We start from the raw sequence: 84,880 nt of genomic DNA, 5'->3' as shown, positions 1-84,880 counted from the left end.
CCGTCGGGGATGCGGCCGAGTTTCTTGACGTCCAGGTGGATCATGTCGCCGGGCGCTGGGTGTTCGTAGCGGCGCTCGCTTTTGCGGCTGGCGCGGATCGGCGTGCCGGTCAGCGGGTCACACATGGCCAGGCGGGGGATGTCGTGGCGGCGCAGGATCCGGGTGATGGTCCGGGCCGGCACTCCGGTGGCGGCTGCGAGCCGGTCGGGTCCGGCCCGCAGCTCGGCGCGCGCCACCAGGACCCGCTGCTCGATGTCGGGCGGGGTGCGGCGGGGGCTGGTGCGGGGTCCGCTGCGCCGTTCTTCCAGGCCGGGCCAGCCTTCCTGGTGGTAACGGCGGACCCATCGGTGAGCGCATTGGCGTGAGACGCCCAGTTCGGCGGCCACGTGCGCGACAGGTCGGCCGTCGAACACGACACGGCGAACCAGCAGGCATCTGCCGTGAAACGTCAGCCGGGCGTTAGCGTGACCCATCAAGACCTCCGTGCGTGGGTGAAGCGGCTAACTCCACTACGCCCGGAGGTCTTCTTCATGATCAATCACCTGCGGCCACGTGTCACCAAGATCTCGGCCAAGTACATCTAGACGAGACCCTTGGCCTCGAGGACCGAGCAGCAGGTGTTGGTGATCAGGCGGGTGACCACGTAGGGGTCGGCGTTGGCGTTGGGGCGGCGGTCCTCGATGTAGCCCTTCTTGTCGACCTCGACCTGCCACGGGATGCGGACCGAGGCGCCGCGGTTGGACACGCCGTAGCTGTAGACGTTGTAGGGCGCGGTCTCGTGGAGACCGGTGAGGCGCTGCTCGATGCCGAAGCCGTAGCCCGAGATGTGCTCCTCGACCTTGCCCTCGCCGCCGAGCGCCTCGCACGCCGCGATGATCGCGTCGTAGCCCTCGCGCATGGCCTTGGTGGAGAAGTTGGTGTGGGCGCCGGCGCCGTTCCAGTCACCCTTGGCGGGCTTGGCGTCGAGGGTGGCGGAGACGCCGTAGTCCTCGGCGATCCGGTAGAGCAGGTAGCGCGCCATCCACATGTGGTCGGAGACCTCGAGGGGGCTGGCCGGGCCGATCTGGAACTCCCACTGGCCGGGCATGACCTCGGCGTTGATGCCGGAGATCTTCAGGCCGGCCTCGATGCACGCGTCGAGGTGGGCCTCGACGATGTCACGGCCGACGACCTCGTCGGCGCCGATGCCGCAGTAGTAGGGGCCCTGCGGGCCGGGGAAGCCGCCGACCGGGAAGCCGTAGGGGCGGCCGTCCTTGAAGAAGGTGTACTCCTGCTCGATGCCGAACCAGGACTCCTGGTCGGCGAACTGCTCGGCGATCGGGGTCAGCAGCGCGCGCGTGTTGCTCGGGTGGGCCGAGCCGTCGACGTTGTAGACCTCACACAGCACGAGCACGTTGTCGCCGCCCCGGATCGGGTCGGGACACGAGAAGACCGGCTTGAGCACTCGGTCGGAGTCGTGACCCTCGGCCTGGTTGGTGCTCGAACCGTCGAAGCCCCAGGTGGGGAGCTCGGCGCCGTCCGCCAGCACCTTGGTCTTGGACCGGAGCTTCGCGACCGGCTCAGTGCCGTCAATCCAGATGTACTCGGCCTTGAACGTCACGTCTTTCCCTTCCTCGGAGGCGCACCGCGTCTCTGGTCGCCACGCCGAGATTCCCAAGAAGCCATTTCATGTCCATTGCCCGTTTGTGAACACGATGTGAAACGGGAGGTCCCTGTGTTAAATCATCCGGTTCAGGGGCTCGTGATCACGGCGAAGCGGGCGCCGAACTGGTCGGCCAGCACGGCGAAACGGCCCACGGTCTCGACCGAGACGGGCGGGTCGAGGATGGTCCCGCCCTCGGCGACGGTCGCCTCGACGGCCGCGTCGACGTCTCTGACCTCGAAATAGGGCAGCCAGAACGGTTTGGTGCCGGGGTTGAGGGTGATCACCCCGCCGATCGTCGGGCGGTCGCCGCCGGGCAGCCGGATCGTGGTGTAGCCGACCCCGGCCACGGTGGCCTCGATCGACTGGTGGTCGAGGGTCGCCTCGTAGAAGGGCGCCACGGCGGGCGGGCTGGCGACGTAGAGCTCCGTCCACCCGAGGCTGCCGGGCTCGGTCACGGCGTCGAGGCCCTTGCGGCCCCGGCCCTCCCAGATCGCGAAGTCGGCCCCGGCCGGGTCGGTCAGCGCGGCGGCGCGGCCGTCGTCGAACACGTCGTAGGGGGCCACCCGGACGGTGCCGCCCGCCTTCTCGGCGCGGGCCGCCGCCTCGTCGGCGTCGGGGGTGGCGAAATAGATCGTCCAGGCCGAGCTCGCGCCCTCCTCGTCGAGCGGGCCGACCGCGGCGACGATCTTGCCGCCGTGACGGAAGAAGCCGTAGCCGCCCGCGCAGGGCCCGGCCGACTCGAAGTCCCAGTCGAGCACGGCCGCGTAGAACGTGACGGAGGCGTCGGTGCGGGGCGAGCCCAGGTCGACCCAGCAGGGGGCGCCCGGCAGGTAGTCGGTCGTGAGCATGCGAGCTCCTTCGAACAGGTTTTCGGGTGACGGCGACTCTGTCACGTCCTGCCGACAGTTTTTCCAAGGTCGCTCCAGAAGCCCCCTGCGAAGGGGAGCTTTTCCGGCGAAATGGGACGCGCGTGACCCCGGTCGATAGGGTCTGGCCATGCCGACCCAGATCATCCGCTACCGCGTCGCCGACCAGGAGAAGGCCGAGGAGAACGTGCGCCTCGCCCAGGAGGTCTTCGCCGAACTGGCCCGGGAACGGCCCGGCGGGATCACCTACCAGTCCTACCGGCTCGACGACGGGCTGACCTTCGTCCACGTCGTCACCACCGACGACCTCCAGGCCCTGCTGCGGTTCGAGGCGTTCCTCGCGTTCACCAGGACCCTCGGGCAGCGCCTCGACGGCACCCCCCACCGGGAAGAGGCCACCCCCGTCGGGTTCTACGACGGCCACCTGCGATCATGAGAAATCTCCCCCTTCGTCGATGAAGGGGGTGGCCGTGACCCTGCGGGGGTGGCTCCTGAACGGGCTCACGGCCGACCGAGGTCAGCTGGAACACGGCCCGGCGGAGAAGCACGCCTGGTGGCGGGTCATGTGCCTGACCGGTGTCGACTACTACTCCACGCTCGGCTACCAGCCGGGCATCGCCGCGCTCGCGGCCGGCGCGCTGTCACCGGTCGCGACGCTGTTCCTGGTGGCGCTGACCCTGTTCGGCGCGCTGCCCGTCTACCGCCACGTCGCGGGGGAGAGCCCCCACGGCGCGGGCTCCATCGCGATGCTGGAGCGGCTCGTCCCGGCGTGGCAGGGCAAGCTCTTCGTGCTCTGCCTGCTCGGCTTCGCGGGCACCGACTTCGTCATCACCATGACGCTCTCGGCCGCCGACGCGACCGCCCACATCATCGAGAACCCCTTCGCCCCCGCCTTACTGAAGGGCCAGGAGATCCCGATCACACTGGTCCTGCTGGCCGCCCTCGGGGCGATCTTCCTGACCGGCTTCACCGAGGCCGTCGGGGTGGCGACCGTGCTGGTCATGGTCTACCTGGGCCTGAACGCCGTGGTCGTGGCGGCCGGCATCGAGCACGTCGTGACCGACCCCGCCGTGCTCGGCGCCTGGGAGCGCCTGCTGGAGGAAAGGCACTCCTCCCCGCTGGCCATGATCGGCCTGGCGCTCCTCGTCATGCCCCGGCTCGCGCTCGGCCTGTCCGGCTTCGAGACCGGGGTCGCCGTCATGCCGGTGATCAGGGGGGACATCCCGCGCCGGATCAGGAGCACCCGCACGATGCTCACCACGGCCGCGCTGATCATGAGCGTGTTCCTGATCCTGAGCAGCTTCGTCACGACGCTGCTGATCCCGGCGCACGAGTTCCAGCCCGGCGGCAGCGCCAACGGCCGGGCGCTCGCCTACCTCGCGCACGCCTATCTCGGCGAGTGGTTCGGCACCCTGTACGACGTCAGCACCATCGCCATCCTCTGGTTCGCCGGCGCCTCGGCGATGGCCGGCCTGATCAACCTGGTGCCCCGGTTCCTGCCCCGCTACGGCATGGCCCCCGAATGGGCCTCGGCGGTCCGGCCGCTGGTGCTGATCCTCACCGCCATCGCCTTCGTCATCACCTTCATCTTCGACGCCGACGTCGACCAGCAGGCCGGCGCCTACGCCACCGGCGTGCTCGTGCTGATGCTGTCGGCGGCCATCGCGAGCTGCCTGTCCACCCGGGCCAAACGCCGGACGAAGGCCGCCTGGGGATTCGGGGTGATCAGCGCCGTGCTGGCGTACACGCTGATCGACAACGTCGTCGAACGGCCCGACGGGGTGAGGATCGCCGGGTTCTTCATCGTGGCCATCGTGGTCACCTCGCTCATCTCGCGGGCCACCCGCTCGACCGAGCTGCGGGTGACGCGGGTGCGGCTCGACCCGCTGGCCGAGGAGTTCGTCAACGAGTGCTGCTCCGGGGAGCTGCACCTCATCGCCAACGAGCCGCAACGCCGCGACCAGGCCGAATACAACGACAAGCTGCGCGAGAACTGGTTCATGCACCGGCTGCGCTCCTCCGAGCAGGCGATGTTCGTCGAGGTCACGGTCAGCGACGCGTCGGAGTTCGAGACCGAGCTCTACGTCCGGGGCGAGGAGCGGTTCGGCAACAAGGTGCTCAGGGTGGAGAGCTCCACCGTGGCCAACGCCCTGGCCGCGCTGCTGCTCTACCTCCGCGACCGGACCGGCGAGGTCCCCAACATCTACTTCCACTGGACCGAGGGCAACCCGATCACCGAGATGCTCCGGTACCTGATCTTCGGCGGCGGCGACGTGCCCCCGCTGACCCGCGAGGTGCTCCGGCTGGCCGAGCCCGATCCGCTGAGGAGGCCGCACGTCCATGTCGGATGACCTGAAAGCATCGGGGGGTGAACGTCGAATGCTCCCGAGAGGCACCACCGACCGCGAGCGACGCCCGCCGGGCCGCCCGCGCCGGGAGGGAACGCGACCGCCCGGCCGGGGCGGCATGCGCCCGCGCCGGTTCCCGCCGCCGTTCCGGCGTCCCGGCGGGTGACCGGCGCGGATGACGGTTCGGGGGAGGCTGCGCGTCTACCTGGGCGCCGCGCCGGGCGTCGGCAAGACCTTCGCGATGCTCGGCGAGGGCCGCCGCGCCCGTGACCGGGGCCGCGACGTCGTGGTCGGCCTGGTCGAGACGCACGGCCGCCCGAAGACGGCGGCGCTGCTGGCCGGTCTGGAGGCGGTGCCCCGGCGCGAGCTCGTCCACCGGGGCGCGGCCTTCACCGAGATGGACGTCGACGCCGTGCTGGCCCGCCGCCCGAAGGTGGCCCTGGTCGACGAGCTCGCCCACACCAACGTGCCGGGCTCCCGCAACGCCAAGCGCTGGCAGGACGTCGAGGAGCTGCTCGACGCCGGGATCGACGTGGTGACGACGGTGAACGTCCAGCACCTGGAGTCACTCAACGACGTCGTCGAGGAGATCACCGGCGTGCCGCAGCGGGAGACGGTGCCCGACGAGGTGGTCCGGCGGGCCGACCAGATCGAGCTGGTCGACATGTCGCCCGAGGCGCTGCGCCGCCGGATGGCCCACGGCAACGTCTACGCCCCCGAGAAGGTCGACGCCGCCCTGTCCAACTACTTCCGGGTCGGCAACCTGACCGCGCTGCGCGAGCTGGCGCTGCTCTGGGTGGCCGGGCGGGTCGACGACCAGCTCGACCGCTACCGCGCCGAACACGGCATCGCCACCACCTGGGAGGCCCGCGAGCGCGTCGTCGTGGCGCTGACCGGCGGCCCCGAGGGCGACACGCTGATCCGCCGCGCCGCCCGGGTGACGGCCCGGACCAAGGGCGCCGACCTCCAGGCCGTCCACGTCACCCGGGGCGACGGCCTGATCGGGGGCGACCCCGTCCACCTCGCCCGGCAGCGGGCCCTGGTCGAGTCGCTGGGCGGGAGCTACCACCAGGTCGTCGGCGACGACGTGCCCCGGGCGCTGCTCGACTTCGCCCGCGGGGTGAACGCCACCCAGCTCGTCTTGGGCGCCTCGCGGCGCGGGCGGCTGGCCCAGATCCTCTTCCGGGGGGTGGGCGCCGAGACGATCGCGCGGTCGGGGTCGATCGACGTCCACATGATCACCCATCAGCAGGCGCGGCGGGGTCTGCCGCGCCCCGGCTCCCGCGCCGCGCTGACCCGCACCCGCCGCGTCGCCGGATGGGCGACGGCGCTGGCCGGGATGCCCGCGCTGACGGCCGTGGTCTACCCGCTGCGCCATCTGCTCGCGCTGCCCGGCCAGATCCTGCTGTTCCTGCTGATGGTCGTGATCGTCGCGCTGGTCGGCGGCATGTGGCCGGCCATCACCGCCGCCGTCCTCGGCTTCCTGCTGCTCAACTACTTCTTCACCCCGCCGGTCGACAAGCTCACCGTCGCCGACCCGCAGAACCTGCTGGCTCTGTTCGTGTACGTCCTGGTCGCCGTCCTGGTGAGCCTCGTGGTCGACCTGGCGGCCCGCCGCACGCGCGAGGCCGCCATGGCGGGCGCCGACGCCGAGGTCCTGTCGACCCTGGCGGGCCACGTCCTGCGCGGGGAGGCGGCGCTGCCGTCCCTGCTGGCCCGCCTCCGCGAGACCTACGGCCTGACCTCGGTGACCCTGCTCGAACGCCGGGGCCCCGCCGCCCCCGACGACCGCGCCGACCCCGAGGCGTGGCGCATCGTCGCCAGCGCGGGCGGCGTGCCGTGCACGAGCCCCGGCGTCTCCGACACCGACGTGGTGATCGACGAGAGGCTGGTGCTGGCCGTCCGGGGACGGCTGCTGGGCGCCTCCGACCGCCGCGTCCTGGAGGCCTTCGCCGCCGAGACCGCCGTCGCGCTGCGCCAGCGCCGCCTGGAGGAGGAGGCGGAGCAGGCCAAGCCGCTGGCCGAGGCCGACCGCATGCGCACCGCCCTGCTCGCCGCCGTCAGCCACGACCTGCGCACCCCGCTGGCCTCGGCCAAGGCGGCGGTCGAGAGCCTGCTCAGCACCGACGTGACCTGGTCGCCCTCCGACGAGGCCGAACTGCTGGAGACCGCCGACGAGTCGCTCGTGAAGCTGACCCGGCTGGTGGAGAACCTCCTCGACATGAGCCGGTTGCAGGCCGGCGTCCTCGGCGTCGTCTCGCAACCGGTCGCCCTGGCCGAGGTGCTGCCGCGCGCCGTCGAGGACCCCCGGGTGCGGATCGACGTGCCGGACGACCTCCCCGAGGTGAACGCCGACCCGGCCCTGCTGGAGCGGGTCCTGGCCAACCTGGTCCTGAACGCGCTGCGCTACAGCCCAGACTACGTGCTGCTGACCGCCAGCTCCCACGACAACAAGGTCGAGATCCGCGTCGTCGACCGGGGCCCCGGCATCCCGCCGGAGGCCCACGACCAGGTGTTCCAGCCGTTCCAGCGCCTCGGCGACCGCGACAACCACTCGGGGGTCGGCCTGGGGCTGGCCCTGTCACGCGGCCTGGCGGAGGCCATGGGCGGCTCGCTCACCCCGGACGAGACGCCCGGGGGAGGGCTCACGATGACGGTGACGCTTCCGACAGCCGGTCTCGGGCCTCCATCAGGGCGAAGCCCAGCAGGTTGAGCCCCTGCCACGTCGACGCCGAGGCCGCGCGCTCGTCGGCGGCGGTCAGGCCGATGCCCCACACGCGGTCGTACGGGCTGGCCTCCACCAGCACCCGGTTCCTGGTCCCGAGCAGGTAGTCGCGCAAGTCGGGGTGCTGGCCGAACTTGGCGGTGCTGCCGCGGACCACGACGGCGAAGCGGCGGGCCGTCCAGACCGCCTCGTCGAAGTCGCGGACCTGGCGGCCGAGTTTCTTCGCCTCGCCAGGATGGGGCGCGGCGAGGACGGCGGCGGCGGTCTCGGCGTCGTCGAAGAGCCAGGCCTTGTGGGCCATCATGTAGTGCTCGGCCGAGCGGAAGACGTGGCCGTCCTCGGTGAACTCGGCCTCCCACCACTGGCTGAGGCAGCCCGCGCCCACCCCGCCGTCGCGAGGTGGGCGGTGGCCCCAGAAGTAGAGGTAGCGCGGCGGCCGGCCGGACGCCTCGGCGGCCACGGCCTCCTCGACGGAGCGGGGTAACGTCACCCGGCCAAACTAGCGGGCGGGGGCGACACTCCGCCGTGGGGTTTTCGGCGTGGGCGCCGGTCTCGGGCGGCGCTGGTCGTTCCGGGTGGGCGGGGCGGTCTGCTTCGGCTTCCGGCCGGTCACGGGCACGGTCCGGCCGGTGCGACGGCGACGGTGATGTCGACGTCGGAGCCGAGGGCAACCGGTGTGCCGGGGTCGGGACTCTGGCCGGTGACCTGGTCGACGTCGTTGCACAGCCGGTCGACCCACGGGATCACCGCGCCCAGGCGCAGGCCCGCCGAGGTGATCCGGGTGACGGCGGTGTCCTCGAACAGGCCGGTCACGTCGGGGACGAGCACCGTGGTCGGCGGGCTCGGCCGGTCGGTCGGGGTCGGGTCGGGCTGCTGGACGCCGGTGACGGCCAGGACGGTCGAGCGGCCCACGGAGATCGTGCTCACCGTGGCGCTGATGTCGACGGGCTCGGCGGTCGTGCTGAAGGGTGCCGCGGACCCGGTCCCGAGCGCGCCGGCGGTGTTGTCGCCCCACGTCAGCACGTCGCCGTCGGCGGTGGTCCCGGCCGAGGTGCCGCCCATGCCGGGGTCGGCCCAGGTCAGGCCCATGATCGGGGTGATCGTGGGGGTGCGCCTCGCCGTGGTGGTGCCGTCGCCGAGACGTCCATCGGTGTTGTCGCCCCAGGCGTACAGACGGCCCCCGGCGATCGCGAAGGTCGACTTCTCGCCGGGCATGACCATCACCGCGTCCGTGATGCCGGGCACCCGCACCGGCACGTACGACCGGGGCGCCGCCCCGATGCCGAGCTGCCCGGAGGCGTTGCCGCCCCAGGTCCAGACCGTGCCGTCGGTCTTCACCGCCGCCGAGTGGACGCCGCTGCGCGAGGCGAGGGCCGTCCGGACCCCGGAGATGCCGGTGACCTGGACGGGGACCGGCCGGTTGACGGTCGTGCCGTCGCCGAGTTCGGCGTAGCCGTTGTGGCCCCAGGCCCAGACCGTGCCGTCGAGCTTGACGGCCAGGCTGTACCGGTATCCGGCCGACACGCTGCGGACGCCGGTCAGGCCGGCGATCTGCCGGGGAACGGGCCTGCTGGTGGTCGTGCCGTCACCCAGCTGGCGGTAGGTGTTGTCGCCCCACGCCCAGACGGTCCCGTCGGTGGCCAGCGCCAGGACGTGCCGGTCGCCGACGGAGACGGCGGTGACGTAGGGCAGGCCGTAGACCTGCTGCGGGGTCGTCGCGTCGACGACACCGGGGAGGCCGCCCCACTGGAACACGTTCCCCCGGTCGTTGACCCCGGCGCTGAACGTGCCGCCGGTCGCCACCTGCCGGATGCGGGCCGCGACGGGGTGATAGGGGTGGCCGGCCGGCAACCGGCCGACGAGCGTGGGGCTGGGGCTGCCGGTGGTGGTGCCGTCGCCGAACTGGCCACTGGTGTTCAGCCCCCAGGCCCAGAACTTCGTCCCGGACCACTGAGGCTCGGGGGTGAACGCGGCGAGCGCCGCGACGACCGCCAGCGCGGCGGCCAGAATCTTCATCGCTCTCACATCAGGGAAGGCGTTCCAGCAGGAGTTCACCCGCGTGGAACGCCGTGTCACACGGTGGATCACCCACCAGATTGGTCGTTTGACGCAAAAGATGACGATCCGTCGAAATAATGCAACATGCACTTAGTCGTTCTCGCAGCGGTTCTGGCCGGCAGCGTGGGGGTGGCCCCGGCCGCCGACACGTCCGTCTGGCGGTACGCGCCCCTCAAGCCCCGCGCCGGTCACGATGCCTTCGGCCTGGTGTCGGCCGGTGGCCCGGACAACATCTGGGCCGCCGGATCGCAGCCCGCCGTGCTCGAACGCTTCGACGGCAGGCGGTGGCGGGTGGCGCCCCAGCCGCCGGGCTCCGTCGCCGCCCTGTCCACCGCGTCACGCGGCCACGTGTGGGTGCTCACCGAGTTCGCCGCCTACCGCTGGGACACGAAGGTCTGGCGGTCCATGCGCCCCGGCCGGGCCGACCTCCTGGCCGCCGTCCCCGGCGGCGGGGCGTGGCTGGCGGAGCGCGGGAAACTGATCCGGTACGACGGCAGGCGCTGGCACACCGTGCCCACTCCGGCCAAATTCGAGATCGGCGCCATCCACGCCCGGAGCGCGAAGGATGTCTGGGTCGTCGGCCGCCACAAGTCGGGCAAGCCCGTCTACGACGACATCGAAGGCGGCCTTCCTGCCGTGTACCGCTGGAACGGCCGCGCCCTGACCGCCGTGCCGGTGACCGCGCCGAAGAGCAGCCGCTCGATCCTCCGGCTCGACGACGTGGCCGTCGGCAAGAACGGAGAACTGTGGCTCGCCGGTCGCTCGGTCCTGGACGGCGACCGCCTTCCCGTCCTGCACCGGCGTGGCGGCAAGTGGACGACCTCGGCCCCGCCGCGCACCGCCCCGCCGGAGGAGATCGAGCCCGACGGCGCCGGGGGCGTCTGGTTCGACTACGGCCTCGACCAGCCGCTCTGGCAGAGCCGGGCGGGGAAGTGGACCAGGTTCGCCGCGCCCAAGCCGCCGCCCGGCCGCGCCTTCGGCATGGTCACCCACCCCGGCGGCGGCGTCACGGCCCACATCCCGGGCACGACACTGCTGGTGCGGGCGGGGGCGACTTTCGTCCCGCCGCCCGGCAACAGTTATTCGCCGGAGAGCACCGGTCCCGCCCAGGAATCGACCGACCGAATGGTGATGACCGGCCCTCACCGCAAATAGACGGCGTTTGTCGGTCATTTCGTCTTCGATTCTGCAAAAGTCAATATTTCGATTTAACGGGAGAATTTGTTAGTTTCCTTGCGCGATGCCATTGATCGTCTCCGCATCCCAAGGAGCCTGATGAGGGCGCTCTCCCTGCTGGTCACACTGCTGACGGCGGCCGCACCGGCCGCCGTCCCGTCCCCTGCGGCGGCCGATCCGCCGAGCCTCGTCGTCGTGCGGAACCTCGGTCCGGCCGACGACGTGGGGGTGTCCACCGCCCACGACGCGAACTCGCCCGCGCGGCCCGATCAGTCGAGCCTCTCGGCGGGCAGCCGCCCCGGCAGCGTGAGCCGGGGCTACCTGCGGTTCGACCTTTCCTCGCTGCCCGAGGGCGTCATCCGGTCGGCCACGCTGCGGCTCACCGCCACCGGCTCGCCGGCGTGCGGGCCCGTGGTGGGCGAGGGGATCCAGGTGCGCCGGGTCACCGACGCCTGGTCCGCCGGCTTCCTGCACTGGGGCAACACGCCCGGTTCGACGTCCGACGACGCCCAGGTCGCCACCAAGGGGGTCACGAAGTTCTGCGCCGTCTACCCCGACACGGTGGAGTGGCCGGTGACGGACATCGTCCAGGAATGGGAGTCCGGCACGGACAACCACGGCCTGGTGCTCCAGTCTCCGGACGAGACGACCGACGACGGCTTGTGGCAGTTCAGGACCAGGGAGAGCTCCACCGTCCCCATCCTCTCGATCACCATGGACGCCTACTCGGCCCCCCACACGAGCGGCGCGTACATGCCGGAGAGCCATCAGGAGGGCGACGACATCTGGGTGCGCGGCCCGGCTCCCCGGGTGGCCGCGTACCTGACCGACCCGGCCGGGGGCGCGCTGGCCGCCGAGTTCGAGGTCGGCCACGATCCCGCCGTCCCCGCCCAGGGCAGCGGGCTGATCTGGACCGCCACCACGCCCCCGTCCACCAACCCCAAGCCGTCGCTCCGGATCCCCGAGGGGCTGGTGCAGGACGACTGGCGGATCCGCTGGCGCGCCCGCGCCCACAACACGACGGCGGGCACGGTCTCCGCCTGGTCGCCGTGGAAGTCCGGCACCGTGTCCAGTGCCCTCCCCGAGATCGGCGCGCCCGAACTCACCCCGTCGTCCACGTCGGGAGGGGTGACGGTGGTCCCGAGCCTGACCCCGGAGGTGCGGACCGTCGTGACGCATCCGTTCATCCAGTCGACGTACGTGGTCTTCGAGATCGAGCACCACCCGGACGCGCCGGAGCAGGGCGCCGGCTACATCTGGTCGGGCCTGGACGAGGACTACCCCGCCACGGGCGAAGAGGTGCGGATCGCCGTGCCCGAGGGGGTTCTGCGGGATGGCTGGCGGCTCCGCTGGCGCATCCAGGCCAACGGAGGGCCGTTCGCGTCGCAGACCGCGTGGCAGGAGTTCACCGTCGACGTGGAATAGTGACGGCATTTGTCGGGTCTTTCCAATTCGAGATCGGAAAAGTCAATATTCCGGTTGACGCGATAATGCGTTAGCTTTTCCGGCGGGTGCCCTGCGGGGGCGCACCCGCCGGTCAGGCCGTGCGCCGCAGGGCCTCCGGGGTGAGGTCGGCGAGGGTCGGATAGCCGTCCACGGCCATGATCAGGTCGGCCTCGGCGAGGATCGTCCGGAGCACGTGGACGATCCCGTCGGCGCCTCCCAGCGCGAGCCCGTAGGCGTACGGGCGGCCGATCCCGACGGCGGTGGCCCCGAGCGCGAGAGCCTTGACCACGTCGGCGCCCGAACGGACGCCCGAGTCGAACAGCACCGGCAGCCCGCCGGCCGCCTCGACCACGCCGGGCAGCGCGTCGAGGGCGGGCAGGCCGCCGTTGGCCTGACGGCCGCCGTGGTTGGAGCAGTAGATCCCGTCCACGCCCGCGTCTTTGGCGCGGCGGGCGTCGTCGGGGTGGCAGATGCCCTTCAGGAGGAGCGGCAGCTTCGTGGTCGAGCGGAGCCAGGGGAGGTCGTCCCAGGTCAGCGGGTTGCCGAAGATCTTCGCCCAGCGGGCGACGGTGTCACTCACGTCCTCGCCGGGGACGCGGAAGACCGGGTCGGAGGTGTAGTTGGCCAGGCAGAAGCCGCGGAGCTGCGGGAAGTTGGCGGTGCTCAGGTCGCGGGGGCGCCAGCCGGTGACCCAGGTGTCGAGGGTGACCACGACGCCCCCGAACCCGGCCGCCTCCGCGCGGTGGATCAGGCTCTCGGCCAGGTCGCGGTCGGCGGGGGTGTAGAGCTGGAACAGGCCCGGCGTCCGGCCGAACTCCGCGGCGACCGTCTCCATCGGGTCCACGGAGAACGTCGAGGCGATCATCGGAACGCCCGTGCGGGCCGCCGCCCGGGCGGCGGCCAGGTCGCCGTGGCCGTCCTGGGCGCAGAGGCCGATCACCCCGATCGGGGCCATGAAGAGGGGGGTGGGCAGGCGCATACCGTACAGATCGATGGAGAGGTCGCGCCGCGCGGCCCCGGCCAGCATGCGCGGGACCAGCCCCCAGCGCCGGAACGCCGCGACGTTGGCGCGCTGGGTGTGCTCGTCGCCCGCACCGCCCGCGACATACGACCAGATCGACGGCGGCAGCGCCGGCTCGGCCCTGGCCTCCAGATCGTCGAAGGTCATCGGCAGCCCCGGCCGCAGCCCCCGCAGGCCGCCCGCGTAGATCTCGTTCTGGAAGTCGCCGAACTGGGCGGTCATGCCTGTCGTCCCTGGTAGACGCGGAGGTTGAGGGTGACCAGGTCGAGCAGCGGGACCGGCGTGCCGAGCTGCCGGGCGCGCGCCGCGAGGTCGCCGAAGATCTCCTCGACCTCGACCGTCCGTCCGCCGACCAGGTCGCGGTAGGCCGACGACGTCAGCGGCGACCCGGGCGCGGTGACCGTCTGGCGGGTGCTCTCCAGCGTCTCCTTCGGCACCGGGTGCCCGGCGGCCTCGGCGACGGCCGCGCACTCGTCCAGGACCGCCTCGGCGAAACCGGCCCCGCCGGGGGTGGACGCGACCTCCCCGATCGTCCCCCGCATCAGACAGGTGACCGCCCCGGTCGAGGCGATGAACACCCATTTGGCCCACATGTCGGCGACGATGTCCGCCGACTGACGGGTCTCGAAACCCGCCCCGCCGAGCACCCCGACGAGCTGGTCCGGGGCCGGGCCGCCGCGCGCGCCGTAGGTGAGGCTCTGCACGTCGGCCAGCCGGACGATGTCCCCCTCGTCGTCGACGGTCGTGCTGACCATCGCCACCCCGCCGAGCACCGCCCGCTCACCGAACCGCGCCTCCAGCGCGTCGATGTGCCGCATCCCGTTGAGCGTCGGCAGGATGAGCGTCTCCGGCCCGACCGCCGACGCGAGATCGTCCATGGCGGAGGGGAGCGCGGTGGCCTTCACCGACAGCAGGACCAGGTCGAACGGCGCGGTGATCTCATCCGCCAGGACCGTGGACGGATGCAGCGTCGTCTCCTCGCCCAGTCCGGTGATCCGCAGCCCGCGCCGCTCGATGAGCCGGGCCCGCCGGGGATGGACCAGGAACGTGACGTCCCGCCCCGCCTGGACGAGCCGCCCGCCGAAATATCCGCCGACCGCCCCGGCGCCCACGACCAGGATCCTCATGGTGAAAGCCTTTCGATCGCGTCCTCGTCCCACGTGATGCCCAGCCCCGGCCCTTTCGGGGTGATGTGCCCGTCGACCGGCCGGCAGGGCTCCCGCACGACCGGCCCGGCCAGGTCGAGGTACTCCACCCACCCGGGCGACGGGGTGACGGCCATCGCGTGCGCGCTGGCCTCGACGAACAGATGACTGGAGACCGGGAGCGAGGCCGCGCCGGCCTGCCCGGCGGCGAGCGTCCAGCCGGTGAACCCGCCGATCTTCATGAGGTCGAACATGGCGAAATCGCACGCCCCCGCCGCGATGGCGGCCCGGCACCCCTCGGGGAACCACCAGTTCTCACCGGTCTGGATCATGGCTCCCGTGGTGCGGCGCACATAGGCGTGCCCGGCGAGATCCTCGGCGGGAACGGGCTCCTCGATCCAGTAGAGGTCGAACTCGCGCAGGCTGTCGATGCGGCGGCGCGCCTCCTGCGGGGTGAGGGACTGGTTGTAGTCGACCATCAACGCGACCTCCGGCCCGATGATCTCCCGGACCCGGCTGACGACCTCGACGTCCCGCCGGGCGTCGGGGTACCCCAGCTTGATCTTCACGCCCCGGAACCCGGCGTCGACCGAGTCCTTGAGCTCCTGGCCGGGCTCCGCCATCCCGTAGCTGTCATAGGCCCGCAGCGGGACGGGCTCCCCGCCGAGCAGCGTCGCGACGGGTTTCGCGGTGAGGTGGCCGAGGGCGTCCCAGAGCGCCATCTCGATCCCCGACACGACCATGCCGACCAGCCCCTGCATACCCGGAAGCCGAAACCGATCCTGGAGCTCCCACATCCGGCGGGCCGGGGCGACAGACCTGCCGGTGAGACTCTCCGCGATCCCGTCGGCGACCGAGACGAGGGCGGGCAGGAGCGCCGCGTCGTAAGCGAAGATGTACGACCGCCCGGTGACCCCACCGCTCGTGACCAGGTCGAACAGGACGAGGGGAGCGTCCGCCACCGCCCCGGAAGCGGTGCGCAGCGGCCGCGCCATCGGCACCACCACCGGCCGCGCCCGCACCCGCGCGATCTTCTCGTTTCCCACATTCCCACACCACCACGCGCCCCGCGAAGAGAGCCTCCGGCGGGGTTAAAACTTCCGCGGCCGTACAAAGCCTTCTTCTTCCGTTACGGCTCCGCCCACCCCGGCCCCGACCACCGCCCCCGCTCCGCCCCGCAACCGGCGCCCACCACCCGCGCCCGGACCGCTCCCCGACGACAGAGGAGTGGCCACCCCTCTCAAAAGGATCGGGCGACTACGGATTTGGGTCGTCTTCGCTCAGGTCGACGCGGCCGATCGAGGGCCCGGTCTGGTTTGGCTCCTCAGGACGCTGGCGTGGGCGGTCGTGAGCCCGGTGTCAGGCCCGGTTCCTGTTCAGGCCGTGTGGCCGGTCGAGGAGCCGGGCCTGGTCCGGTGCGGTCAGCGGAGCGGGGCGATGAACGGGCGGTTGTCGCCCGTGAAGCGGACCAGCGGGGCGCCCGAGCGCTCGAAGAAGACCTTGCCCTGCGGGCTGCTGATCTTCAGGCGGTCGAGGTTCCAGTTGTCACCGCCGATGCCGCCGCCGAAGGTCGTCGTCAGCGTCAGCCGGGCGAAATGGGCGGGCGGCGCGGGCCGGGTCAGCGGGATGCGGACCGTCTGGGTGTGCCAGCCGATCCACCGCGCCCCCCGGTTCAGGTTGGGCACCACGACGGCCGGCTGCCCGTCGATCTCGATCGTCGCGTTGACGTTGTCGCTCCCGCCCCGCAGGTCGTCCCCGCCCGTCGTCAGCTCCACGATCAGCTCGTTGACCATGTGGGGAACGGGCGCGGGAGGGTTGGGGAACACCGGCGGGTTCCGGGGCCGGTAACGGGTGTCGACGAAGTAGGTCCGCCACACCTTGTCCGGGTGCTCCAGATACGTGTACGTGTGCGTCGACGGCTGCGGCACCAGGGTGCTGACCCGGCCGGGGAAGTTCGGGTCCAGCACGAAGATCCGCAGGTCGGTCTGGTGCGGCCCGAAGTCCCCGGCGTACCGCCCGAGCTCGTAGCCGACGGCGATGACCTGGTGGTGCGGGCCGAGCAGGTTCCCCGTCGGCTTGAACAGGCCGAGCGGCACCGGCCTCCCGGCGTCGATGCCCTCCCGGAGCTCCTGCAGCCGGCCCCCGTTGAACCCCTGGAGTCCCCAGTTGAAGAACTCGGCGGTGCGCCACCCGAACGGGTTCACCGTCAGCTCGGTCCATTTGTCGAGGTTCGGCGTGATCGACTCGATCTGGCGGTCGTAGAGGTAGCGGTGCAGCACCGACCCGTCCGGCGGCACGGTGTTCTGGGTGGGGATCGGCCGGCCGTGGAAGAAGTGGTCGAGGGCCGCGTACGACCACCCACCGCACAGCCCGCCGAACCGCACCTCGGCGACCGGCTGGGTCTGGAACTGGTTGTCGAACCTGAAACCGTGCCGGGCCGGGTCGAACGGGGTCATCCGGCGGCCGACCTCGGTGGGGGAGACGCACCGGTGGTCGCCGGTGGCGTGCGCCTGCGCCCAGACCTTCCCGTCGGGGCACGGCCCGGCCGCGGCGGCCGGCTGGGGGGTGAGCACGGCCAGGCCCAGCGCGAGCCCGGCGAGTGAGGTGAGTGCGGCCCTGGCGGTGCGGGTCCGCGACGTCGCTGACATCGGTTCCTCCTGGTCAAGTGGCTGGTGAGGCCAGATTCCCGGCCGGGGAGGATGTGCGGGAGAGGCCCGCACAAAGCGCGAACGACCGCCGAACACACGGTCCGGCGGCTAGGCTGCGAGCCCGGTTCTACGTGTGTTCGTGGAGGCTGGGGTTGGCACGCGAGAAGAGAGTGGTCGACGAGGCCGACGGCCCGGTCGCCGCGTTCGCCGCCGAATTACGGCGGCTCAGAGACCAGGCGGGACGTCCCTCCTACCGGGACATGGGCAGGGCCGCCAACGTGGCGTTCTCCAGCCTCTCCCAGGCAGATTCGGGCTACACGCTGCCCACCGCCGAGATGGTCGAGGCCTACGTGCGGGCCTGCGACGGCGACGACGACCTCGTGCGGGACATGGAACGCCGACGCCGCAGAGCCAAGGCCGAAGACCTGGCCCGGCGAGGAGAACCCGTCCGCCCCTTGGCCGCCAGGGGACCCCTGGAAGCAGGCGGCTTCCGGCTGTGGGCCCGTCTCGGCGCGGGCGCGATGGGCCAGGTCTACCTGGGCGAACGCGGCGACGGCGAGGTCGCGGCGGTGAAACTCATCCGCCCGGAACTGGCCGACGACCCGCTGTTCCGCCGCCGCTTCGCCCACGAGATCCGCGCCCTCAAGACCGTCGACAGCCCCTACGTGGCCGCCTTCATAGACGCCGACCCCGACCCCGCCGAGGGCCCGCCCTGGCTCGCGGTCGCCTACGTGCCCGGCCCCTCCCTGCGCGACGCGGGCCCCCTGCCCCCGGCGGTGGTGACCACGATCGCGACCGGCCTTGCCGAGGCGCTGGCCGCCGTCCACACCGCCGGGATCGTCCACCGCGACCTGAAACCGGCCAACGTCCTGCTCACCGAAGACGGCCCCCGCCTGATCGACTTCGGCATCTCCCGCGCCGTCGGCGGCACCCAGCTCACCCTGACCGGCCAGCGCGTCGGCACCCCCGCCTTCATGGCCCCCGAGGAGATCGCCGACGACCGCCACACCGGCCCCGCCGCCGACGTCTTCGCCTTCGGCTCCCTCCTCGTGTACGCCCTCACCGGCCGTCCCCCGTTCGGCGAGGGCCCCACCGACCAGGCCGTCCTCCGCCGCGTCGTGGAACAGCCCCCCGACCTGTCCGGCGTCACCGACCCGAGACTCCGCGACCTGGCCGAACGCTGCCTGGCCAAGAACCCGGCCGACCGCCCCACGGCCGAGGACCTGGTCCGCGCCTGCACGGCGATGACCGGCGGCGTCCCCTTTGGAGCGCTCCACGACGAAACCGTCATCACCCCACCACACGGTGGCCGTCGTCGACGGCGCATGCCGCTGCTGATCCTGATCCCGGTCCTCACGATCTCCGTGCCCGTGTCGATCACGGTGATCCTGCCGCAACTCCAGACCGAGCCCCCCGCAGACGTCCGCACCGCAGACCCGGCCTCACCCCCGCCCGGGCCCATCGACCCGCCTGGTGAGGTGAACGAGGAACGCCAGGTCAAACTGCACGCCACCGAGCCCGGCTTCGCCTCAGTGGAGATCGACTACTGGCGCCAGGAACTCGACAACCCCGCCGGCGCCCCCAACGGCGACCTCTGGATGAAACCCGGCCACCTCCACACCGCCAAGTCAGCCGCCCTGGCGAAAATCGAGCCCCACCCCGACGCGACCCCCACCCGCTGCGCCCAGGTCACCACCTGGAGAAAGAACGTGGCCTTCGCCGACCTACGGCCCGGCGACCAACTCTGCGCCCGCAGCACCGAGGGCCGCTACGCCACGCTCCGCGTCGAGTCCCTCCCTGCCTCACCCCAGGGCGACGGCTACTTCGTCTTCCACGGCCGCGTCTGGAAACACCAGCCGAGCGTCGACTGAGCCGCCGTGAGGCCCCGCGAGTCAGAGAAGGACCCGGCCCTGCGAGGGCGATCGAGGTCCCGTGCGGTACCTAGCCACGGCTCGCGCCGAGCACGAGGAGTCCTGTAGTGGCTCAGTCGGGCGGAGGTGATCCGCATGCCACACACGTTCGTGCCGAGCCGTGGGAGCCACGGTTGGGCTGAGGTCATGGAGGCTGCGCAAGGCATACCCTCACAGGCTCACATCCAGCTGGGGGAGCTGGGTAGGGAGCCAACAGGGCTGAGGTGATCGAGTCCCTGTGCGGTATGCCGTCACAGGCCTGCGCCGAGCGGCCGGGTTCAGGCGACTTCGCCCTCGGCGGGCGGGTGCCTGGGTGGGGCGGGAAGCAGGGTGATGTCGCCCAGTAACCAGTCGGCCAGTTCGTCGCGTTCGAGGATGATCAGCGGCTGCCGGGCCGTCGCGGCCTCGGCCTTGGCCTGCCGGGTCAGCTTTCCCGAGGTGACCAGAATGCCGGTGTGCCCGGAGAAGGCGTTCGCCAGCGCCCCCAGGAAGTTGCGCACCTCCGGCGCGCCGACGGTGCCCCGATACCGCTTGCACTGCACGGCATAACGCCCGTGACCGAACGCGTTGGCGGTGATGTCCACCCCGCCGTCACCCGTGCCGCCGCGCCGGGTGACCTGACGGAACCCGTCGCCGCGCAGCCGTTCGGCGATCAGCCGCTCGAACTCCGGGCCCGAGAGCCGGTCGACCCGCGCCAGCTCGGTGTTCGCGGCCAGGAAGCGCCGCCGGTCGGCCTCGATGGAGCGGTGGCGGAGGACCAGCCCGCCGATGATCGCCACCAGCAGCAGAATCCCCGCGGCGATGGCCCATTCCGGATACGTCCTGGCGAACCACCACACCGTGGCCACCACGACGACCCCGACCACCGCGACCAGCAGCCAGAACTCCTCGCCCCGGCCCTTCTTCTTCCGCCCCGCCACGGAACCCCCTCGGAAAGACGCATGTGAGGGAGAGTGTGAACGACGCCACTGACAGAACCGCCCGCTCGCCGACGCGCCCCAAGACCGGCAACTCCAGGTTCCGCTGAGGCCAGGACGTTCCCGTCCCGGCGGGAGGATCCTCATGGAGGCGCGCACATCACGTCACGCAGGTGGGCTCCCCGGGCACCGAGGATCTACGTCCTCGACGACGCGGCGGGCGAGACCGGCCGAATCTGGGTCGGCTACCTGAGCGAACACCTCGCGAACACCAGAACCAACTGACCCCGAACGGGGAATGACAGTCCAGAGAGCGATCTTCAGGAGGAGCAGCAGATGCGGATCGGCGTAGTCTTCCCGCAGACGGAGATCGGCGCAGACGTGGGCGCGGTGCGCGCCTACGGACAGCGGGTCGAGGAACTCGGCTTCGGCCACGTGCTGGCCTACGACCACGTGCTGGGCGCCGACCCGGCCGTACACGAGAACTGGAACGGCCCCTACAACGTCCACACGACCTTCCACGAGCCGATGGTCCTGTTCGGCTATCTGGCCGCCCTGACCTCGCTGGAGCTGGTGACCGGGATCATCATCCTGCCCCAGCGCCAGACGGCCCTGGTCGCCAAGCAGGCCGCCCAGGTCGACATCCTCACCAACGGGAGGTTCCGCCTGGGAGTGGGCCTGGGCTGGAACCACGTCGAGTACGAGGCCCTGGGCGAGGACTTCACCACCAGAGGCCGCCGCATCGACGAGCAGGTCCCCCTCCTCCGCCGCCTCTGGACCGAACCCTCCCTCACCTTCACGGGAGAGTTCGACCGGGTGACCGGCGCGGGCCTGGCCCCGCTCCCGGTGCAGCGCCCGATCCCGGTCTGGTTCGGCGCCCAGTCGCCCCCCGCCTACCGCCGCGCGGGCCGCCTGGCCGACGGCTGGTTCCCGCAGATGCCCCCCGGCCCCAAACTGACCGAGGCGAAGGCCGCCGTGGACGAGGCCGCGACCGCGGCGGGCCGCGACCCCGCCACCCTGGGCATGGAGGGCCGCCTGTCCTGGCAGGGCGACCCCGAGGCGCTGGCCGTCCTGGCCGAAGAGTGGCGGAACCACGGCGCGACCCACATCTCGATCAACACGATGAACGCCGGCCTCCGCACCGTGGACGACCACCTCGCCGCCCTGGAGACCGCCGCCACCGCCCTGGGAGTGGGCTAGCTCACCAGGCCTTCCCGGCCTGCTCCCGGAGAGTACGGTTGATCCGGTTGAAGAAGTTGGTCAGCGCGATCTCCAGATTGAGCGCCGCCAGCTGCTTCTCGTCGAAGTGAGCGGCCACCGCGTCCCAGATCTCGTCGGTCACCCCCGGCGCGCCGTCCTGGATGCGGGTGGCCGCCTCGGCCAGCGCGAGCGCCGCCCGCTCCGCCTCGGTGAAGAACGGCGTCTCCCGCCACGCGACCAGGTTGTGCAGCCGCTCATCGGTCTCCCCGTGCTTCTTGGCGGTGGCCACCCCAGCGAAGACACACGGGCTGCACCCGTTGATCTGACTGACCCGCACATGCACTAGCCCGAGCAGCCGCGGATCGACCCCGCCGGAGTGAACAGCCTTGTAGAGATGCCGTACGGCCGTCGTCACATCGGCGTCCGCCCGGCTCTTCATCCGTGCTTCCATCGTTTCTGCCCCTTCATCGGTTACCTGTGCCCGTCTAGGCACGTCATGACCGATGACGGAGCAGCACCGAGGAAGGTAACACCATGTCCGGCCCCACCCCGAAAATCCCGGTGGACGAGGCGTTCGAAGCCCAGCGCCCCCGCCTGCACGCCGTAGCCCACCGCATGCTCGGTTCCCACGCCGACGCGGAAGACGTCGTCCAGGAGGCCTGGCTAAGGCTCTCCCGCCAGGACACCGGCACCATCCACAACCTCGCCGCCTGGCTGACCACAGTGGTCGGCCGAATCAGCCTCGACCTCCTGAGATCCCGCCAGACCCACCGGGAAGACCAGCTGCCCGACCTAGTCGTGACGGCGGACAACGGTCCCGCCCCGGAGGAGAACGCCGCCATAGCGGACTCGGTGGGCCTGGCCCTCCTGGTGGTCCTGGAGTCCCTGACCCCGAGCGAGCGCCTGGCCTTCGTCCTCCACGACTTGTTCGGGGTCCCCTTCGACGAGATCGCCCACATCCTCGGCAAATCCACCGACGCCACCAAAATGCTGGCCAGCCGAGCCAGAAGAAAAGTACGCACCCCCGACCACCCGCCGACCGCAGGACGAGAACAGCGCCAGCTAGTCCAGGCTTTCTTGACAGCCGCCCGAGAGGGCGATTTCGAGGCCCTGCTCCGAGTCCTCCACCCAGAGGTGAAACTGACCGTGGACACCCCCGAGAGCAAGGTGGTCATCCTCGGCGCCACTCAGGTAGCCGCAGGCGCAACCTCCAGAGCCACCACCGGCAAGGCAACCCAAGGACAGTCCGTCCGAGTCAACGGCCTCCCCGGCTTCCTGACCCGGCGAGAAAACGGCACCCCCCTGTCCCTCATGGCATTCACCGTGACCGAGAACCGAATCACAGAGATCAAAATAGTGACCGACGAAAAGAAACTGGCCTCGATAAACCTCCCAGATCCCGCGTGACCCCCCAGTCGCGACCCCCACAGCACCGCAAGGCAGCAGATCGAACGCGAGCCACAGCCCTCGCAAGCAATCGCCAGTCCGCCCAGGCGCTTTCCCCACATGCATCGAGCCCGGGCCATAAGGGAGCAATGTGCCCAGTCCGCTCAAGCGCGGCATGTGGGAAAGCCGCCGATAGTGACTTAAGCAGCCGCCTGAGAATTGGCTCCCGAGTTGGCTCCCCGGCCAGCTGAGACCCACAAACTCAATCCGAGCGAAGCGAGATCCGCCCGAGCGAAGCGAGGCCTGTGCGGGGAGCGCGAGGGGCGGGGCCCTTCGCAAGGAGCGAAGCGACCCGGAGCGAAAGCGACGAAGGGGCCGCGACAGCGGACCAGGGGGAGCGCGAGGGGGCGTCAGCCCTCTCGTATCGGGGGGTTCGGGGGGTCGTCCCCCCGTGTAAAAACGAAGAAGACCCGCGGAGCGACAAAAGTCGCGACCGCAGGTCGCCCGTCTTCGAGAGTGGACGATACAGGGATTGAACCTGTGACCTCTTCCGTGTCAGGGAAGCGCTCTCCCGCTGAGCTAATCGTCCAAGCAAACTTCCGAGCGGAAGACGGGATTCGAACCCGCGACCCTCACCTTGGCAAGGTGATGCTCTACCCCTGAGCCACTTCCGCGTGGCCGCTTCGGCTTAACCTCCGCGACACGTTCTTACTCTAGCGGACTTCACGAGATCTCGTGACGACCTAGAGGTGGAGACGGGATTTGAACCCGTGTACGCGGCTTTGCAGGCCGCTGCCTCGCCTCTCGGCCACTCCACCGAGCGGAAGACGGGATTCGAACCCGCGACCCTCACCTTGGCAAGGTGATGCTCTACCCCTGAGCCACTTCCGCGTGATCTTCCGAGCCCCGCAGGACCCGGCCTCACGAAGAAGACTTTAGCGTGTTTCCCGGGTGCTCGTGCGCACCAAGCGCGTGCCGCGCCCCGGCGAGGATCGCGCCGTACTGGATGGCCACCAGGTGAGCGATGGGTATCGTCTCGTCGGACATCTCGTTTTCTGCGTCTATGCACCATTTTTCGTAGGTCTCCGACAGGGCGCGGCAGCCGCGGCGGATGGCGGGGGTGCCGTTCCCGATGGCCATCTCCCCTTCGAGGGCGCGCAGCAGCATGCCGCCGAACCGCAGCCGGTAGCTGTGCACGAGGTCGCGGCACGACGACACCTCGGCGGCGGTCGCGCAGCGGGACGCCGAGGGGGCGGTCGAGCGGTTCTCGTCGGTGGCGGCGATGCTGGCCAGCATCGGGATGAAGAAGCGCGAGGCGCGGATGAAGGGGGAGGAGCTGACCAGGTCGGCGGTGACGCCGGTGAGGGTCTCCTCCAGGATCTGGGCGGTCTCGCGCAGGTGGGCGGCCTGGGCGCGGATCAGTTCCCCGTACGGGATCGAGGTCTCCGAGGTGTCCCCGGCGGCCGGGTCGACCCAGTAGGGGAGTTCGGCGGTCAGGCAGAGGGTGCCCCAGCGGGCGGCGTAGGTGTCGGAGGCGGCGCCGGTGATGACCTCGGTGGGGTCCTGGCCGAGCGCCTCGACGTAGTCGTAGGTCTCCTCCATGCGCGGGGTGAGGAAGATCGCGGGGGCGAGCTGGCCGATCGCGGGGTGCTCGGGTTCGCCGACGTGCAGGGGGAGGCCGAAGAGCTCGGGGAGTTCGGCCAGGACGGTCTGGAGTTCGGGTTCGGGGCGGGACAGGTAGTAGAAGACGCCGCCCAGCTCCCCGTTGTGGAGGGTGGTCAGGAAGGCCGGGCGGGTGCGGTCGATCAGGCGCATCAGGGCCAGCGTCTCCGGCAGGACGCGGTCGAAATAGGAGCGCTTGTAGGTGAAGGGGAAGGTCCATTCGACCTGTTCGTCCCCGGCGGGGCGGTAGAAGTGCCGGCCGTAGTGGGCTTTGGTGTACGGCCCGGCGAACCACCCCTCGTTGAGCCGGGTGCCGTCGGGGTCGAGGCAGCCGACGATGTGCCAGCGGGCGCCGTTGCGGACCGCGGGGTCCTCGCACAGGCGGGTGGCCAGGTGCATGACCGTCAGGCCGCCGATGGGCTCGTTGGGGTGGGGGCCCGCGGCGACGACGATGTCGCGGTCGCCGTCGCCGACGGTCAGGCACAGGAGGGGATCGCCGAGGCGGGAGGTGCCGATGCGGTCGATCGAGGCCAGGCCGCGGTAGGTGGCGGCGACGCGGGTCAGGTACTCGTTGACCTCGTCGACGGTGGCGAACCGGTCGTAGTCGGGGACGGTGCCGAGTTCACGCGTCAGGTCTGGAGCAAGCATCCCTTAAGCATGCACACGGACCATACCCCCTATAAAGACACAAAGACTGACAAATAAGGTTTAGGGCATGTCTCTCCTGTTCAGGAATGCCCAGGTTGGGGTCGGTGGGCCGCTCACCGCGTTCGCCGTCTCGGCCGGGCGGGTCGTCAGCCCCGGCGACATCACCCCCGACGAGATCGTCGACCTCCAGGGCGCGACCGTGCTCCCCGGTCTCGTGGACGCCCACGTGCACTCCGTGCAGTGGGCCCAGAACCGCCGCCGCGCCGACCTGTCCGCCGCGACCTCCGCCGCGCACGCCGTCTCCCTCATCCTGTCTTCCGTACGACCTGGGGAGCCCACCCTCGGATTCGGTTTCAGGGACGCCTTCTGGGCCGACGAGATGCACAAGGACCTGCTGCCTCAGGAACACCCGATCGTGCTGGTCAGCAACGACCTGCACACCGCGTGGTTCAGCCAGGCGGCCCTGTCGCTGATCGGGCGGGGCGACCACCCGACCGGGGTCCTGCTCGAAGGCGACTGCTTCCGGGGCCTGGCCGCGCTGCCGCCGCCCCCGGCCGAGCAGCTGGACGCGTGGGTGACCGAGGCCATGACGGCCGCGGCGGCGCGCGGCGTGACGGGGATCATCGACTTCGAGTACGCCGACAACGTCAGCGACTGGCAGCGCCGCCCGACCGATGTGCGGGTGGCCTGCTCGATCCCCCGCGACCGCCTGGACGAGGCGATCGCGCGCGGGCTGCGTACCGGACAGGAGATCACCGACCTCCTGCGGGTCGGGCCGGTGAAGATGTTCGTGGACGGGTCTCTCAACACCCGGACCGCCTACTGCGCCGACCCCTATCCCGGCACGACCTCCCGAGGGCTCCTGGAGCTCCCTCCGGAGGAGCTGGCCGGGACGATGGCGCTGGCGAGCCGGAACGGGATCCACCCCGCCGTGCACGCCATCGGCGACGACGCCGTCACCATCGCCCTCGACGCCTTCCACGACCTCGGCTGCCGGGGGCGGATCGAGCACGCCCAGCTCGTCTCCCGCGAGGACTTCCCCCGGTTCGCCCTGCCGGGGCTCGTCGCCGGGGTGCAGCCCGCCCACCAGCCCGACGACCGCGAGGTCGCCGACGTCCACTGGTCGGGGCGGACCGACCGGGCCTACGCCTTCGCCGACCTGCTGGCCGCCGGGGGGACCATCGAGATCGGGTCCGACGCGCCGGTGTCGCCGCTCGACCCGTGGGACGGGATCGCCTCGGCCGTCACCCGGACCGACGACGACCGGCCGGCCTGGCATCCGGAGCAGGCCATCCCGCTGGAGACCGCCCTCGCGGCGGCGGCCGGAGGCCGCGCGAGCCTGGAGATCGGCGCGGAGGCCGACCTGGTGATCGTGGGTGACCTGGCGGATCTGCGGAACCCGGAGATCCTCGGAACGGTGCTCGCCGGGAGGTGGACGTACAGAAACGGGGTTTGATGCCCGATTCCGGGCAGGATTCTTGGTATTCCCGGTTTCTCCTCCGTAAGGTCCATCTCTGTGCCGTACGACGACCTCATCGCCCACCTCATGCGGACGACCTCGCTCGGCCCGGGTGAGGCGGCGAGGGTGGTCGCCGACGTGCTCAGCTACTTCGGCGAGACAACGGAGACCTACGTGAGGCGTAGGCATGCCGAAATGCGGGCACGCGGGCTCGGCAACGACGAGATCTTCCGTCGGGTGGCCATGGAGCTGCCCGCGCGCCGGGTCGCGGCACCGGAGCTGTCACAGCGCCAGCTCCGCCGGATCATCTACGGAGGGTGAACTCTATGTGCGGAATCGTGGCCTACGTCGGGCCGAAGGACGCCGCGCCCATTCTGCTGGAGGGGCTCCAGAGGCTCGAATACCGCGGCTACGACTCCGCGGGCGTCGCCGTCGTCGCGTCGAAGGCGCTGAAGACGCGCAAGGTCAAGGGCCGCGTGGCCGACCTGGCGGCCGTGATGCCGGCCCGGTTCAAGGGCACGACCGGCATCGGGCACACCCGGTGGGCCACCCACGGCGTGCCGAGCGATGTCAACGCCCACCCCCACCTGTCGTCCGACGAGCGCATCGCGGTGGTCCACAACGGCATCATCGAGAACGCCGACGCGCTGCGGCAGCGTCTGGAGGGCGAGGGCGTCAAGTTCCTCAGCGAGACCGACACCGAGGTCCTCGCCCACCTGGTCAGCCGCGCCGTCGAGGAGACCGACTCCCTTGAGGACGCCGTGCGGCGGGCCCTGAAAAGCGTCGTCGGCACGTACGGCATCGCCGTCGTCGACGCGCAGCGCCCCGGCGAGGTCGTGGTGGCCCGGCTGGGCAGCCCGATCGTGCTGGGCATCGGCGAGAAGGAGATGTTCGCCGCCTCCGACGTGGCCGCGCTGGTCCGTTACACCCGCCAGGTCGTCCACCTGGAGGACGGCGAGCTGGCCGTGCTGAAGGCCGACGGCTTCCACACCTTCGGCGGCGACGCGCGCGAGACCGCGAAGGAGCCGCTGACCGTCGACTGGGAGACCGCCAACTACGACACCGGCGGCTACGAGCACTACCTGCTCAAGGAGATCTCCGAGCAGCCCGACACGATCGCCCGTACCCTGCGCGGCCGTCTGGACGACCGCTTCCACGTCGCCCACCTGGGCGGCCTCAACATGGACGCCCGCGAGACGCGCTCGTTCAAGCGGGTCAAGATCATCGGCTGCGGCTCGGCCTACTACTCGGGCCAGATCGGCGCCCAGCTCATCGAGGAGCTCGCCCGCATCCCCGCCGACGCCGAACCGGCCTCGGAGTTCCGCTACCGCAGCCCCGTCGTCGAGGCCGACACCCTGTACGTCGCCATCAGCCAGTCGGGCGAGACCTACGACACCCTGGCCGCCGTGCAGGAGCTCAAGCGCAAGGGCGGCCGCGTCCTCGGCATCGTCAACACGGTCGGCTCGGCCATCGCCCGCGAGTGCGACGGCGGCGTCTACCTCCACGCCGGCCCCGAGGTCTCCGTCGCCTCCACCAAGGCCTTCACCTCCACGGCGGCGGCCTTCGCCCTGCTGGCCCTGCACCTGGGCCGCGTCCGCGACCTTTCACCCGCCGACGGCCGCCGCATCTGCGAGGGCCTGCGCGCGCTCCCCGACCAGATCAAGGAGATCCTGACCCAGGAGGAGCACATCCGCTCCCTCGCCCACAAGTACGCCGCCTCGCCCGGCATGATGTTCATCGGCCGGGTGCGCGGCTACCCGGTGGCCCGCGAGGGCGCGCAGAAGCTCAAAGAGGTCTCCTACGTCCACGCGGAGGCCTACCCCGCGAGCGAGCTCAAGCACGGCCCCCTGGCCCTGATCGGCCCGGAGATGCCGACGGTCGCGATCGTGCCCGACGACGAGATGCTCGACAAGAACCTCACCACCCTGGGCGAGATCCGCGCCCGCAGCGGCCGCATCCTCATGGTCGGCCACCGCGAGACCGACCAGGCCGACGACTGCATCGTCGTTCCGAAGAACCAGAACGAGCTCGACCCGATCCTCCTGTCGATCCCGCTGCAGCTCTTCGCCTACCACGCGGCGGTGGCGCTGGGCCGCGACGTCGACAAGCCCCGCAACCTCGCCAAGAGCGTCACCGTGGAGTGACCACGGGCCGTCCGTTCTCCGGTTCCGGCGCCGCCTGCCGGGGCCGGAGGACGGTCACGATCAGCAGGGACAGCAGGGCGAAGCCCGCCGCCGTCAGGAACGTCGCGGACAGGCCCGCCGACGCGTGGACGGTCACCAGGATCGCCAGGCCCAGCGAGCCGCCGATCTGCTGCATGGCCTGGAGCAGGCCCGACGCCGCTCCCGCGTCCTCGGCCGGGACGCCGTTGATGATGCGCATGCTCATCACGACCAGAGCCGCCGCCGCGCCCACGCCCAGGATGACCAGCGGCGCGAACACGCCCGGGAAGTACGCCGTCGCCGGGTCGACGCGGGACAACCACACCAGGCCGGCCGGGATCAGCAGCATGCCCGCGACCGACGCGCGCTGCGGGCTGACCACGCGCAGGATGCGGCCCGCGAGTTGCGACAGCGTCAGGATGGTCAGGGCCAGGGGGAGGAAGGCGAGGCCCGCCTGGAGGGGCGAGTAGCCGAGGCCCGACTGCACGAACTGGGTGAGGAAGAAGAACGTGCCCATCATCGCGGCCGGGAGCAGCAGCATCGAGGCGTAACCGGCCACGCGGGAGCGTTCGCCGAGCAGTCGCAGCGGCATGACCGGCTGGGCCGCGCGCCGTTCGACCCGGACGAAGAGCGCGAGCAGCAGCACCCCGCCGAGCAGGGACGCGAGGGCCCATCCGTCGTCCCAGCCGCGGTCGGAGGCGCGGACCAGGCCGTACACGAGGCCGGTGGAGCCGGTCGTGGCGGTCACGGCGCCGGCCAGGTCGAAGCGGCCGGGCACGCGCGGGGTCTCGCGGACGACCACGGGGGCCAGGGCCAGGATCGCCAGGCCGATCGGGACGTTCACGAACATCACCCAGCGCCAGGACACCAGGTCGGTCAGCGCTCCGCCCGCGAGCAGCCCGATCGCGGCCCCCGCCGCGCCGACCGAGGTGAACACGGCGATGGCCCGGTTGCGCAGTGGCCCCTCGGGGAAGTTGCCGGTGATCAGCGCCAGGCCGGCCGGTCCCGCCAGGGCGCCGCCGACGCCCTGGAGCACCCGGGAGGCGATCATGGCCTCGGGGCCGGGGGCGAAGCCGCCCAGGAGCGAGGCCAGGGTGAAGACCAGGACTCCCGCCATCAGGGCGCGGCGGCGGCCGAGGATGTCGCCGGCCCGGCCGCCGAGCAGGAGAAGGCCGCCGAAGGCCAGCATGTACGCGTTCATCACCCACGACAGCCCTCCGGGGCTGAAGCCGAGTTCCTCCTGGATGCCGGGAAGGGCGACGGTCACGATCGTGCCGTCGAGGATCAGCATGAGCTGGGCGAGGGCGATGACGAGCAGCGTGACGCGCTGGCGAGGGTTCATGGGGAGGCCCTTCAGGCGATAAAATAATCGGAGGCCGACTCCGGTAAATATACGGAGGCTGCCTCCGCTTATGCAAGGGAGTTTGCCGTGAGGGCCGATGCGCGCCGCAACTACGAGCGCCTGCTGACCGAGGCCGCGGCGGCCTTCGGTGCGAACGGCACCGAGGCGTCGCTCGAGGACATCGCCAAGGCCGCCGGGGTGGGCGTCGGCACGCTCTACCGCCACTTCCCGACCCGGCAGGATCTGATCCTGGCCGTGCTCCGCGACCGCTTCGAGGCGATGGCGGCCACCGCGCGCGACCTGACCGCAGGCGACCCGGGCCGCGCGCTCCGCGGGTGGCTGCTGGCCCAGCTCCACCACATCACCGCCACCCGGGGGCTCACCGCCGAGCTGGCCGTGGCGGTCAACAACCCCGAATCGCCCCTGCACGGACAGTGTGAGTCGCTCTTCTCGATCTCGGCCGGCCTGCTGGCGAAGGCGAAGGAGACCGGCGCGGTGCGGCCCGACCTCACTCAGCCCGACCTGGCGGCGATCGTCCACGGCATCGCGTGGTCGTGCGAGAGCGACCCCGCCAGGCAGGAGCGGCTGCTCGACCTCTTCCTCGAAGGCGTGCTGCTGTAATTTTCAGGCTCCGGCGCAGGTCGCCACCGAAAAGGATCAGCGGCGGTAGGACGGTTCACCGGGCGGTTCTAGCGTCCGTGACATGAGACGCATCGCCCTTGTGGCGGCGCTGCTCGGCGGGTTCGTGCTCTTCGGCGTCACCCCCGCGCAGGCCGCACCCGTGATCTGCGAGAAGTACGGATCCACCACCATCCAGTCCGGCCGCTACGTCGTGATCAACAACGTCTGGGGCGCGAACACCTCCCAGTGCATCGACGTCAACCAGTCGGGCGGCTTCACGATCCAGTCGGCCAACCACAACAACGCCACCAACGGCGCCCCGGCCTCCTACCCGACGATCTACGCCGGGTGCCACTATGCCACCTGCTCGACCGGCAGCAACCTGCCCATGCAGGCCTCCTCCTCGGCGTTCGGCAACGTCCGGACCAGCGTCAGCATGAGCTACCCGTCGAGCGGCACGTGGGACGCCGCCTACGACATCTGGTTCGACCCGACGCCCCGCACCGACGGCCAGAACACCGGCGCCGAGGTCATGATCTGGCTCAACCGTCAGGGTTCCATCCAGCCGATCGGCAGCCAGGTCGGGACGGTCAACCTGGCCGGGGGGACCTGGCAGGTCTGGTTCGGCAACATCGGCTGGAACGTGATCTCGTACGTCCGCACGTCCGCCACCTCCTCGATGGACTTCGCCGTGAACACCTTCTACAGCGACGCGGTCTCCCGGGGCTACGCGCAGCGGTCGTGGTACCTGACCAGCGTCCAGGCCGGGTTCGAGCCGTGGATCGGCGGCGCGGGGCTGACGGTGAACAACTTCACCTACTCGACCAGCGGCGGCTCCAACGACACCACCGCGCCCAGCGCCCCCTCGAACCTGAACGGCGGCGGCACGACGTCGAACTCGACCAACCTGTCGTGGAGCGCCTCGTCGGACAACGTCGGCGTGGCGGGCTACCGGATCTTCCGCCGCCAGGGGTCCAGCGGGTCGTTCACCCAGGTCGGGACCTCGTCGTCGACCTCGTTCAGCGCGACCGGGCTGAGCGCCTCGACCGCCTACCAGTTCTACGTGACGGCCTACGACGCCGCCGGGAACGTCTCGTCGCAGTCGAACACCGCGTCGGTGACGACCACCTCCGGAGGCGGCCAGACCGGCAACTGCACCGTCAGGTTCGACCAGTGGGGCGGCGGCTACGTCGCCCAGTTCACGCTGACCGGCCCGGCCTCGAACTGGTCGCTGCCCTTCACCCTGCCGTCGGGCCACCAGATCACCTCGAACTGGAGCTCGCAGGTCTCGGTCAGCGGTTCGAGCGTGACGATCCGCGGCATGGACTACAACGCCAGCCTGGGCTCGGGCCAGAGCACCCAGTTCGGCTTCCAGGCCACCCGGCCGGGCAGCAGCGGGGTGCCGTCGATCCCGGGATGCACCCAGGTTTGACCTGGAGTGCGCTCCAGGGTTCAGGGTGGTGTGCCATGACCTCCCTTGTGCTCGGGGCCATGAACTTCGGCACCCTGACCGACGAACGCACCTCCTTCGCGCTGCTCGACCGGTTCGTCGACGCCGGTGGCACGGTGATCGACACCGCGAACTGCTACGCGTTCTGGAACGACCCCGGTGGCCGGGGCGGCCAGAGCGAGCGGCTCCTGGGCCGCTGGCTGGCCGCCCGTCCGGGCCTGCGCGACCGGCTCACCCTGGCGACCAAGGCCGGGGCCGAGCCGGTCGGCGCGGGGGAGTGGCCCGCCAGCCGGGAGGGCCTGTCGGCGCGGGCCCTCAAGGAGGCTCTTCACCTCAGCCTCGGCCGCCTCGGGATCGACCACGTCGACCTCTTCTGGACCCACATGGAGGACCGGTCGGTCCCCCTTGAGGAGACGGCCGGCGCGCTGGCGGGCCTGGTCGCCGACGGCCTGACCGGCCGCGTCGGCGTCTCGAACCACCCCACGTGGCGGGTCGAGCGGGCCCGCGCCCTGGGCGCGCCCTATTCGGCTCTGCAGTTGCGCTACTCGTACACGACCCCGAGGCCCTGGACCCAGGTGGAGGGCGTCAACCACCGGTTCGCGTGGGTGACCGACGAGACCCTCGACTACGTGGCCTCGGAAGGCCTGGACCTGTGGGCCTACACGCCCCTGGTCTCAGGTTCCTATGTACGACCCGAGCGCCCCTTCCCCGAGGCCTACGACCACCCCGGGACCACGCGCAGGCTCGCCGCGCTCGCCCAGGTGGCCGACGACCTCGGCGCGACCCGCAACCAGGTCGTGCTGGCCTGGCTGCTCGCGAACGGGGTCAGCCCGATCATCGGGCCGTCCACGATCACCCAGCTGGACGAACTGCTGGACCTGCCCCGGCTCTCCCCCGGGCAGCTCGACCGGCTGGATGTCTAGCCGGGGTCGCGGCGCGTGACGAACCACCACGCGCCCGCGACGAGGGCGCCCGCGAGTCCGGCTGTGATCGCGGCCTCCACCGCGCCGAGCGTGGCGGGGGCCCAGCCGAACTCGCGGGCCGCCCGGTTGCGCAGCCCCTCGGCGATCAGCTGGCAGGCGGCGACGCCGAAGAACGACGAGCCCATCGCGACGGTGGTCCGCCGGGTGACCGCGCTCCAGAACGTGCCGAGGGCGACCGCGAACAGCGCCCACGTGAACGGGAGCGCGCCGGACAGCTCGTGGGGGAGCCGGCTGAGCGACCACGAGATCAGCCCGACGACCAGCCCCGTCGTGACCAGCGCGAGGACGGCGGCGGTGACGACCTGGGGGGCCAGCCACCGGCCGCGCGTCACGCTCTGGGTCCAGGCGAACTGGTGGGTGCCGCGCTCGTACTCCCGGGACAGCAGCGGCGCGCCCAGGAACACGCCCATGACCAGCGGCAGGTAGGCGAACAGGCTCGCCGAGATCCCCCGCACGCCCGGATATAGGCGTTCGACGGTGACGAACCCGGCCCAGAGCACGACCACGAGGGCCATGCTGATCATGCGGATCCGGTGTTGCCGGACGGCCAGCCAGGTCACAGCGCCACCGGCCTCGGGGCCAGGACCGCGTCGGGGGCGCGGAGATAGCCGAGCACCATGTCCTCCAGGGAGAGTTCCCGCGTGGTCCAGCGGGGGTCGTGGATCGGGCCGCGGACCCTGGCGAGCAACGTGGTCTGCCGCTCGGTCTCGCTGCTGCCGATGACGTCGTAGGCTCCGGCGGGAGCCGTACCGGAAGGACCCACCAGCAGCCGGTGCGCGGACACCAGCTCCTCGATGCCCCCGGCGACCTGCACCCTTCCCCGCGAGACCAGGATCAGGTGATCGCAGACCTCGGCCAGCTCGGCGACCACGTGCGACGAGAGCAGCACGGTGAGCCCCCGCTCGGCGACCGCGGCCATGAGCCCCTCCATGACCTCGTGGCGGGCCAGCGGGTCGAGATTGGCCAGCGGCTCGTCGAGCACGAGCAGATCGGCCCGCTTGGCGATGGCCAGCGTGATCGCGACCTGGGCGCGCTGCCCGCCCGAGAGCCGGCGGACCGTCCTGCGCGGCGGGATCCCCAGGTCGTCGAGGCGTCTGCGGGCCCCCGGGGTGTCGAAGTGGGGGTTCAGCGCCGCGCCGGCTTTGACCGTCTCGGCGACGGTGAGCTCGGGATAGAGGGGTTTGTCCTGCGCGACGAACGCGACCCGCGCCAGGTTCGCGCCACGCGGAGGCCGCCCGAACACCGTGACGTGGCCCTCGTCGGGCCGCCGCAGCCCGACGGCCAGGCGCATCAACGACGACTTCCCCGCCCCGTTGGGCCCGACCAGAGCGGCCACCCGCCCTCGCGGCACCCGGGCGGAACACCCGCGCAGCGCCCAGGTGCGGCCGTAACGGAGCCCGGCCCCGGCCACCTCCAGCGCGAGTTCCGAAGCGTCAGTGATGAAGTCCTGATTCATGCCCTGGCCTCCCCGCGGCACGGCGTGGACGCGTGTCTCATCGGAGAGTGGGGGGCTGCGGGGAGTCGTGCCGAAATTTCGTGACACCAGCTGTCGGTCGTCATGCCGTCGCCTCCCCGGTGAGTCCGCCGGACAGGGCCGACTCCAGGAGGGCCCGGATGTCGTCCGGGCCCAGCCCCGCCGCTCGCGCCTCCCGGACCCATGACGCCAGCCGCCGTTCCAGCGCGGGGTCGCGGGGCCGGGCCAGGGAGCGCTGGACGAAGGTGCCCAGCCCCGGACGGGGTTCCACCAGGCCCCGGGACTCCAGCTCCCGATAGGCGCGCAGCACCGTGTTCGGGTTGATGGCCAGCCGTCCGACCACCTCCGCCGCCGTCGGCAGCCGGTCGCCGGGGCCCAGCCGCCCGAGCCGCATGGCCTGTTCGACCTGCTGGACGATCTGCATGTACGTCGCCACACCCGACCTCTTGTCGAGCGAGAACTCGATCACCGTCCATCACCTCATTCCACTAATGCATTAGTTAATTGATGAAGTGATCACCCGTCAACCCCGACCCCGCCGGGGTAGCGCTGAGTAATCGGACATATGCTCATCGTGTAACCGAAGGGAGGGCGGAGTGCGGCGTCGGGAGTTCCTCCTGTGGGGAGCCGGGATTGCCGCATTGGCCGCCGGCTGCGGGGCTGACCCACGTCCGCTGGGCGTGCCGCTCTCCCTGGTCGTCCCGGCCGCGGTGGGTGGCCAGGACGACCGGTTCGCCCACGAGCTGCGGACGGTGGTGAGGGAGCGCGGCCTCGCCCACGCCGTCGACGTCACCACCTGCGACGGCCACCGGACCACGATCAGGGGCTTCGCCGAGGGCCGGAGCAGCGGCAGGCTGCTCGTCGCGGGCCCGGCCCTGGTCAACACGGCCGGAACCGTCCCGCTCGCCCGCATGGCGGGGGAGTGGGCCGTGGTCGTCGCCCCGATGGGCACCGAGATCCGCGACTTCGACGGCCTGGCCGCCACCCTGCGCAGGAGCACCGGCTCGATCCTGATGGGCGGCCGGACCTACGGCGGCGCCGACCACGTGCTGTGCGGCCTCATCGCCAAGGGCCTCGGCGCCGACCCCCGGCTCGTCGACTACGCCGCCTTCCCCGACAAGGACGGCCTCATCGGCGCCCTCCTCGAAGGCCGCGTCGCCGCCGGCGTCGGCGGCGTCGCCCAGCTCGCCCCGCAGATCCGCGCGGGCCGCATCAGAGCCCTCGCCGTCTCGGCCCCCGAACGCCTGCCCGAGGTCGACGCGCCGACCCTGATGGAATCGGGCGTACGCCACATCCACGCCGACTGGCGCGGCCTCCTCGCCCCGGGAACCCTCCGGGAGGAGGACCGCGCCCACCTGCTCGACATCTGCCGAGGCGTCAGCACCTCAGCGGAGTGGTCGGCCTCCTGCCACCGCCACCACTGGGCCCCGCTCTACCTCGACGGCCCGGACTTCCGTGACTGGCTACGCGTCGAGACCACCAGATCGAGAGACATCCTCACCGACCTGGGAATCCGGCAATAGGACTGGACGATCTGTCTGGCTGGCAAAAATCTGACAAATAGCTAGAAATGTGATGACCTCGTTCCGTGACGGACGCATGGAACTGGATCTCCCTCGCCATCGCCGTGCTCGCCGCTCTCGTCGCGGTTGAGCTGGTGCGGCGTATCCTGCGCTCGCGGCTGATCGGCGAAAGGTGGGCCCTCGCGGGGCCGCTGGTCCGGCGCTGCACGTGGCCCGGGTTCGTGACCGCGGCGCTCGTCACCGCCACCGCCGTCTACGACCGTGGTCTGATCCCGCCGGAGGCCGAGGGCTGGGCCGGGCACCTGACCGCGATCGCGCTGATCTTCTGTGTGACCTGGCTCGTCATCCAGGCGGCCTATGCGGTGACGGATGTCGTGCTGGAACGGCTGGTGCTCGTCGAAGGGGCGGCCAACCGGCGGGCGCGGCGGATCAGGACGCAGATCGCGCTGGTGCGGCGGGTCTGTGCCGCTGTGGTCGTCGTGATCGCGCTCGGGGCGATGCTGTTCACGTTTCCTCAGGTCAGGGCGCTGGGGGCGGGGTTGCTCGCGTCGGCGGGGATCGCGGGGGTGCTGGTCGGGATCGCCGCCCAGTCGACCCTGGGCAATCTGCTGGCGGGGCTCCAGCTCGCCTTCTCCGATGCCATAAGGCTCGACGACGTCGTGGTGGTCCAGGGCGAGTGGGGGCGCGTGGAGGAGCTGACCCTCACCTATGTGTCGCTGCGGCTCTGGGACGAGCGGCGGCTGATCCTCCCCGTTTCCCATTTCGCCAACAACCCGTTCGAGAACTGGACCCGGCACGAGAGCCGGATTCTCGGGAGCGTCTACCTCAGGGTCGACTGGGCGGTGCCGATCCCCGAGCTGCGGGCCGAGCTGCATCGGGCGATCAAGGACAATCCGCTCTGGGACCAGAAGGACTGGACCCTCCAGGTCACCGACGTGCTGCCCAACGGGCTGGTGGAGATCCGCGCGTTGATGTCGGCGGCCGACTCGGCGAGCGCCTGGGATCTGCGGTGTGACGTGCGGGAGCATCTGGTGACGTGGATCCGGGAGAACTATCCGGAAGGCCTGCCCCGGCTGCGGATCACAGAGTCCTGATCGTCGAGCCGATCTGCTCGAACAGGCTCTCCTTGCCGGGTAGATCGGTCGTGAGGGTGATCACGCAGGTGGTGCTGTGGGTGGAGTGGGCGTAGTACTGGGTGCCCTGGACCGTCCCGGCCGGCATCTTCAGGCTGTACGTGATCCGCACCCCCTGGCCCGCCCCGACCTTCGCCGGAGCCGCCTCGGTGATCGTGGCGCCCACATTCGTCAGCTGCTGCTTGGCCTGCTCGATCAGGGCCTCGTTGGAGCCGCCCACACTCGGCTGGCAGAAGCCGTTGAGGTTGGTGACGAAGTTCTGCTTCGACTCCTTCTGGCTGGCGGGGTCGAGGGCGTACACGGCCTTGGCGGAGGTGAGCGCCTGGAGCCCCTGCCTGGCCTGTTCCAGCGCGGAGCCGGTCAGGCCGGTGGCGGCCAGTTCCGTCTCGAAGCTGTCTTTGGCCAGATCGACGCTCTTCCAGCTTGTCGGCACGCCGATCGACACGCCGTTGGCGGTGCCGCCGATGCGGTGGAAACCTGTGGGCACCTCGGTGCCCGGGAGGGGCTTCGGTGCGGGCTTGGAGCAGGCCGTGAGCAGGAGCAGCGCGGCGAGGGCGGCGAGGGCTGGGCGCACGTCCCAGAGCGTAACCCGAACCGTCAGAAAGCCTCGCTCGCAAATCCGGAAATAGGCATAAACCGGATGTGAAGTGGTAGGTCTCCCTAGAGGTGGGGAGATGGCTGCAAATCCCGTGATCCGGTTCCGGCGCTGGCTCGGCTTCGACCGGAACCCGCTGCGCCGCCCTTGTGACCGCGTCGAGGCCGCGGTCCGCCGGCTGGCGGTTCTCGTCATGCTCGCCGCTGTGGTGTGCGGGCTGGTGCTGGGGACCAGGGCCTACGGCGAGGGCATACATACCGAGCACGAACAGGCCCATGCCCGGCACGCCACCGAGGCGACACTGCTGGGCGACGCCCGCATGCACACCAGCGTCAACGCCCCGGCCACCGCGACCGTCCCGGCCAGCTGGCAGGGGCTCGACGGCCGGAGCCACGAAGGGCTGATCCAGGCGCCCGTCCTGGCGGTCAAAGGCCAGAAGGTGACGATCTACACCGACGCGCAGGGCAAGGTCGTGCCGCATCCGCGTGATCGCGAGACCACTGTGGTGGCCGCGCTGACCGTGGGGACGGGCGTGCCGCTCATGGCGATCGTCGGGACCTGCGCCCTGCTCGGCCTGACCCGGGTGCTGGTGTGGCGCCGGGTCCGCCGGGAGTGGGCCGACGCCTGGACGGTCGTCGAGCCCACCTGGCGCATCAACGGTCGATGATCTCGTTCTTGCCGATCACCACGACGCCGTCGTCGGTGACGGAGAAACGCTGACGGTCCTCTTCCAGGTCGAAGCCGATGCGGGCGCCGTCCGGGATGACGACGTTCTTGTCGACGATGGCCCGGCGCACGATCGCGCCGCGGCCGACCTTCACGTTGCCCATCAGGACCGAGTCCTCGACCTGGGCGTGGCTGTGCAGGATCACGCCCGGCGACAGCACCGAGCGCAGGGCCAGGCCGCCCGAGATGATCACCCCGGCCGAGACCAGCGAGTCGATCGCGCGGCCGACCCGGTCGCCGTCGTTGTGGACGAACTTGGCCGGGGGCAGCGGGTCGTGGCCCGTGTAGATCGGCCAGCGGTCGTTGTACAGGTTGAAGACCGGGTGGGGCGAGATCAGGTCCATGTGGGCGTCGTAGTAGGCGTCCAGGGTCCCCACGTCGCGCCAGTAGCCGCGGTCCCGCTCGGTCGAGCCGGGGACGATGTTGTTCTTGAAGTCGTACACCTCGGCGCTGCCGGCCTTGACCATCATCGGGATGATGTTGCCGCCCAGGTCGTGCTTGCTGTTGGGGTCCAGGGCGTCCTCCCGCACGGCCTCGATCATGGCCTGGGTGCGGAAGACGTAGTTGCCCATCGAGGCGTAGATCTCGCCGGGGGAGTCGGGCAGGCCGACGGCGTCCTTCGGCTTCTCGCGGAACGCGGTGATGCGGCGGCCGGTCGGGTCGGTGTCGATCACGCCGAACTGGTCCGACAGCCCCAGCGGCTGGCGGATCGCGGCCACCGTCACGTCGGCGCCCGAGTCGATGTGCTGCTCGACCATCTGGCGCGGATCCATGCGGTAGATGTGGTCGGCGCCGAACACGATCACGTGGTCGGGCAGCTCGTCGTAGACCAGGTTGAGGTTCTGGAGGAGGGCGTCGGCCGACCCGGAGAACCAGTGGGGACCCAGGCGCTGCTGGGCGGGCACCGGCGTCACGTAGTTGCCGAGCATCGCCGACAGGCGCCAGGTCCGCGAGATGTGCCGGTCCAGGCTGTGGTTCTTGTACTGGGTCAAGACCACGATCTGGAGATAGTGCCCGTTGGCCAGGTTCGACAGGACGAAGTCGATCAGCCGGTAGATGCCGCCGAACGGCACCGCCGGTTTGGCCCGGTCCGCAGTCAGCGGCATCAGCCGCTTACCCTCACCACCGGCGAGCACAATTGCCATGACCCTCATGACGCAGACCTTAACCCGTCAAAACGGTCGCAAACACTAGGCTGCGCATATGCGTGTCGATCTTTTGAGCCGTGAGTTCCCGCCCGACGTTTACGGTGGCGCGGGTGTGCACATCGAATACCTCTCGCGGGAGCTGCGAAAGCTCCTCGACGCGCGGGTCCGCTGCTTCGGCGCGCCCCGCGAAGGAGCCGACGCCTACTCCACCCCACCGGGCCTGACCTCGGCGAACGCCGCTCTCCAGGTCCTCGGGACCGATCTGGAGATGGCCGCCGCCTGCGCGGGCGCCGACGTGGTGCACTCCCACACCTGGTACGCCAACTTTGCCGGCCACGTCGCCAAGATGTTGTACGGCATCCCCCACGTCGCCACCACCCACAGCCTCGAACCGCACCGGCCGTGGAAGGCCGAGCAGCTCGGCGGCGGCTACGTCCTGTCGTCCTGGGCCGAGCGCACCGCCCTAGCCGCCGCCGACGCGATCATCGCGGTGTCCGGCGGCATGCGCCGCGACGTCCTGGCCGTCTACCCGGAGATCGACCCCGACCGGGTCACCGTGATCCACAACGGCATCGACACCGACGAGTACGCGCCCGCCCCGGGGAACGCCGCCCTGCTCAGGCACGGCATCGACCCGACCAAGCCCTACGTGGTCTTCGTCGGCCGGATCACCCGCCAGAAGGGCCTGACCCACCTGCTCAGGGCCGCCCGCGACTTCGACCCGGCCGCCCAGCTCGTGCTCTGCGCCGGCGCCCCGGACACACCGGAGATCGCCACCGAGGTCACCGCCCTGGTCGAGGAGCTCCAGGCCACCCGCGAGGGCGTCATCTGGATCACCGAAATGCGCCCGCGCCCGGAGATCATCGAGATCCTCACCCACGCGACCGTCTTCGTCTGCCCGTCCGTGTACGAGCCCATGGGCATCGTCAACCTGGAGGCGATGGCCTGCCAGACCGCCGTCGTGGCCACCGCGACCGGCGGCATCCCCGAGGTGGTCGCCCACGACGAGACCGGCCTGCTGGTGCCCATCGACGCAGGTGAGCACGGCGAACCGCGCGACCCGGCCGTCTTCGCCCGCGCCATCGCCGCCGACGTCAACCGCCTGCTCGCCGACCGCGACCTGGCCACCCGGATGGGCAGGGCGGGCCGGGCCCGCGCGGTCGCCTCCTTCTCCTGGCCGGCCATCGCCGAACGCACGAAAGAGCTCTACGAGAGCCTGCGCACCAACTGAGCGCCGATGGCGACCACGACGGCGGAGGCCGACATCGGCAGCAGGAGCCGGCGCGCTCAGAGGACCGAAATGAGGTCGTAACCCGCAACATCTTCCGGTACGCCGCCCGGGAGAGATCCCTGACCGCCGGTACGGCCCTGGGGTCGTCCCCGGCGAGGATGACCCCAGCCGACGCGACGCCGACGTCGGTGCCCGCCCCGATGGCGATGCCGACGCCAGCCCGCACGGCGCGGGCGTCACGTCGTCACCGACCTTCGCGACCCTGCGTCCCTGGGCCGGAAGCTCCCTGACCGCGCCCGTCCTGTTGTCGGGCCGCACTCCGGCGTAGTTGCGCGCGATGCCGGCTCTGCGGCGACGGTGGCCGCCACCGCCTCGTCGGGCCGCCTGAGCAGCGTGCACACCACCGCCGTGACCCCCCGAGAGACCGGTGGGCGATGCGCTGCGCCCGCGTCGCCGAGTTCTGCGCGTCCCCCACCAGCCGCCGGAACCTCGCCAGGGGTTGTCGTCGCCGACCGCCCTCACCTCGACTCATAGGCCCGAGTCGGTCGCGACCGTCCCCACTCCCACTCAGTCGCCTTTGGCCCGCCGGACCGCCGAGGACTCGCCATCCCGGCGGGCCCGGATAACGACCATCCCGCGCCAGCACCCGCCCGGCAGGGCCACCACGACGTTCCTCACTCGCAGCAGGGACGGCGGAAACGACGGATCCGTCGACCACTTCACCCTCGTCGGGCCGGCGGGTCGAGCGCCGAGGTGGTCCAGACCGGCGACCGCATCCCGATATCAGCGGCGTCGTTTCCCACTCGATGTCGAGCATCCCGATGCTGGAGCCACCGTGACGGCTGGCCCGACCAGCAGCATCGTCCCGGGCGTGCGGGACGAGCGACACCTGTCCCGTGCCGCCAGGCGGCTCGTGAATGGCGATCAACGCGAACATCCGGCACAGCGCCGCATCGCTTGCTCGTAAACCCCCTGGGGGTATGCTAGATTCGATACCAGTACCCCCTAGGGGTAGTATTTCGCGAGGACGAAGACCCGGGGAGGTCGCGATGCACGGATACACCGGTCACAAGCAAGACCATCTGAAGCGGCTCCGGCGGATCGAGGGGCAGGTCAGGGGTCTGCAGCGGATGGTCGAGGAAGACAAGTACTGCATCGACGTGCTGACGCAGGTCTCCGCCGCCAACCGGGCGCTGCAGTCGTTCGCGCTCGCGCTGCTGGAGGAGCACCTGGCCCACTGCGTCGCCGAGGCGACCGCCAAGGGCGGGCCCGAGGCCGACGCCAAGATCAAGGAAGCATCCGACGCCATCGCCCGTCTCGTCCGTTCCTGACACACATCTGAAAGAGGATTCGTCATGACCGTCACCGCCTACTCCGTCACCGGCATGACCTGCGGCCACTGCGCGAGCTCCGTCTCCGAGGAGGTCCGCGCGATCGCCGGGGTCAGCGACGTCAAGGTCGACGTGCCGGCCGGCCGGGTGACCGTGACCAGTGAGAGCCCGGTCGACGAGGCCGCCGTCAAGGCCGCGGTCGAGGAGGCCGGTTACACCTTGGTCGGCCCGGCGTGAACACCGTCACCAAGCTGGGCGTCTTCGCCGCGGGCCTCGCCGTCGTCTTCGGCGGGGCCCACGCGGTCGGCCAGACCCAGGAGGACGACCTCCCACGCCGCTACGCGGACTACTCGGCCGAGCCCGAGGAGCACGCGGAGGCAGGAGGCCACGCCCACGAGGGGAGCGCGGAGCCGGCCGGGCACGTGCCGGGCGGCCTGCAGATCTCCCAGGACGGCTACCGCCTGCGCCCGGTGACCACCACGCTCAAGCCGGGCGAGCGCCACGACTTCTCTTTCCACGTGCTCGGCCCCGACGGCGAGCCGGTCACCGCCTACCAGGTGGCCCACGAGAAGAAGCTGCACCTCATCGTGGCACCCCGGGACCTGGGCGGCTTCCAGCACCTGCACCCGGAACTGGCCCCCGACGGCACCTGGACCACCCCGCTCACCCTCCCGGAGCCCGGCACCTACCGGATGTACGCCGACTTCGCCGCCGAGGGCGGCCCGGCGTTGACCCTCGGCGCCGACCTGACCGCTCAGGGCGACTTCCGCCCCGATCCGTTCCCGGAGACGAGCCGGACGTCGGAGGTCGACGGCTACACCGTCACCCTCCAGGGCGAGATGAACCCGGGCCAGCCCTCCCCGCTGTCCATCACGGTCAGCAAGGACGGCGAGCCGGTCGGCGATCTGGAGCCCTACCTGGGCGCCCAGGGCCACCTGGTGGCGCTGCGCGCGGGCGACCTGGCCTACCTCCACGTCCACCCGATGTCCGGGATGACCGGGGTGGTCTTCATGGCCGAGGTGCCCCGCGAAGGCGGCTCCTACCGGCTGTTCTTCGACTTCAAGCACGGTGGCGAGGTCCGCACCGCGTCGTTCACGCTGGCGGGATAGACATGTCCAATCTGATCCAGCTCTCCATCGGCGGCATGACCTGCGCGTCATGCGCCAACCGCATCGAACGCAAGCTCAACAGGCTCGACGGCGTGACCGCCACGGTCAACTACGCCACCGAGAAGGCCAACGTCGTCTTCGCGCCGGGCGTCTCCGTCCGGGCCCTGGTCGAGGAGGTCGAGAAGGCCGGATACAGCGCGACGCTGCCCGAGGAGGCCGAGAAGGCCCAGGAGAGCGACCCGCTCAGGAACCGGCTGATCACCGCCGTCGTGCTGGCCGTCCCGGTCATCGCGATGGCGATGGTGCCGGCCCTCCAGTTCACCTACTGGCAGTGGCTCTCGCTCACCCTGGCCGCACCGGTCGTCGCCTACGCCGGCTGGCCCTTCCACAAGGCGGCCTGGACCAACCTCCGCCACGGCGCCGCGACCATGGACACGCTGGTGTCCCTCGGCACGCTGGCCGCTTTCGGCTGGTCGGTGTGGGCGCTGTTCCTCGGCACGGCCGGGACGCCCGGCATGGTCCACCCGTTCTCGCTGGCGATCGAGCGCATCGACGGGGCCGGCAACATCTACCTGGAGACCGCCGCGGGCGTGACCGCGTTCCTGCTGGCCGGGCGCTACTTCGAGGCCCGCGCCAAGCGCCGCGCCGGAGACGCGCTGCGCGGCCTGATGGAACTGGGCGCCAAGGACGTCGCGGTGCTCCGCGACGGCGTCGAGACCCGTCTCCCGGCCGAGATGCTCAAGGCGGGCGACCTGTTCGTGGTCCGGCCCGGTGAGAAGATCGCCACCGACGGCGTCGTCCACGAGGGCGCGTCGGCGGTCGACGCCTCGATGCTCACCGGCGAGTCGATGCCGGTCGAGGTCGGCGCGGGCGACGCGGTGACCGGCGCGACCGTCAACGCCGGGGGACGCCTGGTCGTGCGGGCCACCCGGGTCGGGGCCGACACCACGCTGGCCCAGATGGCCCGCATGGTCGAGGAGGCCCAGACCGGCAAGGCCCGCGTCCAGCGGCTGGCCGACCGGATCTCCGGCGTGTTCGTGCCGATCGTCATCGCCCTGGCCGTGGGCACGCTCGGCTTCTGGCTCCCGGTCGCGGGCGCGACGGCCGCCTTCACCGCCGCCGTGGCGGTGCTGATCATCGCCTGCCCGTGCGCGCTCGGGCTGGCCACCCCGACCGCGCTGCTCGTCGGGACCGGCCGGGGAGCCCAACTCGGCATCCTGATCAAGGGGCCCGAGGCGCTCGAGTCGACCCGGCGGGTCGACACCGTCGTGCTCGACAAGACGGGCACGGTCACCGAGGGCCGGATGACCCTCACCGAGGTGACGGTCGCGCCCGGCTTCGAGGAGGAGACCGTCCGCCGCCTGGCCGCCGCGGTCGAGCACGCCTCGGAGCACCCGATCGCCAAGGCCCTCACCCGGGGCCACGCCAACCTCCCGCCGGTCGCCGATTTCGCGGCCACTCCCGGCGAGGGGGTCCGCGGCCGGGTGGAAGGCCGCGAGGTGGCCGTCGGCCGGGCCGGCGACGGCATCGCCGTCACGATCGACGGTGAGCACGCCGCGCTCATGAGGGTCAGCGACGTCCTCAAGCCCTCGTCGGCGACGGCCGTCAAGGAACTCAGAGCGCTCGGCCTGCGGCCCGTCCTGCTGACCGGTGACCACGAGGGGGTCGCGCGCCGGGTCGCCGACCAGGTCGGGATCGACGAGGTGATCGCCGGGGTCCTGCCGGCCGGCAAGGTCGACGCGGTGAAGCGCCTCCAGGCCGAGGGCCGGGTCGTGGCCATGGTGGGCGACGGGGTCAACGACGCCGCCGCGCTGGCGCAGGCCGATCTCGGCCTGGCCATGGGGACCGGCACCGACGCCGCCATCCAGGCCGCCGACCTGACGCTGGTGCGGGGCGACCTGCGGGTGGCCGCGTCGGCCATCCGGCTGTCCCGGCGGACGCTGCGGATCATCAAGGGCAACCTGTTCTGGGCCTTCGCCTACAACGTCGCCGCCCTGCCGCTGGCCGCCCTCGGCCTGCTCAGCCCGATGATCGCCGGGGCCGCGATGGCGCTGTCGTCGGCCTTCGTGGTCGGCAACAGCCTGCGGCTGCGCGGCTTCAAGGGCTGATCAGCGTCACCCCGGGCCGGCCTCCCTGGACGAGCGCCTCCGCGGCCTCGTCCAGGGAGATGGTCCTGGTGATCAGCAGGTCGGGCACCAGCGAGCCGCTCTCGATGAGGGCGAGCATCTCGGGATAGGCGTGGGCGGGCATGCCGTGGCTGCCGAGGATCTCCAGCTCCCACGCGATGACCCGGCCCATCGGCAGGTCCGCGCCCTCGGGCAGCAGCCCGATCTGCACGTGCCGCCCGCGCCTGCGCAGGCTGTTGATCGAGTTGGCGCAGGTCCCGGGGCTGCCGAAGGCGTCCATCGACAGATGGGCCCCGCCGCCCGTCACGGAGACCAGCCGGTCGATCCGGCCGGGCGGCAGCGTCTCGGTCGCGCCCGCCGCGGCGGCCAGGGCGAGGGCGTCGGGATGGACGTCGACCGCGACCACCCGGGCCCCGGCCGCCGCCGCGATCATCACCGCCGACAGCCCGACCCCGCCGCAGCCGTGGACGGCCACCCATTCGCCGGGACGTACCCGCCCTTGGTGAACGACGGCGCGGAACGCGGTCGCGAACCGGCACCCCAGCGCGGCGGCGGCCCCGAACGACAGGTCGGCCGGGAGCGCGATCAGGTTCACGGCGGCGTCGCGGACCACGACGTACTCGGCGAACGACCCCCAGTGGGTGAACCCCGGCTGGGTCTGCGCCGGGCACACCTGGTGGTTCCCGCTCCGGCACTCGCCGCAGACGCCGCAGGACATGATGAACGGCGCGGTCACCCGGTCGCCGGTCGCCCAGCCGGTGACCCCCGGCCCGACGCCGGTGATCACACCGGCGAACTCGTGCCCCGGCACGTGCGGGAAGGTCTGGATGTCGGCGTCGTGCCCCTGCCAGCCGTGCCAGTCGCTACGGCACAGCCCGGTCGCCTCGACCCGCACGACCACCTCGCCCGGCCCCGCCACCGGATCGGGCACCTCGCGCACCGACGGCCGCTCCTTGAAGGCGTCGTAGACGACGGCGCGCATCAGCGAACCCTCTCAAAAGTCATGAAGGCCACCCTAGGGAAGGCGGGCGACCGTTTCCTTCGTGAGGTCGGCGACGAGGGGCGTCAGGTCCGGCCGGCCGGCCAGCAGATCGTCGAGCCGGGCCCGCCACGCGCCGGTCTCCACGACGGTCACCGCGTCGTCCTCCAGCATTCGCAGCCGGGTCTCGGCGAGCTTGAGCTGGTACATGACACCCAGGTGGCGGTTGACCATGTCGCCCAGCCACCAGTAGGCGTCCGACGTCGACGCCTGGACGAAGACACGCGCGGCGTCCCAGGCGACCCGGCGCGTGTTCAGCACTGTCATAAACCGGATCGTAAGTGGCGTGCAAGGAGATTCCGAGATGGTAATACCACAACAGCAGAAACCCCCCGAAGGGAACCAGCCGTGCGCCTCCTTGGTGGCCTCGTCGCAGCTCTCGCCATCGTCCTCGTCCCCTCCGCCCCCGCTTTCGCCGACAACGCCCCGGTCGCCTCGAAGACCGGGTTGACCCAGCAGGCCCCCGCCAAGAAGTTCGAGCGCTACAGCTCCGGCAAGAAGGCCTACGCCAACGGCGGCCTCACCGGCGTCATCACCAACCCCGGCGCCGTCATCGAAGACGCGAACATCAAGGTCAGCGGCAAGATCACCGACCTGAACAAGGGCACCAACTGCGGCTACGCGATCTTCCGGATCACCTACCAGAAGAACGGCGCCCAGCCCTTCACCCACAAGGTCTACCGCGACTGCACCTACAAGACCCCGGCGTCCTACAGCTTCGCCTTCCAGCACGCGACCCTCGTCGAGCTGAAGGTCTGCTCCGAGCCCAAGCGCAAGAAGGTCGTCGTCTCCGACCAGTGCCTCTACGGCGGCGTCTGGAAGCTCGTTTACGCCACGGTATGACCCGTTAATCCTGATAAGCGAAGATCTACCCTGAACCTGTAGATTTCTTACGCCGGGGACCTCAATGGGTGAACTGGACCATCGCTTTCGGAGGCGGGCACCCGCTCCGGACGCTCGCCTACCTCTACCGCGGCCACCGCCGATCGCTCCCGATCGCGGTGGCCGCCTTCGTGTTCCAGCACAGTCCACGTGGATGCCGCCGCCCGACGGCGGGCGGGTCAGCCGGAGCGCCGAGAGCATGTCGCAGCAGCCCGCATCGGCCTGGCGAGCAGGGCCGCATCCGGTTGACACGGGTTTGCAAGGAGTCTGCAGGCACCCTGGTGCATAAGGGAGGGCAACACCCGCGCCCTTCTGGAGCACCACCGATGATCCTGCGAACCCTCACGGCCGCCGCCCTCGTGCTCGGCGCACTGGCCGCCCCCGTCCACGCCGCCGCGGCCCCGCAGCTCTGCCGTGAGGGGTACGTCTGGCGCGCCGCCCGCCCCGCCGACAAGGTCTGCGTGACCCCCGCGACGCGGGCCCGCACCCTCGCCGACAACGCCCTCAAGACGACCCGCTGGCTGGACGACAGCCACGCCTGCGAGGACGGCTACGTCTGGCGCGAGGCCTTCCACGAGGACGACGTCTGCGTCCTGCCCTCGGTCCGAGACCAGGCGCGGGCCGACAACGCGGCCAACGAGTCCCGCCAGGTCCGCGCGAAACTGTGGATCACCACCAACGAGCACGTCGTGAAGCTCAACGGCAGCCACTACAACGTGGGCCAGGTGAAGCTCTACGTCCGCCGCGCCGACGGCGACCTGGTCTGGAGCGGCGTGATCGCCGCCGCCGAGTTCGCCGGCTACCCCGGCGGGAGCTGGGGCAAGAAGACCGGCCTGCCCCACTGCTCCGGGGCCCCCAACGCCTACGCCCGCGCCCAGGACGCGGCCTCGGGCCGCTGGTCGGTGAAGGTGCCGCTGCGCGTCGGCTGTTGATGTTCGTCCGGCGTCCGGCGGGGTAGCACGGGCGTCCATGACGGAGATGCGCCGATGGATGTCGGGACCTGACGGCGCCCTGGGCGCACGGCTCACAGTGGCGGCCCTGGCGGCCGCGATCCTGCTGGTCCCGTTCATGTTGCTGCTCGTCCTGGTGAAGAGCGCCTTCACCCCGTTGAACCGGCTCGACCAGGGGGTGGCCGCCGACCTGCACGCGTACGCGCTGCAGAATCCCGCCTTCGCCGACGTCATGCGGTTCATCACCGACGCCCTCGCGCCGGAGACCTGGCGGGTGCTGGTCGGCGGCGCGGCGGTGTACATGGTGCTGCGCGGCGCGCCCCGGCTGGCCATCTGGGCGGTCACGACCGTGATCGTGGGCGGTGTGATCGGGCTGGCCGTGAAGGTCGTCGTCGAGCGGGCCCGGCCGATGCTGCCCGAACCGGTCTCGTGGGCGCCCGGCTGGTCGTTCCCCTCGGGCCACGCCCTCAACGCGGCGCTGGGAGCGGTCACGCTGGTGCTCGTCCTGCTGCCGGTGCTGCACGGCGTCTGGCGCGCCGTGGCCTGGGTCGTGGCGGCGCTGGTGTCGCTGACGGTCGCGTTCACCCGGGTGGCCCTGGGGGTCCACTGGGTGAGCGACGTGGTGGCCGGGATCATCCTGGCGCTGGTCGTCGTGTTCGCCACCACCGCGGCCTTCGAGGCCTGGCGGCGGAGGATGGGCCGGCCGCCGGTCGAACCCCACATGCAGGGCGTCGAGCCGGAGTCCGTCGCCCCGAAGGTCGCCCACGAGCCCCGCTGATCCTCACGTACTTGAGATGAAACCCCACTTGGACGGCGTCGAGCCCGAGATTGGAGCCCCCAATGGTCGCCACACGTCTCGCCGAAACCACTGAGGCGGGTCACTCACCCCTGCGTCCCTGGCAACGGGTCGACGTCAAAGAGGTCGGGCGGCGCATCCTGCTGCCCCTGTTCGCCCTGCTGATCGCCACGCTCGGCACCGGCCTGCTGCTCGTGAACGTGCTGGGGGACACCTGGCTGATCGAGCGGGACGAGGCGGTCAGCCGGGAGATCGCGGGGGAGCGGTCGGGATTCTGGAACGGCGTCACCGACGTCGTCTCGTCGTTCTCCGACACCCCGGTCATCGTGGTGGCCACCGCGATCTTCGCGATCGGCTTCAGGATCGCGTACAAGCGCTGGCGTGAGTCGGTGTTCCTGATCTTCTCGGTGTGGGCGCAGTCGCTGATCTTCCTGGCCTCCACCGTCGTCTCCCAGCGGCCCCGGCCCGAGGTGGCCCGCCTCGACCCGGCGCCGCCCACGTCGAGCTGGCCCTCCGGGCACACCAGCGCCGGGGTCGCCTTCTATCTGGGCGTCGCCACCGTGCTGATGCTCCACCTGCACCGGCACGCCATCCTCCGGTGGCTGCTGCTGGCGCTCGGCCTCGGCATCCCGCTGGCCATCGCCGCCTCACGCCTCTATCGCGGCATGCACCACCTGACCGACGTGAGCTGGGGCTTCATGCTCGGCGCGGCCTGTGTGGCGATCCTCGCGGGAGGGGCGCTCTATCGACCCGCCTTGAAGGCCGTCAACGGCCGGGTCTCGACGTGATCATCGCCCGGCAACCCGCCGGGCACCAGGGCCCGCACGTCGTCGATGGCGGCGGTCAGCAGGTCACGCAGGATCGCGTCCGGGTCGTCGGCACACGCCTGTGAGATGCCCCGGACCGCGAGCTGAACGGTGTTCGGGGCGGCGTAGCGGCGGAAACCGCGGCGGGAGACCTTGACCCCGCTGCGGAAGCCGTAGGCCCAGCGCGCCGCCTCGGGCACCAGGTCGAGCGCCTCCTGGCTGGCCGGTTCGAGGCCGGGTTCGCGGCCCTCGAGGTCGGCGAGCACGTGTTCGGAGGCCAGCACGGAGACCGCGAGGGCCAGCTGGCGCTCGGCCGCGACCACCGGCAGGGCCGTGGTGGCGGCGCGCAGCGCGATGCGGACGTCGGCCCGCGGGTCGTTGGTCGTCAGCCCGATCACCGACGGGATCAGCGGCGTCAGCCGCTGCCGGTTGGCGTCGGTGGTGTAGTCGTTGACCAGCCGGGCCATGGCGGCCAGCAGCGGGTGGGTGCAGGCCGGATGGTCACTCCATCGTTCTCCGGCCAGGTAGGACGCGAACTCCATGAAACACGCGCCCTTGCGCGGGTTGCGGTGCTTTCCACGGGACAGCAGCGGGACCGCCGCCGGAAGGTGACTATGCACAGCCGCTCCATGCGATTTCGCCCAGGATGTCACTTTCCATAGTGCGCCTGGATCACGCGGATCGGAAGTCCCCCCTCCGAGGGCGGCCCCATTCAGCGGATGTCAGCCACCGCTCTTGCGGCGGAACGAGCGCTTGCCGCCGGCGGCCTCATGCGTGCCGTGGATCTTGGAAGCTCCACGCGCGCCCTTCCCGTTGCGGTCGGACTGCGCCTGACGCTTGCGGTCGAGCGCCTCCCGGAACTTGCGCTTGAGCTCGTCTTCCGTGGTCTCCTCGCCGGGGACCCCGTCGGCCGGCTCGTCGATCACCTCCGCCTCGACGGCGGACTCGGGTGTGCTGTCAGACATCGGACCTCCTGGGCTGTCACTTTACCGTGACCCTTCACACGCTAAGGTTCCGCTGTGCTGGAAGCCGTCCTTCCTCCCGGGGTCGCGTGGCACGAGACCTTCGGAGATCCGCCCGGCGTCGAACTCCACCCCGACGAGGAGACGGCCCTCGGGCGCGTGGTCCCCCGCCGCCGTGCCGAGTTCACGACCGCCCGCTGGTGCGCCCGCCAGGCCCTCTCCTCCTTCGGGCACGGCGACGCGCCCATCCTGCGGGGCCCGACCCGCGAACCGCTGTGGCCCAAGGGGATCGTGGGCAGCATGACCCACTGCGAGGGCTACCGCGGCGCGGCCGTGGCCTCCGGCGACCTGGTGATCTCCCTGGGCATCGACGCGGAGCCCGACCAGCCCGTGCCCGACGGCGTGCTGGGGGTGGCCGCGCTGCCCGAGGAGCGGGTCGTGGTCGCGGGCCTGCTGGCCGACGACCCGGTGGTGGCGTGGGACCGGCTGCTGTTCAGCGCCAAGGAGTCGGTCTACAAGGCGTGGTTCCCGATGACCGGGCGCTGGCTGGGGTTCGAGGACGCCCACGTGACCCTGGGGGAGGGTGTGTTCACGGCCCGGATCCTCATCGACTCGCCGCTACCGGCCTTCGAGGGCCGCTGGGTGGCCGGAGGCGGACTCATCGTCACCTCTGTGGTGGTGCAGGCGTAATGTCGTTTATGTGCGAGTGATCGTATTCGGGGCGACCGGGATGGTCGGCCAGGGGGTCCTGCGGGAGTGTCTGCGCGCCCCCGACGTGTCCGAGGTGCTCGTCGTGGGGCGCACGCCCACCGGCGTCACCGACCCGAAACTGACCGAGGTGATCGCCGACGTGTCCCGTCCGTCGGGCTACGCGGCGTTCCTCCAGGGGTTCGACGCGGTGTTCTTCTGCATCGGGGTGAGCTCGACCGGGATGAAGGAGGCCGACTACCGGCGGCTGACGTACACGACGACCATGGAGGTGGCCCGCACGCTGCGGCGCGACGTCACTTTCGTGTACGTCTCCAGCCAGGGCGCCGACGCGAAGGGGCGCCGGATGTGGGCCCGCGTGAAGGCCGAGACGGAGAACGCGCTGTTCGAGCAGTTCGACCGGGCCTACGCGATCCGCCCCGGTTTCATCCGGGCGCTGCACGGCGCGACCAGCAAGACCCGCTCCTACCGGGTGCTCTACAAGATCGGCACCCCGGTCTGGCCGGTCTTCACCCGGCTCTTCCCGCGCATGGTGACCACCACCGAGGCGATCGGCAGGGCCATGCTCGCCCTGGCACGGGGCGAGAAAAACGCCCCGAAAATCCTGTATGCGACCGGTATCAACCGTCTCGCCCGGATGTGAAAGGCTTCCGTGCCATGGAACGCATCTGTGTCACCGGCGCCGCGGGCAAGGCCGGCAAGGTGGTCGTCGCCGACCTGCGCGACCACGGCTACGACGTGGTCGCCACCGACCTGGCGGGCCCCGGCGTGCTGGCCGCCGACCTGACCGACTACGGGCAGGCCGTAGAGGTCCTCGACGGCTGCTCGGCCGTCGTCCACCTGGCCAACATCCCCGCGCCGGGCCTGGCCACCCCGGCGGTCACCTTCCAGCGCAACGTGACCATGAACGCCAACGTGTTCCTGGCCGCCGCCGCCCTGAAGCTGCGGCGCGTCGTCTGGGCCTCCAGCGAGACCACGCTCGGCCTGCCCTTCGACGACGATCCCCGCTACGCCCCCGTCGACGAGGCCCACTACCCCGTGCCCACCACGACCTACGCCCTGTCGAAGGTCGTCAGCGAGACGACCGCCGAACACGTGGCGGCCTGGTCGGGCATCCCCTTCGTGGCGCTGCGGATCTCCAACATCCACCTGGTCGAGGACTACGCGAACGTGCCGTCCTACTGGGACGGCGCCGCCTCACGCCGCTGGAACCTGTGGGGCTACGTCGACGCCCGCGACGTCGCCCAGGCCTGCCGGGCGGGCCTGACCGCCGAGGTCACCGGTGCGGAGAGCTTCGTGATCGCGGCGGCCGACACGATCATGAACCGCCCTTCGGCCGACCTGCTGCGGGAGGAGTTCCCCGGCGTCGAACTCACCCATGACGTGGGCGAGTTCGGGACGCTGCTGTCGATCGACAAGGCCAGGAAGGTGCTGGGCTACCAGCCCGAGCACTCCTGGCGCGATCACGTCGACTGAGGGGTCCATATCCGCGGGAAATCCTTCGGATGAGGCAGGCCGTCGCTGTGGATCACGATCTTGAGCGGAGCGCCGTCCACCGTGCACTCCAGCAGATAGGTAGCGCTGCCGGGAAACGGGCCGCCCTCCTTCGGCTTGATCGCATGGGGCGGCCCGTCCTTGCTCTGGATCGTCACGCCATCATCGGTGACCAGGTCCAGCCACAGTCGATGGCAGGTGTAACCGAACACGGCCTGCTTGATCCAGTCGAAATCCACCGGCAGCGCCAAGTCTGGCGTGTGTCGGTCAATCTCCGACCAGAACCGGTCCAATGGGGCCTTGAGGAAGGGAAGTCTGGACGTCACCACGCCGGGGATCTTTCGGAGATCCTCGCCGGGCAGCGCCTCCTTCCATTCGACGAGCAGGGCGCCCGACCAGCCCGGACTGCTCACCACACCTGTGGCCACGATGCCGTCGGAGCTGGTCCAGGTGATCCAGACGTTTAGGGTGGGTGCGTCCCGCAGTGATATCTGCATGGTGCGCCGCGTCAGCCATCGCCTTCCGCGGGTGGCGGGGACTTCTTCGACTTCGGGGACTTCTTCGGTTTCGGGGTTTTCTTCGGTTTCGGCGTCGGTTTCAGTGTTGGTGTCGGCAGCGGATCCGGTGTGGCCATCGGTGTCGCCGAGTTCGTCACCATCGGGGCCGGGAGGGGCTGATCGCTCGAGTTCAGATACAGACCCATCCCGGTGGCCCCCAGCGTCAGGGTCGCAGTCAGCGCCAGCGGAATCGCCATTCGCGGTTTCCGCGGCGGCCGCCCTTCTCTCGGTCGTTCTCGCTCCGTCCGGCCCACCGGCGGCAGGTGGGCCTCCTGGGCTTTTCCCAAGACATGTCGCCCCCCGGCGGGCACCCGGCCAGGCCGGGCGGTCAGCAGAGCAAGGTCACCCGGTTCCTTCATGGTCAGGCCGGCCACATCTTCGGGAGTCTCCGCGAAGGTGAGGACGAGCGCCCGCCCCGGGCGCCCGGACAGCAACCTGCCCACCACTCCCATGAAGGCGATCTGGTCGTTCGCCTCGTCGATGTCTCCCAGCCAGCGGGCGGAATGGTCACCGGCAGTCAGGTCGGCCGGTTCGAAAGCCACGCGGACCGCCGCCTCGGCCTTCTCCCGGGCCGCCTTGACGTCCTCACTGCTTTCGGCGACCAGAAGCGGATCGACCGGAGCGAGAGCCCTGTCCAGCGCTTCGCCGAGGTCTGCCGACCCTGTGGTGATCGCCGTCAGCCAGGCCCGGACGATTCCATAGGCCGTTGCAGTGTCATCGTCGGCCGTGCCCTCCAGCACGACGCCGTATCTGATCAGAGTGGTCCGGTTGTCCCGCCGGCCCGAGTCGAGGCCGTGCAGATAGACCCGCCAGCCCGTGTGATCGCCTTCCGCCAGCACGACCGGAGCTTCGATGTCGGTGAGCTGAAGGTCCTTGTACTTCCGCCACCAGGCTTGGGGCGGGCTGGTGCCGATGAACCCGTAGTCGACGTCATGACCTCGGGTCCGCAGGTAGACGCGCACCCCGGCCCCCTAGAGGCGCTGCACGCGCGGGCCGAACGGGCGGTTGGCGATCCTCTGAAGGACGTCGTCGAGAGCGATCAGACGCCGCTCCACCTCCTGGGACTCCTGGTCGCGTCTGGTCGCCGCGTCGTTCCGGGCCTGCCGTTCCCGGTTAAGCCACATCAGGATGTCGCGGAAGAACCCCTCACTGCGTTCGGCCAGTTCGCGAGCCTGGACGGCCCGCTGGCGGAGAATCTCCGACTCGTCCGCCGTCATCATCCGCTTGCCGTGGATGAGCTGCTGGCACAGCGCGGTCATCAGGTCTTTCGCACCGAGCCGAGAGATCGTCCGATCGTTGCGGACGTGGTACATGGCGTCGAAGGTCCAGGCGTCGTCGACCTGTTTCCAGGCTGCCTTGACCATCTCCACGCAGCCGATCGTGTCGATCGGGGTGTAGAGGAGTTGTGCGTGGGGGGCGTTGGCCCGGACCGTCGCGACGACGTCCTTGTAGACGCTGTCGAACTTCTTCCGAAGTTGGTGCGACTGATTGCGGAGACCGCCGTTGTCGTTGAAGTAGGCCTCACATTTGACCGGCGCGAACGCGATCAGCGCCGGCTCGTGTGGTCTCCTGGCGCGATTGACGGCCCATTCCCGGACCACCTCGTCGACCTGGGCGGTGGTGAGGAACCTGGGCAGCAACCTGATGTGCTGCTTCTCGAAGGTCTCCATCAGCAGGGCCGCGTCGACCGGCACCAGCAGAACGGTGCTCTGGGTGATGAACGCCCGGCAGGACTCCCAGTCGGCGTCGGACTGTGAATTGCGCACCCGTCCGTCGAGCCAGCCGCCCGGGAAGTCGAGCAACTCGATGCCGATCCGCGCGCCCGCGACCCCGGGGTCGAGGACGAACTTGAAGGTGAACGGCTCCAGGTTGCCCGCGAGGCTTCCGGGCGAGAACTCCCTGGCGAGGATGTCGCCCTGGAGCTGCTCCCGGTTGGCGGCGATCTTGTCGTCGGTGGCCCGGCCGTCGGGCATCATCGCGACCCCGCTTCCGGCCAGCAACTGCTGGGCCTCGGAGAAGAGCGCGGTGATCAGGGACGTCTTCCCGACGCGGGAGGGACCGAGCAGGCCCACCTTGAACGCGACCTGCTGGGTCATGCGGCCCTCCCGGCTTCGTCGATTTTCTTCTGCAGGGTCTCGATCAGTGTGATCACCCGGTCGTGCCGGACGTTTCCTTCGGCGATGCCCTGGTAGACACCGGGCCAGATCTCGTTGCGATAGGCGCGGGCCAGGCGCTCGAATTCCCGTATGGAGCCAGGTGAGTCACCGGACTTGCCCGAGCGGATGAGGACGTCCACGAAGTGCTCCACCGCTGCGTACGTCACCTGGACCGGCGTTACCTCGCCCTGTAGCAGCGCTTTGCGGATCTCGTAGGCGGACTTGTGGGCCATCTTCTGGCAGTGCTTGTAGAAGGTGTGAGCGCCTTCCTCGTCCGCCATGAGATCGACACCACGAGTGGGCTCGCCGTCACGAGGGTCTCGATGGGCCATCTGCAGATAGTCGAGATGAGGGCGCAGCCGGGGATGGAGGTGATTGCGGTACTCCATGCGAAGATCCAGCAGCCCCGTCACTGCGGCGTGCATCGCCGGGCACGGCAGGCGTGGGTTGTCCAGACATTCCGCGAGGTCGCGCAGGAGGGACGAGCCCTCCCCGTCGAGCAGGACGCCCGTGTGCGTGCGAATGACCAGCCCGACCTCACGCCGGGCGTCCTCGATCTGACCCGAGTAGAACTTGTCCAGTTCGGCGAACCGGCGGGCGATCTCGACGCGGATGTGGTTGAAGTTGTCGTCGGTGAACTTCCCGAAGCCTTCCTCGGCGTCGAACGTCTCCATGGCCTCTTCGAGCCAGGCCTCCTCGCCGACTCCGAATCCGCCGTCGATCCAGGTCGACACGTTGTTGTAGACATCGGTGATGGCCGTGACGTACTCGGGATCGTCGTCTTCGGACATGGCCCGGACGCGCAGCCGCCTGACCAGCTTCTTCAATCCGACGGCGAGCTTCTTGCGGAGCTTGGCCGCGTTGTCCTGGATCGATTCGATCTCGTCGACGCCCGTCGTGCGGATGCCGCGGATGGCCTCCTGGAGGTCGCCGAGTGCCGAGGTCAGGGATGCCCTGGTCGAGCTCGCGGACTCCTCGGCGCCGGACAGGTATTCGGAGTCCATGATCGGCAGGCGGGTGGCGAGGGCGTGGAGCAACGGTGTCAGGACACTGGCTCGGACCGAATCGGGGTCGTCCGCGTTCGTGTCGAGCATCGTGAAGAATTTGCCCGGGTGCCCGTCGTTGACGTTCTCCATCATGTGCGCACGCATCGGCTCGGCCAGGGACTCCGCGCCCACGGGGGTGTTGACGACGAGGAAGACGAAGTCACCCCGGTTCGCGATCGGCCCCCGCGCCCGGTCGAGCAGCTTCAGGGTGCGGCCGTCGGCGGCCGTCCAGTATGCGGCCCCTTCCAGCGCCCTCTTCACCAGCAGCACGACGTCGACTTCGTGCTGCAAGCCGCGCACATGGTGCTCCTCGGCCTCCAGCGCGATCTCCCCCAGACCGGGAAGGTCGACGATGCCCAGGTGTTCGACTCCGGGGTGAGGGAACGCGCAGTCGATGCGGGCATCGCGGACCGCCAGGTAGCGCCGGGCGACAGCGGTGACGGTTGATTTGTCCTCATGAGTGGGGTAGGCGATGAACTGGCGAACCTCGTCGAGGTCCACGGTCATCTCTCCACCGGTCAGGTCCTTCTCGTAGGACCACAGCGCCTCGTGCGCCTCGCGCAGCCGCCGCAGCAGCGGTACCAGATCAGGATCCAGATCGGGGGTCGCGGCCGGGTACTGATGGTTTCGGAACTCATCAATCGTGCGAGGGAGCTCGGCAATTCCCAGTTCCTGGTGATATGGGTGAATAATCTCGTTTAAGAATGATTCCCGCGAATGGAGTTTCAGTATCGCGCGCCTGGCGGTCGCCGAGTGATAGATGCGGCTGCGGACCGCGGTGACCGGCAGGTCCCGGCCGGTCGGGACCTGCCGGTCGTCGAGGCCGGACACCGACTGCAGCAGCGTCGACTTGCCCATGCGGGCGCTGCCGCTGACCCCGATGTTGACCGTGTCGCGGGAGAAGCGCGCCTCCACTGCGGTCAGCTGCTCGATTGTCAGGGCGATCTGACTTCGCAGTTCGGCGATCTGGGGCAGGGTGAGCGTGCTTGCCATGTCGGTGTCGATCGACGGGTGTTCCCGCAGCAGGTCGAGCGCCCTGGCGAGTTCCACCAACGTCTGGTCGGTGTCGCGCCAGGCCGCGATCTTCGCCTGGACACCCGGCAGCAGAGCCCTGCGGGTGGTCAGTAGCGACCTGATCTCCCCGGCGATGAAGTCACTTCCGTTGTTCGCCATGAGGCGAGTCAATGCGACGCCGTGTTAAGGCGGTGAAAACCGGGACTAATTGTTATTCCGCTGCAATCCTATTACAAATAGTTGGCCGAATTCGTGGAACGGAAAGCCCGTTCGGCCCCTTCTTCGATCGCCGGCAGCAGCAGGAAGATGTCGAGGATCCGGGCCAGCCGGGTCACCTCGGTCCGGTGGAAGGCCGGCCCCTCGACCCGGGCCAGCAGCAGCGTCAGGGCCAGCGGCGGCAGCGGGGCGTGGATCACGTGGACCCCCGACTCCAGCGTCGCGGCCACCGGCCGGGACGGGGCCGGCTCCGGGAACCGGACCGCCTCGGGGGCCCGCCAGCTCGAACAGACCACCTCGTGGGCCCGCTCGGTCGCGCAGGCGGCCCAGTCGGCGCTGAACATCACCGGCATCGCGTCGACCAGGGTGGCCAGCGCGCGGTCTCCGGCGGTGGTCAGGAACTTGAGGATCTCCAGCTCCGGGTAGGTGCCCGGGGCCTCCCGGGTGGCCCAGACGCCCTCGACCTTGATGTCGGGGATCTCGTCGAGCGCCCGGACGAGGTGCTCCCGGGGCGCGGCGTCGGGCCAGGCGACGGTGAAGTCGTCGACCGCCCGCTCGTCGCCGCGGTCGAGCACGACGACCTGGATGATGTCGGCGCCCGCGACACCGAGGGCCTGGGTGACGGCGCCGAGGGCGCCGGGACGGTCTGGCAGCGCGATCCGCAGCCGCAGCAGCATGCGACCAGGCTAATGCACCGGCCACTTCTTCCCGTGAAGGACAATGTGAGGATGAAAATCGGGTCGCTCGACGTCTGGCCCCCCGTGGTGCTCGCCCCCATGGCGGGCATCACCAACCGCGCCTACCGCACTCTCTGCCGTGAGCAGGGCGGCGGCCTGTTCGTCTGCGAGATGATCACCTCCCGGGCGCTGGTCGAGCGCAACCCGCTGACCTACGAGATGATCCGGTTCGGCCCGACCGAGACGCCGCGCAGCATCCAGCTCTACGGGGTCGACCCCGTGATCATGGGCCGGGCCGCGAAGATGATCGCCGAAGAGGACCTGGCCGACCACATCGACCTCAATTTCGGCTGCCCGGTGCCCAAGGTGACCCGGCGGGGCGGGGGCGCGGCGGTGCCGTACAAGAGACGGCTGCTGCGGGCGATCATCCGTGACGTGGTGGCCAACGCCGGGCCGCTGCCGGTGACGATCAAGATGCGCAAGGGCATCGACGACGACCACCTGACCTACCTCGACGCGGGCCGGATCGCCGCCGAGGAGGGCGTCCAGGCCGTCGCGCTGCACGCCCGGACCGCCATCCAGCACTACGGCGGCTTCGCCGACTGGGACGCGGTCTCCCGCCTGCGCGAGGCGGTCCCCGGCCACGTGCCCGTGCTCGGCAACGGCGACATCTGGACCGCCGACGACGCCCTGCGGATGGTGGCGCAGACCGGGTGTGACGGCGTGGTGATCGGGCGGGGGTGCCTGGGCCGGCCGTGGCTGTTCCGGGACCTGGAGAACGCGTTCAACGGGTCGCCCGAGCGGGCCGAGCCGCGCCTCGGCGAGGTGGTGACCATGCTGCTGCGCCACGCCGAGCTGCTGGTCGAGGTGATGGGCTCGGAGAAGCACGGCGTGTCCGACTTCCGCAAGCACGTCGGGTGGTATCTGAAGGCGTTCTCGGTCGGCGCGGAGACCCGGCGGCTGACCGCCCAGGCCTCCAGCCTCGACGAGCTGCGCGAGCGCCTGTCCGGCCTCGACCTCGACCAGAGGTGGCCGGGCGAGGCGGCCGACGGGCCGCGCGGCAAGAGCGGCGAACGGCAGAAGGTCCTGCTCCCAGTGGGCTGGCTCGACGACCCCGACGACTTCGCGGTGCCCGAGGTCGAAGACGCGCTTTCCGGCGGTTGACGGGCGCTTTATGGATTCGTGACTTATCGTGCTTGCATGCGTCGCAGATCCGCTGTCGCCGCCGTCGTCACGGCGGCCCTGCTGGCGGCGCCCGCGAGCGCGGCCGCGGGCGGCCCGGTGACGACCCTGACCCCGACCGGGGGACGGGCCGTCTACGACCAGGGCGTGCTCGACGTGTGGGACACCGAGGCCGACGGGCACGCCGTGCGGACCTACGTCGGCGTGGGCGGGGCCGGGCAGGGCTTCGACGAGAACACCTCCGGGGCCGGGACCGTGGTCCGCCACTACCTGAAGCCGCCCGACGGGGCCGACGTGGCGCTGCGGACCTGCCGCCAGACGGGGTCGTTCGTGTCCGACTGCGGCGCGGTGGGGGGCTGACCTCTTGCGCATCCTGCTCGCCACGCTCGCGCTCGCCGGCACGCTGAACGGCGCCGCCCTCGTCGAACGTCCCCCGCTCGTGCAGAACCTCTGGCCACAGGCCGTCCACGTCATCCCGGCCGTGTCGGCCGACGGGCGGGCGGTCACGCCCCGGCTCCTCCTCGACGACGACACCCTGCTGGCGACCGTGGCCAAGGGATTCGAGCGGGCCGAGGCGCTGGTCACGTACAAGATGAGCAGTGGGGAGACCACCGAGCTGGCCGATCTCCCGCTGCCGCCCCGGACGGTGGTCCACCCTTCCGGTGTGGCCGCCGGGGCCGGGCACATCGCCTGGTGGACGGCGCGCCGCGACGGCACCGGCCGGGTGGGCGAGATCTGGTCGGTGCCGCTCACCGGTGGAGATCCGGTCGCCATCGCGGCGTTCGCGCTGACCGGGACGGTGACCGGGCTGGAGCTGACGGCCCAGGGCGTCGTGTGGTCGACCGACACGGGCGGCGTCTGGCGGGTGCCCTACGCGGGCGGGCGGCCGGAGGCGGTGCCGGGGACCACCGGGCAGCACGTGCTGAAGTGGCCGTGGGTGGGGTCACCGGCCCGTGAGTTCACCACGGCGGTCAACGTCGAGACGGGGGAGCGGCGGGCCACCCGGGCGGGTGCGCTGTGCGGGGTGACCCTGTGCGTGGGGCCCGACCGGCTGGCGTCGGCGCGGTCGGGGGCCGGGCTGCGGGCGACCAAGCTGACCGATCCGCCCGTTTCGCGGCCCGCGCGCGACCGGTTCGTCACGTCGAGCACGATGGCCGGGCCGGGGGAGATCTGGGCCGGCCTCTACGACCTGATGTCGGGGCAGGTGGCCGACCTGGGGGTGAAACCGCTGCCGGCCAAGGGGGTGCAGGCGGGCGGGATCGCGATCCCGGTGCCCGCCTCCGACGACCGCCTGCTGAGCTTCCAGCAGGACGGCCGCCTGGTGATCATCGACCTGGCCAGGGCCGGGAGCTGAGTCAGAGCCGGTTGATCCCCACCACGTGGAGCACGGCGGTGCCCTCCTCGTCGGACGCCGCCAGGTCGACGTCGGCGGAGACGCCCCAGTCGCCGTCGCCCGCCGGGTCCTCGATGACCTGGCGCACCCGCCACACCCCCGGCTCCTCCGTGATCCGCAGGAACGCCGGGCCGCGTGCCGAGGGCCCGGTGCCGATCGTGTCGTGCTCGTCGTAGTAGGCGTCGAGCCCGGCCGCCCAGTCGACGTCGGGGTACATCTCCTCCAGCGTCTCCTGCTGGTCGAGCGCCGCCAGTTCGACCATCCGGAACATCGCGTTGCGGACCAGCACCCGGAAGGCGCGCGCGTTGGCCGTGACCGGACGCAGCTTCGACTCCAGCTCGTCGCGCTGCTCCAGGGCCTCGGACGGGTTGGCCAGCTTCTCCCACTCGTCGATGAGGCTGGAGTCGACCTGGCGGATCAGCTCGCCCAGCCACTCGATGAGGTCGATCAGGTCGTCGGTCTTCATGTGTTCCGGCACAGTTCGGGACAGGGCCCGGTAGGCGTCGGCCAGGTAGCGCAGGACCGTGCCCTCGGAGCGGGACAGCTCGTAGAACTGGATGTAGTCGGTGAAGGTCATCGCGCGCTCGTACATGTCGCGGATGATCGCCTTCGGGCTGACGGTGTGGTCGCCGACCCAGGGGTGGCCCTGCCGGTAGGTCTCGTAGGCGCCGAAGAGGAGGGCCTCAAGCGGCATCGGGTAGGTGATCTCCTGGAGGAGCTCCATGCGCTCCTCGTATTCGATGCCGTCGGCCTTCATCTGGGCGACCGCCTCGCCGCGGGCCTTGTTGAGCTGGGCGTGCAGGATCTGCCTGGGGTCGTCGAGGGTCGACTCGACCACGCTGACGACGTCGAGCGCGTAGGTGGGGCTGTCGGGGGCCAGCAGCTCGAAGGTCGCCAGGGCGAAGGTCGACAGCGCCTGGTTGAGGGCGAAGTCCTGCTGGAGGTCGACGGTCAGGCGGGCGTAGCGGCCCTGGTCGTCGGGCTCCTTCAGGGTCTCGACGATGCCGCCGGCCAGCAGGGAGCGGTAGATCGCGATGGCGTGGCTGATGTGCCGCCGCTGGTTCTTGCGCTCCTCGTGGTTGTCGGTGAGCAGGCTCTTCATCGCCTCGAAGCAGTTGCCCGGACGGTTGATCACCGCCAGCAGCATCGCGTTGGACACCTTGAACCGGCTGGTCAGCGGCTCGGGCTCGGCGGTCTGGAGCTTCTCGAAGGTCTCCTCGTTCCAGTTGACGAAGCCCTCCGGCGGCTTCTTGCGGGCGTATCCCCGCCGCCGTTTGGGGTCGTCGCCGATCTTGGCGAGGGCGCGTTCGTTCTCGATCACGTGGTCGGGGGCCTGGCAGGAGACGTAGCCGATCACGTCGAAGCCCGCGCGCCCGGCCCGGCCGGCGATCTGGTGGAACTCGCGGGCGCGCAGGCGGCGGACCCGGTTGCCGTCGTATTTGGTCAGCGCGGTGAACAGCACGGTCCGGATCGGGACGTTGACGCCGACGCCGAGCGTGTCGGTGCCGCAGATGACCTTGAGGAGCCCGGCTTGGGCGAGCTTCTCCACCAGCCGGCGGTATTTGGGCAGCATGCCCGCGTGGTGGACGCCGATGCCGTGGCGGACCAGCCGGGACAGGGCGCGGCCGAACTTGGTCGTGAAGCGGAAGTTGCCGATCAGGGCCGCGATGGCCTCCTTCTCGGGCTTGCTGCACATGTTGATGCTCATCAGCGCCTGTGCCCGCTCCATGGCGGCGGCCTGGGTGAAGTGGACGACGTAGACGGGGGCCTGCCCGGTCGACAGGAACTCCTCCAGCGTCTCGTGGAGAGGCGTCATCCGGTACGAATAAACCAGCGGCACCGGCCGCTCGGAGTGTTTCACCACGGCCGTCGGGCGGCCGGTGCGGCGGGTGAGGTCCTTCTCGAAGCGGGTGACGTCGCCGAGCGTCGCTGACATGATCACGAACTGGGCCTGCGGGAGCTCCAGCATCGGGACCTGCCACGCCCAGCCCCGGTCGGGCTCGGCGTAGAAGTGGAACTCGTCCATGATGACCATGCCGACGTCGGCCTCACGGCCCTCGGCGAGCGCCACCTGGGCGAGGATCTCGGCGGTGCAGCAGATGATCGGGGCGTCGGCGTTGACCGAGGCGTCGCCGGTCATCATGCCGACGTTCTCGGTCCCGAAGATCGCGCACAGGTCGAAGAACTTCTCCGACACCAGCGCCTTGATGGGCGCGGTGTAGAAGGAGACCTGGTTATTGGCCAGCGCGGCGAAGTGGGCCCCGGCCGCGACCAGCGACTTGCCCGACCCGGTGGGGGTGGACAGGATCAGGTTGCTCCCCGTCACCACCTCCATCAGCGCCTCCTCCTGCGCCGGATAGAGCGTGAGCCCGCGCTCCTCGTTCCACGCGGAGAACGCCTCGAAGAGGGAATCAGGGTCGGGGGTCCGCGGCAGGCGCTCGATCAGGCTCACCGCTCTATCCTGCCCCCAAGCGGCGGGAGAGCGAAACGAGCCGCGGGTCCGCGCGGGGCGGACAGAGAGTTCGTACAAGATCGGGAAAGTCCGCGTGTCAGCGGGCTGCCGGGTCCTCCGGAGCCCCGACATTGGCGGGATGCGGGAGACGATCGACCGGTGGCGGGAGCGCTGGGATTCCCTCGATCAGGAACGCCGGAACCGGGTCGTCGACGTCACCCTGTCGGCCACGCTCCTGGTCTACACGCTGCCTCCCGCGCTGGTCGACCCCAACGACTCCGCCGTCTCGGCCCCGATATGGGTGGCCGTGGCGAGCGCGGTGGTGGCGTCGCTGACGATGCTGGTGCGGCGGCGCTGGGCCGGGCCCTCGGTGGTGTTCGGGCTGGTCTGCTACCTGCTGACCGCCCAGGCGATGCCCGTGTCGATCTCCGCCTACGCGATGACGGCCCACCGGACCGTGCGGTGGTGGCAGGCCGTGGCGGGCCTGCTGGCCGTGGGGTTCGCGGTCGGGAACTACTACCAGCCGCACGAGTACCCCAACGCCTTCGTCAGCCTGGTGCGGGGGGTCACCACGGTGTACGTGGCCGCCGTGCTCGGCACCTGGGTGCGCGGCTACCGCGACGCGATCCAGCGCCTGACGGACGACGTCCACATCAGGGAGGAGAACGCCGCCGCGCGAGAGCGCAGGCGGATCGCGGCCGAGCTCCACGACACCGTGACCCACGCCGTGACCGTGATGGTGCTCAAGGCCGGGATGATCCAGGAGGACAGCGAGGCGGAGGACAACCCGGCGCTGGCCAGGGACATCGAGGACCAGGGCGTCCGCGCCCTCAACGAGCTCCGCGAGCTGCTGACCGTCCTGCGCGCGGGGGACCTGCCCAGCTCCGCCCAGGGCGTCGACGCCATTCCGCAGCTCGTCGCCGACAGCAACACGACCGGGCAGCGGGTGGAGCTCGACTTCGCGGTCGAGGGGACCCGGCTGTCGCGCAGCGTCGAGCACGCCGCCTACCGGGTGGTCCAGGAAGGGCTGAACAACGCCCGCAAGCACGCCCCCCGGGCGACCGTGACCGTGCGGGTGCACGTCGCCGACGACCAGCTCGTGGTCGTCATCCACAACGCCGTCGCGCCGCCGCGCGTGCGGGTCTTCGGCGAGTCGGGCTACGGGCTGGCGGGGCTGCGGGAACGGGTCATGCTGGTCGGCGGGACGCTCCAGGCGGGGGCCTCCGCCGGCGGGTTCACCCTGACCGCGCGTATCCCGGTCTCTCCAACAGTTCCCGGACCGTCCTGAGCGCCTCGACCGCGCCGGTGCCGGGTACCGGGACGTACATGATCAGCCGCTGACCCGAATCGGGGATGTCGAGGATCTGTCTCCGTACGTCGATCTCCCCGACGACCTCATGAAGCAGGCGCTTGCGCAGCTCACGGCGGATCTCCACGTCATGGGCGGCCCAGAGCCGGGTGAAGAGGGGGCTCGTGGCGGCCAGCTCCTCCACCAGGCCCGTCAGCTCGGGCCGGGTCGCCCGCGCGGCCCGCAGCTCCCGGACGGCCGCCGAGGCGAACGACTCGGCGTGGCGGCAGACCTCCCGGTGGAGGGGGCCGGAGAAGATGCCGCGCATCTCGTTCCCGCCGACCCGCAGGTAGGGGATCAGGTGCAGGGCCAGCGGGTTGGCGGCCAGGATGCCGAACCCGGCGTCCAGGACGTAGGCCGGGATGTCGGTCAGCGTCGCCAGGAGCTCCTGGGTGCCCTGCCGGAGGGCGCCGGCCGGGGACTCCCCGGCCAGGGGTGTCTCCCCGGCGAGGTGGTAGAGGTGGGCGCGCTCGTCGCCGGTGAGCATGAGGGCGCGGGCCAGCGCGTTCAGGACCTGCCTCGACGGGCGGGGGCCGCGCGCCTGCTCCAGCCGGATGTAGTAGTCGATCGACATCCCGGCGAGCTCGGCGACCTCCTGACGGCGCAGCCCCTCGGTCCGCCGGCGCGCGCCGTCGGGCAGCCCGACGTCGCGCGGCTTCAGCCGGGCGCGGCGGGTGCGGAGGAAGTCGGCGAGATCGGTCCTGTCCATGCCCCGATCCTCCCTCGCGGGGAAGGCGAGTGGGTGGTACCGCCGATCCCAGCCTCCGCCGGTCTCTCGTGGGCGCGCCGCCGCCCGCCCATCGTTGCCCCCATGACAACCGCACTCATCACCGGCGCGAACAAGGGCATCGGCTACGAGACCGCCCGCCTCCTGGCCGAACGGGGCGTGACCGTCGTGATCGGCGCCCGTGACCCGCTGAGGGGCGAGCAGGCCGCGGCCCGGCTCGGGGCCGAGTTCGTGGAACTCGACGTGACCAGGCCCGAGACCGCCGAGGCCGCCGCCGCCCTCATCGGGCAGCGCCACGGCTCGCTCGACATCCTGGTCAACAACGCGGGCATCGCCCAGGGCGGCCCGCCCACGGAGACCCCGCTCGACCTCATGCGCGAGGTCTACGACGTCAACGTCTTCGGCGTCGTCGCGGTCACCAACGCCATGGTCCCGCTGCTGCGCAAGTCGCCCGCCGGGCGGATCGTCATGGTCTCCAGCGAGGTCGGCAGCATCGCGAGCACGACCGACCCGGCCACGCCGTGGTACGAGATGAACAGCCTGGCCTACCAGTCGTCCAAGACCGCCCTGAACATGATCACCACGCTCTACGCCAAGGAACTGGCCCCGATCAAGGTCAACGCGATCTGCCCCGGCTACTGCGCGACCGATCTCAACGGCTTCGCGGCGACCCGACCGGCCGCTCTGGGCGCGGCCGTGTCGGTGTCGATGGCCCTGCTCGGCGACGACGGCCCCACGGGCGCGTTCGTCAGGGAGGAGGGCGCCCTCGCCTGGTAGCTAGAGGCGCTCGATGACGACGACGGGGATCTCCCGGTCGGTCTTCTTCGTGTACTCGTCGTAGTCGGGCCAGGCGGCGGTCATCACCCGCCACATGTCGGGCTTCTCCTCCGGGGTGGCGGTCCGGGCGCGGGCGCGGAACTTGTCGCCCAGTACCTGGAACTCCACCTCGGGGTTGGCCTGGAGGTTCAGGTACCACTCGGGCGGGGCGTCCGCGCCGCCCTTGGACGCGACCAGCAGGAAGTCGTCGCCGTACTTCTGGTAGATCAGCGGAGTCGTGTGCTGCTTGCCGGAGCGGCGGCCGGTGGTGGTCAGCAGGGCCGCGGTCGTGCCCTGCCACTCGTGACCCTCGGCGCCGTCGGTGGCCTGGTAACGCTCGACGTGTTCCTTACCGAAAAGCATGGCCTCAGCCTAACACCCCAGGTAGGAGCGCTGATCATGGAGTTGACGCGCGTCGATGCGTTCAGCCGTCGCTCCGCACGACCCCAGAGAACTCCCAGGTTAGCCAAGATCATTGCACCCGAAATGCGCACGATCTTGCCACATCGCTCCAAGACCAGCGGCCTGCAGACGGTTACTCAGAGTCATCTGCGACCCACGTTCCCCGGCGTGCCCGCGTCACCGCCCGACTCTGTCCCTGGTGACACGGACCCCAGCACCCGGCCTCCAGAGAGAGGGGGAGAGGGGGAGAGGACCCAGGGGCGCCGCTGTGCGGGCTGGGCGGTTAGATGGCGCGGGTGAAGGTGAAGCGGGTGAACTCGCGGTAGCCGTTCTCGATCGTGTAGATCGCCAGCCACGAACCGCGATCAGTGATGACGTTGGTGACTTTGAAGGGGGTGTTGGCCACCCCGATGTGCCAGGTTCCGTTTGGGGCGGGGGTGAGTGTCCAGCGTGTGGAGCAGGTTCGCCAATCGGTGAGCTTGATGTCGTTGCCGCGGACGCACCAGGCGCCGTACCCAGGCGATTGCCTGATGCGGTAGTTCTCGCCGTCCTTGTCGAACACCCAGGCTGCTCCGCTGTCGCCGGTGTTGTTTGTGAGCAGGACATAGTCCGAGCCCAGCCAGCTCTCGTAGGTGGTGCCGCGCGTTCCGTAGCTGGTGTGGGCGTGCAGGTAGTAGGAGTCGCCGGGGATGATCGGGTCGGCTGCGGCGTCGGCGGGCAGCGGCAGGGCGAGCAGGATCAGGCAGACCGCGGCGGCGGTGCGGCCCAGCAGCCGACGGCGCAGGGAGAGTCGTGTGGTCATGGCGGAGTGGTTCCTTTCGCTGTCACGCCCCCGGGAAGGGGGCCTGGGGACCGCTGTAAGAATGATCTGGATCACCACGGTCAACACGAATAGTAGTCGATTGATTACTGTGAGTTACTTATGGTGTGATGATCTATCCCTCACCGAAGCCGAAACTTAACCGTGAGAGCTGCCGCCGCACCTACTGGTCATGACCGGCGGCCGGCCGGGCTGTAGGAGTTCCGGGGCCCTCACAGATCACTAACAGGCGAAGACGCCCCAGGTCGCTACCGCGTCACTTTGCGGCTGGTAGCACGGACCCGAGCGAGGGGCCGTCATGGTCTGTGGGGTCACGTCGAGCACGTCGGCCTCGACCACGTCCGCCGACCACTGCAGGCACTAGTGGCCGGCTCCCAATCTCGCCGACATTTCTGAGCGAGGAAGATCACCGAGTGGCTCTCGAAGTCAGTGACGTAGCCACTCCGGTCGTCGTCGACTGCGCCTGTTACACAGCCGGCGGCAAGGACCCCCTTCTCCCTGGCCACCCTTGCCGGCCGGTCTTAAGAGGCGGCCCGGACGGGCAGCGGGATGACCTCCACCAGGTCGGCCAGGTCGACGAGCTCGGCCACCTCGCGCACGCTCTTGCAGTTGGCGATGTGCCAGCGTCGGCCACCAAGAACCTGGGTGACGCGGAGCAGGGGCCGCTGGCCGAGGATGATGAGGTCGACCTCGATACCCTTCGGCCCGTGCCAGATTGCCACGGCTCAATGTAGCTGACCTGGGTAAATGCACTCACGCGCAGTCCGGCTTCAGATCGTGGGCGTGTCCTCGTCACGTCGGCGCTGCTCATGCCAGTAGCTCGTTACCTCCTCGGCGACGTTCTGCCAGATGTCGCGCCTGTCGCCTGTCTCGTAGGCGGCGAGCTTGTCGAGCAGGTGGAAGATGATGTCGCTCTGTGCCCGCTGGTAGGCCGCCGCTTCGGTCAGGCTGAGGGGTATCTGGTCCTGAAGTGTGAGTTCGGCCAGGTTCCCGCTGGGGTCGTGGGCGTCTTCGACCGCGGCGGTGATCAAGCCGATGGCGGCCGATTGCTTCTGTTGTTCGAGAGCCGCGATGTCCTCGTCGGAAATCAGAGGGCCCAGTTGCAGCCTGCGCATACGCCGCCTTCTTGACACCCAGAGGGCGAACCAGGCGCCGGCCAGGAACGTCCAGACGAACAGCACGCCGGCGACGATCAGTGCTCTGTCGGCCAGCCAGCCGGTGATGACGATGTTCTCGGACACGGGCGCCTCCTGGCGGGGTGGCTCCATGTGCGCGACACGGGAACGGCCTGCCACGCGAGGCGGCAGGCCGTTCCGCTGGAGCGGGTTCATTACGGTACGCCCCGTTTTCGGCAGAGGGGAGGCCCAATCCGTCTCCCGGGAACGCCGAAACGCCCCGCCCCAACGAGGGAGGCGGGGCGCGGCCTTGCGACGGGCGAGTGCTCGCCGTGCGCCGAAGCGCGCCCCAGGTTCCGCGGTCGCCTGATCTGCGAGGCGGTCCAGTCCCCATGCGAGCGGTCACGGCCGGGGGACGAACGCGTCAGCCCCAGTTCGTGGCGTCGAATCCGAGGTCGGCGTCGCTGGTTCCGGGCGGGACGTCGACATCGCGGCCTTCGCAGGTTTTGCGGCCGTACTCCCCGGCGTACATGGTCCAGGTCTGGTTGTCGTTGTTGATGACCGACCGCGCGGTGCCGTTGCCGGGGATGTGCCCGCACTTGCCCCACCAGGGGTTGTAGTGGGAGGACATTTCCCCTGGAAGTTGGCTTGAGGGTAGAAGCAGATGTAGTTGGGATAGCAGAGGTCCGTTTGGGCGGCAGAGGCGGGTGCCGGTGCGGCCAGGCCCAGTCCGGCGGCAACGATGGCAGGGGCGACAGCGGTTTTGATCATGCCTACTCTTCCATTCATGTAGTGATCAAGTCACTGCTGGGAGTAGTCGATCCGTTTCGGGGCGAGCCGGGCACCATGCCGGACATGGGAGGGCGGCCACCCGCCGAGGTTCACCGGAGCCACGGAACGCCCCTGCCTCCCTCGCGGCAGGAAGGGGCACTCTCCCCCTGGGCGAGCCCTCACATCACGGCTCCTGCACAACGTCGGGAGATGCGGGACCGCGTCCGCGGCCTCACCACTTCGCCAGAATCCGATGAGTTCGGAGTCGTCGAGGCCGTTCAGGCGCTTCCTCCAGCGCACCGCCCTCGCTGCCGGGACGAGTCGAGGGCCGAGCTGTACGACCTGGCAAAGGCCAACCGGGCGTCCTTGTCGAAAAGCGTGCGGTGTCCGGGCCGGTCAGCTCCCGGTCGCCTCGATCAATTCCAGGGCGACCTTCAGCGACGCCTCGTATTTCTCGTTCTCGTCGATCTTCGGGTCGGGGAGCATGAACCCGACCGCGTGGATGGCGAACAGGGCCAGGCCGTGTTTGAGCCGGAGCGTCAGCGGCTGGTCGTGGTCGATCAGGAGCTCGCTGAGCTCGACGACCTTCTCGCGCATCCGCAGCATCACAGGGTGGTGCTTCATCGCGGTCGGGTTGCGCTCCATGAAGCGGGTGACGGCGCGGGCCTCGTAGGCGCCCTCGGCGTAGCGGACGATGGCGGCGCGGCGGACCTCGGGGGTGACCGTGTCGTGGGCCCGGAGCTCCTCGATGATCACGTCGAGCGTCGCGATGCGGTCGATCATCATGCCCGCGACGATGTCTTCCTTGGTCTTGAAGTGGTAGTAGAGGGCCGCCTTGGTCACCCCCAGCGCCTCGGCGATCTCGCGGAGCGAGGTCGCCTCGTAGCCCTGCTCGGTGAACAGTTCGAGCGCGATCTCCTGGATGCGCGCGCGGGTGTCCCGGGTCTCCCGGGGGGCGAACGCACGTTCGCTCATGGCTTCTGGTCGTCCTTTTAATTCAACTTGACGGGCGGCTTGTACGGACCTTACCTTAACTCCGGCCACTTGCCGGTCGGCAAGTAAGTGCATGGGTTAACAAGGGGGCCCCGCAATGTCGGAAACCGCCGCCGCTCCACGTCCGGCGCGGTCCAGAGAGGTCATGATCATCCTCCCAGGGTTGCTCCTGGCGATGATGCTCGCCTTCCTCGACAACATGATCGTCGGCACCGCGATGCCCCGCATCGTCGGCGAACTCAACGGTCTCGAATACTTCACCTGGGTCACCACGGCCTACATCCTGGGCACGACGGTGTCCACCCCCATCTGGGGCAAGCTCGGCGACCTCTACGGCCGCAAGACCGTCTTCCTCACCTCGATCGTGATCTTCCTGGTCGGATCGGCCCTGTGCGGCATGTCCGGCTCGGAGTTCCTCGGCGGCGTCGACAACGGCATGACCGAGCTGATCGCCTTCCGCGCCATCCAGGGCCTCGGCGCCGGCGGCCTCATCGTCGGCGTGATGGCCATCATCGGCGACCTGGTCCCCCCGCGCGAGCGCGGTCAGTACCAGGGCATCATGGCCGCGATCATGTCCCTCGCGATGATCGCCGGCCCCCTCGCCGGCGGCTTCATCACCGACCACCTCGACTGGCGCTGGGCCTTCTACGTGAACCTGCCGCTCGGCGGCGTCTCCCTGGTCTGGCTCTGGCTCAAGCTCGACCTGCCCAAGAAGCGCACCGAGCACCGCATCGATTGGTTCGGCGCGATCATCCTGACGGTCGGGATCACCGCTTTGGTCCTGATCACCTCGTGGGGCGGCCAGAGTCACGGCTACCCGTGGGGATCGTGGCAGATCATCGGCCTGGGCGTGCTGGCCGTCGTGTCGTTCGCGGCCTTCATCCCGGTCGAGCGGCGCGCCCCCGAGCCGATCATGCCCCTGCACGTGTTCAAGGACCGCAACTTCAACCTGATCTCGGGCGTCGGCTTCCTGCTCGGCTTCGCGATGTTCGGCGCGATCTCGTTCCTGCCGCTGTTCCAGCAGCTCGTGCAGGGCGCGACCGCGACCAACTCCGGCCTGCTCCTGCTGCCGATGATGGCGGCGTCGATGGTCGTCTCCCTGTACGTCGGCAAGCGCATCACCGCGACCGGCAAGTACAAGGCGTTCCCGGTCATCGGCGGTGTCGTCATGGCCGTCGGCATGGCGTTGCTGACCCTGATGAACGTCGAGACCCCGCTCTGGCAGACCGGCGTGTTCATCGCCGTCCTCGGCCTCGGCATGGGCTTCCTGATGCAGACCACCATGCTGATCGCGCAGAACAGCGTGGAGCAGAAGGACCTGGGCGTGGCCTCCAGCGCCTCGACCTTCTTCCGGTCGATCGGCGGCTCCTTCGGCGTGGCCCTGTTCGGCGCGGTGTTCAACAACCACCTGGCCGACAGCCTGCGCGAGAAGTTCGGCGCGGCCTCCGCCGAGATGGTCGCCAAGGGCGGCCAGATGAGCCCGGCGGCCCTGGCCAAGCTCGAAGGGCCGGTCAAGCTCGGCTTCCTGGAGTCGCTGGCGGGTGCGATCTCCGGCGTGTTCCTGTGGGCGGTCGTGTTCGCGGTCGTCGTGCCGATCCTGGCGGCCTTCATCAAGGAGGTCCCGCTCCGGGGCGGTCCCGAGGAGCTCGCCAAGGAGGAGCCGGTGGCGGCCCTCTAGAACCCTTTATGTGTACGGCCCCCGCCTGAGGCGGGGGCCGTATTCATGTCATCTGCCGGTACGACGGCCTCGGACCAGGAACAGTCCCAGTCCCAGCAGGACGACCAACGCGCCACCTGCCCACAGGAGGCCGCCGCCGGAATCCTCCTCAGGCGCGGAGACCGGCACGGGGCCGGCCGGACGTTCCGCCGGGGCGCCGGCCGTCGGTACGGCCGCCGTTCCTGGGCTCACGGCCGTGGCCGAACCCGCCAGGGTGAAAGGGATCTCGCCCTCGATCGGGTGGCCGTCCGAGGAGACCACCCGCCAGCCGATCACGTACCTCCCCGGCGCGGGCGGTGAGACCACGCCGGCGACCAGGTCCTTGCCCTGGACCTCCGGTTCGGTCAGCGGGATCGCGGCGCCCGCCGCGTCGTGCAGGACCATCGCGGGGAACCGGACCCCGGCCGAGAAGGTCAGCGTGATCGAGTCGAGCGACCCGACGGTCGCGTCCTTCGCCGGATCGCTGCCCTTGAGCTGGTCGTGCGCCTGTGCGGGCGCGCTTGCGGCCACGAGGACGGCGAGCAGGGCGGCGAGGGCCGCGACCGCTCTCACGACAGCACCTCCTGGCCGATCCAGCCCTTCTCGTCGCAGCCCCTCGGGATGGCGAAGACCGCCGATCCGATCGGGGTGATCCACTCGTTGAGCAGGTCGGCCTCGGCGAGCTGTCTCTGGATCGGGACGAACTGGCGCTCGATGTCGGCCTGGTAGGAGGCGAACACCAGGCCCGAGTCGGCGTGGCCCTGCGCGGTGACGTCCTCGTCGTAGTTGTAGACGCGCCGCAGGATGCGGAGCGACGGGTCGCCGACGTGGGCGCGGCGGATGTGGGCGTACTCCGAGATCACCGGGAAGCCGTGGGCCTCGGTCGCCGCGAAGTCGGGGGCGTCGTGCTCCTTCACGCCGGTCAGGGGAGCGCCGGTCGCCAGGCGGCGGCCGATGGTGAACTCCCTGGCCACGACGTCGGCGGCGTCCCAGGTCTCCAGTTCCGCCTTGATGCGGCGGACGACCAGCTGCGTGGTGCCGTCCGGCCGCCAGACCGCCAGGTCGAACTCCGGGGTTCCTGGCCTCGGGTTGGCGGTGCCGTCCAGCTGGCCCATGACGTTGCGCTGGGTCTGCCCGCCGGGCTGGGTGCCGGCGGCGCGGCGGAAGCCCCGCTGGGTCCACCGGACCGTGGCGAACGAGCGGGCGTCCTTGACGATCATCCGCAGGGCGTGGGTGACGGTCAGGGGGTCGTCGGCGCAGATCTGGACCAGCAGGTCTCCGCCGGTCCACCTCTTCTCCAGCTTGTCGACGGAGAAGCGGGGCAGGGGCTTGACCGGGGACTTCGCGTCGGCGTGGGCGTACAGGCCCGGACCGAAACCGAAGGTCACGGTCAGCCGCGCCGGTGACGCCGCCAGTTCGGGCTCGGTGTCGGCGAGCGCCGGGCGGCCCTGGGTGAGCCGCCTGGCGTCGTCGGTGAGCAGCCGCATCATCCGGCCGAGGGCGTCGCGGTCGACGCCCTCGCGCAGGTCGAAGGCGACGAAGACGGCGTGGGCCTGCGGCTCGGTCGCGACGCCGGCCTGCCTGGGGCCGTGGAAGGGGACGACGGTCTCGGCGGCGCGGGCCTGCTGGGCCGACGCGGCGGGGGTGAGTGCGGCCACCCCCGCCACGACGCCGCCGGCGAGAAGTCCCCGGCGGGTCAGCTCAGCCATTGTGGGACTCGTCCTCCATGTCCATCCCCGGCTGGTAGTCCTCCTTCGCGCCGGCGAAGTCCTTGCCGATCGCGGTGAACTCGAAGGTCCCGCCGTCGGCGAAGGTGAGGGTGAACGGGATCTCGGCGCCCGGCTCGACGGCCTCCTTGGCGTCCATGATCATGATGTGGTCGCCGCCGGGCTTGAGCTCGTGGGAGCCGCCCGCCGGGATGACGAAGCCGCCCTGCTTGGGCTGCATGACCATCTTGCCGTCCTTGTCGACGACCTCGTGGAGCTCGATCATCGGCGACAGCGGGGACGTCCCCGAGACGACGGTGACGTCGGCCCCGGAGTTGTTGACCAGCGTGCCGAAGGCGGCGGTCATGCCCTTCTTGGCCGTCTTCACCCAGGGGTCGGTGATCGACAGGGCGGGTGCGGCGGGCGTGGCGGGTGCGGGGGTGGCCGGTGCGGCGGCGACCGGAGCGGCGGCGGTCGGGGTCTCCGCCGAGCCGCACGAGGAGATCGCGGCGGCGGTGGCGAGGGCGAGCAGGGACAGCGCGAGGCGCGAAGACATGAGAGAAGAACCCTTCGGGGAAACGGCAACGTCAGAGAGCCGCGCTGACCGGAGGTCAGGCGGTGGCGGAACTGACGGTGCCGGGAGGCCCCCGGCGGCTGATCTCGTGTCGCAGCAGCGCCGAGCCCGGGATGACGACCCGGTCGGCGGGCCGCGAAGGGCGCGGGTGGGCGGGCTCGATCGCCACCCGAAGCAACAGGAGGAGCCGCACGCCGACACGGCGCAGCAGCCCCCACAGGAGCGCCTCGCCCCGCGACAGCCACAGGGCGGTGAGCCCGACCGCCCAGGCGTGGGTGAGCAGCATGCTCAGGCTGGGCAGCAGCGTGGTCGTGTGGTGGTGGCCGGCCATCATGGGGTCGACGGCGTGGGCGTAGGAGAACATCAGGTGGAGCGCGGCCTGCCCCGCCGCCAGGGCGGGCAGGATCACCCGCCCCGGCCGCTCGCGCCCCGCCAGGGCGAACCCGGCGAGGAACGACAGGCCCAGCGCCACCAGCACCGCCGTCGTGGACGTCATGCCCCCGGCGTAGGCGTGCGCGCCGACGCTCAGCAACACCGAGACCGCCGAGAAGACGGCGGCCCGGACCGCCCGGAAGGGCGTCGAGGCTGGCGTGGCAGGTGTCATGGCGCGGACATCATCGCACGGCCACGGGCCGCCTCCCAAGGTGGTGAACCCTCCGGCGGTGGCGCGCGTCCATGAGGCCATGAGGCTTTCCCCGCTGTTACCGGTGATTCTCCTGAGCACGGCCTGCACGCCAGCCCCCGTCACCGCGGCGCCTCCGTGCCCGCCGACCTGGTCGGGGCCGCGCCGGAGGAGACCGCCGTCGAAGGGGCGTCGGAGACGCTGGTCCCCGGCGCGCCGGTCGGCGCCCTCGTCTGCGCCCATCCCGGGACCCCGGCGGCGAGAGACTGGCCGGGCAGCGGGAACTGCCGGCCGAGGTGACGGCGCGGATGGCCCGCGACACGCCCGCCTACGTGGGTGAGGCGGTCGCCGCCGCGTACACGGAGGGGACGTGGACCACTCCTGAGCACGAGGACCCCTGCGTGAGGTCTCTCGGCCGGCGCGGTCAGGAGGGCGCCATGGTCCCCGGGCGGCCCGTCGGGGTGCTGGTCTGCGGCCCCGGCTCCAAGCGCGACCACGGCCGCGACGTGGCCGCCGCTCTGGCCGCGGCCCTGAACGGCATCCCGCGTCAACCCGGGTCGGGCGGCTGCACGAGAGAGACCGATGGGAAGACCTAGCGGTTGCAGTTCCGGTACGCCGACGGCCCCGGGGTCGGGGTCATGGTGATGGAGGGATGCCGACCGCCCGTCCACAACGGGAGCATCAGCGGGATGGGGGAGTTCCCCCAGCTGAAGGCGCTGTCCGCTGGACTGCTCAAGTGAGGTGGCCAGCCCGAGACCACCCGCTTCTCCGCATGCGGCCGGAGAGCCGTCATACGTGGGTCGACATAGCGGACCATCCGGAAGGAGGACGCCCGCGCGGCGCCGCGTACGTCAGCGTGGAAGGCATGAATCGACTCTGGGGAACGACGGCCGCGCTCGTCCTGCTCGGCGCGCTGGCGGCCTGTGGCACTCAGGAGGCGGCGGCGCCGCCCGCCGCCACTCCCAAGCACGGTCACCCGGCCGCGGAGGAGAAGCCGCTGCCGTTACGTGAGGGCGAGCGGTTCGTCACGTTGACGATGCCGGAGCCGTACACCCCCAAGGGACCCAACGGCGGGAAGGACGACTACCGGTGCTTCCTCATCGACCCCGGCGCGCAGGGCAGCGGGTTCCTGACGGGGGCGCAGTTCCAGCCGTTGAACACCGCCGTCGTCCATCACGCCATCTTCTTCCGGCTGTCGCCCGAGCAGGTCGCCGAGGCCAGGAGGATGGACGCGGCGGCCCCCGGCCAGGGCTGGACCTGTTTCGCCGACGCCGGGGTCCGGGAGGCCGGATGGGTGTCCCACTGGGCGCCGGGCACCACCGAGACCCTGCTCGACCCGAAGTACGGCCACCCGATCCCGCGGGGCAGCCAGCTCGTCATGCAGGTCCACTACAACACCCGGGCGGGGGAGGGGCCCGACCAGTCGGCGATCCGGCTGCGGGTGAGCGACAAGCAGCTCGAACCGCTCGGCACCGCCCTCTTCCCCGGGTCGGTCGAGCTGCCGTGCACGGCACAAGAGAAGGGGCCGCTCTGTGACCGGGCGGCCGCGGTCGAGGACATCGGCCGCCGGTTCGGGCCGGAGTCGCGGCAGACGCCGGACGGGCTCGCGCAGATGTGCGGTCCGGCCGAGCCGGGACCGACGCAGCACTGCGACATCCCCGTGCGGGAGGCGGGCACGCTGCACGCGGTGACCGGGCACATGCACCTGCTCGGCCGGGCGATCAAACTGGAGCTGAACCCCGGCGAGCCGGACGCCCGGACGCTCCTGGACGTCCCCGAGTACAACTTCGACAACCAGGCCCTCGTCCCGCTCGCCGAACCCGTGAAGGTCGCGCGGGGCGACGTGGTGCGGGTGACGTGCACCCACGACGCCGCGCTCCGGTCGATGCTGCCGCAGTTCGAGAAGGAGCAGCCCCGCTACGTCGTCTGGGGCGAGGGGACCGCCGACGAGATGTGCCTGGGGGTCGCCATCATGTCGGTCTGAGCCACTACCCTTCCCGGCCATGGGGCACTCGCACGGGCCGGTCGCGCCCGCCGACCGCAGAACCGTCTGGGCCGTGCTGGCCGTCATCGTGCCGCTGGCGGTGGCGACGCTGGTCGCGCTCGTGGTCCTGTGGCCGGGCGACGTCAGGAAGGCGCAGGAGCCCGCGCTTCCCGAGCTGACCGGCACGATCACCTCGATCGCCCAGGAGACGGCGACCGTCGAGATCTCGCGCTACCACTCGGTCCGCGCGCTGCTGCCGACCGCTCCCGGGTCGGCGACGTTCGCCCAGGGCGACAGGGTGATCGTCCTGGACCTCCAGGACGGCACCTACGCCGTCTCCGACCACGACCGCTCGTCGTCGCTCTGGCTGCTGGCGGGGGCGTTCGCGCTCGCGGTGATCGCCTTCGGGCGGTGGCGGGGGGTGACCGCGCTGGCCGGGCTCGCGATCACGTTCGGGCTGCTGCTCACGTTCGTGCTCCCGGCCGTCCTCGAAGGGCGGCCGCCGTTGCTGGTCGCCGTCGTGGGCGCGGCGGCGATCATGCTGGTCGTCCTGTACGTCACCCACGGCGTCTCCGTGCCGACCTCGGTGGCCGTGATCGGCACCCTGGTCAGCCTCGGCCTCACGGGCCTGCTCTCGCTGCTGGCCATCGAGCAGGCCCACCTGACCGGCGTGAGCGACGACAGCAGCTGGCTGCTCGGCACGAACTACCAGATCAACACCCAGGGCCTGCTGCTGGCCGGCATCATCATCGGCTCGCTGGGCGTCCTCGACGACGTCACGGTCACCCAGTCGGCCACGGTCGCCGAACTCGCCCACGCCAACCCCGGGTACACGTCCCGGCAGCTCTACCGGGCCGCGACCCGGGTCGGGCGGGCGCACATCGCCTCGGTCATCAACACGATCGTGCTCGCGTACGCCGGCGCGTCGCTTCCCCTGCTGCTGCTCATCAGCATCGGGAACGAGCCCCTGGGTGAGGTGCTGACCGGGCCGGTGGTCGCGCAGGAGCTCGTGCGGAGCGTCGTGGGCACTCTCGGGCTGATCGCGGCGGTGCCGATCACCACGGCGCTGGCCGCGCTGACCTGCGGGGGGCGGGCCCGTTCGGCCGGGGACGTGCCCGAACGGGCCCGCGATCTGGTGAGCGATCAGGCGCGGCGCAGGTAGTAGCCGTACGACCAGCCGGTCTTGCCGCTCTTGGTGGTGACCTTGACCCAGCCCCTGTCCCGGACGGGGGACCCCTGGACGGTCGCCTTCCAATTCAGCTTGGCGACCACCCGATGGCCGAGGCCCGGCCCCGACCGGACGTTGAGGCGGCTGCCCTTGCGGACGTGCTGGACCCGGTACTTCACCGAGGTCCCGGCGGCCACGACCGTCAGGTAACCGGACGCCGTCGGACGGGACTGCCCCTGGCAGGCGACGGAGATCGAGTAGGTGCCCGGCTTCGTGCCCGACCAGACGGTGGCCGTGCCGGTCGCCCGGACCCCGTCGGGCAGCAGCGTGACGCTGCGGCCCCAGGCCGGCGAGTAGGCGTAGGCGGGCCGGGTCGGGCACGTCCTGGTGCGGAGCCGGACGGTCTGGCCGGCGTGGACGGTGGAGGGGGCCGCGGTGACCGCGGGGGCGGCGGCGCGGGCGGAGGCGGTGTTCGCGTCGGCCGGGAGGGCCAGGCAGAACACGGTCGCTGCGACGACTGCGGCGGGCTTGACGAGATCCATGATCTCACTCCTTACGTACCAGGCAGGCTTTTGACCTGCTGTTACTACCAAGAGTAATCGCTTGATTACTTATTGTGAATACCTTGGCGGAGATCTGGTTGCCAACCGGCGGTGTGCGGTCCGTACCGTGGGAAGGGCCGGGACGTTGAAGGAGGATCGATTCCATACTAAATTTGTAGGAAAAGTGGAGGATTATCGTGACTCTGCCCGGTTTCCTGGTCATGGGGGCCCCGAAAGCCGCCACGACCGCCCTGCACGCCGCCCTCACCGCCCATCCGGACCTGTGGATGTCCGAGGTGAAGGAGCCCAAGTTCTTCCTGTCCGACGGCCCGCCGCCGGACAAGGGCGGGCCCGGCGACGCGGAGACCTACCGCGAGCACGTGTGGCGCCGCTCCGACTACGAGGCCCTGTTCCGGCCCGGATACCTGAACGGCGAGTCGACCCCGTTCTACCTGTACGACCGCGACGCCCAGCGGCGCATCCAGGCGCTGATCCCGGAGGCGCGGCTGATCGTGGTGCTCCGCGATCCCGTGGAGCGGGCCCACTCCAACTGGACGCACCTGTGGTCGGCGGGGCTGGAGCCGGTGGGCGACGTCGTGGAGGCGTGCGCCCGCGAGCCCGAGCGGATCAGGGCCGGATGGGCGCCGTTCTGGCACTACGTGGGCCTGGGGAGGTACGGCGAGCAACTGCGTGACCTGTACGACCTGTTCACCGAGGAGCAGGTGCTCGTCTTCCGCTACCGGGACCTGCTCGACCGGCCCCAGGAGACGCTCGACCGCATCTGCGGGCATCTCGGCGTGCGCACCGGGCTGATCTCCGAGGTCCCCCGGGAGAACGTGACCGTCCACCCCCACGAGACGGTGCTCCACCAGGTGCTGTCGCAGGTGGTGCGGGTCGGCGACCGGCTCGGGGGCCAGGTGCTGACCGCGCCGCTGGCCCGGGTCCTCCAGCGCGAGGGCAAGGCCCGGCGGCCCCTGACGTGGGAGCAGCGCCAGGAGCTCATCCCGTACTTCTACGAGGACATCAAGCTGCTGGAAGAGGTGACGGGGGAGGACTTCTCCGACTGGGTGGGGCCTCGCGACCGCTCGGGCGGCCAGGTCGGCCACCGTCCCGACGGCCAGGGCCAGGCCAGGAACGGCCGCCCCAGATAGCCGGCGGTGCCGGGCGCCGGATGCGGCGCCCGGCCGGGGCGGGCGGCGGAGCCGTGACGGAAGCGAGGAAGACCCGCGCCGGATGGCGCGGGTGCTCGCTAGATCAGCTCCGTGCGGAGGTCGTGGGCGCCGTCGGGGCGGGTCCACTCGTAGTAGATGCGCCGGCCGCCGCCCGGCAGGTCGACGATGTCGAGGTAGCGGAGGCCGCCGTGGGGTGACTCGGCGTGCGGGTGGACGCCGACCGCCGTCAGGGTCGACGGGTCGGGGCCGGTCGCGACGCCGGTGCGCTCCTCGTAGTTCTCCGCCGCGCTGGCCCGGCCGTCGTAGTAGGCCAGGACGCCGTCGTCGGTGAAGCGGACCGCCGAGATGCGGACGCCGCGGGAGTCCCAGGCACCGGGGCGGCGGTCGAGGGCGGTGCCGTGCCAGGTCCAGTCGCGGCCGTCGGGGCTGGTGGCGTAGTCGGTGACCATCTGGTCGGCCTCTTCGGCGATCTCCAGCGGGTGGCAGGACGCCCACAGGTGCCACTGGCCGCCGTGGTGGACGATCACCGGGTCCTTGACGCCCGTCTTGAGGTCGCCGGGGAGCACCACGTGGGCGGTCGCCGGGTCGAGGTCCTCGGGGCGGGCGGCCTCCAGGAGCTCCACCCGCCAGTGCTTGGTGCCGTAGGTGGCGCAGCTCAGGTAGAGCCGCCAGACGCCCGACGGGGTCAGCACGAGCGTCGGGCGCTCCAGCGACTCGGTCCGCATCTGGTCCTTGGTGATCGTCAGCACGGGCTCGAAGCGCTCGCCGTCGTCGGACCGGGCGATCTGGATCGCGTAGCCGCGGCCCTCGCCGATCGGGCGGCGCAGCCGGTAGGCCAGGTAGATCGTCCCGTCGGGCGTGACGACGGCGCTCGGCGCGCCGGCCCAGAAACCGGGACCGTCTCCCGGCGGAGGGATCGCCACGACGGAACGCTGAGGCTGAGGGAGGAACATTCCGGAGTCTCCAAGGATCACACGTCGACGATAGACAACCAGGTCGCGGCGTCAGAGAGGTTTTGCCAGGTCGTTAACTCGACAAACCCTACCCTTTTACTGGGTTTATAGACCGGTGATATTCCCCTGAACCCTCTCGGTGACCCCCGCGTATCTCCGCCCGTAAGGGGAGTTCGCGAACCTCCAGCACCTTAGGTCATGAACCGAGAAGGCCCTCGAAGGAGACCACCAGATGCGTTCACGCGTCGCCGTGCTCACCGCCGGGACGCTCGTTCTGAGCACCCCCCTGAGCATCCCCGCCAGCGCCCAGACGGCCCCGCAGGCCAAGCCAGTCACCGCCGCCAAGCCCGCCGCGAAGCCCGCGGCCAAGAGCGCGTCCAACCGCTATGCCCAGGTCAACCTGGTGTCGGACGTGCCCGGCAAGGCTCCCGTCACCGACCCCAAGCTGGTGAACCCCTGGGGCCTGGCGATGGGCAAGACTCTGTGGGTCTCCGGCGCCGGCACCGGTGTCGCCACCGTCTACTCCGGCAACGCCAAGAAGGAGCAGACCGAGGTCGCGATTCCGGGCGGCACGCCGACCGGACAGGTCGTCAACATGTCGCAGGACGAGTTCCTGATCAAGGACAAGCCCGCGACCTTCATCTTCGCCAGCCCCTCGGGGGCGATCACGGCATGGAACGCGGAGGTCAACCCGAAGAACGCGGCGATCGCGGCGTTCACGAAGAACGCCGACTACAAGGGCCTGGCGGTGATGAACACCAACAAGGGGGCGTTCCTGCTGGCCCCCTCATTCTCGCACGGCCGGATCCACGTCTACGACGCCGAGTTCGACCGCGTGAGGCTGACCCACTCGCAGTTCCGCGACCCCCGGATGCCCCGCGACTACGCGCCGTTCAACGTCGAGGTCGTCGGTAACGTGATCATGGTCGCGTACGCCAAGCGCGACGCCACCACCGGCAAGGCCGTCCCCGGGCGGGGTCTCGGCTTCGTCTCGCGGTTCTCCGCCAACGGCCGCTATCTCGGCCGCTTCGCCCAGCGCGGCGCGCTCAACGCGCCGTGGGCGATGATCCGCGCGCCGCGGGGATTCGGCGCCTTGGCCGGTGCCGTTCTGGTGGGTAATTTCGGAGATGGGCAGGTCAACGCCTTCAACGCACGTTCGGGCCGATACCTCGGCGCGCTGCGGCAGTCCAACGGCCAGCCGATCGTGCTGGAAGGTCTGTGGGATCTGGAGCCGGGCACCGCGACGAACGGCGGAGAGAACTCTGTATGGTTCGCGGCGGGCATCGACAAGGCCCAGCACGGCCTCCTCGGCGTGCTGAGGCCGTCGGACGCCGGGCCGCTGCCCGGCGCCGGGTCGGCGTCGTCGCCGGCGGCGACGGCGACGCCCAAACCGTCGGCGAGCACTGCGCCGACGTCGTCAGCGGGCGGCAATTACGGTTACTGAGCTGCCCGGAAGGATAGGAGCGGCGCATGGACAAGAACGTTTTGGGCACGGCGGACATCGGGGTGACGGGCCTTGCGGTAATGGGCCGGAACCTCGCCAGGAACCTGGCCCACCACGGATACGTCGTCGCGGTGCACAACCGCACCGAGAGCAAGACCCAGGAGCTCGTCGAGAACCACGCCGGAGAGGGTGCGTTCGTCCCGACGGGCACGACGGCGGAGTTCGTGGCGTCGCTCACGAAGCCCCGTAAGGCGATCATCATGGTGAAGGCCGGTCCGTCGACCGACGCCGTGATCGAGGACCTGGCGGCCCACATGGAACCCGGCGACATGATCGTCGACGGTGGGAACGCCCTGTTCACCGACACCCGCCGGCGCGAGGCCGCGCTGAAGGAGCGCGGCATCCACTTCGTCGGCACCGGCATCTCCGGTGGCGAGGAGGGCGCGCTCAACGGCCCCAGCATCATGCCGGGCGGGTCGCCGGAGGCCTACCGGTCGCTCGGCCCCATCCTGGAGGACATCTCGGCGAAGGTCGACGGGGTGCCCTGCTGCGTCCACGTCGGCGCCGACGGCGCGGGCCACTTCGTGAAGATGGTCCACAACGGCATCGAATACTCCGACATGCAGCTCATCGCGGAGGCCTACGACCTGCTCCGGCAGGCCCTCGGCCGCACCCCGGGCGAGCTGGCGGAGATCTTCACCGAGTGGAACCGGGGCGACCTGGAGTCGTACCTGATCGAGATCACCGCCGAGGTGCTCGGCCACGTCGACGCCAAGACGGGACGTCCGTTCGTCGACGTCGTGGCCGACCGCGCCGAGCAGAAGGGCACCGGGCGCTGGACCGTCCAGAACGCCCTCGAACTCGGCGTGCCGGTCACCGGCATCGCCGAGGCGGTGTTCGCGCGCGGCCTGTCGGGTGACGTGACCCGTCGCCAGGCGGCCCGCGACCTGGAGGGCCCGATCGGCTCGGCGCCGAACTACTCCCTGGTGGACGACGTCCGGCAGGCCCTGCTCGCCTCGAAGATCGTGGCGTACGCCCAGGGCTTCGACCAGATGGCCGCCGCCTCCAAGGAGTTCGGCTGGGACCTCAAGCTCGGCGACATGGCCACGATCTGGCGCGGCGGCTGCATCATCCGCGCCCGGTTCCTCGACCGGATCCGCGACGCCTACGCCAAGGACCCGGCGCTGCCGACGCTGCTGGCCTCGCCGTCCTTCGCCGAGGCCCTGGCCGAGGCGCAGGGCGCCTGGCGGCGGGTCGTCTCCACGGCCGCCTCGATCGGCGTCCCGACGCCCGGGTTCTCCTCGGCGCTGGCCTACTACGACGGCCTGCGCCGCGACCGCCTGCCGGCGGCCCTGATCCAGGGCCTGCGTGACTTCTTCGGCGCGCACACCTACAACCGCGTCGACCGCGAGGGGGTGTACCACACCGACTGGAGCGGCGACCGCTTGGAGAGCCAGCAGTCGTAAGGAACCTCACGGGGTGCCGGTGACCTGACCACCGGCCCCCTGACCCCGTCTCGGATCGCCGGGTGGGAAACGGGCGGCGCGCGCCACGCCCCACCCGGCGATCCGGGTACCGGCCCGTCTTGTCTATTTCTGCCATTCGGGCTTTGAAGACTGGACCGGCCAGTGAGACGCGGGTACCGCCCGCCCGTTCCGGCGTGATCCAATGCGCGGGTGCCGGGCCCGTCAGCGAAGTTCGTCGAGCAACCCGCGGAAGACGACCGGCAGCTCCTTGACCTGACCTGCGGAGAATCGGTCAAGCTTGCCGGTGAAGGCGAGCTCGTACTCGTCGCCGCGCGGGGTCGCGGTCAGCATCAGGTCGAGCGCGGCGTCGTCGACCTCGTGGTCCCAGACGCGGGCCGTCAGGCCCTCCCAGGTGGCGGGCGGCCGGGGGTCGTCCCGGTGGATGAACGACGTCTGGAACACCGGATGCACGCCCGGGATCCGGGCCACGCCCGCCCGCGAGACCAGGGTGTCGAAGGGGATCTCGTTGGCCAGCGCCCCCGCCGCGGCCTCCCTCACCTGGGTGAGCAGCGCGGCGAACCCCTGCCCGGCGGGCAGCGCGACGCGCAGCGGGAGCATGTTCACGAACGTGCCGACGACCTGTTCCAGCTCCCGGCGGGTGCGCGAGGCCGCCACGATGCCGGTGACCAGGTCCCGGCGGCCGGTCATCCGCTGGAGCAGCGTCAGGTAGGCCGCGCAGAGCGCCACGAACGGCGTGGTGGCCCCGTCGCCCAGGCGCCGCAGCCGGTCGACCGTCTCCCGGCCGACCCGGAAGGCCGCCGTCGCGCCGGCCCGCTCGCCCCTGTCGCCGCCACCCTCGAAGAGCGGGCCGGGCGCGCCGCTCAGCAGCTCGGTCCAGTAGGGGAGCCTCTCCTCGATCCTCGTCTCGGCGCGGCGCACCGACCAGACGGCGTAGTCGGCGTACTGGATCTGCGGTTCCGGCCGGTCCAGGCCCGAGTAGAGCGCGGCGAGGTCGTC

Annotated in this window: 85 protein-coding genes and 4 tRNA genes (1 of these 89 running past the window's edge); 42 read left to right on the top strand and 47 right to left on the bottom strand. The window is 70.6% G+C overall.

All coding sequences use genetic code 11. The features are described from left to right. From AW270_RS19080 to AW270_RS19070, 3 genes are all read right to left on the bottom strand, one after another. Positions 1-473: helix-turn-helix domain-containing protein (locus AW270_RS19080; RefSeq protein ID WP_157522208.1), on the bottom strand; the 473-nt coding region annotated here is incomplete at its 3' end. Positions 474-580: 107 nt separating this feature from the next. Further along, positions 581-1,600 (bottom strand): glutamine synthetase, encoded by a 1,020-nt coding sequence (glnII, locus tag AW270_RS19075; protein ID WP_061296117.1) that lies wholly within the window; start codon positions 1,598-1,600, stop codon positions 581-583. Between the two features lie 131 nt (positions 1,601-1,731). Further along, the gene (locus tag AW270_RS19070) at positions 1,732-2,493 is read right to left on the bottom strand and encodes a VOC family protein (RefSeq protein WP_061296114.1); all 762 of its coding nucleotides are present in this window, start codon (positions 2,491-2,493) and stop codon (positions 1,732-1,734) included. 148 nt (positions 2,494-2,641) lie between these two features. Here AW270_RS19070 and AW270_RS19065 point away from each other — a divergent pair, with 148 nt between their 5' ends. The 3 genes from AW270_RS19065 (at position 2,642) to AW270_RS19055 (ending at position 7,572) form a co-directional block, all read left to right on the top strand. Continuing rightward, complete coding sequence (locus AW270_RS19065; RefSeq protein ID WP_061296112.1) at positions 2,642-2,947, top strand: hypothetical protein; 306 nt, start codon at positions 2,642-2,644, stop codon at positions 2,945-2,947. 34 nt (positions 2,948-2,981) lie between these two features. Then, positions 2,982-4,862 (top strand): APC family permease, encoded by a 1,881-nt coding sequence (locus AW270_RS19060; RefSeq protein ID WP_245674763.1) that lies wholly within the window; start codon positions 2,982-2,984, stop codon positions 4,860-4,862. 172 nt (positions 4,863-5,034) lie between these two features. Continuing rightward, positions 5,035-7,572, top strand: coding sequence for a DUF4118 domain-containing protein (locus AW270_RS19055; RefSeq protein WP_061296108.1), 2,538 nt, complete (start codon positions 5,035-5,037; stop codon positions 7,570-7,572). Here the strand turns inward: AW270_RS19055 and ybiA are convergent. After that, complete coding sequence (gene ybiA / locus AW270_RS19050) at positions 7,505-8,074, bottom strand: riboflavin biosynthesis intermediates N-glycosidase (protein ID WP_061296106.1); 570 nt, start codon at positions 8,072-8,074, stop codon at positions 7,505-7,507. The genes AW270_RS19055 and ybiA overlap by 68 nt on opposite strands. A gap of 119 nt (positions 8,075-8,193) precedes the next feature. Beyond that, a complete protein-coding gene (locus AW270_RS19045; RefSeq protein WP_061296103.1) occupies positions 8,194-9,600 on the bottom strand; it encodes an RCC1 domain-containing protein in 1,407 nt (468 codons plus the stop codon). Between the two features lie 126 nt (positions 9,601-9,726). Here AW270_RS19045 and AW270_RS19040 point away from each other — a divergent pair, with 126 nt between their 5' ends. Both AW270_RS19040 and AW270_RS19035 read left to right on the top strand, forming a co-directional pair. Continuing rightward, positions 9,727-10,797: a ligand-binding sensor domain-containing protein gene (locus AW270_RS19040; protein ID WP_061296101.1), complete on the top strand. Its 1,071-nt coding sequence runs from the start codon at positions 9,727-9,729 to the stop codon at positions 10,795-10,797. Between the two features lie 120 nt (positions 10,798-10,917). Then, positions 10,918-12,243, top strand: coding sequence for a DNRLRE domain-containing protein (locus AW270_RS19035; protein WP_061296099.1), 1,326 nt, complete (start codon positions 10,918-10,920; stop codon positions 12,241-12,243). A 112-nt stretch (positions 12,244-12,355) separates the two neighbouring features. Here the strand turns inward: AW270_RS19035 and AW270_RS19030 are convergent, their stop codons facing one another. From AW270_RS19030 to AW270_RS19015, 4 genes are all read right to left on the bottom strand, one after another. Next, a complete protein-coding gene (locus tag AW270_RS19030) occupies positions 12,356-13,507 on the bottom strand; it encodes an alpha-hydroxy-acid oxidizing protein (protein ID WP_061296096.1) in 1,152 nt (383 codons plus the stop codon). Beyond that, positions 13,504-14,412 (bottom strand): ketopantoate reductase family protein, encoded by a 909-nt coding sequence (locus tag AW270_RS19025; protein ID WP_061296093.1) that lies wholly within the window; start codon positions 14,410-14,412, stop codon positions 13,504-13,506. Before AW270_RS19025 ends, AW270_RS19030 begins: the two co-directional genes overlap by 4 nt. Next, positions 14,409-15,476, bottom strand: coding sequence for an enolase C-terminal domain-like protein (locus AW270_RS19020; RefSeq protein WP_218009267.1), 1,068 nt, complete (start codon positions 15,474-15,476; stop codon positions 14,409-14,411). Before AW270_RS19020 ends, AW270_RS19025 begins: the two co-directional genes overlap by 4 nt. 375 nt (positions 15,477-15,851) lie before the next feature. Beyond that, positions 15,852-17,078, bottom strand: a complete 1,227-nt coding sequence (locus AW270_RS19015; protein ID WP_061296090.1) for a hypothetical protein — start codon at positions 17,076-17,078, stop codon at positions 15,852-15,854. Between the two features lie 152 nt (positions 17,079-17,230). On the opposite strand from AW270_RS19015, the gene AW270_RS19010 reads away from it, so the two are divergent. Beyond that, positions 17,231-18,949, top strand: coding sequence for a protein kinase domain-containing protein (locus AW270_RS19010; protein WP_218009266.1), 1,719 nt, complete (start codon positions 17,231-17,233; stop codon positions 18,947-18,949). A 317-nt stretch (positions 18,950-19,266) separates the two neighbouring features. Here the strand turns inward: AW270_RS19010 and AW270_RS19005 are convergent, their stop codons facing one another. Further along, on the bottom strand, positions 19,267-19,908 hold the full coding sequence (locus tag AW270_RS19005) for a restriction endonuclease (RefSeq protein WP_061296086.1): 642 nt from the start codon (positions 19,906-19,908) through the stop codon (positions 19,267-19,269). A 333-nt stretch (positions 19,909-20,241) separates the two neighbouring features. Here AW270_RS19005 and AW270_RS19000 point away from each other — a divergent pair, with 333 nt between their 5' ends. Further along, the gene (locus tag AW270_RS19000) at positions 20,242-21,105 is read left to right on the top strand and encodes an LLM class F420-dependent oxidoreductase (RefSeq protein WP_061296083.1); all 864 of its coding nucleotides are present in this window, start codon (positions 20,242-20,244) and stop codon (positions 21,103-21,105) included. A gap of 1 nt (position 21,106) precedes the next feature. Here AW270_RS19000 and AW270_RS18995 read toward each other — a convergent pair whose 3' ends face one another. Further along, the gene (locus tag AW270_RS18995) at positions 21,107-21,544 is read right to left on the bottom strand and encodes a carboxymuconolactone decarboxylase family protein (protein WP_369408995.1); all 438 of its coding nucleotides are present in this window, start codon (positions 21,542-21,544) and stop codon (positions 21,107-21,109) included. 95 nt (positions 21,545-21,639) lie between these two features. On the opposite strand from AW270_RS18995, the gene AW270_RS18990 reads away from it, so the two are divergent. Then, complete coding sequence (locus AW270_RS18990) at positions 21,640-22,512, top strand: sigma-70 family RNA polymerase sigma factor (RefSeq protein WP_061296078.1); 873 nt, start codon at positions 21,640-21,642, stop codon at positions 22,510-22,512. A 496-nt stretch (positions 22,513-23,008) separates the two neighbouring features. Here the strand turns inward: AW270_RS18990 and AW270_RS18985 are convergent. From AW270_RS18985 to AW270_RS18965, 5 genes are all read right to left on the bottom strand, one after another. Further along, positions 23,009-23,080: transfer RNA gene (locus AW270_RS18985), tRNA-Val, on the bottom strand. A 13-nt stretch (positions 23,081-23,093) separates the two neighbouring features. Beyond that, positions 23,094-23,165, bottom strand: a tRNA-Gly gene (locus AW270_RS18980). 73 nt (positions 23,166-23,238) lie between these two features. After that, a tRNA-Cys gene (locus AW270_RS18975) sits at positions 23,239-23,309 on the bottom strand. 1 nt (position 23,310) lies between these two features. Next, positions 23,311-23,382, bottom strand: a tRNA-Gly gene (locus AW270_RS18970). 30 nt (positions 23,383-23,412) lie between these two features. Then, on the bottom strand, positions 23,413-24,801 hold the full coding sequence (locus tag AW270_RS18965) for a M14 family zinc carboxypeptidase (RefSeq protein ID WP_061296075.1): 1,389 nt from the start codon (positions 24,799-24,801) through the stop codon (positions 23,413-23,415). A 67-nt stretch (positions 24,802-24,868) separates the two neighbouring features. On the opposite strand from AW270_RS18965, the gene AW270_RS18960 reads away from it, so the two are divergent. Genes AW270_RS18960 through glmS form a run of 3 tightly spaced genes read left to right on the top strand, consistent with a single transcriptional unit; the run spans position 24,869 to position 28,404 of the window. Beyond that, complete coding sequence (locus AW270_RS18960) at positions 24,869-26,257, top strand: amidohydrolase (RefSeq protein ID WP_061296073.1); 1,389 nt, start codon at positions 24,869-24,871, stop codon at positions 26,255-26,257. Between the two features lie 60 nt (positions 26,258-26,317). Beyond that, positions 26,318-26,581, top strand: coding sequence for a hypothetical protein (locus AW270_RS18955; protein ID WP_245674762.1), 264 nt, complete (start codon positions 26,318-26,320; stop codon positions 26,579-26,581). Positions 26,582-26,586: 5 nt separating this feature from the next. Continuing rightward, on the top strand, positions 26,587-28,404 hold the full coding sequence (gene glmS, locus AW270_RS18950; protein ID WP_061296071.1) for a glutamine--fructose-6-phosphate transaminase (isomerizing): 1,818 nt from the start codon (positions 26,587-26,589) through the stop codon (positions 28,402-28,404). On the opposite strand, the gene AW270_RS18945 is transcribed toward glmS, so the two are convergent. Then, positions 28,391-29,764 carry an MFS transporter gene (locus AW270_RS18945; protein ID WP_061296069.1) on the bottom strand — a complete coding sequence of 458 codons (1,374 nt, stop codon included), beginning with the start codon at positions 29,762-29,764 and terminating at the stop codon, positions 28,391-28,393. The genes glmS and AW270_RS18945 overlap by 14 nt on opposite strands. Positions 29,765-29,851: 87 nt before the next feature. On the opposite strand from AW270_RS18945, the gene AW270_RS18940 reads away from it, so the two are divergent. The 3 genes from AW270_RS18940 (at position 29,852) to AW270_RS18930 (ending at position 32,758) form a co-directional block, all read left to right on the top strand. Further along, on the top strand, positions 29,852-30,385 hold the full coding sequence (locus AW270_RS18940; RefSeq protein WP_061296067.1) for a TetR/AcrR family transcriptional regulator: 534 nt from the start codon (positions 29,852-29,854) through the stop codon (positions 30,383-30,385). An 82-nt stretch (positions 30,386-30,467) separates the two neighbouring features. Further along, positions 30,468-31,817, top strand: a complete 1,350-nt coding sequence (locus AW270_RS18935; RefSeq protein ID WP_061296064.1) for a glycoside hydrolase family 12 protein — start codon at positions 30,468-30,470, stop codon at positions 31,815-31,817. 35 nt (positions 31,818-31,852) lie between these two features. After that, the gene (locus AW270_RS18930) at positions 31,853-32,758 is read left to right on the top strand and encodes an aldo/keto reductase (RefSeq protein WP_061296062.1); all 906 of its coding nucleotides are present in this window, start codon (positions 31,853-31,855) and stop codon (positions 32,756-32,758) included. Here the strand turns inward: AW270_RS18930 and AW270_RS18925 are convergent. From AW270_RS18925 to AW270_RS18915, 3 genes are all read right to left on the bottom strand, one after another. Further along, entirely contained in the window at positions 32,755-33,378 is a 624-nt protein-coding gene (locus tag AW270_RS18925) for an ABC-2 membrane transporter-related protein (RefSeq protein WP_061296060.1), read from the bottom strand. The genes AW270_RS18930 and AW270_RS18925 overlap by 4 nt on opposite strands. Then, positions 33,375-34,274, bottom strand: a complete 900-nt coding sequence (locus AW270_RS18920; protein WP_061296058.1) for an ABC transporter ATP-binding protein — start codon at positions 34,272-34,274, stop codon at positions 33,375-33,377. The genes AW270_RS18925 and AW270_RS18920 overlap by 4 nt, the downstream gene beginning before the upstream one ends. A 100-nt stretch (positions 34,275-34,374) precedes the next feature. After that, positions 34,375-34,761 (bottom strand): GntR family transcriptional regulator, encoded by a 387-nt coding sequence (locus AW270_RS18915; RefSeq protein ID WP_061296055.1) that lies wholly within the window; start codon positions 34,759-34,761, stop codon positions 34,375-34,377. Positions 34,762-34,888: 127 nt separating this feature from the next. Between AW270_RS18915 and AW270_RS18910 the strand changes: the two genes are divergently transcribed. After that, positions 34,889-35,815, top strand: coding sequence for a Bug family tripartite tricarboxylate transporter substrate binding protein (locus AW270_RS18910; RefSeq protein ID WP_157522205.1), 927 nt, complete (start codon positions 34,889-34,891; stop codon positions 35,813-35,815). A 65-nt stretch (positions 35,816-35,880) separates the two neighbouring features. Further along, entirely contained in the window at positions 35,881-36,909 is a 1,029-nt protein-coding gene (locus tag AW270_RS18905) for a mechanosensitive ion channel family protein (RefSeq protein ID WP_082801646.1), read from the top strand. Here AW270_RS18905 and AW270_RS18900 read toward each other — a convergent pair. Beyond that, positions 36,896-37,522 carry a hypothetical protein gene (locus tag AW270_RS18900; RefSeq protein WP_061296051.1) on the bottom strand — a complete coding sequence of 209 codons (627 nt, stop codon included), beginning with the start codon at positions 37,520-37,522 and terminating at the stop codon, positions 36,896-36,898. The genes AW270_RS18905 and AW270_RS18900 overlap by 14 nt on opposite strands. A 100-nt stretch (positions 37,523-37,622) precedes the next feature. Here AW270_RS18900 and AW270_RS18895 point away from each other — a divergent pair, with 100 nt between their 5' ends. Beyond that, the gene (locus AW270_RS18895) at positions 37,623-38,210 is read left to right on the top strand and encodes an Rv1733c family protein (protein WP_157522202.1); all 588 of its coding nucleotides are present in this window, start codon (positions 37,623-37,625) and stop codon (positions 38,208-38,210) included. Here AW270_RS18895 and glgC read toward each other — a convergent pair. Then, entirely contained in the window at positions 38,197-39,414 is a 1,218-nt protein-coding gene (gene glgC, locus AW270_RS18890; protein WP_275477765.1) for a glucose-1-phosphate adenylyltransferase, read from the bottom strand. The two genes, AW270_RS18895 and glgC, sit on opposite strands and share 14 nt — an antisense overlap. Positions 39,415-39,472: 58 nt before the next feature. Here glgC and glgA point away from each other — a divergent pair, with 58 nt between their 5' ends. From glgA to AW270_RS18865, 5 genes are all read left to right on the top strand, one after another. Then, the gene (gene glgA, locus AW270_RS18885; RefSeq protein WP_061296045.1) at positions 39,473-40,648 is read left to right on the top strand and encodes a glycogen synthase; all 1,176 of its coding nucleotides are present in this window, start codon (positions 39,473-39,475) and stop codon (positions 40,646-40,648) included. Positions 40,649-41,697: 1,049 nt separating this feature from the next. Beyond that, the gene (locus tag AW270_RS18880; protein ID WP_061296043.1) at positions 41,698-41,979 is read left to right on the top strand and encodes a metal-sensitive transcriptional regulator; all 282 of its coding nucleotides are present in this window, start codon (positions 41,698-41,700) and stop codon (positions 41,977-41,979) included. A 24-nt stretch (positions 41,980-42,003) separates the two neighbouring features. Next, the gene (locus AW270_RS18875; protein WP_061296041.1) at positions 42,004-42,216 is read left to right on the top strand and encodes a heavy-metal-associated domain-containing protein; all 213 of its coding nucleotides are present in this window, start codon (positions 42,004-42,006) and stop codon (positions 42,214-42,216) included. Further along, complete coding sequence (locus AW270_RS18870; RefSeq protein ID WP_061296039.1) at positions 42,213-43,088, top strand: DUF8832 domain-containing protein; 876 nt, start codon at positions 42,213-42,215, stop codon at positions 43,086-43,088. The genes AW270_RS18875 and AW270_RS18870 overlap by 4 nt, the downstream gene beginning before the upstream one ends. Before the next feature lie 2 nt (positions 43,089-43,090). Beyond that, positions 43,091-45,196 carry a heavy metal translocating P-type ATPase gene (locus tag AW270_RS18865; RefSeq protein WP_061296037.1) on the top strand — a complete coding sequence of 702 codons (2,106 nt, stop codon included), beginning with the start codon at positions 43,091-43,093 and terminating at the stop codon, positions 45,194-45,196. Here the strand turns inward: AW270_RS18865 and AW270_RS18860 are convergent. After that, positions 45,186-46,196 carry a zinc-dependent alcohol dehydrogenase family protein gene (locus tag AW270_RS18860; protein WP_061296034.1) on the bottom strand — a complete coding sequence of 337 codons (1,011 nt, stop codon included), beginning with the start codon at positions 46,194-46,196 and terminating at the stop codon, positions 45,186-45,188. The two genes, AW270_RS18865 and AW270_RS18860, sit on opposite strands and share 11 nt — an antisense overlap. Positions 46,197-46,229: 33 nt before the next feature. After that, positions 46,230-46,520: a hypothetical protein gene (locus tag AW270_RS18855; protein WP_063819249.1), complete on the bottom strand. Its 291-nt coding sequence runs from the start codon at positions 46,518-46,520 to the stop codon at positions 46,230-46,232. A gap of 81 nt (positions 46,521-46,601) precedes the next feature. On the opposite strand from AW270_RS18855, the gene AW270_RS18850 reads away from it, so the two are divergent. From AW270_RS18850 to AW270_RS18835, 4 genes are all read left to right on the top strand, one after another. After that, positions 46,602-47,096, top strand: coding sequence for a hypothetical protein (locus AW270_RS18850; protein WP_061296030.1), 495 nt, complete (start codon positions 46,602-46,604; stop codon positions 47,094-47,096). A 365-nt stretch (positions 47,097-47,461) separates the two neighbouring features. Next, on the top strand, positions 47,462-48,067 hold the full coding sequence (locus AW270_RS18845) for a hypothetical protein (protein ID WP_061296028.1): 606 nt from the start codon (positions 47,462-47,464) through the stop codon (positions 48,065-48,067). A gap of 58 nt (positions 48,068-48,125) precedes the next feature. Next, complete coding sequence (locus tag AW270_RS18840) at positions 48,126-48,863, top strand: phosphatase PAP2 family protein (RefSeq protein WP_245674760.1); 738 nt, start codon at positions 48,126-48,128, stop codon at positions 48,861-48,863. Between the two features lie 62 nt (positions 48,864-48,925). Further along, positions 48,926-49,669 carry a phosphatase PAP2 family protein gene (locus tag AW270_RS18835; RefSeq protein ID WP_061296023.1) on the top strand — a complete coding sequence of 248 codons (744 nt, stop codon included), beginning with the start codon at positions 48,926-48,928 and terminating at the stop codon, positions 49,667-49,669. Here AW270_RS18835 and AW270_RS40585 read toward each other — a convergent pair. Continuing rightward, complete coding sequence (locus AW270_RS40585; protein WP_061296021.1) at positions 49,624-50,307, bottom strand: hypothetical protein; 684 nt, start codon at positions 50,305-50,307, stop codon at positions 49,624-49,626. The two genes, AW270_RS18835 and AW270_RS40585, sit on opposite strands and share 46 nt — an antisense overlap. Positions 50,308-50,409: 102 nt before the next feature. Continuing rightward, positions 50,410-50,652: a DUF5302 domain-containing protein gene (locus tag AW270_RS18825; protein ID WP_169807335.1), complete on the bottom strand. Its 243-nt coding sequence runs from the start codon at positions 50,650-50,652 to the stop codon at positions 50,410-50,412. Positions 50,653-50,706: 54 nt separating this feature from the next. Between AW270_RS18825 and AW270_RS18820 the strand changes: the two genes are divergently transcribed. Genes AW270_RS18820 through AW270_RS18810 form a run of 3 tightly spaced genes read left to right on the top strand, consistent with a single transcriptional unit; the run spans position 50,707 to position 52,833 of the window. Next, entirely contained in the window at positions 50,707-51,339 is a 633-nt protein-coding gene (locus tag AW270_RS18820; protein WP_061296019.1) for a 4'-phosphopantetheinyl transferase family protein, read from the top strand. A gap of 10 nt (positions 51,340-51,349) precedes the next feature. Continuing rightward, complete coding sequence (locus AW270_RS18815) at positions 51,350-52,000, top strand: NAD(P)H-binding protein (protein WP_061296017.1); 651 nt, start codon at positions 51,350-51,352, stop codon at positions 51,998-52,000. A 14-nt stretch (positions 52,001-52,014) separates the two neighbouring features. Next, positions 52,015-52,833 (top strand): NAD-dependent epimerase/dehydratase family protein, encoded by an 819-nt coding sequence (locus AW270_RS18810; RefSeq protein WP_061296014.1) that lies wholly within the window; start codon positions 52,015-52,017, stop codon positions 52,831-52,833. Here AW270_RS18810 and AW270_RS18805 read toward each other — a convergent pair. From AW270_RS18805 to AW270_RS18785, 5 genes are all read right to left on the bottom strand, one after another. Then, entirely contained in the window at positions 52,821-53,348 is a 528-nt protein-coding gene (locus tag AW270_RS18805; protein ID WP_061296011.1) for a hypothetical protein, read from the bottom strand. The two genes, AW270_RS18810 and AW270_RS18805, sit on opposite strands and share 13 nt — an antisense overlap. A gap of 11 nt (positions 53,349-53,359) precedes the next feature. Then, entirely contained in the window at positions 53,360-54,370 is a 1,011-nt protein-coding gene (locus tag AW270_RS18800; RefSeq protein WP_061296009.1) for a hypothetical protein, read from the bottom strand. Between the two features lie 9 nt (positions 54,371-54,379). After that, on the bottom strand, positions 54,380-55,504 hold the full coding sequence (locus AW270_RS18795; RefSeq protein WP_061296007.1) for a P-loop NTPase family protein: 1,125 nt from the start codon (positions 55,502-55,504) through the stop codon (positions 54,380-54,382). Next, entirely contained in the window at positions 55,501-57,660 is a 2,160-nt protein-coding gene (locus AW270_RS18790) for a GTPase family protein (RefSeq protein ID WP_169807334.1), read from the bottom strand. The genes AW270_RS18795 and AW270_RS18790 overlap by 4 nt, the downstream gene beginning before the upstream one ends. A gap of 194 nt (positions 57,661-57,854) precedes the next feature. Continuing rightward, positions 57,855-58,517 carry an ACT domain-containing protein gene (locus AW270_RS18785; RefSeq protein ID WP_061296002.1) on the bottom strand — a complete coding sequence of 221 codons (663 nt, stop codon included), beginning with the start codon at positions 58,515-58,517 and terminating at the stop codon, positions 57,855-57,857. Between the two features lie 51 nt (positions 58,518-58,568). On the opposite strand from AW270_RS18785, the gene dusB reads away from it, so the two are divergent. The 3 genes from dusB to AW270_RS18770 are packed head-to-tail and all read left to right on the top strand — an operon-like array spanning position 58,569 to position 61,053. After that, complete coding sequence (gene dusB / locus AW270_RS18780; protein WP_218009265.1) at positions 58,569-59,681, top strand: tRNA dihydrouridine synthase DusB; 1,113 nt, start codon at positions 58,569-58,571, stop codon at positions 59,679-59,681. Positions 59,682-59,717: 36 nt separating this feature from the next. Further along, positions 59,718-60,059 carry a hypothetical protein gene (locus AW270_RS18775; RefSeq protein ID WP_061295998.1) on the top strand — a complete coding sequence of 114 codons (342 nt, stop codon included), beginning with the start codon at positions 59,718-59,720 and terminating at the stop codon, positions 60,057-60,059. Positions 60,060-60,063: 4 nt separating this feature from the next. Further along, on the top strand, positions 60,064-61,053 hold the full coding sequence (locus tag AW270_RS18770) for a hypothetical protein (protein ID WP_061295996.1): 990 nt from the start codon (positions 60,064-60,066) through the stop codon (positions 61,051-61,053). Between the two features lies 1 nt (position 61,054). Here AW270_RS18770 and AW270_RS18765 read toward each other — a convergent pair whose 3' ends face one another. Next, positions 61,055-63,544 (bottom strand): DEAD/DEAH box helicase, encoded by a 2,490-nt coding sequence (locus AW270_RS18765; protein ID WP_061295994.1) that lies wholly within the window; start codon positions 63,542-63,544, stop codon positions 61,055-61,057. Positions 63,545-63,683: 139 nt separating this feature from the next. On the opposite strand from AW270_RS18765, the gene AW270_RS18760 reads away from it, so the two are divergent. Continuing rightward, entirely contained in the window at positions 63,684-64,832 is a 1,149-nt protein-coding gene (locus AW270_RS18760; protein ID WP_061295992.1) for a sensor histidine kinase, read from the top strand. Here the strand turns inward: AW270_RS18760 and AW270_RS41820 are convergent. Next, positions 64,780-65,601 (bottom strand): helix-turn-helix transcriptional regulator, encoded by an 822-nt coding sequence (locus AW270_RS41820; RefSeq protein WP_061295990.1) that lies wholly within the window; start codon positions 65,599-65,601, stop codon positions 64,780-64,782. The genes AW270_RS18760 and AW270_RS41820 overlap by 53 nt on opposite strands. A 102-nt stretch (positions 65,602-65,703) precedes the next feature. Between AW270_RS41820 and AW270_RS18750 the strand changes: the two genes are divergently transcribed. Beyond that, complete coding sequence (locus AW270_RS18750) at positions 65,704-66,396, top strand: SDR family oxidoreductase (RefSeq protein ID WP_061295988.1); 693 nt, start codon at positions 65,704-65,706, stop codon at positions 66,394-66,396. On the opposite strand, the gene AW270_RS18745 is transcribed toward AW270_RS18750, so the two are convergent. From AW270_RS18745 to AW270_RS41815, 6 genes are all read right to left on the bottom strand, one after another. Continuing rightward, entirely contained in the window at positions 66,397-66,798 is a 402-nt protein-coding gene (locus AW270_RS18745; protein ID WP_061295986.1) for a nitroreductase family deazaflavin-dependent oxidoreductase, read from the bottom strand. 322 nt (positions 66,799-67,120) lie between these two features. Continuing rightward, positions 67,121-67,639, bottom strand: a complete 519-nt coding sequence (locus tag AW270_RS18740) for a hypothetical protein (RefSeq protein WP_061295985.1) — start codon at positions 67,637-67,639, stop codon at positions 67,121-67,123. A gap of 539 nt (positions 67,640-68,178) precedes the next feature. After that, positions 68,179-68,379, bottom strand: a complete 201-nt coding sequence (locus AW270_RS18735; protein WP_061295983.1) for a hypothetical protein — start codon at positions 68,377-68,379, stop codon at positions 68,179-68,181. A gap of 48 nt (positions 68,380-68,427) precedes the next feature. Further along, complete coding sequence (locus tag AW270_RS18730) at positions 68,428-68,898, bottom strand: hypothetical protein (RefSeq protein WP_061295982.1); 471 nt, start codon at positions 68,896-68,898, stop codon at positions 68,428-68,430. A 298-nt stretch (positions 68,899-69,196) separates the two neighbouring features. Continuing rightward, positions 69,197-69,403 (bottom strand): hypothetical protein, encoded by a 207-nt coding sequence (locus tag AW270_RS18725; protein ID WP_061295980.1) that lies wholly within the window; start codon positions 69,401-69,403, stop codon positions 69,197-69,199. Between the two features lie 536 nt (positions 69,404-69,939). Then, a complete protein-coding gene (locus AW270_RS41815; protein WP_061295978.1) occupies positions 69,940-70,518 on the bottom strand; it encodes a TetR/AcrR family transcriptional regulator in 579 nt (192 codons plus the stop codon). A 163-nt stretch (positions 70,519-70,681) separates the two neighbouring features. Here AW270_RS41815 and AW270_RS18715 point away from each other — a divergent pair, with 163 nt between their 5' ends. After that, a complete protein-coding gene (locus AW270_RS18715) occupies positions 70,682-72,214 on the top strand; it encodes an MDR family MFS transporter (protein ID WP_245674759.1) in 1,533 nt (510 codons plus the stop codon). A 48-nt stretch (positions 72,215-72,262) separates the two neighbouring features. Here AW270_RS18715 and AW270_RS18710 read toward each other — a convergent pair whose 3' ends face one another. From AW270_RS18710 to AW270_RS18695, 4 genes are read right to left on the bottom strand one after another with little or no spacing between them, the layout of a single operon-like run. Continuing rightward, positions 72,263-72,805: a copper resistance CopC family protein gene (locus AW270_RS18710; protein ID WP_061295973.1), complete on the bottom strand. Its 543-nt coding sequence runs from the start codon at positions 72,803-72,805 to the stop codon at positions 72,263-72,265. Then, complete coding sequence (locus AW270_RS18705) at positions 72,802-73,941, bottom strand: Dyp-type peroxidase (protein ID WP_061295969.1); 1,140 nt, start codon at positions 73,939-73,941, stop codon at positions 72,802-72,804. Before AW270_RS18705 ends, AW270_RS18710 begins: the two co-directional genes overlap by 4 nt. Continuing rightward, positions 73,934-74,494 carry a copper chaperone PCu(A)C gene (locus AW270_RS18700; RefSeq protein ID WP_061295964.1) on the bottom strand — a complete coding sequence of 187 codons (561 nt, stop codon included), beginning with the start codon at positions 74,492-74,494 and terminating at the stop codon, positions 73,934-73,936. The genes AW270_RS18705 and AW270_RS18700 overlap by 8 nt, the downstream gene beginning before the upstream one ends. 55 nt (positions 74,495-74,549) lie before the next feature. Further along, complete coding sequence (locus AW270_RS18695) at positions 74,550-75,116, bottom strand: hypothetical protein (protein WP_061295961.1); 567 nt, start codon at positions 75,114-75,116, stop codon at positions 74,550-74,552. A gap of 156 nt (positions 75,117-75,272) precedes the next feature. On the opposite strand from AW270_RS18695, the gene AW270_RS38855 reads away from it, so the two are divergent. The 4 genes from AW270_RS38855 (at position 75,273) to AW270_RS18680 (ending at position 78,280) form a co-directional block, all read left to right on the top strand. Continuing rightward, a complete protein-coding gene (locus tag AW270_RS38855) occupies positions 75,273-75,434 on the top strand; it encodes a hypothetical protein (RefSeq protein ID WP_157522196.1) in 162 nt (53 codons plus the stop codon). An 8-nt stretch (positions 75,435-75,442) separates the two neighbouring features. Further along, positions 75,443-75,730: a hypothetical protein gene (locus AW270_RS18690; RefSeq protein WP_157522193.1), complete on the top strand. Its 288-nt coding sequence runs from the start codon at positions 75,443-75,445 to the stop codon at positions 75,728-75,730. Positions 75,731-75,999: 269 nt separating this feature from the next. Next, a complete protein-coding gene (locus tag AW270_RS18685; protein WP_061295955.1) occupies positions 76,000-77,118 on the top strand; it encodes a monooxygenase in 1,119 nt (372 codons plus the stop codon). A 19-nt stretch (positions 77,119-77,137) separates the two neighbouring features. Next, the gene (locus tag AW270_RS18680) at positions 77,138-78,280 is read left to right on the top strand and encodes a YibE/F family protein (protein ID WP_063819248.1); all 1,143 of its coding nucleotides are present in this window, start codon (positions 77,138-77,140) and stop codon (positions 78,278-78,280) included. On the opposite strand, the gene AW270_RS18675 is transcribed toward AW270_RS18680, so the two are convergent. Next, positions 78,262-78,828 (bottom strand): SH3 domain-containing protein, encoded by a 567-nt coding sequence (locus AW270_RS18675; RefSeq protein ID WP_061295952.1) that lies wholly within the window; start codon positions 78,826-78,828, stop codon positions 78,262-78,264. The genes AW270_RS18680 and AW270_RS18675 overlap by 19 nt on opposite strands. Before the next feature lie 197 nt (positions 78,829-79,025). On the opposite strand from AW270_RS18675, the gene AW270_RS18670 reads away from it, so the two are divergent. After that, the gene (locus AW270_RS18670; protein WP_061295947.1) at positions 79,026-79,979 is read left to right on the top strand and encodes a sulfotransferase family protein; all 954 of its coding nucleotides are present in this window, start codon (positions 79,026-79,028) and stop codon (positions 79,977-79,979) included. Positions 79,980-80,077: 98 nt separating this feature from the next. Here the strand turns inward: AW270_RS18670 and AW270_RS18665 are convergent, their stop codons facing one another. Both AW270_RS18665 and AW270_RS42145 read right to left on the bottom strand, forming a co-directional pair. Then, positions 80,078-80,923: a glycoside hydrolase family protein gene (locus AW270_RS18665; protein WP_245674758.1), complete on the bottom strand. Its 846-nt coding sequence runs from the start codon at positions 80,921-80,923 to the stop codon at positions 80,078-80,080. Positions 80,924-81,058: 135 nt separating this feature from the next. Continuing rightward, positions 81,059-81,289 (bottom strand): hypothetical protein, encoded by a 231-nt coding sequence (locus AW270_RS42145; protein ID WP_369408994.1) that lies wholly within the window; start codon positions 81,287-81,289, stop codon positions 81,059-81,061. Here AW270_RS42145 and AW270_RS18660 point away from each other — a divergent pair. Together AW270_RS18660 and gnd are read left to right on the top strand one after the other, a co-directional pair. After that, entirely contained in the window at positions 81,186-82,397 is a 1,212-nt protein-coding gene (locus AW270_RS18660; RefSeq protein ID WP_061295940.1) for a TIGR03118 family protein, read from the top strand. The genes AW270_RS42145 and AW270_RS18660 overlap by 104 nt on opposite strands. 26 nt (positions 82,398-82,423) lie before the next feature. After that, complete coding sequence (gene gnd, locus AW270_RS18655) at positions 82,424-83,863, top strand: NADP-dependent phosphogluconate dehydrogenase (RefSeq protein WP_061295936.1); 1,440 nt, start codon at positions 82,424-82,426, stop codon at positions 83,861-83,863. Between the two features lie 222 nt (positions 83,864-84,085). On the opposite strand, the gene AW270_RS18650 is transcribed toward gnd, so the two are convergent. After that, positions 84,086-84,880 carry the 3' portion of a condensation domain-containing protein gene (locus tag AW270_RS18650; protein ID WP_169807332.1) on the bottom strand. Its footprint extends 522 nt past the window's final position, so only the last 795 of its 1,317 coding nucleotides appear in the window; its start codon lies off the right edge, out of view; it ends in the stop codon at positions 84,086-84,088.

Origin of the sequence: Herbidospora cretacea (genome assembly GCF_001570605.1) — a bacterium.
GTDB classification, from domain to species: Bacteria; Actinomycetota; Actinomycetes; order Streptosporangiales; family Streptosporangiaceae; genus Herbidospora; species Herbidospora cretacea.
Note: the sequence above shows the minus strand (reverse complement) of the source record. Positions and strands in the feature narration are given on the sequence as shown.

Coding starts and splice junctions, on each gene's coding strand:
- AW270_RS19070 (WP_061296114.1), bottom strand. CDS start 2,493: ATGCTCACGACCGACTACCTGCCGGGCGCCCCCTGCTGGGTCGACCTG.
- AW270_RS19065 (WP_061296112.1), top strand. CDS start 2,642: ATGCCGACCCAGATCATCCGCTACCGCGTCGCCGACCAGGAGAAGGCC.
- AW270_RS19055 (WP_061296108.1), top strand. CDS start 5,035: ATGACGGTTCGGGGGAGGCTGCGCGTCTACCTGGGCGCCGCGCCGGGC.
- AW270_RS19045 (WP_061296103.1), bottom strand. CDS start 9,600: ATGAAGATTCTGGCCGCCGCGCTGGCGGTCGTCGCGGCGCTCGCCGCG.
- AW270_RS19040 (WP_061296101.1), top strand. CDS start 9,727: ATGCACTTAGTCGTTCTCGCAGCGGTTCTGGCCGGCAGCGTGGGGGTG.
- AW270_RS19035 (WP_061296099.1), top strand. CDS start 10,918: ATGAGGGCGCTCTCCCTGCTGGTCACACTGCTGACGGCGGCCGCACCG.
- AW270_RS19030 (WP_061296096.1), bottom strand. CDS start 13,507: ATGACCGCCCAGTTCGGCGACTTCCAGAACGAGATCTACGCGGGCGGC.
- AW270_RS19025 (WP_061296093.1), bottom strand. CDS start 14,412: ATGAGGATCCTGGTCGTGGGCGCCGGGGCGGTCGGCGGATATTTCGGC.
- AW270_RS19015 (WP_061296090.1), bottom strand. CDS start 17,078: ATGTCAGCGACGTCGCGGACCCGCACCGCCAGGGCCGCACTCACCTCA.
- AW270_RS19000 (WP_061296083.1), top strand. CDS start 20,242: ATGCGGATCGGCGTAGTCTTCCCGCAGACGGAGATCGGCGCAGACGTG.
- AW270_RS18995 (WP_369408995.1), bottom strand. CDS start 21,544: ATGAAGAGCCGGGCGGACGCCGATGTGACGACGGCCGTACGGCATCTC.
- AW270_RS18990 (WP_061296078.1), top strand. CDS start 21,640: ATGTCCGGCCCCACCCCGAAAATCCCGGTGGACGAGGCGTTCGAAGCC.
- AW270_RS18965 (WP_061296075.1), bottom strand. CDS start 24,801: ATGCTTGCTCCAGACCTGACGCGTGAACTCGGCACCGTCCCCGACTAC.
- AW270_RS18960 (WP_061296073.1), top strand. CDS start 24,869: ATGTCTCTCCTGTTCAGGAATGCCCAGGTTGGGGTCGGTGGGCCGCTC.
- glmS (WP_061296071.1), top strand. CDS start 26,587: ATGTGCGGAATCGTGGCCTACGTCGGGCCGAAGGACGCCGCGCCCATT.
- AW270_RS18945 (WP_061296069.1), bottom strand. CDS start 29,764: ATGAACCCTCGCCAGCGCGTCACGCTGCTCGTCATCGCCCTCGCCCAG.
- AW270_RS18935 (WP_061296064.1), top strand. CDS start 30,468: ATGAGACGCATCGCCCTTGTGGCGGCGCTGCTCGGCGGGTTCGTGCTC.
- AW270_RS18930 (WP_061296062.1), top strand. CDS start 31,853: ATGACCTCCCTTGTGCTCGGGGCCATGAACTTCGGCACCCTGACCGAC.
- AW270_RS18920 (WP_061296058.1), bottom strand. CDS start 34,274: ATGAATCAGGACTTCATCACTGACGCTTCGGAACTCGCGCTGGAGGTG.
- AW270_RS18895 (WP_157522202.1), top strand. CDS start 37,623: ATGGCTGCAAATCCCGTGATCCGGTTCCGGCGCTGGCTCGGCTTCGAC.
- glgC (WP_275477765.1), bottom strand. CDS start 39,414: ATGGCAATTGTGCTCGCCGGTGGTGAGGGTAAGCGGCTGATGCCGCTG.
- glgA (WP_061296045.1), top strand. CDS start 39,473: ATGCGTGTCGATCTTTTGAGCCGTGAGTTCCCGCCCGACGTTTACGGT.
- AW270_RS18880 (WP_061296043.1), top strand. CDS start 41,698: ATGCACGGATACACCGGTCACAAGCAAGACCATCTGAAGCGGCTCCGG.
- AW270_RS18875 (WP_061296041.1), top strand. CDS start 42,004: ATGACCGTCACCGCCTACTCCGTCACCGGCATGACCTGCGGCCACTGC.
- AW270_RS18865 (WP_061296037.1), top strand. CDS start 43,091: ATGTCCAATCTGATCCAGCTCTCCATCGGCGGCATGACCTGCGCGTCA.
- AW270_RS18860 (WP_061296034.1), bottom strand. CDS start 46,196: ATGCGCGCCGTCGTCTACGACGCCTTCAAGGAGCGGCCGTCGGTGCGC.
- AW270_RS18855 (WP_063819249.1), bottom strand. CDS start 46,520: ATGACAGTGCTGAACACGCGCCGGGTCGCCTGGGACGCCGCGCGTGTC.
- AW270_RS18845 (WP_061296028.1), top strand. CDS start 47,462: ATGATCCTGCGAACCCTCACGGCCGCCGCCCTCGTGCTCGGCGCACTG.
- AW270_RS18840 (WP_245674760.1), top strand. CDS start 48,126: ATGTCGGGACCTGACGGCGCCCTGGGCGCACGGCTCACAGTGGCGGCC.
- AW270_RS18835 (WP_061296023.1), top strand. CDS start 48,926: ATGGTCGCCACACGTCTCGCCGAAACCACTGAGGCGGGTCACTCACCC.
- AW270_RS18825 (WP_169807335.1), bottom strand. CDS start 50,652: ATGTCTGACAGCACACCCGAGTCCGCCGTCGAGGCGGAGGTGATCGAC.
- AW270_RS18810 (WP_061296014.1), top strand. CDS start 52,015: ATGGAACGCATCTGTGTCACCGGCGCCGCGGGCAAGGCCGGCAAGGTG.
- AW270_RS18805 (WP_061296011.1), bottom strand. CDS start 53,348: ATGCAGATATCACTGCGGGACGCACCCACCCTAAACGTCTGGATCACC.
- AW270_RS18795 (WP_061296007.1), bottom strand. CDS start 55,504: ATGACCCAGCAGGTCGCGTTCAAGGTGGGCCTGCTCGGTCCCTCCCGC.
- AW270_RS18785 (WP_061296002.1), bottom strand. CDS start 58,517: ATGCTGCTGCGGCTGCGGATCGCGCTGCCAGACCGTCCCGGCGCCCTC.
- dusB (WP_218009265.1), top strand. CDS start 58,569: ATGAAAATCGGGTCGCTCGACGTCTGGCCCCCCGTGGTGCTCGCCCCC.
- AW270_RS18775 (WP_061295998.1), top strand. CDS start 59,718: ATGCGTCGCAGATCCGCTGTCGCCGCCGTCGTCACGGCGGCCCTGCTG.
- AW270_RS18760 (WP_061295992.1), top strand. CDS start 63,684: ATGCGGGAGACGATCGACCGGTGGCGGGAGCGCTGGGATTCCCTCGAT.
- AW270_RS41820 (WP_061295990.1), bottom strand. CDS start 65,601: ATGGACAGGACCGATCTCGCCGACTTCCTCCGCACCCGCCGCGCCCGG.
- AW270_RS18750 (WP_061295988.1), top strand. CDS start 65,704: ATGACAACCGCACTCATCACCGGCGCGAACAAGGGCATCGGCTACGAG.
- AW270_RS18745 (WP_061295986.1), bottom strand. CDS start 66,798: ATGCTTTTCGGTAAGGAACACGTCGAGCGTTACCAGGCCACCGACGGC.
- AW270_RS18740 (WP_061295985.1), bottom strand. CDS start 67,639: ATGACCACACGACTCTCCCTGCGCCGTCGGCTGCTGGGCCGCACCGCC.
- AW270_RS18725 (WP_061295980.1), bottom strand. CDS start 69,403: ATGTCCTCCCACTACAACCCCTGGTGGGGCAAGTGCGGGCACATCCCC.
- AW270_RS41815 (WP_061295978.1), bottom strand. CDS start 70,518: ATGAGCGAACGTGCGTTCGCCCCCCGGGAGACCCGGGACACCCGCGCG.
- AW270_RS18715 (WP_245674759.1), top strand. CDS start 70,682: ATGATCATCCTCCCAGGGTTGCTCCTGGCGATGATGCTCGCCTTCCTC.
- AW270_RS18705 (WP_061295969.1), bottom strand. CDS start 73,941: ATGGCTGAGCTGACCCGCCGGGGACTTCTCGCCGGCGGCGTCGTGGCG.
- AW270_RS18700 (WP_061295964.1), bottom strand. CDS start 74,494: ATGTCTTCGCGCCTCGCGCTGTCCCTGCTCGCCCTCGCCACCGCCGCC.
- AW270_RS18695 (WP_061295961.1), bottom strand. CDS start 75,116: ATGACACCTGCCACGCCAGCCTCGACGCCCTTCCGGGCGGTCCGGGCC.
- AW270_RS18690 (WP_157522193.1), top strand. CDS start 75,443: ATGGCCCGCGACACGCCCGCCTACGTGGGTGAGGCGGTCGCCGCCGCG.
- AW270_RS18685 (WP_061295955.1), top strand. CDS start 76,000: ATGAATCGACTCTGGGGAACGACGGCCGCGCTCGTCCTGCTCGGCGCG.
- AW270_RS18680 (WP_063819248.1), top strand. CDS start 77,138: ATGGGGCACTCGCACGGGCCGGTCGCGCCCGCCGACCGCAGAACCGTC.
- AW270_RS18675 (WP_061295952.1), bottom strand. CDS start 78,828: ATGGATCTCGTCAAGCCCGCCGCAGTCGTCGCAGCGACCGTGTTCTGC.
- AW270_RS18660 (WP_061295940.1), top strand. CDS start 81,186: ATGCGTTCACGCGTCGCCGTGCTCACCGCCGGGACGCTCGTTCTGAGC.
- gnd (WP_061295936.1), top strand. CDS start 82,424: ATGGACAAGAACGTTTTGGGCACGGCGGACATCGGGGTGACGGGCCTT.